93 protein-coding genes, 1 tRNA gene and 2 pseudogenes (2 of these 96 running past the window's edge) are annotated in these 115343 nt (G+C 73.1%); 43 read left to right on the forward strand and 53 right to left on the reverse strand.

The genetic code is table 11. From position 1 onward, the window contains the following. Window positions 1-462, forward strand: the 3' end of a protein-coding gene (locus ACIGXJ_RS21060) for an Ig-like domain-containing protein (RefSeq protein ID WP_399647476.1). 753 nt of this gene lie to the left of the window's left edge; only the last 462 of its 1215 coding nucleotides appear in the window; its start codon lies beyond the left edge, outside the window; it ends in the stop codon at window positions 460-462. Window positions 463-649: 187 nt separating this feature from the next. After that, window positions 650-1393 carry a DUF6227 family protein gene (locus tag ACIGXJ_RS21065; RefSeq protein ID WP_399647478.1) on the forward strand — a complete coding sequence of 248 codons (744 nt, stop codon included), beginning with the start codon at window positions 650-652 and terminating at the stop codon, window positions 1391-1393. Window positions 1394-1576: 183 nt separating this feature from the next. On the opposite strand, the gene ACIGXJ_RS21070 is transcribed toward ACIGXJ_RS21065, so the two are convergent. The 6 genes from ACIGXJ_RS21070 to ACIGXJ_RS21095 form a co-directional block, all read right to left on the reverse strand. After that, the gene (locus ACIGXJ_RS21070; RefSeq protein WP_399647481.1) at window positions 1577-1831 is read right to left on the reverse strand and encodes a hypothetical protein; all 255 of its coding nucleotides are present in this window, start codon (window positions 1829-1831) and stop codon (window positions 1577-1579) included. Window positions 1832-1937: 106 nt separating this feature from the next. Next, the gene (locus tag ACIGXJ_RS21075) at window positions 1938-2645 is read right to left on the reverse strand and encodes a fructose-specific PTS transporter subunit EIIC (RefSeq protein WP_399647483.1); all 708 of its coding nucleotides are present in this window, start codon (window positions 2643-2645) and stop codon (window positions 1938-1940) included. Next, window positions 2639-4126, reverse strand: a complete 1488-nt coding sequence (locus ACIGXJ_RS21080; RefSeq protein WP_399647485.1) for a fructose PTS transporter subunit IIA — start codon at window positions 4124-4126, stop codon at window positions 2639-2641. The genes ACIGXJ_RS21075 and ACIGXJ_RS21080 overlap by 7 nt, the downstream gene beginning before the upstream one ends. Before the next feature lie 217 nt (window positions 4127-4343). Beyond that, window positions 4344-5291 (reverse strand): 1-phosphofructokinase, encoded by a 948-nt coding sequence (gene pfkB / locus ACIGXJ_RS21085; RefSeq protein ID WP_399647488.1) that lies wholly within the window; start codon window positions 5289-5291, stop codon window positions 4344-4346. Beyond that, complete coding sequence (locus ACIGXJ_RS21090; protein ID WP_399647491.1) at window positions 5288-6049, reverse strand: DeoR/GlpR family DNA-binding transcription regulator; 762 nt, start codon at window positions 6047-6049, stop codon at window positions 5288-5290. Before ACIGXJ_RS21090 ends, pfkB begins: the two co-directional genes overlap by 4 nt. Window positions 6050-6312: 263 nt before the next feature. Beyond that, a complete protein-coding gene (locus tag ACIGXJ_RS21095) occupies window positions 6313-7935 on the reverse strand; it encodes an MFS transporter (RefSeq protein ID WP_399647494.1) in 1623 nt (540 codons plus the stop codon). 62 nt (window positions 7936-7997) lie between these two features. Here ACIGXJ_RS21095 and ACIGXJ_RS21100 point away from each other — a divergent pair, with 62 nt between their 5' ends. Beyond that, window positions 7998-8963 (forward strand): helix-turn-helix transcriptional regulator, encoded by a 966-nt coding sequence (locus tag ACIGXJ_RS21100; RefSeq protein WP_399647498.1) that lies wholly within the window; start codon window positions 7998-8000, stop codon window positions 8961-8963. Window positions 8964-9016: 53 nt separating this feature from the next. On the opposite strand, the gene ACIGXJ_RS21105 is transcribed toward ACIGXJ_RS21100, so the two are convergent. From ACIGXJ_RS21105 to ACIGXJ_RS21115, 3 genes are all read right to left on the reverse strand, one after another. Then, window positions 9017-9739 (reverse strand): TetR/AcrR family transcriptional regulator, encoded by a 723-nt coding sequence (locus ACIGXJ_RS21105; RefSeq protein ID WP_399647500.1) that lies wholly within the window; start codon window positions 9737-9739, stop codon window positions 9017-9019. 661 nt (window positions 9740-10400) lie between these two features. After that, complete coding sequence (locus ACIGXJ_RS21110; RefSeq protein WP_399647502.1) at window positions 10401-11399, reverse strand: RNA polymerase sigma factor RpoD/SigA; 999 nt, start codon at window positions 11397-11399, stop codon at window positions 10401-10403. 604 nt (window positions 11400-12003) lie between these two features. Next, window positions 12004-12795, reverse strand: a complete 792-nt coding sequence (locus ACIGXJ_RS21115; RefSeq protein WP_399647504.1) for a dioxygenase — start codon at window positions 12793-12795, stop codon at window positions 12004-12006. A gap of 103 nt (window positions 12796-12898) precedes the next feature. Between ACIGXJ_RS21115 and ACIGXJ_RS21120 the strand changes: the two genes are divergently transcribed. After that, a complete protein-coding gene (locus ACIGXJ_RS21120; RefSeq protein WP_399647506.1) occupies window positions 12899-13396 on the forward strand; it encodes a MarR family winged helix-turn-helix transcriptional regulator in 498 nt (165 codons plus the stop codon). A 197-nt stretch (window positions 13397-13593) separates the two neighbouring features. Here the strand turns inward: ACIGXJ_RS21120 and ACIGXJ_RS21125 are convergent, their stop codons facing one another. After that, window positions 13594-15129, reverse strand: coding sequence for an MFS transporter (locus tag ACIGXJ_RS21125; protein ID WP_399647509.1), 1536 nt, complete (start codon window positions 15127-15129; stop codon window positions 13594-13596). Between the two features lie 201 nt (window positions 15130-15330). Next, window positions 15331-15978: a TetR/AcrR family transcriptional regulator gene (locus tag ACIGXJ_RS21130; RefSeq protein WP_399647512.1), complete on the reverse strand. Its 648-nt coding sequence runs from the start codon at window positions 15976-15978 to the stop codon at window positions 15331-15333. Between the two features lie 335 nt (window positions 15979-16313). Here ACIGXJ_RS21130 and ACIGXJ_RS21135 point away from each other — a divergent pair, with 335 nt between their 5' ends. Both ACIGXJ_RS21135 and ACIGXJ_RS21140 read left to right on the forward strand, forming a co-directional pair. Then, a complete protein-coding gene (locus ACIGXJ_RS21135; RefSeq protein ID WP_399647514.1) occupies window positions 16314-17603 on the forward strand; it encodes a M6 family metalloprotease domain-containing protein in 1290 nt (429 codons plus the stop codon). Window positions 17604-17832: 229 nt separating this feature from the next. Further along, window positions 17833-17905: transfer RNA gene (locus tag ACIGXJ_RS21140), tRNA-Arg, on the forward strand. 79 nt (window positions 17906-17984) lie between these two features. Here ACIGXJ_RS21140 and ACIGXJ_RS21145 read toward each other — a convergent pair. Continuing rightward, entirely contained in the window at window positions 17985-18113 is a 129-nt protein-coding gene (locus ACIGXJ_RS21145; RefSeq protein ID WP_399647517.1) for an integrase, read from the reverse strand. Window positions 18114-18325: 212 nt separating this feature from the next. Here ACIGXJ_RS21145 and ACIGXJ_RS21150 point away from each other — a divergent pair, with 212 nt between their 5' ends. The 3 genes from ACIGXJ_RS21150 (at window position 18326) to ACIGXJ_RS21160 (ending at window position 21302) form a co-directional block, all read left to right on the forward strand. Then, window positions 18326-19198, forward strand: coding sequence for an ArsR/SmtB family transcription factor (locus tag ACIGXJ_RS21150; RefSeq protein ID WP_399647519.1), 873 nt, complete (start codon window positions 18326-18328; stop codon window positions 19196-19198). Between the two features lie 252 nt (window positions 19199-19450). Next, window positions 19451-20194, forward strand: a complete 744-nt coding sequence (locus tag ACIGXJ_RS21155; RefSeq protein WP_399647521.1) for an SDR family oxidoreductase — start codon at window positions 19451-19453, stop codon at window positions 20192-20194. A gap of 52 nt (window positions 20195-20246) precedes the next feature. After that, a complete protein-coding gene (locus tag ACIGXJ_RS21160) occupies window positions 20247-21302 on the forward strand; it encodes an RNA polymerase subunit sigma-70 (protein WP_399647523.1) in 1056 nt (351 codons plus the stop codon). 168 nt (window positions 21303-21470) lie between these two features. Here the strand turns inward: ACIGXJ_RS21160 and ACIGXJ_RS21165 are convergent, their stop codons facing one another. The 3 genes from ACIGXJ_RS21165 to ACIGXJ_RS21175 all read right to left on the reverse strand — a co-directional run bounded on the left by ACIGXJ_RS21165 (window position 21471) and on the right by ACIGXJ_RS21175 (window position 27311). After that, window positions 21471-23738 (reverse strand): fibronectin type III domain-containing protein, encoded by a 2268-nt coding sequence (locus ACIGXJ_RS21165; protein WP_399647525.1) that lies wholly within the window; start codon window positions 23736-23738, stop codon window positions 21471-21473. 151 nt (window positions 23739-23889) lie between these two features. After that, window positions 23890-25518, reverse strand: coding sequence for an FG-GAP repeat domain-containing protein (locus ACIGXJ_RS21170; RefSeq protein WP_399647528.1), 1629 nt, complete (start codon window positions 25516-25518; stop codon window positions 23890-23892). 14 nt (window positions 25519-25532) lie between these two features. Then, window positions 25533-27311 (reverse strand): alkaline phosphatase D family protein, encoded by a 1779-nt coding sequence (locus ACIGXJ_RS21175; RefSeq protein WP_399647531.1) that lies wholly within the window; start codon window positions 27309-27311, stop codon window positions 25533-25535. A 78-nt stretch (window positions 27312-27389) separates the two neighbouring features. Here ACIGXJ_RS21175 and ACIGXJ_RS21180 point away from each other — a divergent pair, with 78 nt between their 5' ends. Further along, a complete protein-coding gene (locus tag ACIGXJ_RS21180) occupies window positions 27390-28061 on the forward strand; it encodes a DUF4232 domain-containing protein (RefSeq protein WP_399647533.1) in 672 nt (223 codons plus the stop codon). A 193-nt stretch (window positions 28062-28254) separates the two neighbouring features. Further along, window positions 28255-28689 carry a MarR family winged helix-turn-helix transcriptional regulator gene (locus ACIGXJ_RS21185; protein ID WP_399648094.1) on the forward strand — a complete coding sequence of 145 codons (435 nt, stop codon included), beginning with the start codon at window positions 28255-28257 and terminating at the stop codon, window positions 28687-28689. Here the strand turns inward: ACIGXJ_RS21185 and ACIGXJ_RS21190 are convergent. After that, on the reverse strand, window positions 28670-29860 hold the full coding sequence (locus ACIGXJ_RS21190; protein ID WP_399647536.1) for an MFS transporter: 1191 nt from the start codon (window positions 29858-29860) through the stop codon (window positions 28670-28672). The genes ACIGXJ_RS21185 and ACIGXJ_RS21190 overlap by 20 nt on opposite strands. A gap of 71 nt (window positions 29861-29931) precedes the next feature. Here ACIGXJ_RS21190 and ACIGXJ_RS21195 point away from each other — a divergent pair, with 71 nt between their 5' ends. The 3 genes from ACIGXJ_RS21195 to ACIGXJ_RS21205 all read left to right on the forward strand — a co-directional run bounded on the left by ACIGXJ_RS21195 (window position 29932) and on the right by ACIGXJ_RS21205 (window position 32435). Beyond that, the gene (locus ACIGXJ_RS21195; RefSeq protein WP_399647538.1) at window positions 29932-30909 is read left to right on the forward strand and encodes an ArsR/SmtB family transcription factor; all 978 of its coding nucleotides are present in this window, start codon (window positions 29932-29934) and stop codon (window positions 30907-30909) included. Between the two features lie 80 nt (window positions 30910-30989). Next, window positions 30990-31496 (forward strand): glutathione peroxidase, encoded by a 507-nt coding sequence (locus ACIGXJ_RS21200; RefSeq protein ID WP_399647541.1) that lies wholly within the window; start codon window positions 30990-30992, stop codon window positions 31494-31496. 90 nt (window positions 31497-31586) lie between these two features. Beyond that, the gene (locus ACIGXJ_RS21205) at window positions 31587-32435 is read left to right on the forward strand and encodes a MerR family transcriptional regulator (RefSeq protein ID WP_399647543.1); all 849 of its coding nucleotides are present in this window, start codon (window positions 31587-31589) and stop codon (window positions 32433-32435) included. Window positions 32436-32594: 159 nt separating this feature from the next. Here ACIGXJ_RS21205 and ACIGXJ_RS21210 read toward each other — a convergent pair whose 3' ends face one another. The 3 genes from ACIGXJ_RS21210 to ACIGXJ_RS21220 form a co-directional block, all read right to left on the reverse strand. Beyond that, a complete protein-coding gene (locus tag ACIGXJ_RS21210; protein WP_399647545.1) occupies window positions 32595-32786 on the reverse strand; it encodes a DUF397 domain-containing protein in 192 nt (63 codons plus the stop codon). Between the two features lie 193 nt (window positions 32787-32979). Next, entirely contained in the window at window positions 32980-33837 is an 858-nt protein-coding gene (locus ACIGXJ_RS21215) for a helix-turn-helix domain-containing protein (protein ID WP_399647548.1), read from the reverse strand. A 296-nt stretch (window positions 33838-34133) separates the two neighbouring features. Then, window positions 34134-34886 (reverse strand): GPP34 family phosphoprotein, encoded by a 753-nt coding sequence (locus ACIGXJ_RS21220; RefSeq protein WP_399647552.1) that lies wholly within the window; start codon window positions 34884-34886, stop codon window positions 34134-34136. A 213-nt stretch (window positions 34887-35099) separates the two neighbouring features. Here ACIGXJ_RS21220 and ACIGXJ_RS21225 point away from each other — a divergent pair, with 213 nt between their 5' ends. The 3 genes from ACIGXJ_RS21225 (at window position 35100) to ACIGXJ_RS21235 (ending at window position 41301) form a co-directional block, all read left to right on the forward strand. Then, window positions 35100-37508, forward strand: coding sequence for a D-alanyl-D-alanine carboxypeptidase (locus ACIGXJ_RS21225; protein ID WP_399647555.1), 2409 nt, complete (start codon window positions 35100-35102; stop codon window positions 37506-37508). 171 nt (window positions 37509-37679) lie between these two features. Further along, window positions 37680-39506, forward strand: coding sequence for an MFS transporter (locus tag ACIGXJ_RS21230; RefSeq protein WP_399647558.1), 1827 nt, complete (start codon window positions 37680-37682; stop codon window positions 39504-39506). Window positions 39507-39750: 244 nt separating this feature from the next. Next, window positions 39751-41301: a sodium:solute symporter family protein gene (locus ACIGXJ_RS21235; RefSeq protein WP_399647560.1), complete on the forward strand. Its 1551-nt coding sequence runs from the start codon at window positions 39751-39753 to the stop codon at window positions 41299-41301. A 52-nt stretch (window positions 41302-41353) separates the two neighbouring features. On the opposite strand, the gene ACIGXJ_RS21240 is transcribed toward ACIGXJ_RS21235, so the two are convergent. Next, window positions 41354-42472, reverse strand: coding sequence for an ADP-ribosylglycohydrolase family protein (locus tag ACIGXJ_RS21240; protein ID WP_399647562.1), 1119 nt, complete (start codon window positions 42470-42472; stop codon window positions 41354-41356). 131 nt (window positions 42473-42603) lie between these two features. Here ACIGXJ_RS21240 and ACIGXJ_RS21245 point away from each other — a divergent pair, with 131 nt between their 5' ends. Continuing rightward, window positions 42604-43116 (forward strand): DUF2165 domain-containing protein, encoded by a 513-nt coding sequence (locus tag ACIGXJ_RS21245; RefSeq protein WP_399647565.1) that lies wholly within the window; start codon window positions 42604-42606, stop codon window positions 43114-43116. On the opposite strand, the gene ACIGXJ_RS21250 is transcribed toward ACIGXJ_RS21245, so the two are convergent. The 3 genes from ACIGXJ_RS21250 to ACIGXJ_RS21260 all read right to left on the reverse strand — a co-directional run bounded on the left by ACIGXJ_RS21250 (window position 43109) and on the right by ACIGXJ_RS21260 (window position 47312). Then, on the reverse strand, window positions 43109-43672 hold the full coding sequence (locus ACIGXJ_RS21250; RefSeq protein WP_399647567.1) for a hypothetical protein: 564 nt from the start codon (window positions 43670-43672) through the stop codon (window positions 43109-43111). The two genes, ACIGXJ_RS21245 and ACIGXJ_RS21250, sit on opposite strands and share 8 nt — an antisense overlap. A gap of 92 nt (window positions 43673-43764) precedes the next feature. Beyond that, window positions 43765-46350, reverse strand: a complete 2586-nt coding sequence (locus ACIGXJ_RS21255; protein ID WP_399647569.1) for a bifunctional FO biosynthesis protein CofGH — start codon at window positions 46348-46350, stop codon at window positions 43765-43767. A gap of 110 nt (window positions 46351-46460) precedes the next feature. Further along, window positions 46461-47312 carry an LLM class F420-dependent oxidoreductase gene (locus ACIGXJ_RS21260; protein ID WP_399647571.1) on the reverse strand — a complete coding sequence of 284 codons (852 nt, stop codon included), beginning with the start codon at window positions 47310-47312 and terminating at the stop codon, window positions 46461-46463. A gap of 427 nt (window positions 47313-47739) precedes the next feature. Here ACIGXJ_RS21260 and ACIGXJ_RS21265 point away from each other — a divergent pair, with 427 nt between their 5' ends. After that, window positions 47740-50703 carry a BTAD domain-containing putative transcriptional regulator gene (locus ACIGXJ_RS21265; protein ID WP_399647573.1) on the forward strand — a complete coding sequence of 988 codons (2964 nt, stop codon included), beginning with the start codon at window positions 47740-47742 and terminating at the stop codon, window positions 50701-50703. Between the two features lie 198 nt (window positions 50704-50901). Further along, on the forward strand, window positions 50902-51087 hold the full coding sequence (locus tag ACIGXJ_RS21270; protein WP_399647576.1) for a sigma-like protein: 186 nt from the start codon (window positions 50902-50904) through the stop codon (window positions 51085-51087). Between the two features lie 293 nt (window positions 51088-51380). Here ACIGXJ_RS21270 and ACIGXJ_RS21275 read toward each other — a convergent pair whose 3' ends face one another. Together ACIGXJ_RS21275 and ACIGXJ_RS21280 are read right to left on the reverse strand one after the other, a co-directional pair. After that, window positions 51381-53747: a PQQ-binding-like beta-propeller repeat protein gene (locus ACIGXJ_RS21275; RefSeq protein WP_399647579.1), complete on the reverse strand. Its 2367-nt coding sequence runs from the start codon at window positions 53745-53747 to the stop codon at window positions 51381-51383. A 177-nt stretch (window positions 53748-53924) separates the two neighbouring features. Next, window positions 53925-54647 carry a VOC family protein gene (locus ACIGXJ_RS21280; protein ID WP_399647581.1) on the reverse strand — a complete coding sequence of 241 codons (723 nt, stop codon included), beginning with the start codon at window positions 54645-54647 and terminating at the stop codon, window positions 53925-53927. Window positions 54648-54781: 134 nt separating this feature from the next. Here ACIGXJ_RS21280 and ACIGXJ_RS21285 point away from each other — a divergent pair, with 134 nt between their 5' ends. Next, on the forward strand, window positions 54782-55417 hold the full coding sequence (locus ACIGXJ_RS21285; RefSeq protein WP_399648097.1) for a TetR family transcriptional regulator: 636 nt from the start codon (window positions 54782-54784) through the stop codon (window positions 55415-55417). A gap of 123 nt (window positions 55418-55540) precedes the next feature. On the opposite strand, the gene ACIGXJ_RS21290 is transcribed toward ACIGXJ_RS21285, so the two are convergent. Next, on the reverse strand, window positions 55541-55993 hold the full coding sequence (locus tag ACIGXJ_RS21290; protein ID WP_399647583.1) for an Lrp/AsnC family transcriptional regulator: 453 nt from the start codon (window positions 55991-55993) through the stop codon (window positions 55541-55543). Window positions 55994-56075: 82 nt separating this feature from the next. On the opposite strand from ACIGXJ_RS21290, the gene ACIGXJ_RS21295 reads away from it, so the two are divergent. Both ACIGXJ_RS21295 and ACIGXJ_RS21300 read left to right on the forward strand, forming a co-directional pair. Then, complete coding sequence (locus ACIGXJ_RS21295; RefSeq protein WP_399647586.1) at window positions 56076-56699, forward strand: LysE family translocator; 624 nt, start codon at window positions 56076-56078, stop codon at window positions 56697-56699. A 106-nt stretch (window positions 56700-56805) separates the two neighbouring features. Continuing rightward, on the forward strand, window positions 56806-57471 hold the full coding sequence (locus ACIGXJ_RS21300) for a pyridoxal 5'-phosphate synthase (RefSeq protein WP_399647588.1): 666 nt from the start codon (window positions 56806-56808) through the stop codon (window positions 57469-57471). Window positions 57472-57651: 180 nt separating this feature from the next. On the opposite strand, the pseudogene ACIGXJ_RS21305 reads toward ACIGXJ_RS21300, so the two are convergent. Beyond that, window positions 57652-58530 (reverse strand): annotated as a pseudogene (locus ACIGXJ_RS21305) (GNAT family N-acetyltransferase); the annotation flags it as partial. Then, entirely contained in the window at window positions 58527-59126 is a 600-nt protein-coding gene (locus ACIGXJ_RS21310; protein ID WP_399647590.1) for a GNAT family N-acetyltransferase, read from the reverse strand. The pseudogene ACIGXJ_RS21305 and the gene ACIGXJ_RS21310, both read right to left, overlap by 4 nt. Before the next feature lie 360 nt (window positions 59127-59486). Here ACIGXJ_RS21310 and ACIGXJ_RS21315 point away from each other — a divergent pair, with 360 nt between their 5' ends. Together ACIGXJ_RS21315 and ACIGXJ_RS21320 are read left to right on the forward strand one after the other, a co-directional pair. Continuing rightward, entirely contained in the window at window positions 59487-60689 is a 1203-nt protein-coding gene (locus tag ACIGXJ_RS21315) for a flavin-containing monooxygenase (protein ID WP_399647592.1), read from the forward strand. A 194-nt stretch (window positions 60690-60883) separates the two neighbouring features. Then, entirely contained in the window at window positions 60884-63106 is a 2223-nt protein-coding gene (locus ACIGXJ_RS21320) for an acetate--CoA ligase family protein (RefSeq protein ID WP_399647594.1), read from the forward strand. A 61-nt stretch (window positions 63107-63167) separates the two neighbouring features. Here ACIGXJ_RS21320 and ACIGXJ_RS21325 read toward each other — a convergent pair whose 3' ends face one another. After that, entirely contained in the window at window positions 63168-64409 is a 1242-nt protein-coding gene (locus tag ACIGXJ_RS21325; protein WP_399648099.1) for an MFS transporter, read from the reverse strand. 186 nt (window positions 64410-64595) lie between these two features. On the opposite strand from ACIGXJ_RS21325, the gene ACIGXJ_RS21330 reads away from it, so the two are divergent. Then, a complete protein-coding gene (locus ACIGXJ_RS21330) occupies window positions 64596-65723 on the forward strand; it encodes a GlxA family transcriptional regulator (protein ID WP_399647597.1) in 1128 nt (375 codons plus the stop codon). A 514-nt stretch (window positions 65724-66237) separates the two neighbouring features. Here the strand turns inward: ACIGXJ_RS21330 and ACIGXJ_RS21335 are convergent. From ACIGXJ_RS21335 to ACIGXJ_RS21345, 3 genes and pseudogenes are all read right to left on the reverse strand, one after another. Next, window positions 66238-66696, reverse strand: coding sequence for an ATP-binding protein (locus tag ACIGXJ_RS21335; RefSeq protein WP_399648101.1), 459 nt, complete (start codon window positions 66694-66696; stop codon window positions 66238-66240). A 743-nt stretch (window positions 66697-67439) separates the two neighbouring features. Next, window positions 67440-67952, reverse strand: a complete 513-nt coding sequence (locus tag ACIGXJ_RS21340) for an EF-hand domain-containing protein (protein ID WP_399647599.1) — start codon at window positions 67950-67952, stop codon at window positions 67440-67442. A gap of 248 nt (window positions 67953-68200) precedes the next feature. After that, window positions 68201-68566, reverse strand: a pseudogene (locus ACIGXJ_RS21345) (STAS domain-containing protein); the annotation flags it as partial. 378 nt (window positions 68567-68944) lie between these two features. Here ACIGXJ_RS21345 and ACIGXJ_RS21350 point away from each other — a divergent pair. Both ACIGXJ_RS21350 and ACIGXJ_RS21355 read left to right on the forward strand, forming a co-directional pair. Continuing rightward, a complete protein-coding gene (locus ACIGXJ_RS21350) occupies window positions 68945-69520 on the forward strand; it encodes a sigma-70 family RNA polymerase sigma factor (protein WP_399647602.1) in 576 nt (191 codons plus the stop codon). Next, the gene (locus ACIGXJ_RS21355) at window positions 69517-71112 is read left to right on the forward strand and encodes a zf-HC2 domain-containing protein (RefSeq protein ID WP_399647605.1); all 1596 of its coding nucleotides are present in this window, start codon (window positions 69517-69519) and stop codon (window positions 71110-71112) included. Before ACIGXJ_RS21350 ends, ACIGXJ_RS21355 begins: the two co-directional genes overlap by 4 nt. Before the next feature lie 79 nt (window positions 71113-71191). On the opposite strand, the gene purU is transcribed toward ACIGXJ_RS21355, so the two are convergent. Then, entirely contained in the window at window positions 71192-72073 is an 882-nt protein-coding gene (gene purU / locus ACIGXJ_RS21360) for a formyltetrahydrofolate deformylase (RefSeq protein ID WP_399647608.1), read from the reverse strand. Window positions 72074-72119: 46 nt separating this feature from the next. After that, window positions 72120-72620 carry a hypothetical protein gene (locus ACIGXJ_RS21365; protein ID WP_399647611.1) on the reverse strand — a complete coding sequence of 167 codons (501 nt, stop codon included), beginning with the start codon at window positions 72618-72620 and terminating at the stop codon, window positions 72120-72122. Window positions 72621-72738: 118 nt separating this feature from the next. Here ACIGXJ_RS21365 and ACIGXJ_RS21370 point away from each other — a divergent pair, with 118 nt between their 5' ends. Beyond that, a complete protein-coding gene (locus ACIGXJ_RS21370; protein WP_399647615.1) occupies window positions 72739-74043 on the forward strand; it encodes an ABC transporter substrate-binding protein in 1305 nt (434 codons plus the stop codon). A 22-nt stretch (window positions 74044-74065) separates the two neighbouring features. On the opposite strand, the gene ACIGXJ_RS21375 is transcribed toward ACIGXJ_RS21370, so the two are convergent. Further along, entirely contained in the window at window positions 74066-75799 is a 1734-nt protein-coding gene (locus ACIGXJ_RS21375) for a hypothetical protein (RefSeq protein WP_399647618.1), read from the reverse strand. A gap of 139 nt (window positions 75800-75938) precedes the next feature. After that, the gene (locus ACIGXJ_RS21380) at window positions 75939-77324 is read right to left on the reverse strand and encodes a transcriptional regulator (protein ID WP_399647621.1); all 1386 of its coding nucleotides are present in this window, start codon (window positions 77322-77324) and stop codon (window positions 75939-75941) included. Window positions 77325-77630: 306 nt separating this feature from the next. On the opposite strand from ACIGXJ_RS21380, the gene ACIGXJ_RS21385 reads away from it, so the two are divergent. The 5 genes from ACIGXJ_RS21385 to ACIGXJ_RS21405 all read left to right on the forward strand — a co-directional run bounded on the left by ACIGXJ_RS21385 (window position 77631) and on the right by ACIGXJ_RS21405 (window position 86007). Then, a complete protein-coding gene (locus ACIGXJ_RS21385) occupies window positions 77631-78293 on the forward strand; it encodes a bifunctional DNA primase/polymerase (protein WP_399647624.1) in 663 nt (220 codons plus the stop codon). Between the two features lie 89 nt (window positions 78294-78382). After that, on the forward strand, window positions 78383-79153 hold the full coding sequence (locus ACIGXJ_RS21390) for an ABC transporter ATP-binding protein (RefSeq protein ID WP_399647627.1): 771 nt from the start codon (window positions 78383-78385) through the stop codon (window positions 79151-79153). After that, window positions 79150-80781, forward strand: a complete 1632-nt coding sequence (locus ACIGXJ_RS21395) for a transporter (RefSeq protein ID WP_399647630.1) — start codon at window positions 79150-79152, stop codon at window positions 80779-80781. The genes ACIGXJ_RS21390 and ACIGXJ_RS21395 overlap by 4 nt, the downstream gene beginning before the upstream one ends. Before the next feature lie 66 nt (window positions 80782-80847). Beyond that, entirely contained in the window at window positions 80848-81723 is an 876-nt protein-coding gene (locus ACIGXJ_RS21400; protein ID WP_399647633.1) for a hypothetical protein, read from the forward strand. Between the two features lie 3 nt (window positions 81724-81726). Further along, entirely contained in the window at window positions 81727-86007 is a 4281-nt protein-coding gene (locus tag ACIGXJ_RS21405) for a CHAT domain-containing protein (RefSeq protein WP_399647636.1), read from the forward strand. On the opposite strand, the gene ACIGXJ_RS21410 is transcribed toward ACIGXJ_RS21405, so the two are convergent. Together ACIGXJ_RS21410 and ACIGXJ_RS21415 are read right to left on the reverse strand one after the other, a co-directional pair. Next, the gene (locus tag ACIGXJ_RS21410) at window positions 85997-86851 is read right to left on the reverse strand and encodes an alpha/beta fold hydrolase (RefSeq protein ID WP_399648103.1); all 855 of its coding nucleotides are present in this window, start codon (window positions 86849-86851) and stop codon (window positions 85997-85999) included. The genes ACIGXJ_RS21405 and ACIGXJ_RS21410 overlap by 11 nt on opposite strands. Window positions 86852-87769: 918 nt before the next feature. Next, window positions 87770-88462, reverse strand: a complete 693-nt coding sequence (locus ACIGXJ_RS21415; RefSeq protein WP_399647639.1) for a metal-dependent transcriptional regulator — start codon at window positions 88460-88462, stop codon at window positions 87770-87772. Between the two features lie 235 nt (window positions 88463-88697). Between ACIGXJ_RS21415 and ACIGXJ_RS21420 the strand changes: the two genes are divergently transcribed. Continuing rightward, window positions 88698-89453, forward strand: a complete 756-nt coding sequence (locus ACIGXJ_RS21420) for an SIS domain-containing protein (protein WP_399647641.1) — start codon at window positions 88698-88700, stop codon at window positions 89451-89453. A 20-nt stretch (window positions 89454-89473) separates the two neighbouring features. Here ACIGXJ_RS21420 and ACIGXJ_RS21425 read toward each other — a convergent pair whose 3' ends face one another. Continuing rightward, a complete protein-coding gene (locus tag ACIGXJ_RS21425) occupies window positions 89474-90367 on the reverse strand; it encodes a LysR family transcriptional regulator (RefSeq protein ID WP_399647644.1) in 894 nt (297 codons plus the stop codon). Window positions 90368-90450: 83 nt separating this feature from the next. Between ACIGXJ_RS21425 and ACIGXJ_RS21430 the strand changes: the two genes are divergently transcribed. The 4 genes from ACIGXJ_RS21430 (at window position 90451) to ACIGXJ_RS21445 (ending at window position 94504) form a co-directional block, all read left to right on the forward strand. Then, window positions 90451-90843 carry a RidA family protein gene (locus ACIGXJ_RS21430; RefSeq protein WP_399647646.1) on the forward strand — a complete coding sequence of 131 codons (393 nt, stop codon included), beginning with the start codon at window positions 90451-90453 and terminating at the stop codon, window positions 90841-90843. 32 nt (window positions 90844-90875) lie between these two features. Then, window positions 90876-91325 (forward strand): GNAT family N-acetyltransferase, encoded by a 450-nt coding sequence (locus ACIGXJ_RS21435; RefSeq protein WP_399647649.1) that lies wholly within the window; start codon window positions 90876-90878, stop codon window positions 91323-91325. A gap of 155 nt (window positions 91326-91480) precedes the next feature. Beyond that, window positions 91481-92881, forward strand: coding sequence for a PAS domain-containing protein (locus ACIGXJ_RS21440; RefSeq protein ID WP_399647651.1), 1401 nt, complete (start codon window positions 91481-91483; stop codon window positions 92879-92881). A 594-nt stretch (window positions 92882-93475) separates the two neighbouring features. Then, window positions 93476-94504 carry an isopenicillin N synthase family dioxygenase gene (locus tag ACIGXJ_RS21445; protein ID WP_399647653.1) on the forward strand — a complete coding sequence of 343 codons (1029 nt, stop codon included), beginning with the start codon at window positions 93476-93478 and terminating at the stop codon, window positions 94502-94504. 57 nt (window positions 94505-94561) lie between these two features. Here the strand turns inward: ACIGXJ_RS21445 and ACIGXJ_RS21450 are convergent, their stop codons facing one another. Further along, window positions 94562-95662: a citrate synthase 2 gene (locus tag ACIGXJ_RS21450; protein WP_399647655.1), complete on the reverse strand. Its 1101-nt coding sequence runs from the start codon at window positions 95660-95662 to the stop codon at window positions 94562-94564. A gap of 219 nt (window positions 95663-95881) precedes the next feature. On the opposite strand from ACIGXJ_RS21450, the gene pdxH reads away from it, so the two are divergent. Beyond that, the gene (gene pdxH / locus ACIGXJ_RS21455; protein WP_399647657.1) at window positions 95882-96592 is read left to right on the forward strand and encodes a pyridoxamine 5'-phosphate oxidase; all 711 of its coding nucleotides are present in this window, start codon (window positions 95882-95884) and stop codon (window positions 96590-96592) included. A gap of 104 nt (window positions 96593-96696) precedes the next feature. Here pdxH and ACIGXJ_RS21460 read toward each other — a convergent pair whose 3' ends face one another. The 8 genes from ACIGXJ_RS21460 to ACIGXJ_RS21495 form a co-directional block, all read right to left on the reverse strand. After that, the gene (locus tag ACIGXJ_RS21460) at window positions 96697-97389 is read right to left on the reverse strand and encodes a TetR/AcrR family transcriptional regulator (RefSeq protein WP_399647660.1); all 693 of its coding nucleotides are present in this window, start codon (window positions 97387-97389) and stop codon (window positions 96697-96699) included. After that, a complete protein-coding gene (locus tag ACIGXJ_RS21465) occupies window positions 97377-98111 on the reverse strand; it encodes an enoyl-CoA hydratase family protein (protein WP_399647663.1) in 735 nt (244 codons plus the stop codon). The genes ACIGXJ_RS21460 and ACIGXJ_RS21465 overlap by 13 nt, the downstream gene beginning before the upstream one ends. Continuing rightward, the gene (locus ACIGXJ_RS21470; RefSeq protein ID WP_399647665.1) at window positions 98108-99676 is read right to left on the reverse strand and encodes a 4-coumarate--CoA ligase family protein; all 1569 of its coding nucleotides are present in this window, start codon (window positions 99674-99676) and stop codon (window positions 98108-98110) included. The genes ACIGXJ_RS21465 and ACIGXJ_RS21470 overlap by 4 nt, the downstream gene beginning before the upstream one ends. A 17-nt stretch (window positions 99677-99693) precedes the next feature. Further along, on the reverse strand, window positions 99694-100833 hold the full coding sequence (locus tag ACIGXJ_RS21475) for an acyl-CoA dehydrogenase family protein (protein WP_399647667.1): 1140 nt from the start codon (window positions 100831-100833) through the stop codon (window positions 99694-99696). Between the two features lie 81 nt (window positions 100834-100914). Next, window positions 100915-102756, reverse strand: a complete 1842-nt coding sequence (locus ACIGXJ_RS21480) for an acetyl/propionyl/methylcrotonyl-CoA carboxylase subunit alpha (protein ID WP_399647670.1) — start codon at window positions 102754-102756, stop codon at window positions 100915-100917. Window positions 102757-102767: 11 nt separating this feature from the next. Beyond that, window positions 102768-104366, reverse strand: a complete 1599-nt coding sequence (locus ACIGXJ_RS21485; RefSeq protein ID WP_399647672.1) for an acyl-CoA carboxylase subunit beta — start codon at window positions 104364-104366, stop codon at window positions 102768-102770. Further along, the gene (locus ACIGXJ_RS21490; protein ID WP_399647674.1) at window positions 104363-106030 is read right to left on the reverse strand and encodes an acyclic terpene utilization AtuA family protein; all 1668 of its coding nucleotides are present in this window, start codon (window positions 106028-106030) and stop codon (window positions 104363-104365) included. Before ACIGXJ_RS21490 ends, ACIGXJ_RS21485 begins: the two co-directional genes overlap by 4 nt. Continuing rightward, a complete protein-coding gene (locus tag ACIGXJ_RS21495; RefSeq protein WP_399647676.1) occupies window positions 106027-106821 on the reverse strand; it encodes a TIGR03084 family metal-binding protein in 795 nt (264 codons plus the stop codon). The genes ACIGXJ_RS21490 and ACIGXJ_RS21495 overlap by 4 nt, the downstream gene beginning before the upstream one ends. Before the next feature lie 118 nt (window positions 106822-106939). On the opposite strand from ACIGXJ_RS21495, the gene ACIGXJ_RS21500 reads away from it, so the two are divergent. Both ACIGXJ_RS21500 and ACIGXJ_RS21505 read left to right on the forward strand, forming a co-directional pair. Further along, window positions 106940-107785 (forward strand): Scr1 family TA system antitoxin-like transcriptional regulator, encoded by an 846-nt coding sequence (locus tag ACIGXJ_RS21500; RefSeq protein ID WP_399647678.1) that lies wholly within the window; start codon window positions 106940-106942, stop codon window positions 107783-107785. Beyond that, the gene (locus ACIGXJ_RS21505) at window positions 107745-108011 is read left to right on the forward strand and encodes a DUF397 domain-containing protein (RefSeq protein WP_399647680.1); all 267 of its coding nucleotides are present in this window, start codon (window positions 107745-107747) and stop codon (window positions 108009-108011) included. The genes ACIGXJ_RS21500 and ACIGXJ_RS21505 overlap by 41 nt, the downstream gene beginning before the upstream one ends. An 8-nt stretch (window positions 108012-108019) precedes the next feature. Here ACIGXJ_RS21505 and ACIGXJ_RS21510 read toward each other — a convergent pair whose 3' ends face one another. The 3 genes from ACIGXJ_RS21510 to ACIGXJ_RS21520 all read right to left on the reverse strand — a co-directional run bounded on the left by ACIGXJ_RS21510 (window position 108020) and on the right by ACIGXJ_RS21520 (window position 112817). After that, the gene (locus tag ACIGXJ_RS21510; RefSeq protein ID WP_399647682.1) at window positions 108020-108736 is read right to left on the reverse strand and encodes an SCO4225 family membrane protein; all 717 of its coding nucleotides are present in this window, start codon (window positions 108734-108736) and stop codon (window positions 108020-108022) included. A gap of 119 nt (window positions 108737-108855) precedes the next feature. After that, on the reverse strand, window positions 108856-109803 hold the full coding sequence (locus ACIGXJ_RS21515; RefSeq protein ID WP_399647684.1) for an EamA family transporter: 948 nt from the start codon (window positions 109801-109803) through the stop codon (window positions 108856-108858). Window positions 109804-109898: 95 nt separating this feature from the next. Beyond that, window positions 109899-112817: an FAD-binding and (Fe-S)-binding domain-containing protein gene (locus ACIGXJ_RS21520; protein ID WP_399647686.1), complete on the reverse strand. Its 2919-nt coding sequence runs from the start codon at window positions 112815-112817 to the stop codon at window positions 109899-109901. Window positions 112818-112918: 101 nt separating this feature from the next. Here ACIGXJ_RS21520 and serC point away from each other — a divergent pair, with 101 nt between their 5' ends. Beyond that, window positions 112919-114037 (forward strand): phosphoserine transaminase, encoded by a 1119-nt coding sequence (serC, locus tag ACIGXJ_RS21525; protein WP_399647689.1) that lies wholly within the window; start codon window positions 112919-112921, stop codon window positions 114035-114037. Between the two features lie 67 nt (window positions 114038-114104). Here serC and ACIGXJ_RS21530 read toward each other — a convergent pair whose 3' ends face one another. Then, a complete protein-coding gene (locus ACIGXJ_RS21530; RefSeq protein WP_399647691.1) occupies window positions 114105-114473 on the reverse strand; it encodes a hypothetical protein in 369 nt (122 codons plus the stop codon). Between the two features lie 82 nt (window positions 114474-114555). After that, window positions 114556-115343, reverse strand: partial view of a WD40 repeat domain-containing protein gene (locus ACIGXJ_RS21535; RefSeq protein ID WP_399647693.1) — the 3' portion only. Its footprint extends 181 nt past the window's final position; only the last 788 of its 969 coding nucleotides appear in the window; its start codon lies beyond the right edge, outside the window; its stop codon occupies window positions 114556-114558.

Consider the following 115343-nt stretch of genomic DNA (forward strand, 5'->3'; position numbering starts at 1 on the left):
CAGACGATGACGGTCGTGCGGGACGGCATCACCCTCAAGACGGTGCCGATCTCGGCGGGCAGCCCGGAGAACACCACCTACAACGGGCAGATGGTGATCTCCGGCAAGTGGGAGCAGATGCGGATGGACGGCTCGACGGTCGGCTTCGCCGGGCAGTACGACATCCCGGACGTGCCGCACGCGATGCAGCTGACCCAGTCCGGGACCTTCGTCCACGGCAACTACTGGTACGACAAGGGCAATCCGCCCTTCGGCCGCGCGGGCACGAGCCACGGCTGCGTGGGGCTCGAGGACGCGCAGGGGGCGCAGGGGGACACGACCGGCAAGTGGTTCTTCGACAACTCGCTCGTCGGGGACGTGGTGATCGTGAAGAACTCCCACGACGAGACGGTGGCGCCGGACAACGGGCTCAACGGCTGGAACATGGCGTGGAGCGACTGGGTCGCGGGCAGCGCGGTCTGACCGCCCGGGAGCGCCCGAAAACGGCGCCCACCAGCGGATTTTGACAGGACGTCGGGCCGCGCGGGAACTTCTCCGGCGGCCCGGCCGTTTTCCCCGCGTACGTTTTCTCGGTTCCCGGACATGATGTCCGACCGAGGGGCTACGGTATGCACCCACAAGGTGACATGCAGCGACGCCGGGAGAAACCTTGAGCGTTCCGTACGAGACCGCAGCGTACGAACCACACGAGTCGCCGGAGTCTCCGGAGGAGCATCTCGCGCGACTGCTCGGCCGCGCCCTGAACTCCTTCGAGCTGCCCGACGACGTGATACGGCGCCTCGACACCGCGCTGGCGCACGACAGTTCGCTGCACTCCGCGCACCACAGCGAGGGCCGGCACCGCGAGACGTACCGGCACACCTGGCTGCTGGCCGACGGATCGGCGCTCACCCTGTGGGAGCTGGTGCACGACACCGCCTCGGGCGGCGCGCAGCACGAGGTGTACGCCGACGAGGAGGAACTGGGCACGGCCACCAGCCGGCTCCCGCTGCCGCCGGAGACCCCGGACTTCGAGCTGCCGGTCCTCGCGCCGCTGCCGCCCCTGCCGGGCCCTCGCCACGCGTACGTGCCCGACGACTCCGCCGACCACGCGCGCCGGCTGCTGCGCCGGGCGGAGAACCCGGACCGGCCCGGGGCGGAGATCGCGGCGCTGCTGGCCTCGGCGTTCGCACACCAGATCACGCAGGCCTTCGGGCGTCCGTGCCGCGCGGGCCGGATCGGGCTGGGTTTCTCGCTCTACGAGCACGCGTTCCTGCTGCGTGACGGCAGGGAGCTGTCCCTGTGGGAGGTCGAGCACACGGCCACGCCCGACGGACGGCACATGTGCGAGGTGTACGCCAGCGAGGACGCGGCCCGCGAGGCGATGGAGCGGCGCGCGGCGCAGGTCTCCTGAGCCTTCGGCCCCGTAGGGCCTGACCGCGTGGCCCGTAGGGGCCCGATCCGGTGGCCGGTAGGACCCGATCCGGTGGCCGGTAGGGCCCGATCCGGTGGCCGGTAGGGCCTGACCCCGTGGCTCCCGCAGGGTCTGACCCCGTGGCTCCCGTAGGGCCTGACCCCGTGGCCCGTAGGCCCGGCTTCAGTGGCCGTCGGCGAGGCGGCGTACCAGGCCCGCGAAGGCGGCCTTCTCGGCCGGGGTCAGTTCGACGGCTTCCCGGTCGGGGCCCGACTGCCGTTGGCGCGGGAGGGCGGACAGGGCTGGGCGCGGGTCGGCTGTGGTGGCGCCGATGCCGTCGCGCCTCAGGATGCGGGTCACACCGATCACCCAGGCGACGGCCGCCAGGGCGAGGACGGCGACGCCCGCCCACGGGAGGATCGAGACGTGCTCAGGCATGCGCCCCAGTACACACCACGGTCCGGGACTTTGGCCCCGGACCGTGATGTATCTCGCAGGTGGTGCAGCGCGGCACCAATGGGACAAGCGCCCGCGGGTGCCGCGGTCAGGCCGCCACGGCCTGACCGGCCCGTGAGGAGGGCGCCGGGGCGTCCCCGGCCTCGGTCGCCGTCGCGTCGGGGGCCTGCTTGCGCATGCTCTTCAGTACGACGACCAGGGCCGTGGTGACCGCGACGCCCGCGGCGACGGCGAGGAGGTAGAGGAAGGGGTTGCCGATCAGGGGCACCACGAAGATGCCGCCGTGCGGGGCGCGCAGCGTCGCACCGAAGGCCATCGACAGGGCGCCGGTGACCGCGCCGCCCGCCATGGAGGCGGGGATGACCCGCAGCGGGTCGGCCGCGGCGAACGGGATCGCGCCCTCGGAGATGAAGGAGGCGCCGAGAACCCAGGCGGCCTTGCCGTTCTCGCGCTCGGTGCGGTCGAACAGCTTGCCGCGGACCGTCGTGGCCAGGGCCATGGCCAGCGGGGGGACCATGCCGGCGGCCATCACCGCGGCCATGATCTTCATCGCGGAGTCGCTGGGGTCGGCGACGGCGATACCGGCGGTGGCGAAGGTGTAGGCGACCTTGTTGACGGGTCCGCCCAGGTCGAAGCACATCATCAGGCCGAGGAGGGCGCCGAGCAGGAGGGCGTTGGTGCCGGTGAGGCCGTTCAGCCAGTCGGTCATCGCCTTCTGGGCGGAGGCGATGGGCTTGCCGATCACCACGAACATCAGGAAGCCCACGATCGCCGCGGAGATCAGCGGGATCACCACCACCGGCATGATGCCGCGCAGCGCAGCCGGGATGCGCGCACCCGCTGGATGGCGAGCACCACCGCACCGGCGATGAGCCCGGAGGCCAGACCGCCGAGGAAGCCGGCGTTGATGGTGAGGGAGATCGCGCCGCCGACGAAGCCGGGGACGAGACCGGGCCGGTCGGCCATGCCGTAGGCGATGTATCCGGCGAGGACCGGCACGAGGAAGCCGAAGGCGACCGCGCCGATCTGGAAGAACAGCGCGCCCCAGCTGTCCGCCTGGCTCCACACGAAGTGGTCCATGACGGAAGGGGATTCGTTGATCTGGTAGCCGCCGATCGCGAAGCCCAGGGCGATGAGCAGACCGCCCGCGGCGACGAACGGGACCATGTAACTGACCCCGGACATCAGCCACTTGCGGAGCTTGGTGCCGTAGCCCTCGCCGGACGCGCCCGCCCGCTCGACCGGCGTACCGGCCGCGGTGAGCGCCCCCGTGCCCAGCTCGCCGCGTGCGGCCCTGTCGCGGACCTCGGCGATCAGTTCGGCGGGGCGGTTGATGCCCGCCTTCACACCGACGTCGACGGTGGGCTTCCCGGCGAAGCGGTCCTTGTCGCGTACGGGCACGTCGTGGGCGAAGATCACGCCGTCCGCGGCGGCGATGACGGCGGGGTCGAGCCGGGTGAAGCCGGCCGAGCCCTGCGTCTCGACGGCGATGACGACGCCTTCCTCGTGGCCGGCGTTCTCCAGGGACTCGGCCGCCATGTAGGTGTGTGCGATACCGGTCGGGCAGGAGGTGACGGCGACGATCCGGAACGGCCGGGGCGCGGCCTCCTCGGGGCCGGGGTCCGTGGTGGCGCCGGCGGAGGCCGCCACCGGCGCCACCACGGGGTTCTCGGGGACGGCGGGGGTCTCCTCCGCCTCCGCCGCCGCGGGCTCGTCCGTCCGGTCCTTCTGGTTCGCCTGGTCCCTCAGGTCGCCCTGGTCCTCCTGCTCGCCCCTGTACTCCAGGTCACCCTGGTCCTCCTGGTCCTCCCGGTCTCCTTCGTCTCCCTGGTTCCCCTCGTCCCCGCGGATGAGCGCGGCCGCGGCGGCCGGGGCGTCCACGGCGCGCAGGGCGTCGGTGAACTCGGCGTTCATCAGCTGCCGGGCCAGCGAGGACAGGATGCTCAGATGGGCGTCGTCGGCGCCTGCGGGCGCGGCGATCAGGAAGATCAGGTCGGCGGGGCCGTCCGCGGCACCGAAGTCGATCCCCGCCGTGCTGCGCCCGAAGGCGAGCGTCGGCTCGGTGACATGGGCGCTGCGGCAGTGCGGGATGCCGATGCCGCCGTCCAGGCCGGTCGGCATCTGTGCCTCCCGCGCGGCCACGTCGGCGAGGAAGCCCTCCAGGTCGGTGACCCGGCCCAGGGCGACCATGCGCTCGGCGAGGGCCCGCGCCGCCGCTTCCTTGGTGTCGGCGGACAGGTCGAGATCGACCAGGTCCGCGGTGATCATGTCGCTCATCGCGGGCTCCTTCGGACGCGTATCGCCCGTGGGGTGGGGAGGGCGGGGGTGAGGGTGGGGACGGGGGCCGAGGAAGGGGCGGGGGCTGAGGAGGGGGCGGGGGCTGAGGAGGGGGCGGGGGCTGCGGCTTCGGCGGAGGCGGAGAGGGCGAGGACGGAACCGGTGCACCGGGCAAGTACCGACCCGGTGCGCCGAGCGCGCCGATGCACGTCGTACGTCATGACACCGGCTCCCTCAGCTCACGGTCCACCGGCACATCCGTAGCGACCGTGACCGCGGAGAGGTCGAGGTCGGACGGGGTCGGCATGACGCTGCCGGGAAGCTGTACGGCGGCCGCGCCGTGGGCGACGGCCGAGGCGAGGGCCTCGGGGCCGTGGCCGCCCGCGATGAGGAAGCCGGCCAGGGAGGAGTCGCCGGCGCCCACGTTGGAGCGCACGACGGTGACCCGCGCGCTGCCGAACCACGTGCCCGCGTCGTCCACCAGCAGCTGTCCGTCGGCGCCCAGGCTCGCGAGGACGGCTCGGGCACCCCGCTCGCGCAGTTCCTCGGCCGCCTTCAGCGCGTCGCCCACCGTCGCCAGGGGCCGCCCGACGGCTTCCGCGAGCTCCTCCGCGTTCGGCTTCACCACGTCGGGCCGGGCGGGCAGCGCCTCCAGCAGCGCACGTCCCGAGGTGTCCAGGGCGATCCGCGCGCCCCCGGCGTGCGCCCGCGCGACCACGTCGGCGTACCAGGAGGGGGCAAGCCCGCGCGGCAGGCTCCCGCAGCAGGCGATCCAGTCAGCGCCGGCCGAGCGGTCGCGCACCGTCTCCAGGAGCAGCTCCTGCTCGGCCGCAGTCAGCTCCGGGCCGGGCGCGTTGATCTTCGTGAGCACCCCGTCGGACTCGGCGAGCGCGATGTTGGAGCGGGTGGCTCCGGCGACCGGCACCGGCGCGACCTCGATGCCCTGTGCCTGGAGCAGGTCGGCCACGAGCGCTCCCGGAGCACCGCCCAGGGGCAGTACGGCGACCGTGCGCCGGCCGGCGGCCGCGACGGCCCGCGAGACGTTCACGCCTTTGCCGCCCGGGTCCATGCGCTCGCCGGTGGCGCGGATGACCTCGCCGCGCTCCAGGGCGGGGACCTCGTAGGTGCGGTCCAGGGACGGGTTGGGCGTGACGGTGAGGATCATGCGCGTACTACTTCCGTGCCGCCGCGCTCGATGGCGGCCGCGTCTTCGGGGCTCAGCCCGCTGTCGGTGATCAGCAGGTCCACGTCGCTCAGGTCACCGAAGCGGGCGAAGTGCTCCTGCCCGTGCTTGGCGGAGTCGGCGAGCAGCACGACCCGGCGGGCCGCCGCCATCGCGGCGCGCTTCACCGCGGCCTCCGCCAGGTCGGGGGTGGTCAGGCCGTGCTCGGCGGAGTAGCCGTTGGCCGCGACGAACAGCACGTCCGCGCGGATCTCGCCGTACGCCCGCAGCGCCCAGGCGTCGACGGCGGCGCGGGTCCTGTGCCGTACGCGCCCTCCGACGAGGTGGAGCTGGATGCCGGGGTGGTCGGCGAGGCGGGCGGCGATGGGCAGGCTGTGCGTGACCACGGTGAGGGATGCCTCCAGCGGGACGGCGGCGGCCAGGCGGGCCACCGTCGTGCCGGCGTCGAGGACGAGCGTGCCCTCCAGGGGCAGCTCCGCCACGGCGGCCTTCGCGATGCGGTCCTTCTCGTCGGCGGCGGTGCCCTCGCGCTCGGTGAGGTCCGGCTCGAAGTCGAGGCGGCCGGCGGGTATGGCACCGCCGTGGACCCGGCGCACGAGACCGGCGCGGCCGAGGGCCTTCAGATCGCGCCGGATCGTCTCCGCCGTCACCTGGAACTCCTCGGCCAGCGACAGCACGTCCACCCGGCCGCCCTCACGGGCGAGGCGGAGGATCTCCTGCTGCCGCTCCGGTGCGTACATGTCCGTTCGCCTCCGATGTATGACCGAATGTGTGGTTCCTACGGGGGAGGCTACGCGCGAACGGGGCTAGAAGTAAACAGGCTCGGGCGTTCTTCCAACACAAACGGGCATCCGCCCCGTCCCGCATCGGCTGCGGAAAAGGGGCGGATGCCCGTTCACGTCCCCGGCGCGGTCGCCGGTTCAGTGCTCAGTGGTTCAGTGGTCAGTGGTCAGTGGTCAGTGGTTCAGTGCTCAGTGGTTCAGCGGCTCAGCGGCTCAGCGGCTCAGCGGCTCAGACCTGCCAGCGCGTCCTGCGTGCCCTGGGTGTCCTGCGTGCCCTGCGCCTCCTCCGTCTTCCGCGGTCCCTGCGACGCCTCGGCACCCTCCGGCTGGGCGGCGTCCGCACCCTCCGGCCCGGCGGCGTCCGCACCCTCGGGTCCCGCCACCACCGGTCGCTTCGGCAGCGCGAACATCAGCAGGAAGATCACGCCCATCACCCCGGCGACCCAGCCCAGCGCGTACTGGAAGGCGTCCACGAAGGCCGGCCCCGTCCGGACAGGGGTGAGCCCCTCGTCGATGACCCCGAAGAAGACGACCGACACCAGGCCGAGCCCGAGGGCGTTGCCCATCTGCTGCACCGTGTTGATGAGCCCGGACGCCGAACCGGCGTGCTCGCGCGGCACCTCCGAGAGGATCGCGTCGGTGAGCGGGGCGAAGATCAGGCCCATGCCGGCGCCCATGACGATCAGCGGCAGCGCCATCTGCCAAGGGGTGATGCCCTGGCCGTAGCGCTCGGACTCCCACAGGTACAGCAGCACTCCGGTCGCCATGACCAGCGCGCCCGCCTGGAGCACCTTCCGCCCGAACCGCGGCACCAGCTTCTGCACGGACATCCCGGCCGCCACCGACACGGCGATGGAGAACGGCACCCCGGTCAGGCCGGCCTTCAGCAGGCTCCAGCCGAGGCCGATCTGCAGGTACAGCGTCCACACCAGGAAGAAGATGCCGAGTCCGACGCCGAAGACGACCTGCACGGCGATGCCCGCGGCGAAGCTCTTCACCCGGAACAGCGACAGCTCGATCAGCGGGGAGCCGTCCCGCGCGGTCTTGCGCCGCTCGTACGCCACCAGCACGCCGAGGACGACAAGCGACCCGGCCATCGAGACGTAGCCCCACAGCGGCCAGCCCAGCTCGCGGCCGCGGGTGAGCGGGTAGAGCAGCATGAGCAGACCCAGCGTCACCAGGCCCACGCCGGCCAGGTCCAGCTTCAGCGCCTTCGGGGCGCGCGACTCGGTGATGAACGCGCGGCCGAGCAGCAGACCGGCGATGCCGACGGGCAGGTTGATGAGGAAGATGGGCCGCCATTCGAGGCCGAACAGGTTCCACTCCGTCAGCAGGGCGCCCAGCAGCGGGCCGAGCACCGCGCCCATGCCCACGATCGCTCCGAACAGGCCGAACACCTTGCCGCGTTCGTGTGCGGGGAAGGTCGCGTGCACGATCGACAGCACCTGGGGCACCATCAGCGCGGCCATGGCGCCCTGCAGGATGCGCGCGGCGACCAGCATGTCCGGGTTCGCCGCGAACCCGCACAGCGCCGAGGCGACCGTGAAGCCGCCGATGCCGATCAGGAACAGCCGCTTGCGCCCGTGGATGTCCCCGAGCCGCCCGCCGGTGATCAGCCCGGCGGCGAACGCGAGGGCGTATCCGGCGGTGATCCACTGGATGTGGCTGAAGGTGGCGCCGGTGTCCTTCTGTATGGACGGGATGGCGATGTTGACGATCGTGACGTCGACGAGGTCCATGAAGGCCGCCGTCATGACGATGGCGAGGGCGAACCAGCGGCGCCGGTCGGCCGGCGCCTGCGTCCCTTGCCCCTGCGTCCCTGAAAGCTGAGCGGTGGAGGTCATGCGTCAAAGCTAGAGGTCCATTAGGTCAGATCATGTCCTAGATCTGCGGCATCCTGAACGACATGACGACGGACACCCCGGCACGACTCCTCCAGTTGCTGTCCCTCCTCCAGACGCCCCGCGAATGGCCCGGCGGCGAGCTCGCCGACCGGCTCGGGGTGTCCCGGCGCACCGTGCGGCGGGACGTCGACCGGCTGCGCGAACTGGGCTATCCGGTCCAGGCGACCAAGGGCTCCGACGGCGGCTACCGCCTGGTCGCGGGCAAGGCGATGCCGCCCCTCGTGCTGGACGACGAGGAGGCGGTGGCGATCGCGGTCGGCCTGCGCGCGGGCGCCGGACACGCGGTCGAGGGCGTCGACGAGGCGTCGGTGCGGGCGCTGGCCAAGCTGGAGCAGGTGCTGCCCGCCCGGCTGCGGCACCGGGTGACCACCCTCCAGGCCGCGACGACCGCGCTGACCAGCGGCGACGGCCCGAGCATCGCGCCCGAGACGCTCACCGTGATGGCCTCGACGGTGGCCGGCCAGGAACGTCTGCGCTTCGCCTACCGCGCCAAGGACGGCACCGAGTCCCGTCGGCTGACCGAGCCCTACCGGCTCGTCTCGACGGGCCGCCGCTGGTACCTCGTCGCCTACGACCTCGACCGCGCCGACTGGCGCACCTTCCGCGTCGACCGGGTCAGCGAGCCGTTCGCGACCGGCGCCCGCTTCACCCCGCGCGAGCTGCCGACCGGCAGCGCCGCCGAGTACCTGCGCCAGTCCATCCACCGGCGCCAGGAGACCTACGACTACACGGTCACCTTCGCCGCGTCCGCCGAGGACGTCGCCGCCCGGCTCCCCGCCTGGCTGGGCCCGCCCGAACCCCTGGACCCCGGCCGCTGCCGCCTGCGCGCCACCACCGGCGACCCCGTGGAGTGGCTGGCCGTACGCCTCGCCATGTCGGGCTTCGACTTCACGGTCCAGGAACCCGCCGAACTGGTGGCCTGCGTACGGCAGTTGGGCGCCCGTCTGACACGGGCGGCGGCGAGCTGAGGCGCCGGGCCGGCGCCCTCACCGAAGCCGGGCGGCAGGGTGCGGCGGCCCTTCTAGCGCCCCCACTGGAACCCTCGCAGCGCCTCCAGGTTGCGAAGGGCCAGTGCCGCGGGACCCCGCGCTCCCCCGGCGGGCGCGTCCCCGGCCGCCCACGCCTCCACGGCGGTCCGTACGGCGGCACCCGCCACGGCGGCGACGAACCGCTGCCGGGCGGCGGCCTCGGCAACGTTGTCGCGCTCCCCGTCGGCGGCCGGCCCGGTGGACTCCCGCCGCTCCCCGTCCGCGGCCGGCCCGGCGGCCTCCCGCCCCCGCAGCACCTCCGCCAGTGCCTCCTCCGCCTCCCGGCACACCTCCGCCCACACCCTGCGCAGCGCGGGGCTCGACTCGGCCAGCCGGATCAGCGTGCGGACCCACTCCCAGGACGGCGCCGAGACGCCACCGGAGCCGGGCAGCAGGGTGTGTCGTACGGCGTGCTCCAGGGCCTGCGGGGCGTCCAGGCCGGCGGGGGCGTCACGGACGGCCGCCGTCCAGCGTTCGGCGCCCACGGTGTAGAGCGGAGCGATGGCCTCCTCCTTGGAGGCGAAGTACCGGTAGAAGGTGCGCGGGGCGATGCCTGCGGCCTGGGCGATGTCCTCGGCGCGGGTGGCCTTCAGGCCGCGTCCGGCGAAGAGTCCGGCGGCCGCGCGGGCGATGTCCATCCGGGTCTCGGCCTTGCGCCGCTCGGTCAGCGACATGGACGATTCCGGCCGGTTCTGTGCGGGGGTGGTGCTGCTCACGTCGGCAGGCTATGCCGGTGTGGCACAATCTGCCATCCGGCGGGCCACCCCGGGGTTCAGGTTCGGGGTGCCCCGCCCTTTCAGGCGTTTCCGCATGTCAGGCCCGGCTGCGGTCACCCGTCGTCAAGTCCCCGCGCGCCGAGCCCGGCCGCAGCAGGCGCAAAAGGAGCCGGGCCCCGGCGCTCAGGGGGGGGAGGCGCCGAAGCCCGGCTCGGGAAAGTCCCGGCACCGGGGGGGGAGTGCGTCGGGACGTGGCTGTGGGTGGAGCGGGTCTGGATCCGTCGGCGAGGCCGCGCGAAGGAACGGTCCTGCAGAAGCAGCCCCTCAGGGTGCCACTGCCCCGAACTAGCGCGCCCGGAAGGGTTGTTCCCGCCGCCTCGCCGGTTGAAGCGATGGAACACAGCCATGTTTGCGCGGCCTTTCGCCACCCGGCGTACGCCCCTGCGCGGGGCGCACACAGGTGCACACAGGCGGCTCCGGCGGGGGCACCCATCCCGACGATCAGGCCGCCGCCCCGCAGGCGACCGCGTCACAGGCCACCGCCACGATCAGCCGGCCGCGTAGATCACGCCGCCGCGTCGATGCCGGCCGCGTCGATCAGGCCGCCGCGTCGAAGCCGGCCGCGGCGATCACGCCGCCGCGTCGAAGCCGGCCGCGTCGATCACGCCGCCGCGTCGAAGCCGGTCTGGCGGGCCAGCTTCTTCAGCTCCAGCAGCGCGTGCTTCTCGATCTGCCGGATGCGCTCACGGGTCAGGCCGTGCTCCTTGCCGACCTCGGTCAGGGTGCGCTCGCGGCCGTCCTCGATGCCGTAGCGCATCTTGATGATGGAGGCCGTGCGCTGGTCGAGGCGGCCGATCAGGTCGTCCAGCTCCTCGCTGCGCAGCAGGGTCAGCACCGACTGCTCAGGCGACACGGCGGAGGTGTCCTCCAGGAGGTCGCCGAACTGGGTCTCGCCCTCGTCGTCCACGGACATGTTCAGCGAGACCGGGTCGCGGGCCCAGTCGAGCACGTCGACTACGCGCTCCGGCGTCGAGCCCAGCTCGGCGGCGATCTCGGCGGGCTCCGGGTCGCGGCCGTTCTCACGGTTGAACTCACGCTGCACCCGGCGGATCCGGCCGAGCTCCTCCACCAGGTGGACGGGCAGACGGATGGTGCGGGACTGGTCGGCTATGGAGCGGGTGATGGCCTGGCGGATCCACCACGTGGCGTACGTGGAGAACTTGAAGCCCTTGCGGTAGTCGAACTTCTCCACCGCGCGCACCAGGCCGGCGTTGCCCTCCTGGATCAGGTCGAGCAGGGGCAGGCCGCTGCGCGGATAGCGCCGGGCGACCGCGACGACCAGACGGAGGTTGGAGCGGATGAAGACGTCCTTGGCGCGCTCGCCCTCGGCGACGAGGGCCTCCAGCTCCTCGCGGGTGGCGTCCGCCTTGGACTCCTCGTACCCGTCGAGCACCTGCTGGGCGAACACACCCGCCTCGATCGTCTGGGAGAGCTCGACCTCCTTGGCGGCGTCGAGCAGCGGTGTGCGCGCGATCTCGTCGAGGTACATGCCGACCAGGTCGCGATCGGCGATCTCGCCGCCATGGGCGCGAACACTGCTTGCCGCGTCGGTGGTCTCGCCGGTGGCGGACGTACGACGGGCGACGGCACGGGTTGCCATGCGTGCTCCCTTGCGAAGTAGGTCAGCGGGTGGTCCTGGACGTCTGGGTCACTCTGCTCGGGTGCCCTGCATCCGATGGAAACAACGACTGGAATCAGGACAGAATTCCCAACCTGCCCCTCGATTTTTCCGATCTTGCAGTACCCTGTCGGGCCGCACCCCACCCCACAGCGCCTGCGGCACCCACAGAGGTGCAGGTCAGACAGGATCGGACGGGCTTCCCGAGGGACTCACCGGCTCCGGGATCGCCTGCCCGGTGAGATGCCCGTCACTCGAAAAGCGGGCCCCCTCGACCGCTCTCCCACCCTGAAGACGAACGGCCTGCGCCAAAAGTTGCCGCACGCCCCTGCCGAAACACGTTCGGCCGCCGGCCGAGCCGTGGTTGTCATCGAGCCGGGTCGTCGGTGAGCCGGGGTCGTCGGCGGCTGGGGCCGTCAGCCGCGCGAGGGGTGACCACCTCCACGCGAGGCCGGCGACCGTCGGCCGAAACCCCGGCCGTCGGCGAACGGCGACCGTCGGCCGAACCCCGGTGGTCGACGAACGGCGACCGTCGGCCGAACCCCGGTCGTCAGCCGGCCGCGGTCTCCGGCCGGAACCCCGGTCGTCAGCCGAACTGCACCGACCGCTTGGCGAGCCCCATCCAGAACCCGTCGATCACCGGCTTCTGTTCCCCCAGTTCCCCCACCGCGTCCGCGGCACCCATGGTCACGAACAGCGGCGCGAAGTGCTCGGTGCGGGGGTGTGCGAGACGGCCGGCCGGGGACTTGGCGGCGAAGTCGAGCAGCGCGTCCACGTCACCGGCCTCCAGCGCGCGCCGCCCCCAGTCGTCGAACTCGGCCGACCAGCCGGGCACCCCCGTGCCGACGTGCCGCAGGGCGGCGAGGTTGTGGGTGAAGAATCCGGAGCCGACGATCAGGACGCCCTCGTCGCGCAGCGGCGCGAGCCGGCGGCCGATCTCCATGAGCCGGACCGGGTCGAGGGTGGGCATGGAGATCTGCAGGACGGGGATGTCGGCGGCCGGGAACATCTCCACCAGCGGGACGTAGGCGCCGTGGTCGAGGCCGCGGTCGGGGATGTCCTGCACGGGCATACCGGGGGCGCGCAGCAGCTTGCGTACGGACTCCGCGAGCTCCGGGGCGCCGGGGGCGTCGTAGCGGACCCGGTAGTAGTGCTCGGGGAAGCCCCAGAAGTCGTAGACCAGCGGGACGGTCTCCACCGCGCCGAGGGCGAGCGGGGCCTCCTCCCAGTGGGCGGAGACCATGAGCACCGCCTTCGGGCGGGGCAGGCCGGCCGACCAGGCGGCGAGCTGGCCGGGCCAGACGGGGTCGTCCGCGAGCGGCGGGGCACCGTGGGAGAGGTACAGGGCGGGCATGCGCTCCTGGACGGTGGCGGACATGGCGGCGGCTCCTCGCAGCAGAACGCTTGAACTTTAAAGCTTCTACTCGACTCTAAGCCTGACTCGTTTAAGTTTCAAGAAGCGCATGCTTAGAGTGGGAACCATGAACAGTGGAGCCGAGCCGCACTGGCTCACCGCCGAGGAACAGCGCGTCTGGCGCTCCTACCTGCATGCCACCACCCTGCTGGAGGACCATCTGGACCGCCAGCTGCAGCGCGACGCGGGCATGCCGCACATCTACTACGGCCTGCTGGTGAAGCTGGCCGAGGCTCCACGCAGACGGCTGCGGATGACCGAGCTGGCCCGGGACGCGAAGATCACCCGGTCCCGGCTCAGCCATGCGATCGCCCGCCTGGAGAACAACGGCTGGGTGCGCCGCGAGGACTGCCCCTCGGACAAGCGGGGCCAGTTCGCCGTGCTCACCGACGACGGCGTCGAGGTGCTGCGCCGGACCGCGCCGGGCCATGTCACCGCCGTACGGCAGGCGCTGTTCGACCGGCTGAGCCCTGATCAGCAGAAGGCCCTCGGCGAGATCATGGAGATCGTCGCCGAGGGCCTTCAGCCCGCGGACGCGGGAGCGGACCTGCCCTGGCTGCGGTGAAGCGCGTTCACCGGTGAGCCGGGGGCAGGTCCGGGACGTCGTACGGCCGAGGCGTCCCCTTCCTCGGCCGTACGCGCGGGATGTCGCGGGGTTCCTCCCTCAGGGCGCCCTATCACCTCGGTGCCAGTGACCCGGGAGAAACCGGGTCCTCGGTGACTGGCCTCAGGGCCTCAGTGCCCTGAAACGCCCTCTCGGCCTCAGTGGGCGACCACCGGCACCGGCACCTCGTCCTCGGCGCCCTCGCCGGAGGCGACCGGGGTGGTGCCCGGCTTGCCGGCGTTGATGAGGGTCAGTGCGATGACCGCGGACACCACCAGGATGCCGACGGCGAACCAGATGGCGCTGGTGTAGCCGTGCACCTGGGCCTGCAGCGCCACGAGCTGCTGCTGCGAGCGGCTGGTGGCCGAGGCGATGTGGTCCGCGACGTACGAGGTCGTCGCGGACGCGGCGATCGTGTTCAGCAGCGCGGTACCGATGGCGCCGCCGACCTGCTGCGAGGTGTTGACCATCGCGGAGGCGACACCCGCGTCCTGCGGCCGGACGCCCTGGGTGGCCATGGACATGGCCGGCATGAACGCCGTACCCATGCCGAGGCCGAGCAGCAGCATCGCGGGCAGCAGCAGGGCGGCGTAGGAGGAGTCGATCTCCAGCTGCGTCAGCAGCAGCATGCCGACCGCGGCGACCAGGAAGCCCGGGCCCATCAGCAGCCGGGGCGCGACCCGGGTCATCAGACGCGTGCCGATCTGGGTGGAGCCCGTGATCATGCCCGCGATCATCGGCAGGAAGGCGAAGCCGGTCTTGACCGGCGAGTAGCCCTTCACGATCTGCAGGTAGTAGGTCAGGAACAGGAACAGGCCGAACATCGAGATGATCGCGAGGCCGAGCGAGAGGTAGATACCGCCGCGGTTGCGGTCGGTGACCACGCGCAGCGGCAGCAGCGGCGCCTTGACCTTGGCCTCCACGACGACGAAGGAGACCAGCAGGACGGCGGCGGCGACGAACATGCCGACCGTCATGGAGTCGCCCCAGCCGTCGGACTCGGCGCGGGTGAAGCCGTAGACCAGCGCGACCAGGCCCAGCGTGGACAGCAGCACGCCCGGGATGTCGAGCGGGTTGCGGTTGCGGCTGCCCTGGGGCTCACGGATGACGAACCAGGCACCCGCGGCCGCGACCACGGCGAACGGGATGTTCACGAAGAACGTCCAGCGCCAGTCCAGGTACTCGGTGAGGAAGCCGCCGAGGATCAGGCCGACGGCGCCACCGCCGCCGGCGATCGCACCGTAGATGCCGAACGCCTTGGCGCGCTCCTTGGCGTCGGTGAACATCACCGCGAGCAGCGACAGCGCGGCGGGCGCGAGCAGCGCGCCGAACGCGCCCTGCAGCGCACGCGCGCCGAACATCATCGCGCCGGTGGTGGCGGCACCGCCCAGCGCGGAGGCCGCGGCGAACCCGCCCAGACCTATGACGAACGCGCGCTTACGGCCCCACAGGTCGGCGATACGGCCGCCGAAGAGCAGCAGACCGCCGAAGGCGAGGGCGTAGGCCGTGACGACCCACTGCCGGTTGCCGTCGGAGATGCCGAGGTCCTGCTGGGCGGAGGGCAGCGCGATGTTCACGATGGTGGCGTCGAGGACGACCATCAGCTGCGCCAGCGCGATGAACACGAGCGCCTTCCAGCGGCCCGGATCGGGCGCGAGGGAGGCCGGGGAGGCCTTGGAGGCTGTTTCAGGCATGGAGGTACCCACTTCAGTACTACGTGACGGAAAAATCGGGACTAAGTGGCTGGGTGGCTAAGCGACTAGGTGACTAAGTGACTAAGCGGCTAAGTGACTAGGTGCGGAAAGCTGGACTCGGCGAGAGGAGATCGCCGTCGGAGGACGCCGGCAGAGGTACCGACCTCGTACATGACTGCCGGGGAGCGCCGAACTGATCGGTCAGGCCTGGCGCAGTTCCTCCATGGTCAGGGCCGTCCCCGGCAGGACGGAGCGGGCCGGTGCCCGCAGTCCGTCGAGGAACAGCTGCAGATGGCGGTGGGCGAACCGGTCGACGTCGAGGCAGTTGGTGCCGACCGGGGGCCGGCTGAGCTGGGCGACCGCGACCATGAGGTCGCCGAACCCGACGTCGGGGCGAAGCTGGCCGGCCGCCCTGGCGCGGTCCATGATCGCCACGACCAGCCCCTCACACCGTACGCGCGTTTCCTCCAGATCGGGGTGATTTTTATCGAACGCACTCTCGACCATCGGGCACAGCGCGCTGATCCGCTCGTCGACACAGGCATGCGCGAAGTGCTCCAGTGCGCCGAAGGCGTCCCCGGTCTCGGTGAGCGCCTTCTCGGCCGCGGCGACGGTGCGGTCCATGACCGAGCAGACCACCTGGCGCACCAGCGCGTCGCGGTCCGGGAAGTGGCGGTAGACCGTGGCGTTGCCGACACCGGCCCGGCGGGCGATCTCGTCGAGCGGTACGTCAGGACCGAACTCGGTGAACATCTCCCGGGCGGCGGTGACGATCCGCTCCCGGTTGCGCAGGGCGTCGGCACGCAGCCGGGTCGCCGGACGCGGCACGCTGGGGGCGGTCGTCTGCACTGAGCACTCCTTCGACTGGTCGTCTCGGTTCGGACGGTTCGGCCGTCTCCGACGGTTCGGCCGTCTCGGACGGTTCGGCCGTCTCGGACGGTTCGACTGATGTGGAGGGCGATCCGGGGAAAGGTTCCCCGTTTCGCCGTACGCACGATTAAACGGGGAAGGGCTCCCCGGTTATTTCCCGACCTCCGGAAGAATTCCTGTGACCTGGATCACGTACGGGTAGGCCGGAATCGCACGATCGGTCCTGTCCAGCGCGCGCTCCCATGACCCCCGACCGAGGGTGATCGCATGGGTGCAGCCGGTGACCGGCGGCTGCCCGGAGCGAAGGGCCCTGCATGCAGCCGCAGTCGACCAGTCGCCGCATACGCCCGCGCCGGGCGGCCGCCCTCGCGTCCGTGACGGCACTGACGCTCGCGGTCAGCACCTCGGCCGGCAGCGCCCGGCTCCCGCACGGCGGCACGACGTCCGGCCCCGGCCCCGCGGCACTGGCCCGCTCCTCCGCGCTGGGCCCCTGCATGATCAGCGGCGGGGCGGAGGTGCAGATGTCGGAGGGGATGCCCACCCCCACCGGCTACTCCCCGTCCACCGGCACCGTCCGCGCGCTGACCGTCATGGTCGACTTCCCTGACGCACCCGGACAGGGCCGGGCCCTCGCCCGCTTCCGCGAATTCTTCCCGCAGACCCAGGAGTGGTTCCGCACCGCCAGCTACGGCCGCCTGGACTACCGCCCGGAGGCACCCATCACCGACTGGCTGCGCATGCCGCGGACCTTCCATGCGTACGGCATAGAGCGCGGCGCACCCTTCGACCCCGGCTACCGCCGCCTGGTCCAGGACATCGTGGCCGCGGCCGACGCGAAGGTCGACTTCCGCGCCTACGACCTGCTGAACGTCCTGGTCACTCCCAACGCGGGGCCCTCCGCCCTGGACACGGTGCTGTCGGTGACGTTCGCCGGCAACCCCGACGCCCCGGTCGCCGACGGGGTGCCCGTCGCCAACGCGTCCTTCGTCTACTCCCGCCAGGACGACGGTTCCGGCTCCTACGACCGCACCGGCTACCGCGTCCTGCCCCACGAGAACGGACATGTCTTCGGCCTGCCCGACCTCTACACCCAGGAGGGCGGGGGCGCGGTCGGCCACTGGGACATCATGAGCGAGGACTGGGGGGCCAACAACGACTTCCTCGGCTGGCACAAGTGGAAGCTGGGCTGGCTGGACGCGGCCCAGGTCTCCTGCGCGGCGGCGCCCGGCGTCAGCGAGTACGAACTCACCCCGCTCGCCCGCACCGGCGGCCCCAAACTCCTCTTCGTCCCTCTCGACCGGCGCACCGGCTACGCCGTCGAACTGCGCACCCGCGGCGGCAACGACGAGTCCGTGTGCCGGCCCGGCGTCCTCGTCTACAAGGTCGACGCCGACGTCGACACCGGCCAGGGCCCCATACGCGTCTTCGACTCCCGCCGGGACAGCGGCGGCTGCACCCGCAGCCCCAACGTCCACGCCGAACTCTCCGACGCCCCCTTCACCCCCGGCGAGACCTTCGAGGACCCACGGCACGGCGTGACGATCACCGTGGCCGGAGCGGACCTGGACGGGGTGTACCGGGTGCGGGTGACCCGGGAGCGATGACGCCGGACCGGCACGCAGAGCGCGCCGGCCTCGCCCAGCACCTCTCGAACCCGGCCTTCCCTCGCCCAGCACCTCTCGACCCGGCCTCCCTTCACCCAGCACCTCTCGACCCGGCCTCCCCTCGCCCAGCACCTCTCGACCCGCGTCCCCCACGCCCTCACCAGCACTCCGACCGAGATCCACACTCACCCGCTACACTGGCGCCGGTGCGCCGCTTCGGCTGCGCCACGCCTTCGTAGCTCAGGGGATAGAGCACCGCTCTCCTAAAGCGGGTGTCGCAGGTTCGAATCCTGCCGGGGGCACACGACTAAGGGCCAGTTCAGGGGCTTGATCCCCTCGAACTGGCCCTATGCCGTGATCACGGCCGTGCCACAAAGTCCACTAAGAGTCCACATCGCCCCGTTCCCGTTCCTTGCGGATCATCGAGCCGAGCCGGTCGGCGATCGCGCGGTCACGGCCGTTGACCATGTGCTGATAGATCAGCGCCGCGCGGGGTGTGCTGTGGCCCATCCGGGTCATCAGCTCCCTCAGGCTCGCGCCGGACGCGGCGCAGCCCGGAGAAGGCAGCGAGGAGAACGAGCAACCGGTAGCGCGGGGCGATCGCGTCGGCCACGGCGTACACCTCAGCCACGGTGAGAACGGGCCGTTCCGGCACGTCGTAGCGGTCGGCACCCTTGATCCGGCACGCGTTGCGGCGACCGGTCCCGGATGCCGATCCGTGGGTGGCACGTGCACGGCGCGTGCTGCGCCGGGCCCGGCTGCCGCTGCTGTCCGAACTGGCTCTGGACGAGGGCGGATACGTGCCCGACTTCCTCAGCCCGCACCCGGCCGGGCCCTCCCCCACCGTCGAGGAGGAACTGGAGCGGGTCCGGCGCACTCCGCCCCGACGCCTCCTGGGCGAGTTGGAGGCGTTGCGTGACGGGCGGCCGCGGGTCGGCCTCGCCGGTTCCGAGCTGCCGGCGGGGGTGCGGCGGGCCGTGGCGCTGGGCGGGACACACGTGGCCCGGCAGGTGGCGGACGAGATGCGGCGCTACTGGGAGCTGGCCTTCGCCCCGCACTGGGAGGCCGCCAAAGCCACCCTCGACGCGGAGGTCGACCGGTGCGCCGGCGTACAGGCCCGGCACGGAGCGGCCAGGCTCCTGAATTCCCTGCACCCCGGCATCCGGTGGGCCGAGGGCGTCCTGTGCGTCGAGAGCCGGTTCCGGATCGCGCTGCCCGTGCCCCTGGTGATCGTCGTGCCGTCACTCGTCGCACCCGGGCCGGGGGTGGCGCTGGACCCGACGCGCGACGGAGGCAGGCCTCCCATGCTGATCTATCCCGTGCGCAACGAAGTCCGTGCGAACGCCATGGCCCCGGCAGCACCATCCTCCGAGATGGCTCAGTTGCTCGGCCCCACTCGGGCCGAGCTGCTCGCCGCGCTGGCACAGCCGGCCTCCACCGCGCAACTGGCGGCACGTCACTTCCTCGGTCCCGCCACGGTCTCGTACCACCTTGGCGTACTGCACCGGGCCGGCCTCGTCGCCCGCGCCCGGTCCGGCCGATCGGTGCTCTACCGCCGTACACCGGAGGGGTCCCGGCTGGCGGGGACCCGGTGACCCGGGGCGGGGCCGGCTCCTCGGATCGCCCCCGGCAGACGGCACTTTGCCCTACGCCTCCAGCGGCAGACCGAGGAGCACGCCGAGCGGTTGCGGGGCGGTCCCGGCCTTGCGGGGGAATGCGCAGGTGCTCGAAGTCCACCCGCGTGTGACTCACGTCATACTCCCGGTCCAGGGTGCGGTGACGGATTTTCCTCTGGCGCCTGGTCTTGATACGGACCGCACCACCCGACCACCACCCCGGAGTGTCCGATGTCCGATCTCTTCTCCACCGCCGTCGTCACCGGTGCCAGCCGCGGCTTCGGGCGCGCGATCGCCACCGCGCTCGTCGCCCGGGGCACCCACGTCGTCGGCATCGCCCGCCACGAGCGGGGACTGCGCACCTTGCGCGACGAACTCGGTGACGGGTTCACGCCGGTCGCCGCCGATGCCGCCGACGACACGCTCGCGCAGCGCGTGATCCAGGAACACCGCCCCGGCCTGCTCGTCCTCAACGCGGGGGCCACGCCGCACATGGCGCCCGTGCACGAGCAGACCTGGGAGACCTTCAGCCGTCACTGGCACACCGACACCCGCCACGTCTTCGCCTGGACCCGGGCGGCCCTGCGGGAGCCACTGGCGCCGGGCAGCGTCGTCGTGTCGATGTCCAGCGGAGCCGCCCTGGCCGGCTCCCCGCTCAGCGGCGGATACGCCAGCGCCAAGGCCGCCGTCCGTTATCTGAACGGATACGCGGCCGACGTGGCGCAGCGGGCGGGGCTCGGCATCCGGTTCCACACGCTGTTGCCGAACATGACCCCGGCCGGCGGTGTCGGCTCGGCCGCGATCGACGGCTACGCCGCGAGCCAGGGCGTCGACCGGGACACCTTCGTCAAGAACCGGGAGCAGCCGGTCCTCACCGCCGACCGGGCCGCCAGGGCCGTCATGGAAGTCGTCCAGGACCCCGACAGCGCCTCGGAGTACAAGGTCACCGGCGCCGGACTGCGCCCGGTCGACTGAGCCGCCGCCGCACAGCAGACCCGAGCCGACCGCACCACGAGGAGCCGCCACGATGCCCCCGTACGCCGAGGACGCGATGCAGGCGGAGTTCGCCGCCCGTACCGAGCCGTACCGGCCCGAACTGGTCGCGCACTGCTACCGGATCGTCGGTTCGATCCACGATGCCGAGGATCTCGTGCAGGACACCTACGTGCGGGCCTGGCGTGCCTTCGGCCGGTTCGAGGGCCGCTCCTCGGTCCGGCGCTGGCTGTACACGATCGCCACCCGGGTCTGTCTGACGGCTCTGGAGACACGCGACCGGCGGCCCCTTCCCTCGGGCCTCGGCGCGCCCTCGGACGATCACCGGGTGACCGTGGCCGGGCGCGAGCCGTCGGTGCCCTGGCTGCAGCCGGCGCCGGACGCGCTGTTGGGTGCCGGTGACCCGGCAGCCGTCGTGAGCGACAGGACGGGAGTTCGGCTCGCCTTCATCGCCGCACTCCAGTACCTGCCCGCCCGGCAACGCGCCGTTCTCACGCTGCGCGACGTGCTGGCCTTCCGGACGGCCGAGGTCGCCGAGATCCTCGGCACCACGCCCGCGGCCGTCGACGGCGCGCTGCGCCGCGCCCGGGCCCGCCTGGCCGAGGCCGGACCGGTCCAGGAGGACCTGAGCGACCCGGACGAGGAGACGCGGCGCACCCTGCTCGACCGCTACGTCGATGCCTTCACCCGCGCCGACGCCGCCGCGCTCGTGGAACTCCTGCGCGACGACGTCGAGATGGAGATGCCGCCGACTCCGACCTGGTTCACCGGCCGACGGGCCGTCATCGGGTTCCTGGCCCATCGGGTCCTGTCCAGGGACCGGTGGCGCCTGGTGCCCACCCTCGCCAACGGTCAACCCGCCGCAGTCGCCTGTCAGCACACGGGCGACGGCCGTTACGACGCGTACGGCGTCCAGGTCCTGACCCTCATCGGGGCCCGCGTCTCCCGTATCACGGCGTTCAACGACCCCAGTCTGGTGCCGACGTTCGGCCTCGGGCCCACGCCCGCGCCCGCGCCCGCGCCCGCGCCCGCGCCGACTATCGGACCGAGCCGCCTCCGCCCTCCGGCCGGCACCCGCCCGAGGGAGTAGGGAGTGTCCAGCGAGGCCGCGATGACCCGCACCTTTCCGGTGTGGATGCCCCCTCGTCCGGGCCGTTTGCCTGTACCGCCCCCCTACGCCGAAACCCCCGCCGCCCGGAAGCGGGAGGCGTCCGGGCGGCGGGGGTGAGGGGTGAGGGGTGAGTGGTGGGGCTGGGGGTCAGGGCGCCATCAGGGAGATGCCGAACGGGGTGGCCTGGGGCGCCGATTCGGTGCCGTCGGCGGCGACCGCGGTGACGAAGTAGTAGTAGTACGCCCGCGCCAGGCCGGGGTCCTTGTACGTCAGGGCCGTCACGCCCGTGGCGATGCGGTGTTCAGGGGTGAAGACGTCCGAGCTGGACGTCGAGCGGTAGACGTTGTACGAGACGGTCGCACCCTTGTCGCAGGCTCCGACCTCCCAGTTGATCTGGGCGTAGTCCGCGCCCCTGCCGCCTCCGGTGATCCGGGGGGTGGCCGGTGTGGTCAGGACCGGGCAGGGCACGGTGACCTCGGCCATCGGCGAGAAGTCGGACCAACGGCTCTGCTTGTTGACGGCACGCACCACGTAGTACCAGGTCTTGCCGGCGGTCACGTTCTCGTTCGTGAACGTCGTCCCGGTGATGAGCGGGGAGACCGCGTAGGCCGACGACGGGTCCGTTCCGGTCGTGCGGTAGACGTAGTAGCCGGCCACGTCGGTCGACGTGCTCGCGGTCCACTCCACCTTGACGTTGCCGTTCTCGGCCGTCGCGGTCACCGAGGCGGGCGCGGCCGGCAGGTCGTAGATCGGCAGGCGCTTGCCGTAGACGGTGCCGTAGCCGGGCTCGGGCAGGGGGGAGACGTTGCCGGACGCGTCGACGGCGCGGACGGTGTAGCCGTACTGCACGCCGACCGGGGTGCTGGTGTCCAGGTACTGGGCGCCCCACACCTCGGCGATCTGCTCCCACGTGCCCAGCGTCACCTGGCGCATGACGAGGTAGTGGTCCGTGTCGTCGGTGTTGGGCGTCCAGGTGAGGTGCACGCCGTCCTTGCCGTCCGTCGCGTCCAGGCCGTACGGCATGTGCGGCGGGGTGACGTCGCCGGTGCGGGTGGCCGAGGCCGTCGCCGACGGGTCCGACTCCGTGCCGTGGGTCGTGACCGTCCTGATCCGGTAGTAGCGCACCTCGCGGACGGGCGCCGCGTAGTCGTCGTAGGCGGGGCCGGTGACCGGCGTCTCGGTCAGCCGGGTCCACGGACCGTCGGCCGACGCGGCGGCGTAGACGTGGAACCGGTGGGACTCGTCACCGTCGTACCGCCAGCCGACGGTGTTGCGGTCGACCCAGCCGTTGGCGGAGACGGCCGCCGGCGGCAGCGGCTTGATCTCGGTGGCGTCGAGCTGGACGGGCGCGGAGTACGCGGAGGCGTTGCCCGCGCTGTCCTTGGCCCGCACGCGGTAGTAGTAGGTCGTGCCCACGGCGGCGGACGGGTCGGTGAGCTCGGTGCTCTGCGTGGGCGTGCCGACGGAGGCGAACGATCCGTCGGGCGCGACCGCCCGCTGCACCTCGTAGGAGCTCGCGCCGCTCACCGCGGGCCAGGAGAGCCGGGCGCCGGCGGTCGGGTCGTACGAGGCCGTGAGCCCGGTGGGCGCGTCGGGGGCCGTCCTGTCGGCGCTGACGACGCTCGTCACCGCCGACAGCGCGGAGACGTTGCCGGAGCGGTCGAGGGCGCGCAGGACGTACTCGTAGGCGGCACCGGTGGCCGGGGGCGCCTCGGTGAAGGTGGTGCCCGTGATCGGGGTGGAGTTGCGCAGGCTCCAGCCGCTCGTGCCGGCGACACGGCGGTAGACGCGGTAACCGGCGAGGTCCATCTCGTAGTTGCGGGACCAGGTCAGTGTCGTCTTCAGGGTGGACGCCGAGTAGGCGGACTTCACGCCGACCGGGGCCAGGGGTGCGGTCTTGTCGTACGTGGCGCCGATGACCGGCTTGTAGGAGAAGGAGACGTTGGCGGCGCCGGTGAAGGCGGCGAAGTCGACCCGCAGGGTGTGGGTTCCGCGCGGCACGGTGAGGCGGACGGTCTTCCGCTGGGTCGAGGTGACGTTGCGCCACAGGTCGATCTTGCGGGTGCCGTCGAGGTAGACGCGGGCGCCGTCCTGGACGGCGATGCTCAGGTCGAAGGGGCCGCCGGAGCCGAAGTTGCGCGTCGTGGTCCAGCGGACGCCGAAGTAGTCGCTCGGCAGGGTCACGCCGGACGGGTCGCCGGAGCCGTAGTTCTCGGCGATGGCGGTGTCGCAGACGGTGGCCTTCGGAGTGCCGGAGAGGGCGGTGTTGGCGTAGTACTGGGCCTTCCACACGCCGGCCGAGCAGTTCACGGCCGCATGCGCCGTCGTGGGAAAGGCGAGACCGGCCACGGCTGTGGCCAAGGACAGCACGGCCGCACCACCTGTACGGCGCGCCGCGCCGAGGGATATTCGCATCTACGGATGCTCACACTTCGCTGAGGAGATGAGGACAAGGCGTGTATGCCGCCCCAATGGTGCCATTCGAAAGATCACCTGCGATAGGTGGTTTGTGTGATTTCCCCGCGAACCGGCAGGCACGGCAGCGCAGTTGGCGAGGACAGGCCCGCTAGAGCAGGTCGGTCCACACGCTCCAGCCCGAAGTCGCCTTGGTGGCACGGGGCTTGAAGGTGCCCGTGCCTGTGCCGGCGTGGAAGTGGAGGGCGCCGGTGGAGGTGGTGGTCATCAGGTCGGCCTTGCCGTCGCCGTCGGCGTCACCGGGGGAGAAGAGCTTTCTGTACTGCTGCCAGCCCGTGCCGATCCGCACGCGGGTCGCGAAGGGGGCCGACGCCGAGCCGGTGCCCGTCAGGCGCCACAGGGTGCCCGCGGTGTCGCGGGCGAGGACGTCGGGGCGCCCGTCACCGGTGAAGTCGCCGCCCGCGACGAGGGCGTTGTAGCCCTGCCAGCCGGTGGCCACCTGCACGCGTGCGGCGACGGACATGCCGGAGCCGGTGCCCGCGTTGAGGTAGACCGTGCCGGACGAGGTCACGGACAGCAGGTCGCCCTTGCCGTCGCCGGTGAGGTCACCGGGGCCGAGGACACGGGTGTACGACGTCGACCCGCCGGCGATCTCGGGGTCGGAGAGGGCGTAGTACGCCGGGTTCGTCAGCCTGCCGGTGCTCACCGAGTGCACCACCAGGTCGGCGAGCCCCACCTCGCGCAGCGACGAAGCGTAGGCGAGGCGGGTGCTGGACGGGGGCCAGGCGGCGCTGCCCACCAGCAGTCTGCCCGTCAGGCCGCCGGTCCCGGTGACCTGGTAGCTGTAGACCGACCCGGCGGACGTGCGGGCCATGATCCCGTACTTGCCGAAGTGCGGGTTGCTCCCCGCGCCCGCGAACTGCGTGACCTGGCCCCAGCCCTTGCTGCGGGCCTGCCGGGCGCCGAAGGTGCCCCTGCCGTCGCCGGGGAGGAACCACAGGGCGCCCGCGTAGTCCCTGGCCAGCAGGTCCGTACGCCCGTCGCCGTCCCAGTCGCCGCCGCCGAGGAGCTGGTTGTACGTCGCCCAGTCGGCCTTCGGGTCCTTGACGCGGGCGCCGAGGCCGCCGGAGCCGGTGCCTGGGTAGCGGTAGAGGACGCCGGCCGGGGTGCGGGCCAGCAGGTCGCCGACGCCGTCGCCGTTCAGGTCGCCCGCGCCGATCAGCTGGTCGTACTGCTGCCAGCCGGTGCCGAGCCCCACCCGCCCGCCGAAGGCGCCCGTGCCCGTGCCCGGGTGGAAGTAGAGGGCGCCGGACGGGGTGCGGGCCAGCAGGTCGGGCCTGCCGTCGCGGTTCAGGTCGCCCGGGGCGGTGACCTTGTTGTAGATCTGCCAGCCCGTGGCGACCGTACGGTACGAGCCGAGGCCGCCGGGAGTGCGGGCGTAGACGCCGGGGTGCAGGCGCAGGGTGCCGGTGGGGCTCAGGGTGAGCACGTCCTGGGTGCCGTCGGAGTCCACATCGCCGGGGGTCAGGACGTCCTTGACCTTGGCCAGGTCCGAGTCGAGCGCCATCGTCTCGGCCGCACCGGTGTTGACGTACAGCTGGCCCGCCACGTTGCGGTAGACGAGGTCGGACGTGCCGTCGGCGTCGAAGTCGGCGCGTACCGGGGTGACCGCGTCCGCGTCGCCGGGCAGCGCCGCGAAGACGCCCGCCGCCGCGAGTGCCGTTGCCGCGGCGAGCAGTGCCTTCAGGGCGGGGCGGCGCCGGGATCGGGTGGGGGACACGGTCTCTCCTGGGGTCAGGCGGTGGGGGACGCGGCGGCGGTCTCGGGCTCGCCCTGAACGCCGGTCCGGCGGACGCCCGGCACCCCGGCGTCCACGCGGAACGTCGCCGCGGTGGTCGTGGTGCCGTCCCGGGTCAGCACGGTGGACATCGTCCGCAGCCGTGCGTCGATGCCGCTCGCGGTGAGGTCGAGCAGCAGATAGCCGCGCCGCGCGTCGATGATCTTCCAGTGCGGGTTGTCCGCCAGCTTGGGCGCCCATTCGGCGGCGAAGGCGTCCAGGTCCTCGTCACCGTTGCTGGAGATGGACGTGCCGACGAACTCCGCGCCGACCACCTTCGAGGCGGGATCGGCGTAGTCGAGCTTGAGGTCGCTGACGATGGTGCGGTGCCGGTCGCCGGACAGGACGACCGGGTTGCGGACGGCGGGGAACTCCGCGAGCAGCGCCGCGCGTTCCTTCTGGTAGCCGTCCCAGGCGTCGTACGACCACTCCTTGCCCTCGCCGGCCAGGAAGTCGGTCTCGGCCATCATCACCTGCGAGGCGATGAGGTTCCAGGCCGCACCGGACTCCTTCATGCTCTTGACCAGCCAGTTCCGCTGGGTGTCGCCCATGATCACGCGGCCGGTCTGCTGGGCGCCCGCGGCGTCGGCGGCCTGGTCGTCGCGGTATTGCCGGGTGTCCAGGACGTGCAGCCGGGCGAGGGCGCCGAAGTCGAGGCTGCGGTACATCAGCGCGTCGGGGCCGCTGGGCTTCTGCGCGGTGCGGATCGGCATGTGCTCGTAGAAGGCCTGGAAGGCGGCAGCGCGGCGGGCCAGGAACTTCTCGGGCGGCCAGGCGACGGGGTCGTTCGCCACGTCCCCGGCCCAGTCCTGCTCGACCTCGTGGTCGTCGAAGACGGCGACGAAGGGCGCGGCGGCACGCATCGCCCGCAGGTCGGGGTCGGTGCCGTACTGCTCATGGCGGGCCCGGTACTGGGCGAGTGTGACGGGCGCCCCCGCGCCTTCGTGGCGGCGTACGCGATAGGAGTAGGCGGAGCTCTCGTAGATGTAGTCGCCGACGAACAGCACCAGGTCCGGCTGCTGCTCCCGCATGTCCCGGTAGGCGGTGAAGTAGCCGTGCTGCCAGTTCTGGCAGGAGGCGAGCGCGATACGCAGCCGCTCGGGGACGGCACCGGCCGCCGGAGCGGTGCGGGTGCGGCCGGTGGGGGACGTTCGGCCGAGGGCCTTGAACCGGTACCAGTAGCCGGTGGCCGGGCTCAGACCCGTGACGTCGACGTGGACGCTGTGCCCGAGGGCGGCACCCGCGGTGGCCGTGCCGCTTCTGATGATCTGCGTGAAGCCGCTGTCGGCGGCGACTTCCCAGGTCACGGGGACGCTCGGGGGCAGGATGCCGGAGTGGCCCGGCTGGGCGGGGGTCAGCCGGGTCCACAGCACGACGGCGGTGGGCAGCGGGTCGCCGGAGGCGACGCCCAGCTTGAACACGGTGCCGCTGACGGTCGCACCGGGCCCGGCCGGCGAGGCCGGGCCGCCCACGGACGCCGACGCGTCGCCCGGCGGCAGCTGTCCGGCCACCACCACGCCCGCGGCGCCCAGAGTGACGGCTCCGGCACCGAGGAAGCGTCTGCGGCGGATGCCGTCGTCGCTGCCGCCGGCACGCGACACGCGGCGGACACCGTCGTCACCGGTTCCCCCAGCGCGGCGAACACCGTCGTCACCGGTTCCCCCAGCGCGGCGGACGCCGTCGTCGCCGACACCCGTAGCGCGGCGCATGCCGTCGTCGCTGTCGCTGGCGTCCACAGCGCGCCCTTCCCTTCAGGCGGTGCGCTGCGCAGCGCCGGTGAACCGATCGGGCGGGAGTCTAATACCCTCGGTTTCATGCGCCGAGCTTTGATCTCCGTGTCCGCGGCCCTGCTGCTCGCGGGGGCGGCGGGCTGCTCGTCGTCGCCCTCGGGCACGGCGGACGGCCGGGGTGAGAGGCCCGCTCCGGCGCCGTCCGGTACGGCTTCCACCGGCGCCCCGCGGACCGGTGGCTCCGTGGTCCCCGGCGCGAGCGGGCAGGCGCCTGCCGGGAAGGGCACGGCCACCTCCACGGGCACGCCCACGGCCACTCCCTCACCGCCCCCCGGCGTCCTCTACGGCACCGACCGGCTCCCCACCCCGGCCGCCGACCACTGCCGTACGGAGCATCTGACGGCGGTGGCCCGCAGCACGGGCACCGGCAGCGCCTCGGTCGAGCTGACGAACAAGGGCCCGGGCGACTGCACGCTGCGGGGCTTCCCCTCGCTGCTCTTCGTCGGCGCGTCCGGCCGTACCGAGCTGCCGGTCGACTGGGCCGGGGCCGCGGAGGACGCCGCCGAGGTGACCCTCTCCCCCGGCGAGGCGGCCGCCGCCGGGCTGACCTTCACCAGTCTCGGCGAGTGCGAGCCGGTCACCCGCCTCGACGTGGTCCCGCCCGGCGAGTCGCGCCCGCTCGGGCCGGCCTTCGGCAACCCGGTCCGGATCTGTGACACCGGCGTCCGGGTCACCGCGTTCGCGCCCGCGGGCTGAGCCGCCGACGGGGTCGGGGAGCAGGCCGGCCACGTCCGCCGCAGGCCCCCCACCGACGAGTCGCGTGTCCTGTTCGACTGCTTCGAGCGGGCGGCGCGGGCCTTCGCGGAGGCGGCCGAGGATCTACGGCGGGACCGGACAGCCGGCTGACGGCCGTTAGGCTTCCCTCATGGCACAGGCCGATGGCGGGCGGATGAGCGTGGTGACGGCGTTGGTGCGGTCCTCGTACCTGGTGAACGCCGTGTACGCCGATGCGAGCCACGCGTACGGACTGACCCCGCAGCAGGGCAAGCTGTTGTGCGTGCTGATGCCGCAGCCGTACGGGATGCGCGAGCTGGGCGACATGCTGGGGCTGGCGAAGTCGAGCCTGACCGGGCTGGTGGACCGGACGGCACAGCGCGGCCTGGTGCGCAGGGAGGCCGACCCGCGCGACGGCCGGGCCGTGCGGGTGGCGCTGACGGAGGAGGGCGCCCGGCTGGCCGAGGAGTTCTACGACGACGCCTGCCGCCGCATCGACGAGCTGCCCTCGGGCCTGAGCGCGCAGGAGCGCGACCGGCTGGCCGCGCTCCTGGCCCGCGTGGTGGAGGACAACAAGGTGCCCGAGGTGTTCATCGACCCGCAGGGCTGAGCCTCACGGGCCTTCGGGAGGCGCGGCCGAGGCCGGCCAGCGTGAGCGTCACCGCGAGGGACGCGGCCGCCGTCACCGTCATCGCGAGTGCGGGAGAGGTCAGTTGGGCCATCGCGCCCGCGAGCGCCGCGCTCATGCCCTGCGTGGTGAGCATCCCGGCGGAGTGCAACCCGAGCGCGTGGCCCGCCAGTTCGTCCGGTGTCAGCGCCATCAGCCGCTCCTGCTGGATTAGGCTCGCCCCGAACCCGACGGAAGCCACGCACGCGGCCACGCCCGCCCAGACCACGCCCGGCCGCAGGGCGAAGAACAGATACGGCACGGCCAGCAGCACCAGCAGCGGCGTGGCCAGCCGGGCCCGCACCCCGGGCCGCAGCAGACGGCCGACCGTCACATCGCCGACGAACATCCCCAGCGCCCCGCACGCGAACAACACCCCCGCGGCGCCGGGCGCGTAGGAGACGTAGAGCGACTCGCAGCCGACGACGAGGCCGTTGGGGATCCACAGGCCCAGGTAGGTGAGACGGCGTGGCCGCGAGGACCACAGCAGGGCGTTCGTCCGCCGGGTCGCCCGCGCCGACGGCCGACCCCCCGCACGCGGCGGACGGTCGGTCAGGCCCAGCCGGGCACCGAGGGCCGACATCGCGTACAGCGCCGCCGCGAGCAGCAGACAGGAGCGCGGGGACACCACCGTCAGCAGGGTGCCGCCGACCGCGAATCCGGTGATCTGCATCAGCCCGGAGAGCATGTTGAACACCGAACGCCCCAGCAGATAGCCGTCCTTGGCGAGGATCTCGTTCAGCAGCCCCCACCGCACGCCCCCGCCCAGCGACGCGACCAGCCCCAGCACGAGCACCACCGCGAAGACCGCCCCCACCGGCAGACCGGGCAGCGCCGTCACCGCCGTACCGGCCGCGAAGGCCAGACCGATGCCGGTCAGCGCCCGTCTCGGGGGCAGCCGGTCGGCGCCCGACAGCAGGACGGTCGCCCCGAGCACCTGGGCCAGCTGGGGGCCGAACATGCTCACCGCCGACAGCAGCGGCGAGCCGGTGACCCGGTACACGAGCGTGGCGAGCGCCAGACCGCCGATCGCCTGGGCCGCGGTGTGGGCGGCGGAGGACAGGAAGAAGGGCGTGAACTCCGCGGTGCGGAACAGGTCCCGGTAGCTGCGCATGCACGGAGTCTGGGAGTGACGGCCGTGCCGTCGTTATTGTTTCGCCGGTACGCGAAAGGTGGTGCTCCGCCGTGGGGTGGTGGCAGGTCAACGCCGACACGCTCGCCGGGAGCCGGTTCGTGCTGTCCCCGCTCGCCGAGACCTTCGCGAGCCTGAAGCTGCTGCACGCGGGCGTGCCCTCGCACCCGGGCGAGCGCGCGTGGCTGCGCCGCCATCTGCCCGGCTACCGCGCCCGCCTCGCCGCCGACCCGGTCACCGCGCTGCTGGTGCGCTCCGGGCTCGGCCGCGAGTGGATCGCCGACTTCCTCACGCCGACCCCCCGCGGCGACGAGCCCTTCGGGGCGGAGGTCGCCCGGGTGCGCGCCGCCCGGCCCGAGGACGCCCGCGCGCATGTGCGGATGTCCCTCGCCGGGCCGCTGCCGGACGCCCTGGAGCGGGACGACCTGCCGGCGCGGGCGGCCGGGCTTCTGGAGTACGTGTGGGACGAGACGGTGTCGCCCGACTGGGAGCGGCGCCGGCGCATCCTGGAGGCGGACGTGGCCGCCCGGACCGCGCAGGTCAGCCGGGGCGGCTGGGCGGCCGTACTGGATGCCCTGCGGCCCGGCACGCGGTGGCTCGGCGAGAACCGGCTGCAGGTCAACGCGCACGAGTATCCGCCCCGGGAGATCGCGGGGGCCGAGCTGGTGTTCGTGCCGGTCACCCCCAGGGCGGGCTGGGTCTCCTGGGAGGAGCGGGCCCGTCACGAGGAGCGGGCCCGTCACGCGGTGGTGTACCCGGCGAGCGGGGTGCTCGCCCCGGGGCGGACGCCCGCGGGTCTCGGCGCGCTGCTGGGCGCCTCCCGGGCCGCCGTGCTGGTGCGGCTGGCCTCGCCGATGAGCACGACGCAGCTCGTCGCCGTGACCGGGCAGGGGCTGGGGTCGGTGGGGCGGCATGTGCGGGTGTTGCTGGTCGCGGGGCTGGTGGAGCGGCGCCGGGCGGGGCGGTCGGTGCTGTACTCGCGTACGGCGGCCGGGGACGTGCTGGTGAAGGCCGCCTCCGACCAGGGGTGATCACCGGGCGTCCGCGGCCGGCGGCCGTATGCCGTCGCCCGAGCCGGGCCCGACCCAGTGAAGGCCCTAAGCTCCGGGGCATGACTAGTGAACTCGGTGCCACCTCTCCCCTCTCCGTCTCCATCGGCGCGCTCACCGGCGGGCCCGCGGACCTCGGTGCGTATCTCGGCAAGGTCGTTCTCCTCGTGAACGTGGCCTCGAAGTGCGGGCTGACCCCGCAGTACAACGGGCTGGAGAAGCTGCAGGAGCAGTACGCGGACCGCGGTTTCACCGTGGTCGGGGTGCCCTGCAACCAGTTCATGGGCCAGGAGCCGGGGTCGGCCGAGGAGATCGCCGAGTTCTGCTCGGCGACGTACGGGGTGACCTTCCCGATGACCGAGAAGGTCGAGGTGAACGGCGAGGGCCGGCACCCGCTGTACGAGCGGCTGGTCGGCTTCGCGGACGCCGAGGGGTACAGCGGGGACATCCGCTGGAACTTCGAGAAGTTCCTGGTCGGCCGGGACGGCGAGGTCGTGGCCCGGTTCTCGCCGCAGACCGAGCCGGAGGCGCAGGAGATCGTGGCCGCGCTGGAGCGGGCGCTCGGCTGACACCGGTTGACCTTGCCCCTGGGGCAGGGCGGAGCGTGCTCCTCGCCGGGCGGACAGGCCGTCCGGCGACGGAGGACGAGGCTGCGTGAGATGGACGACGACCTGCTGACCATCGGGGCGTTCGCCGCGCGGGCCCGGCTGTCGGCCAAGGCGCTGCGGCTGTACGACCGGCTCGGGCTGCTCACCCCGGACCGGGTCGACGCGGCCACCGGGTACCGCTACTACCGGGCCGACCAGGTGGAGCGGGCCCGGCTGGTGGCGCTGCTGCGGCAGCTGGACATGCCGCTCGCCCGGATCGCCGAGGTGGCCGGCGCCGAGGGCGCCGAGGCGGCCGCGCTGCTCGCCGCGTACTGGGCGGACGTGGAGGCGCGGTTCGCGTCGCAGCGGACGCTGGCCGAGTACCTCCGTGGACGTCTTTCGGGGAGGAGCTCCGAGATGTACGGAAAGTTCACGGTGGAGACGGCCGAGGTGCCCGCGCAGGTGGTGCTGGCCGAGTCCCGGCACATCCTGGCGGAGGAGCTGCCGGTGTGGATCCCGGCCGCGCTGGGCCGGCTGGAGGAGGCCGCGGCGGGCTGCGGGGGTGTGGCGGGACCGCCGTACGTCGTCTACCACGCCGAGGTGTCGGCGGAGAGCGACGGCCCCGTGGAGGCGTGCGTGCCGGTCGTCGACGAGGCGGCGGCACGGGCGTGGGCGGCGGCCCGGGGGCGGACCCGCCAGGCGTCGGTGCGGGTGGAGCCCGCGCGGCGGCTGGCGTACACCCGGATCACCAAGGCGCAGGTCGTGTATCCGCAGATCGTGGCCGCGTTCGAGGCGGTCGAGGAATGGATGAGGCGGGAGGGACTCGCCTACGACGGTCCGTGCCGGGAGGTCTACTTCGCCGACTGGGACGCGGCCGGGCCCGAGGACCCGGTGTGCGACGTGGCGTTCCCGGTGCGGTGACCGCGTGACGCCCGGCGCCGGACGGAGCGGTCCGTCCGGCGCCGGGCACAGGCCGAGCCCCCTCGGCAAGGACGGCGAACTCGTCGAGAGGGCTCTTCACGCGGTGCTTGTCGTGCCTTTGAGGTTGTGGTCATCGGCGGAGGATCGGAAGACCCTCCCTCACGCCTTGACCGACGTCACGAACGCCTGCCACGCGTCCGCCGGGAAGGCGAGGGTCGGGCCGTCGGTGACCTTGGAGTCACGCACGGCCAGAGCGGCGGGGACAGGGGACTTGACCTCGACGCACGCGCCGTTGCCCTGGGAGTAGGACGACTTGATCCACGTGTCCGTCGAACCCTGCTTGATTGCCATGTTCACTCCGGTCGGTTCCGTAGGCGAGTTGCTGCATTCGCGCCAACCCCCGTGCTCGATTGGCGTGATCGACGCTACTCGCCAACTCCACCGTCCGGAGCAGCCATTCACCCGACCGGATGACATATTCCAGAGGGACTTCCGCCAAGGTCGTTCACCGGTGTACTGTCCGGCATTTCATGTCCAGAGGGGCTCAGCTCGCGTAGTCCTTGGCGACCTTCGCGATGAACTCCCGCGTCTGCTCGACGTTCAGCGCCTGTGCCCTCAAGTGCTCGTACATCACGCTGTACTTGGACACGTCCTGCGCCTTCTCCAGGTACAGGTCGCTGGTCACGCCCTCGATGTACACCACCGTCGAGTCGGCGGCGTCGGGGAACTCCAGAATCGCGTACTGGCCGCTCACGCCCGGGTGCGCACCCATGGAGAACGGAATCACCTGCACGGTGACGTGCGGCAGCTGCACGGCCTCCAGCAGGTACTCCAGCTGCTCGATCATCACCTGCTTGTTGCCGACCTCGCGGCGCAGCGCGGCCTCATCCACCACCGCCCACAGCCGGAGCGGGTTGTCGGCCGCGGAAATACGTTCCTGCCTGCGCATGCGCACCTGGACGCGGCGCTCGATGTCGGCCGGCGCGGCCTCCGGCAAGGCGCCCGCGATCAGCGCCTCGGCGTAGCTGCGCGTCTGCAGCAGACCGGGCACGACCTGCGGGTCGTAGACCCTGAGACTCGCGGCGTCGGTCTCCAGGCCGATGTAGACGCTGTACGGGACGTCGCCGAAGGCGTGCCACCAGCCTTGCTGGCGGGAGTCCTTGGCCATCTGCATCAGCGAGTCGACGACCCGCTGGTCCTCCACCTCGTAGACCCCGCACAGGTCGCGGACGTCGCGCTGGCTGATACTGCGCCGTCCGTTCTCCAGGCGGCTGATCTTCGACTGGGAGACCAGCAGCCGCTCCGCCACCTCTTCCGCGGTCATGCCTTTGAGCTCACGGAGTCTGCGCAGCTCCTGGCCCAGCCGGCGCCTCCTGACGGTGGGATTGACATTGGACGCCACGGGACGTGCACCTCCGGCTGCTGCCTGTACTTAACACTTTGCGTATCTGCTGCTGAGCAGACTGCCACCAAGGTGCTTACTACCGCTGGGAAACGGGGGATATGCGCCAGGTGCACGTCAGTGAACGCAGGACGGCCGTTTCCGGACACGCCCGAGCGGGGTGGCACGACCGTGCGGTCGTACCACCCCGCTCGAACAGCGGCTCCCGTGACCGGGCTTGAGGGGTCGTGCGGCGGTGCTGGTTCGAGTCGGCGCCGGGCGGCGCCGTGTTGCGGGTGCTGCCGTGGGACTGCGGCTCAGTGGGCCACGGCACGCGCCATGGGGCTGCGGTGCGGCTGCAACGGAACACCGTGGGCGGGTTCCGTCGCGGTCCTGGCCGTGGCGGGTTGACGGCCCGCCTGGGCCGGGCTGCGGCGCGGCTGCGCGGCCACGCCGTTCTGGACGTCCATGACGGCGTGCGCCACCAGTCCGCCCATGGGGTCGTGCCGGATCAGATCCCGCAGCCGGGAGCGCGAGGAACGGCCCTCGTTGCCCGGATACAGGTGCTTGCCGAGGCCGACCGCGTGTGCCAGTGCGGCGAGCGCCGCGGTCCGCGGGTCCGGCGGTACGCCGGTGCGGATCGCCGAGTCCAGCCGTGCCTTGATCTCACGGCTGATGGCGTTGTCCGTCGCCTGGTAACGAGTCGTCGGCAAGACTCCGCACATCTGGCCCTCCACGGCATGCACCATGCCGCAGCGCTCCAGATGCGAGAGGTAGGTCTGGCGGAGCCCGAGACGCGGCCCGCCTATCCAGTGGACCGCCCGCACGGGAGCGCCGCGCCTGCGCAGCAGCTCCAACGCACAGTCCAGTGTCGGATCTCCAGTCGGCCGTGGAACCACCACGGCGATACGATCCCCGTCTGGGGCTATCCGTCCGGCCAGCGCCAGCTCCACTAGCTGTGCTCCGGCCAGACCGAGGTCGAGCGACTGCGGCTGTGCAGTGGTACCCGTCGTCGGGTCCAATGCCAGCAGCAGAAGCTCCTCCGGAAGTGTTCTGCGGCTCCTGCCCATCCATGCCTCCCCGCGTGGATGAATGACAGGGTGACCCCTCTCACATTGGTCTGTCGAGGGTGCGTGACCTGTTTGTAAGGGAACCGGCAGGTATGTCGTTCTCGTCTACCGCGTTGGTCAGGCCCACACACAGGACACTGGTACATGGTTCGGACAGCGGCTGGGCCGCGTGTCCGGGCGGCGGTTCACGGTTCGTTTCAACAGGAGGCATCGGTGGCGGGCGAGTCCCCCGACAGGTCGAAGCAGCGCGAGTCGTCGGCAGAACCGACGCCGGGGAGCGCGCGTCCGGTTCCCGAAGCCAGGTCCGAGTCGCGCGACCCGCGCCTCGCGGTCACCCGCGAGTCCGAGCCGGACACGGCCACGAAGATCCTCTCCCTCCCCAAGGACACCCCCGCCCCCGCCCCCGACGAGGACGACACCCGCCTGCGCGCCGCGGTCGCCGCATGGGTCACGAAGGCGGACCAGGACACGGAGGAGCCGGCCTCCGGGGAGCCGGCCGAGGAGGCGCAGCAGGACGCCGAGGAGCCTCGCGGGGCGGCGCAGGCCGCGGACGGCGAGGGCGCCGGCGAGAAGGCCGAGGAGAGCCCCGAGGCCGAGGACTCCGACCCGGAGGCCGAGGCGGACTCGGTGGAGGGCTCGGAGGGCACGGAGGGCACGGAGGGCTCGAAGGAGGAGGCCGAGGCCGACACGGAGGACGCGGAGGGGGAGGCCGAGGCTGACGCGGAGGACGCGGAGGAGAACGCCGAGGCGGACTCCCAGGCTGACGCTGAGCCGGCCGCCGACGGCGACGACGAGCCCGCGGCCGCCGACGGCGAGGACGCCCCGCAGGGGTCACCGGCAGCCGACGACGAGAGCCGCCGCACGGGTGGTGCGGGTGGGAACACCACGGCCGAAGGCGAAGCCGAGGCCGACCGGGCCCCCGCCGAGCCCGCGGACAGCGACCCTCAGACCCCCGCCGAGCCCGCGGACAGCGACCCGCAGACCCCCGCCGAGCCCGCGGACAGCGACCCGCAGACCCCCGCCGAGCCCGCGGACAGCGACCCGCAGACGCCCGCCGGGGCCGGGGTCGACCAGCCGACCACCATGTTCAAGGCCGTCCGGCCGAAGCCGCAGGTCGACCAGCCCACCACCATGCTCAAGCTCGGCGACGCGGCCCCCAAGCCCCGGCCGAAGGCCGACCCGAAGGCCGACCCGAAGGCCGAGCCGAAGCCCGAGCCCAAGGCCGACCCGGCGCCGGAGCCCGCGCCGCAGGAGCGCACCAGCAAGTTCGTCGCCCTCAAGCCCGCCGACCCGCCCCAGCCCGCGCAGCAGGAGCGCACCACCCAGCAGCCCCTGCCGCCCAAGCCGCCGCTGGACCTGCTGGCCGAGCTGACGAACACCCCGCCGCCCCCGCAGACCCCCCTGCGAACGGCGGTGCGCCGCGTCAAGATCTGGACCCCGCTGGTCCTGCTGCTTCTCGTGGTCTTTGCGGTCGTACAGTCCATGCGCCCGCTCCCGGCGCCGGAGCTGACCCTGACCGCGAAGGACAGCTACACGTTCGCCGGGGACCTCCAGGGCATGCCGTGGCCGCAGGAGGGCCAGGGCGCGCTGGACGTCCAGGGCATCGGCTCGTTCGGCTCGTCCGGCGAGCAGAAGCCCGTGCCGATCGCGAGCGTCGCCAAGGTCATGACGGCGTACCTGATCCTGCGCGACCACCCGCTCAAGAGCGGCGCCGAGGGCCCGATGATCAAGGTCGACAAGGCCGCCGAGGAGCAGGCCTCCGCGGACGGGGAGTCGACCGTGAAGGTGACGGCCGGTGACTCGATCTCCGAGCGCGAGGCCCTGGAGAGCATCCTGATCGCCTCCGCGAACAACGTCGCCCGCCTCCTCGCCCGCTGGGACGCCGGCTCGGAGAAGGGCTTCGTGGCGAAGATGAACGCCGCCGCCGCGGACCTCGGCATGACGAACACGACGTACACCGACCCCTCGGGCCTGAACGACACCACCGTCTCCACGGCCGTGGACCAGGTGAAGCTGGCCAAGGCCGCGATGAAGGAGCCCGCGTTCCGCGAGGTGGCGGCGATGATGGAGTACTACGACTACAAGGGCGACAGGCACCCCAACTGGAACCAGCTGGTCGGCAAGAACGACGTCGTCGGCATCAAGACCGGCACCACCACCTCCGCCCGCGGCAACCTGGTCTTCGCGGCGAAGAAGGAGGTCGGCGGCGAGACCCGCACCATCGTCGGCGCGGTCCTGCGCCAGCCGGAGGGCGGCTTCGACAACACGATCCTGCAGGGCGCCCTGTCGGCCGGCGACAAGCTGATCCGGGCCGCGCAGGAGCGGCTGGAGTCGGCGACGATCCTGAAGAAGGGCAGTGTCGTCGGGTACGTCGACGACGGCCTCGGCGGCCGTACCCCGGTCGTCGTGACGAAGGACGTCACCGCGGTCGGCTGGGCGGGCCTCGAGGTGGAGCTGAACTTCGCCGCCGACGACCTGCCGCACACCGCGAAGGCCGGCACCCAGGTCGGCACGCTCACCGTCGGTGACGGCAGCGCGGCCGGCGCGGTCAAGGTACCGGTCGCCCTGCAGGGCGAACTGGTCGAACCGGGCTGGACGGACAAGCTGACCCGTATCGCCTGACCTGCACGGACCTCGCCGGGCCCGTCGACGGCACCCGCCCCGGGTGCGGTCGGCGGGCCGCGTGCTAGCGTCACGAAACGGGACAAGGTCGCCGGCCGTGGAGACATGGCCGTGAAGTCTGCGGGAACCCGCGGCCGACAGCAGAAGACGGGACACGGGGAGTGCCAACAGGTGGCCACTGCGGAGCCGACACGCGCCGACGAGACCGGTCCGGGCCCGGACGCCGGCCCGCGAATACCGCTGCCCGCGCCTGAGGAGCCCCCCACCCGCGCCCGCCGTGCCGTGGCCGCCGTCCGCGAGAGGTTCCTGCGCCACCCGGTCCTCGCGTTCACCGCCCTGTCGGGTGTTCTGCACATCGTCTGGTTCTTCACCTTCGCGAACAGTGGCGGCGACCTCGCCGCGCAGGACGCGTGGGCGGAGTTCGTCGGCCGCCACCCGGCCTCGGCGTACAACCTCGCCTGGTACGGCGGCATGCACCCGGTGTCCTACAGCGTGGTGTCGCCGTATCTGATGTCGGTCCTCGGTGTCCGTACGACGATGATGATCGCCGGGACGGTGTCCGCGGGCCTGCTGACGCTGGTGCTGATGCGCAGCCGCGCGGTGCGCAACCCGCTGTGGGCCTCCCTGGCCGGGCTGTTCGCCTTCCTGTGCAACGCGGCCTCGGGCCGGGTGACGTTCGGGCTCGGCACGATGTTCGCGCTGGGCGCGGTCGCGGTGGTGTTCTGCTGGCCGTACAAGTGGCGCTACAAGCGGTGGGCGAAGGCGCTGTGCGCGGCCCCGCTGGCGGCGCTGGCCACCATGTCCTCGCCGGTGGCGGGCCTGTTCGTGGGTCTGGTCGCGGCGGCGCTGTTCCTGCAGAAGCGGCTGCCGGGCGCCTGGGCGCTGGGGCTCGGGCCGACCGCGGTGGTGGCGGTGTCGGCGTGGGCGTTCCCGTTCTCCGGCACACAGCCGATGTCGTTCGCGTCGGCGTTCCTGCCGCTGGTCTTCTCGGCGGTGGTCTTCGCGGTCGTACCGCGGGCCTGGAAGACCGTGCGGATCACGGCCGCGGTGTACGGGCTGGCGGTGCTGATGGTGTGGGTGATCAGCTCGCAGATCGGCTCGAACATCACCCGGCTGGCGATGCTGTTCGCGGGTGTGACGCTGCTGGCGGCGCTGCCGTTCGCGGTGCCGCGCTCGCGCAAGTGGTACGCGATCGTGGTGGCGTTCGCCGGGTTCACGGTCTGGATCGGCTTCAAGTCGGTCGACGACATCGTGCACACCACCCCGGAGGCGTCCTGGGCGCGCGAGCTGGCGCCGCTGGTCAACGAGCTGCAGGAGATCGGCGCCGGCCAGGGCCGGGTGGAGGTCGTGCCGGCCCGCTCGCACCGCGAGGCCTCCGCGCTCGCGCCGTACGTGAACCTGGCCCGCGGCTGGAACCGGCAGGCCGACATGGAGCGCAACCCGCTCTTCTACGACGACACCCTGAACTCGGCGAACTACCACGACTGGCTCGGCCGCTGGGCGGTGCACTACGTGGTGCTGCCCCAGGGGGAGCCGGACGGGGAGGGCGCCGCGCGGGAGCGGGAGCTGGTGCAGCGCGGGCTGCCGTATCTGCGGCAGGTGTGGGGCGACGCGAACTGGCAGCTGTTCGCGGTGACCGACCCGACCCCGCTCGCTGACCCGCCGGCCACGGTGGACCGGGCCGACCAGGACGAGATGACCCTGACGGTGTCCGAGCCTGGCCGCATCCTCATCCGCATCCCGTACTCCCCGTGGCTGAAGCTGGTCGACGCCGACGGCAAGGGCGTGGAGGGGCCGCGGGAGACGGAGGAGTCCGAGGAGCGGCCCGAGGGCGAGCCGAAGACGTACGAGAACGTGAACGGCTGTCTGATGGAGACCGAGGAGGACGCCCTCGGCGTGGAGTGGACCGAGCTCCTCGCCCCGCGCGCGGGCACCTACCGCATCGCCTCGCCCTACGAGCTGCCCCGCGGCACGCCGTGCCCGGAGGAGCTGCGCTGAACCGGCGCAGCCTGCCGGCGTAGACCGGCTCGCCCCTGGGCCGTTCCTGGGATCGGACGGGGCGGGGACGCTCACCGCACAGCCACTGCTGGTCAGCGTACCGGAGTCGGCGCGACGGGTTCATGAATGTGAACTCGGGACATCACCTCGAATGATTTTACCTGCCCTTGACCTATCGCCGCCTTGTCGTGCTCACGCACGACCACCCACGATGAGCGCCGGGCTGATCCCTGGGAGGGCGCACATGAACGGTCTCGACTGGGCCGTGCTCATCGGCTATTTCGGCGTGATGGTGGCCATCGGCGTCTGGTCGCACAAACGCGTGGACAACGTCAGCGACTTCTTCACCGCGGGCGGCAAGATGCCGTGGTGGCTGTCCGGCATCTCGCACCACATGTCGGGCTACAGCGCGGTGATGTTCACCGGCTACGCCGGCATCGCCTACACCTACGGCGTCACGTCCTTCGTGACCTGGTCCTTCCCCATCGCCCTCGGCATCGCCATCGGCTCGAAGCTGTTCGCGCCGCGGATCAACCGGCTGCGCTCACGGCTTCATGTGGCCTCGCCGCTGGAGTACCTGAAGAACCGCTACGACCTGAAGACGCAGCAGGCACTGGCCTGGTCGGGCATGCTGCTGAAGATCGTGGACGTGGGTGCCAAGTGGGCGGCGATCGCGACCCTGCTGTCGGTGTTCACGGGCGTGTCCCTGAACCAGGGCATCCTCATCACCGGCGGCATCACGGCCATCTACTGCACGATCGGCGGCCTGTGGGCCGACGCGCTCACCGAGCTCGGCCAGTTCGTCATCCAGCTCCTCGCCGGCATCGCGATGTTCGTCGCCGTGGTCATGGAGCTGAACGACAAGGGCATCGGCTTCTTCGGCGCCTGGGACGAGCCGGAGCTCCAGGGGCACGGGGAGCCGCTGGTCGGACCGTACGGGACGGTCTTCCTCCTGGCCTTCCTCTTCATCAAGCTGTTCGAGTACAACGGCGGCATGCTCAACCAGGCCCAGCGCTACATGGCGACGCCGTCGGCGCGCGAGGCCGAGCGGTCGGCGCGGCTGTCGGCGGTGCTGTGGCTGGTGTGGCCGGTCGTGCTGTTCTTCCCGATGTGGATGTCACCGCTGCTGGTCGAGGCGCAGAAGCCGGACGGGTCCGACTCGTACGGCCTGATGACCGAGCAGCTGCTCCCGCACGGTCTGCTGGGCCTGGTCATCGTCGGGTTCTTCTCCCACACCATGGCCATGTGCTCCTCCGACGCCAACGCCATCGCGGCGGTGTTCACCCGTGACGTGGCGCCGGTCGTCTCCGCCAAGGCGCGCGGCTGGAGCGAGCGGAGCGGACTGATCGCCGCGCGGCTGACGACCGTGGTGTTCCTCGCCCTGTCCATGGCGGTGGCGACGCAGGTCAACTCGCCCGCCTTCAAGGACATCATCACCGTGGTGATCAAGTGGGTGGCCGGGCTCATGGGCCCGATCGCGATCCCGATGATGCTGGGGCTGCTGCGGCCGTTCCGCCGCTCGGGCCCGACGGCGGCGCTGACCAGCTGGGCGATGGGGCTGCTGACCTTCTGGCTGGTCAACTACCCGATCCACTGGAACGTCGACGGCGGAGTGCCGTTGCAGTACCAGGTGTCGATCCCGCTGGCGGTCTCGCTGGTGCTGTACGTGGTGATCGGGTTCGTCAGGCCCGAGGACACGCCGGAGCGGATGGCGATCATCGAGCGGGTCAACACGGACGGCGACGGGGTCGCGGCGGTTCCCGCCCAGACGGCGAAGGAGCGGGTGGCCGACTGATCATTGCCGTCTGCGGGCCGTACATGGCTGGTCGCGCGGTTTCCCGCGACCCTCAGGGCGTCCTCGGATAGCGCGCCAGCCACCCCGGGGACGAACCCGCAGGCCCGTGCAGGGCGGGCCCCTGGGTCATCTCCATGGCGAAGTCGTCGGCCAGTTCCAGGATGGTGGGACGGCCCTCCAGCTCGGCCAGCCAGGCCGGCGGGAGGGCCGTTTCGCCGTGCAGGGCGCCGAGGAGACCGCCGGTGAGGCAGGAGGTGGCGGCGGAGGGGCCGCCGTGGTTGACGGCGAGACGGAGACCGTGGCGGACGTCCTCGGCGACGAGGGCGCAGTAGACGGCGGCGGACAGCACCTGCTCGGCGGAGCCGGTCGCCGCGAGCTCCTCGACCCGGCCCGGGGCGGGGATGCCCTGGCGGACGGCGCCGAGGGCCTGTTGGAGGGCCTCGTTGACCTGCTGGTGGCCGGGCCGGGCGGCGAGCAGGCCCATGGCGCGCTGGACGGCACCGTCGAGGCTGTCGCCGCGGGCGAGGGCGTGCACGACGACGGCGTAGGCACCCGCGGCGAGGCCGGCGGCGGGGTGGCCGTGGGTCTGGGCGGCGCACTCCAGGGCGAGCTGCACGACGAGCTGCGGCTCCCAGCCGACCAGCAGCCCGAAGGCCGCCGACCGCGCCGCCGCCTCGGGCCCGGCCGCACCCGGGTTCTTCGGCGCCTCCAGGGTGCCCATCGTGTCGTCGCCGAGCCCGAGCAGCAGCGGCCTGGTGGGCCCGCGCCGGGCGTACAGCCACTCTTCCCGGGCCAGCCAGCCGTCGTCCTTGCGCCGCAGGTCGGGTCCCCAGTCGCGCTGGGTGGCCGCCCAGCGCAGATACGCCCGGTGCAGATCGGTCGGCGGATGCCAGGCCCCGGTGTCCCGCCGCACCTGCGCCCGGATCAGACCGTCCACGGTGAACAGCCCGAGCTGCGTCAGATGACTGACGGCCCCCCGCCGCCCGAACGCCGGCACGAGATCCACGACCCCGTCCGCCCCGTGCGCCTCACGTATCCCGTCCAGCCCCAGCCCGTCGACCGGCAACCCCAGCGCATCCCCGACAGCGGCCCCCAGCAACGTGCCCCGCACCCTGCTCCGAAAGTCCTGCTGCTCGACCCGCCCCCACACAGCCCCGGCTGCCGCACCCACCAGAACCTCCAGGGGACCGTCCGTATGTACGACGTTCAGCACTGTAATCGACTCGGGACGATCGGTTCAGGACACAATGTGCGTGGTCGTCCCAGGTGGATCACTCGGCTCAGCAGGGCAGGATGGCTGTCATGTCCACCAATAAAACCGACCACGCCTCTGTACTCCCTCTGGCAGCAGGCGTGTTGACCGCGGTCGCCGCGCTCTACATCGCCCTCGTGGCCCTCGGCAACATCACCGACTTCGGGACCAACCAGCAGTTCGTGCGGCATGTGCTGGCGATGGACACGACGTTCAAGGACGAGGATCTGATGTGGAGAGCCGTGACCAGTACGGCGCTTCAGGACGCGGCGTATGTGGCGATCATCGTCTGGGAGACGGTGAGCGCGCTCGTGCTGATCGGGGCGTCCTGGCTGTGGGCGCGGCGGCGGTTCGAGGTCGCGCGGCGGGTGTCCACGTACGGGCTGCTGATGCTGATGCTGCTGTTCGGGGCCGGGTTCGTCGGGATCGGGGGTGAGTGGTTCGCGATGTGGCAGTCGGCGGACTGGAACGGGCTGGACGCGGCGACGCGGGTGTTCCTGATGAGCGGTGTGGTGCTGGTCGTCGTGCAGCTCACCGCTCGGGAGGGCGCAACGGCTAGCTGACCACCCGCACCGGCGTCCCCGCCGTCGCGAAGGCCCACAGGGTGTCGCCGGGGGTCTTCGCGATGCGGATGCCGCCGGTCCTGCGGCCCTGGGCGGGCGGCGGGGAGGAGCCGTCGAGGGCGTTGGAGAAGGCGATGTCGATGCCGTCCTTGTTGGCGAAGAACACCACGTGCTCGATCGGCACCCCGTCGGAGCCGGTGGTCGTCTCGGTGCGGGTGCCGACCTTGTAGCGGCCCGGGTCCGGCGCGACCGTGCCGGGCCAGACGGTGAAGGACGCGCGCACGGCGTCGCTGGCGTCGATCAGCCAGACCCGGTGCCGGGTGAGGGAGTACACGATCCGCCGCCCGGTGCCGGAGCCGGCCGGCGCGGCGGGCGGGGCGCTCTCCGTCGCCCTGGGCTTCGGCTCCGCGCTCGCGGAGGCCGAGACGCTCGGCCTGGCCGCCGTCGGCTCGGGGCGCGGGCCCTGGTCGGCCCGTACGGCGAGGACGGCGACCACGGCGACCGCGCCCGCGGTCAGTCCGGTGACCCAGGCCCACGAGGGCAGTCGGGCAGACACGGGCGCATCTCCTCAGTCGCTCAATCGCTCGGGCGGCCCACCGAGGCCCCCGGGTCGGATCATCGTACTGCCAGCCGGGGGCGCTCCCTCCCTCAGTCCAGCACCGGCAGCAGCTCCGGCAGGTGCCCGTCGGAGGCGGCCGCGGCCCGCTGCCGTTCCTCGGGCACCTCGCCGTACAGGGTGGTGCGCGGCTTCGCCGGGCGGCCGGCCGCCCGCGCCACCGCGACCAGGTCCCGCACCGACTTGTAGGAGCCGTACGACGAGCCGGCCATCCTGGAGATCGTCTCCTCCATCAGCGTGCCGCCCAGGTCGTTCGCGCCCGAGCGCAGCATCTCCGCCGCGCCCTCGGTGCCGAGCTTGACCCAGCTGGTCTGGATGTTGGGGATCCAGGGGTGCAGGAGCAGGCGGGCCATCGCGGTCACCGCCCTGTTGTCCCGCAGGGTCGGGCCGGGGCGGGCGATGCCGGCCAGGTACACGGGCGCGTTGGTGTGGATGAAGGGGAGCGTCACGAACTCCGTGAAGCCGCCCGTCTCGCGCTGGATGCCCGCCAGGGTGCGCAGGTGGCCCAGCCAGTGGCGGGGCTGGTCGACATGGCCGTACATCATCGTCGACGAGGAGCGGATGCCCAGTTCGTGGGCGGTGGTGACGACCTCGATCCATGTCGCCGTCGGCAGCTTGCCCTTCGTCAGGACCCAGCGGACCTCGTCGTCGAGGATCTCCGCCGCCGTGCCCGGGATCGAGTCGAGGCCCGCTTCCTTCGCGGCCGTCAGCCACTCGCGGATCGACATGCCCGTGCGGGTCGCGCCGTTGACGACCTCCATCGGCGAGAAGGCGTGCACGTGCATGCCGGGGACACGGGACTTCACCGCCCTCGCGATGTCGAAGTACGCGGTGCCGGGCAGGTCCGGGTGGATGCCGCCCTGCATGCACACCTCGACCGCGCCGACGTCCCACGCCTGCCGGGCCCGGTCGGCGACCTGCTCCAGCGACAGCGTGTACGCGTCGGCGTCCGTCCTGCGCTGGGCGAAGGCGCAGAAACGGCAGCCGGTGTAGCAGACGTTGGTGAAGTTGATGTTCCGCGTGACGATGTACGTCACCTCGTCGCCCACCGCCGACTTGCGTACGTCGTCCGCGACCCGGCACAGCGCGTCCAGCGCGGGCCCGTCCGCGTGCAGCAGCGCCAGCGCCTCCGCGTCCGTCAGCCGCGTCGGGTCGTCGGCGGCGGTCGCGAGGGCCTGCCGTACGTCGGTGTCGATGCGCTCCGGCGCCATGCCGGGCGCGGCGGCCTCGCGCAGGGCGTCCCAGTCGCCGTACACCTCGTCGAAGTCGTCGCGGCGGTCGGAGGTACGGCCCTCGGTGTCGATGGAGGCGTGCAGATCGGTCCGTCCGGACGGCACGAACACCTCCTCCGGCTCCTGCCACGGCAGCCCCCGCACAGGTGCCTCCGCCCGCGCCAGGCCCGTCTCCGGGTCCGCCAGCGCCGCCACGTGCGGACGCAGCCGCGGGTCCAGCCAGGGCTCGCCGCGCCGCACGAACTCCGGGTAGACACACAGGCGTTCACGCAGCTCGAAGCCCGCGGCCCGGGACCTCGCCGCCAGTTCCTCGATCTGCGGCCAGGGACGCTCGGGGTTGACGTGGTCGATGGTCAGCGGGGACACCCCGCCCCAGTCGTCGACGCCGGCCGCGATCAGCCGCTCGTACTCGCCCTCGACGAGGTTCGGCGGGGCCTGGAGGCAGGCGCCCGGACCCATGATGTGCCGGGCGACGGCCACCGTGGCGACCAGGTCGTCCAGTTCGGCGTCCGGCATGCCGCGCATGGCCGTGTCCGGCTTGGCGCGGAAGTTCTGGATGATCAGCTCCTGGATGCCGTGGTAGGCGCGGGAGACCTTGCGGAGGGCGAACAGGGACTCCGCGCGCTCCTCGTACGTCTCACCGATGCCGATCAACAGACCCGAGGTGAAGGGGACCGAGGACCGGCCCGCGTCCTCCAGCACCCGCAGCCGTACGGCGGGTTCCTTGTCCGGGGAGCCGTGGTGCGGGCCGCCCGGCTCCGACCACAGCCGCGTCGCCGTCGTCTCCAGCATCATGCCCATGCTCGGCGCGACCGGCTTGAGCCGCTGGAAGTCGGTCCAGGACATCACCCCGGGGTTGAGGTGCGGCAGCAGGCCCGTCTCCTCCAGGATGCGGATGGAGATCGCGCGGACGTAGGCGATGGTGTCGTCGTAGCCGTGCGCGTCGAGCCACTCGCGCGCCTCGGGCCAGCGGTCCTCCGGCTTGTCGCCGAGGGTGATGAGGGCTTCCTTGCAGCCGAGGGCCGCGCCCTTGCGGGCGATGTCCAGCACCTCGTCCGGCGACATGAACATCCCGTGCCCCGCCCGCCGCAGCTTGCCGGGGACCGTGACGAACGTGCAGTAGTGGCACTTGTCCCGGCACAGCCGGGTCAGGGGTATGAAGACGCTCTTCGAGTACGTGATGACACCGGGCCGTCCCGCCTGCGCGAGCCCCGCGTCCCGCACCCGGCCCGCCGACGCGACGAGGTCGTCGAGCGCCTCGCCGCGCGCCCGCAGCAGTACGGCCGCCTCGGTGACGTCCAGGGCGACGCCGTCACGGGCGCGTCTGAGGGCGCGACGCAGAGAGTTCTCGGTCGGGCCGGATCCGGGGGCCGCGGAAGTCGTCATCCTTCGAGGATACGGTCGGGCTGATCAACACCCACCAGGGCTTTTTCCGGCCAGCGGGCCGGTCCGTACAGGCCCGGTACAAGCCCGCGCGGGCCCTCCCGCACGGGCCCTCACCCCGTCACCAGGCCCGCCATCCCGTCCAGCGCCCGCAGCACCTCCGTCTCGTCGCCCGTGGGCAGTTGCGCCACGACCTCCTCGATGCCCAGCTCGGCGAAGTGCGCGAGCTTGCCCGGGTTGGGGCGGACCGCGTACGGCACGACCTGCAGGGCGTCCGGGTCGCGGCCCGCGTCGGCCCAGCGGGTGCGCAGCCGCGGCAGGGACTCGGACAGACCGCGCCCGCCGAGGGGCAGCCAGCCGTCGGCGTAGGCGCAGACGTGGTCGAACAGCTTGGGCCCGGCGGCCCCGCCGACCAGGGTGCGCGGGCCGGTCACCGGGCCGCGCGGCTCACGCACCGGCTTGGGGTGCGCGAAGCTCGGCCGCACGCTGCCGAACTCGCCCTGGTAGCCGGTCGGTTCCTCGGCCCACAGGGCCTGCATCAGCCGCATCCGGTCGAGGACGAGGTCGCGCCGGGTGCGCCGGTCGACGCCGTGGTCGGCGGCCTCCTCCAGGTTCCAGCCGAAGCCCACGCCCAGCGTGAGCCGCCCGCCGGAGAGGTGGTCGACCGTGGCGGCCTGCTTGGCCAGGACGATCGGGTCGTGCTGGGCGACCAGGGTGACGCCCGTGCCCAGCCCGAGCCGCTCGGTCACCGCGGCGGCCTGGCCGAGCGCGACGAAGGGATCGAGGGTTCGGCCGTACTCGCGCGGCAGCTCACCGCCCGCGGGGTACGGGGTCGTCCGCTCGGTCGGGATGTGCGTGTGCTCGGGCAGGTACAGCCCGGCGAAGCCCCGTTGTTCCAGTTCCCGGGCGAGCCGGGTCGGGGTGATCGTCTCGTCGGTGAGGAAGATGGTGACGGCGATGCGCATGCCCCATCTCTACCCGCGCACGGCCCCGAGCGCGCGGCCCGGAAACCGCCGAAGGGGGCCTCCGTGGCGCGGCCGGCCTCTGCTCACGCCGGCCCCGCCCGCGCACGGCCGGCGTGCGACACGGAAGGCGCGGGCCACGTCGACGGACCGGACCTGGCCGACGAGGCCGCGGTCGGAGAGGCGACAGCCGGCGGCTCGCCGGTGTGGCCGTCGGCGGAAATGATGCGCGGGAAGTCGGTGTTGGCCTCCATGTGGGCCACCGCGCAGGCGATCTGACGGACCGTCGAACGCGCGGTCGGGAGGAGCGGATGTGAGGGCTTTGTGCACTCCCGCGCGCCGGTCTGTGATCGGCGTCTCGCACGGCTGACGCATCCGCCATGAACAAGGCAGACTGACGGAGTTGTTCGGGATGTCTAGGGGGACGACGATGGACGGGGTACCGCGCGTACCGGAGCAGCGCCGTCGTGGCTCTGAGGAGCCCGCGCCGCTGCGCTTCGCCGTGCTCGGACCGGTGCGTGCCTGGCGGATCGAGGGGGCGCCCGAAGAGGATTCCCGGTCACCGGTCCCGACCGGCTCCCCCCAGCAACGCGCCCTGCTCGCCGCCCTGCTGCTCCGTGAGGGCCGTACCGCCACGGCCGCCGAGCTGATCGACGCGCTGTGGGGCGAGGAGCCGCCCTCGCAGGCACTGGCCGCGGTACGGACGTACGCCTCCCGGTTGCGGAAGGCGCTGGGCTCCGGGGTGCTGGTCAGCGAGTCCGGCGGCTACGCCCTGCGGGCCCCGGGGGCACTCGACCTCACCCTCGCCCAGGACCTGGTGACGGAGGCGGAGAAGGCCCGCCAGGCCGGAGACCCGGGCGAGGCCCGCACCCTGCTCGGCCGCGCGCTCGCCCTGTGGGACGGCGAACCCCTGGCGGGCGTCCCCGGCCCCTACGCCGAGGCCCAGCGCGTGCGCCTGGAGGAGTGGCGCCTGGGCCTGCTGGAGAGCCGGCTCGACCTCGACCTGGAGCAGGGCTGCCACGCGGAGGCGGTCTCCGAGCTCACGGCTCTCACCGCGGCACACCCCCTGCGCGAACGCCTGCGCGAGCTGCTGATGCTCGCCCTCTACCGCAGCGGCCGGCAGGCGGAGGCCCTCGCGGTGTACGCCGACACCCGCCGGCTCCTCGACGACGAACTGGGCGTCGACCCGGGCCCTGGGCTGCGCGAGCTGCAGGAGCGGATCCTGCGGGCCGACCCCGGCCTGGCGGAACCGGCTTCGGGGACCGCCGAGCCGGCCGTCGTCCCGGTCCGCCCCGCCCAGCTGCCGGCGACGGTGCCGGACTTCACCGGGCGCGCGTCCTTCGTGTCCGAGCTGAGCGAGGTGCTGACCTCGTCCGAGGGCCGCGTGATGGCGGTGTCGGCGCTGGCCGGCATCGGGGGCGTGGGCAAGACGACCCTGGCGGTGCACGTCGCCCACCAGGCGCGGCCGGCCTTCCCGGACGGGCAGCTGTACGTCGACCTCCAGGGCGCCGGCCCTCGCGCGGCGGAGCCCGAGACCGTCCTGGGCGCCTTCCTGCGCGCCCTGGGCACGGCCGACTCGGCGATCCCGGACTCCCTGGAGGAACGCGCGGCGCTGTACCGGTCGGTCCTGGACGGCCGGCGCGTGCTGGTCCTCCTGGACAACGCGCGGGACGCGGCCCAGGTGCGCCCGCTCCTCCCCGGCACGGACGGCTGCGCCGCGCTCGTCACCTCCCGGGTGCGGATGGTCGGCCTGGCCGGGGCCCACCTCGTCGACCTGGACGTGATGTCCCCGGAGGAGGCCCTCGCCCTCTTCACCAGGATCGTCGGCGACGAACGGGTGCGCTCCGAGCGCGAGGCCGCCCTGGACGTCGTCGCGGCCTGCGGTTTCCTCCCCCTGGCCATCCGCATCGCGGCGTCCCGCCTCGCCGCCCGGCGCACCTGGACGGTCTCGGTCCTGGCGGCCAAGCTCGCCGACGAACGCCGCCGGCTCGACGAACTCCAGGCGGGCGACCTGGCGGTCAAGGCCACCTTCGAACTGGGCTACGGCGCCCTCGAACCGCCCCAGGCCCGCGCCTTCCGCCTCCTCGGCCTCGCCGACGGCCCGGACATCTCCCTGGCCGCGGCCGCCGCCGTCCTGGACCTGGACATCGAGGACACCGAGGACATCCTGGAGTCCCTGGTCGACACGTCCCTCCTGGAGTCCGCGGCACCCGGCCGCTACCGGTTCCATGACCTGGTGCGGCTCTATGCGCGGGCTTGCGCGGAGAGGGACGAGTGGCCGCCGGGCGAGCGGGACGCGGCCATGTCGCGACTGCTGGACTTCTATCTCGCCACCGCGGCTCGGGTGTATGCGATCGAACGGCCCGGAGACCGGACCGTGGAGCATCTCGAGGCCACCGAGCACCCGGGGCAGCAGTTCCGCGACGACGGCCCGGCGCTGGACTGGTTGCACTCCGAGGCGGCCTGCATTCTTTCCTGCGTACAGCAGTCCCTGGAACCGAAGACCCTCCGGCGGGCCGTGGACCTGCTCCTGGCCGCGAAGGACCTCGCCGAGTCAGGAGCCAGTTCGCTCCGCTACGAAGCCGCTGCCCTCGCCGCCCGGGACGCCTCGGCCGCTGTCGGTGACGCCTACGCCGAGGGGCGGGCACGCACCACGCTGGCCCAAGTGCTCAGCCGTGCCGGCCGTTGGGAGGAGGCCGGCGAGGAAGCCGAGCGGGCCATCGAACTCGGGCGCCGCACCGACGATCCCTGGACCAACGGCAACGCCCACAACGAACAGGGCATCATCACCAACTGCCAGAACCGGCGCGCCGCCAGCGAAGCCCACCTCCTGGCAGCCATCCACGCGTTCCGACTCGACGGCAACAGGGCCGGGGAGGCGAGTGCGCTCTGCAATCTCTCGCGCGTCCTGGTGTCCTTGGGCCGCGTCACCCCGGCCATAGACCTGGTCCGCGAAGGCATCGCGATCTACGACCGGCTCGGTCTCACCTTCCGTCTGGCCAATGCCCGCTACGCGCTCGGCATCGCGCTCGGTCACGCCGGGAGACACGGTGAGGCGCTGGACGAGCTCACCGACGCGCTGCAGACGTTCGTCGAGAACCGGCAGCGTCTGTGGGAGGGGACGACTCACTTCCGCATCGCGCAGGTCCATCTGGCGGCCCGCCGGCCTGCGCAAGCGGCCCAGCACTCGGAGCAGGCGCTGTCGACGGGATGCATCGGCGGCGAGTGGATGCGGGCCAACATCCTGACCCTGCTGGGCCGTTCGCTCCAGCAGCTCGGCGAGACCGACCGCGCTCGGGCATGCTGGCGTGAGGCCCTCACGATCCACGAGGCGGCGGGCGCGCCGGAGGCGGACGAACTGCGGGGCCTCCTCCACCCGGCCGTGGCGGGCTGACCCCGCGTCCCGGCGTTCATCGAACGTTTATGGGCTGCTGCCACTCTTTGGTCATCGGGTCCGTCGCGTCGGGGGGCAGACGGGCCGAACGGGGCTCACGGATAAGGTGAACGCCCCGGAACGCCCGTTCGGCAGCCCTCGGGGGAGTTGCCGAACGGGCGTTGCCACCTCAGCGCTCTGTCACAGGGGAGTTCGCACATGAGCAACACCGAGAAGAACACCGAGGACATCACCACCCTCGACAGCCACATGCCGGCCCCGCCGAGCGACGGCACGATCACCACGCTCGACAGCCACATGCCGGTCCCGCCGAGCGACGACACCGTCACCACGCTCGACAGCCACATGCCGGCCCCGCCCGCCCTGGACCTGGACGGCAAGTAAGTCCCAGAACACTTCCATCCCGACGGGGATCGGCCGCGGTGGCGCGGAGGGGGAGCCACCGCGGCCGAGGTGTGTCCGGGGGCCGGTGCGGGGGGCGGGATGGCGGCGCAGCTCATGGGCGTACCGGACGCGTCGGGGCGTGTGTGGCGGGTGAGGCTCGCCGGGCGTAGCGTCTGCCGTGAGAGCGGTGACGGGTCCGCGCACGGCCCCCGCACCCCTCCCACCAGCGACGGCCGCCGTCTGGAACCCCCTTCCGTGCCCCGGTACGACGGCCGTCCCGCCCGAGGGCCGGGTTACGCCGTCCGGGCCGTTCCCGTCCCCTTCTCCGCATCCAGCGCGTACACGCAGCGGTCCTTGCTGCACGCGTAGACGATGCCGTCCCGCACGACCGGGGAGCCGGTGATCTCGCCGCCCGTGGCCAGCTTCCAGCGCAGCCGGCCGTCGTCGGCCTTCAGGGTGTACAGCAGGTGGTCGGTGGAGCCGAAGTGGATGCGGCCCTCGGCCACCGACGGCGCCCCCACGATGTCGCCGCCCGCCTGGAAGCGCCACTTGGGCGTGCCGGTGACGGCGTCCAGGGTGTACAGGCCGTTGCCGCTGCCGACGTGGACGTGGCCGCCCGCGACCAGGACCGGCTCGATGGAGGCGCGGCTCTCCGTGGCGATGCGCCAGCGGTCGCGGCCGTCGGTGGCGTCGAGGGCGTAGACGGTGCCGAGGTAGTCGGCGAGGTAGATGCCGCCGCCGGTGACGGCGGGGCCGGGCGCGTAGGCGGGCGGGCACAGGAAGACGGCCGGGGCCTCGAAGTGCCACTTGACGTGCCCGGCGGCGATGTCGATGGCGAGGACACGGGTGCCGGCGCTGACGTAGACGTAGCCGTCGGGTGCGGGGGTGAGCCGGACGGGGACGCCGCCGCAGGAGGCCGCGTCGCCGATGGGGTAGGACCAGCGCTCGTCGCCGGTGCGGGCGTCGAGGGCGCGCAGCCGGGCGTCCTGCCAGACGTAGACGGTGCCGTCGTGGACGGTGGGGCCGGCCTCGGGTGACTCGAAGTCGCTCTGGGCGCCGGTGAGCTCCCACAGCTTCTGGCCGCCGGCGGCCTCCCAGGCCTGTACGCCGCCGCCGCGGGTGCCGGTGACGACCGTGCCGCGGTCGGCCTTGAGGGAGTAGACCCAGGCGTCCGTCTGGAGGCGCCAGAGGTCGGTGCCCTCGCGGGCGTCCAGGGCGAAGAGCGTGGGCCCGTCGGAGGCGTGGATGCGGCCGTCCGCGACGGCCATGGACCAGGCGACGTCGCGGGTCTTGAAGCGGCGCCGGCCGGTGGCGACGTCGAGGGCGTGCACCTCGAAGGAGGTGACGTAGACGAGGTCGTCGGCGACGGCGGGCGTGCCCCAGACGTCGTTGGACATGCGGAAGCGCCACGGCCGCCAGGAACCGGGCGTCTCAGGGGCGGGCGCGGGCGGCTGCGCCGGGGCGGGGTCGGTGCCGTTGACGCCGCTGCCGGGGCGGGGCTTGGACCAGGCGGCGACGAGGCCGGCCTCGGGCGGGGGCGCCTTGACGGCGGCGGCGCGGGCGTCGGCGACCCGCGGGCCCGGACCGATGGGCACGGGCGCGCCGGCCAGCCGTACGGGGCCGGTGTCGGGGGTGCCGGACGGGGAGCCCACCGGGGCGGGCGGGTGCGGAGGCGGGGGCGGGGGCAGGACGGGGTGGGCCGACTGGCCCGGCCGGTGTCCGCCGGTGCTGCGGCCCGCGGCGGGGGCCGGCTTCGGGGCGAGGCGGCCGCCGCGGCGGGTCTCGATGAGGGCGACGGCCTTCTCGGGCAGCCAGGCGCTCGCGGTGCCGCTGTCGTCGGAGCCGGAGCCGAACAGGTGCGGGGCGAGCTGCGCCTGGAGGTCGGCGGGGGTGGGCCGGGCGGCGGCCTCCATCTGCATACAGGACTCGATCAGCGGGCGCAGCTCGTCGGGCAGGCCCTCCAGGTCCGGGCCCTCCCTGAGCAGCATGAAGACCGTCTCGACCGGGTTGGCGCCGTGGAAGGGCGGGTGGCCGGTCGCGGCGAAGACCAGGGTGGAGCCGAGCGAGAAGACGTCGCTGGCGCCGGTGACGCTGCGGGAGTCCTTGGCCTGCTCGGGGGACATGTAGGCCGGGGTGCCGACGGCGACGTTGGTCATCGTCAGACGGGTGTTCGACACGCCGGAGGCGATACCGAAGTCGATCACCCGGGGGCCGTCCTCGACGACGAGGACGTTGGAGGGCTTGAGGTCGCGGTGGACCAGCCCGGCGCCGTGGATGGACTGCAGCGCCTCGGCGACGCCCGCCGCGAGCCAGCGCACGGCCTGGGCCGGGAGCGGCCCGCACTCGTTCACTATCTCTTCCAGCGAGGGCGCGGGCACGTACGCGGTGGCCAGCCAGGGCACGGCGGCGCGCGGGTCGGCGTCGACCACGGCCGCCGTGTAGAAGCCGGAGACCGCGCGGGCCGCCTCCACCTCGCGCGTGAAGCGGACGCGGAAGAGCTGGTCCTCGGCGAGTTCCGTCCGGACGGTCTTGATCGCCACCCGCCGGCCGGACGCCGAACGCGCGAGATAGACCAGCCCCATGCCGCCGGCCCCCAGCCGTCCCAGCACCTCGAACGGCCCGATCCGCCGCGGATCGTGCTGCGTCAGCTGATCCACCACTTGCCTGCCACCTCCCCGTACGGGCCGCGTCACCCACGTATGTACGCGACCCCGTGCAGCGTCTCACCACCGCACCGCCATGGCGGCACGCACCCCGATTCTTCCTGGCGGAGCGCCGGGTTGCGAACCTGGTGAGAATTGGGGTGTCAGACCGCAAACAGGGGCAAAACCATCCGCTCAGCGCTCCAGGACGGCGAACGACGCCCCCTGGTTGTCGGTGACCACGCCCACAGTGCCGTAGGAAGTCGTGAACGGCGCGGCCTGGACCCGGCCCCCCAGCCGGCTCACCTCCGCCAGGGCCGCCTCGCAGTCCTCGACCCGGAAGTGGACCAGGAAGTGCGGCGGCATCTCGGTGGGGAAGACGTCGGTGACGGGGGCCCGCCCGAAGTCGGGCTCGGCGTCGGGGCCGAACAGGGCGTCGTGGAAGAGGCCGCCGTAGAAGACGTTGGCGCCCGCGGTGTCCCGGGCGTACAGCTCGGCCCAGACGAAGGTGCCGGGCTCGTGCCGCACCCCGAAGCCGGGGTGGGTGCCCGGCTGCCACAGGCCGAAGACGGCGCCCTCGGGGTCGGCGGCGAGCGCGGAGACGCCCAGCCGGCCGACGGGCAGCGGTGCCGCCACCACCTGCCCGCCCGCCTCCCGGACCCGCCGGGCCAGCGACTCGATGTCCGGGCTGGCGAAGTACACCGTCCAGACGGTGGGCATACGGCCGTCCGTCTTGTGGGCCAGCGCGGCGACCGGCTCGCCGCCCTTCAGCGCCCGCACGGAGCCGCCGTACCACTCCTCGAAGGTCCATCCGAAGAGCTCACCGTAGAACCGTTTCCCCGCTTCCACGTCGGGAAGCTGTGCGTCCACCCATGCGGGGACGCCCTCCGTGACCCGCGATGCCCTGTTTTCGGCCATACAAGAAAAGTAACGGCCGTTCACGCAGCGCGCAGACCAGGCACACCTCGCTCCGATCCCCCGTGCACCCCATTTGCAGTCGGCCGAATCGCGCTCCCATCACCCCTCGGTAAGCTGACGACATGACAGGACAAGTGCGTACCGTTGACGGCCGCGTGGCCGGTCGGCGTGGGCAGGCCACGCGGCAGAAGCTGCTGGACTGCCTCAGTGAGATGCTCAGCTCCTCTCCCTACCGGGACGTCAAGGTCATCGATGTCGCCCGGAAGGCGGGCACTTCGCCCGCGACCTTCTATCAGTACTTCCCGGACGTCGAGGGCGCCGTCCTGGAGATCGCCGAGCAAATGGCCGCCGAGGGCGCCGGGTTGACCGATCTGCTCGAGGGCCGCAGCTGGGTCGGCAAGGCCGGGTGGCAGACCGCGCAGGAACTCGTCGACGGTTTCCTGGAGTTCTGGCGCAAGAACGAGGCGATCCTGCGCGTGGTCGACCTCGGGGCCGCCGAGGGCGACAAGCGCTTCTACAAGCTCCGCATGAAGATCCTGAACTCGGTGAACAGCTCCCTGGCGGACGCCGTCACCGAACTCCAGTCCAAGGGCAAGGTCGACAAGGACGTCAACCCGGCCGCCGTCGCCGGCTCGATCGTCGCCATGCTCGCCGCGGTCGCCTCCCACCAGAAGGGCTTCACGTCCTGGGGCGTCAAGCAGGCCGAACTGAGGCCCAACCTGGCGCTGTTGGTCCACCTGGGCGTGACGGGCAAGAAGCCGACGAAGTAGCCGCAGATCTTTCCCCACCGTCTTGTCAGGCGCCCCCATAGGGGCGCGGGGAACTGCGCGAAGAGCGAAGGACGGCCGTGAGCCCGCGACGGCGATCAAGCCGGCGATCAAGCCTTACGGCGATCACGAGGGCAGCGGCCGGTCCTTCACCACATGCTTCATCACCAGGGTCGAGGTCAACCGCTGCACGCCCGGCAGAGTAGCCAGCCTCTCGTCATAGAGCCTCTGGAACGCCGCCAGATCGGCGGTGGCGACCCGCAGCAGATAGTCCGGCTCCCCGAACAGCCGCTGTGCGTCCAGCACGTGCTCCACCTCGGTCAGCGCGCGCTCGAACTCCACGACCGTGTCCCGGTCCTCCTGCCGCATGGACACGAAGACGAGCGCCTCGAAGGACAGCCCCACCGCCGCCGGCTCCACCACCGCGCGGTATCCGCTGATCGCCCCCGACCGCTCCAGCTCCCGCAGACGCCGGTGACACGGCGAGACACTCAGCCGCACCCGCGCGGCCAGCTCGGTCACGGTCAGCCGCCCGTCCTGCTGGAGCTCGGCAAGAATTTTCCGGTCCACGTCGTCCATGGGGCAGATCTTCCCTCATCGTACGAGAGGGCGGGCAAGATCCGGGAACACTTTCGGGGCATATGCGCATAGCGTTCCCGGTATGGACTCGGCTGCCCTCCTCTCCTTCCTCGCGATCGACCTGCTGCTGGTGTGCGTACCGGGCGCCGACTGGGCGTACGCCGTCGCCGCCGGGCTGCGCGGCCGCTCGGTCGGCGCCGCGGTGGGCGGTCTCGTCGCGGGCTACGCGCTGCACACGGCTCTCGCGGCGGCGGGCCTCGCCGTGCTGGTGGCGGGCTCCCCGGCGCTGCTCACCGCACTCACCGTGGCGGGCGCCGGCTATCTCGTACGGCTCGGCTGGGGCGTACTGCGCCGCCCGGGCGTTCCCGGCGCCGACGAGGAGCCGGTGCGCGGCGGCACCACGGGCGTCTTCCTGCGCGGCGCCACCATCAGCGGCCTGAACCCCAAGGGACTGCTGCTCTACCTGTCGGTCCTGCCCCAGTTCCTCACCACAGACGGCGACCGCCTCCCGGTGCCGGCGCAGACCGCCGCGCTCGGAGTGCTCCACATGGCGTGCTGCGCGGCCGTCTACCTCACCGTCGGCGTCGCGGCCCGCGCCGTCCTGCGCGCCCGCCCTGCGGCCGCCCGCGCGGTCACCCGCACCTCGGGCGCGGCGATGCTGGGGATCGGCGCGTTCCTGCTGGTCCAGCGCCTGGCCACGCTCTGAGCCCGGCGCCCGCTCCTTCGGTACGAGCCGGAAGTGGGGCCGGCCTCCGAGGCGGGGGTGCTGGGCCCGGGTGAGCCCGTGCGGCGGTGCCGGACATACTCGGGGCATGGCACAGGATCTGCACGAGCTGCTGCGGTCGCTGCGGGTGTGGGACCCGCAGGTCACCGAGCTGCCGCCGTTCGACCCCGGCACCGCGCCCGCCGAGCCGCTCGACCTCTTCACGCGGTGGTTCGCGGAGGCGGTGGCCGCAGGACAGACCGAGCCGCACACCATGAGCCTCGCCACGGCGGACGAGACAGGCCTGCCCGACGTACGGACCGTGATGCTGCACGGCGCCGACGCCGGCGGCTGGGCCTTCGCCACCCACGCGACGAGCCGCAAGGGCCGCCACCTGGCCGGCCGGCCGTACGCCGCGCTCGGCTTCTACTGGCCGGTCCTCGGCCGCCAGGTGCGCGTCCGGGGACCGGTGACCGCCGCGCCCTCGCAGGAGGGGCAGGCGGATCTGCACGCCCGCTCCACCGGGGCGCTGGCCGCCGCCCTCACCGGCCGGCAGAGCGAGGTCCTCGGCTCGGCCGACGAGTTGGCGCGGGCCTCGGAGGCCGCCTGGGAGCGGGCGCGCCGGCACCCCGACGCGCCGGTCCCGTCCTGGACGCTGTACCGGCTCCGCCCCGAGGAGGTCGAGTTCTTCCAGGGGGAGGAACGGCGCCGCCACGTACGGCTCACCTACCGGCGGGCCCAGGACGGCTGGGTGCGCGAACTGCTGTGGCCGTGACGCTCAGGCGGCCGTGACGCCCTGGGCGGTGGAGTCCTGGACGGTGGGGTCCTGGACGGTGGGGTCCTGGACGGTGGGGTCCTGGGCGGTTGGTTCTTGGGCAGTCGACTCTTGGGCGGTGCGGCCCGGGGCGGCGCGCGCTTGGGGCGTGCGGGCTTGGGGCGTGCGGGCTTGGGCGTCGGGGTCCTGGGCCGTGAAGTCGTACAGCGCGAAGTCCGCCACCGGGCGGTAACCGATCCGCTGGTACAGGGCGTTGCTGGTCGGGTTGGCCAGGTCGGTGAAGAGCAGGACCTGTTCGGCGCCGCGCTCGCGGGCGAGCCGGCTCACCTCGGCCGTGACGGCTCCGGCGTAGCCCCGGCCGCGCAGACGGGCCGGGGTGTAGACGGGCGCGACCCGGATCTGGCCGGCCACCGGCGGGGTCAGTCCGGCCATGGAGAGGGGGGTCCCGTCGGGGGCCTCCCAGAGGACGACACCGCCGTACGCGAGGCGGGCGTCCGCCCAGGAGCCGCCGCGTCCGCCGTCGTCCTCGCCGATGTCCCGGTGGAACTCCCCGAACCAGCGCACCAGCAGGTCCCGGTCCGCCTCCTCGGCGATCCTCGGCCGCCCCTCGGGCACCGGCTGCGGCACGGTCAGCGCGTCCAGCCGGTACAGCCGCTGCCGCTGCCGCTCCCCCACCTCGGGCGTCACGCCGGTGTGCCGCTGCCAGGCCTCGGCGAAGAGGCCGGCGGTCCCGGCCTCCGCACCGACGCCGGGGACCCGGCGGCCCACGGCGGCCAGGTGCGCCGCCAGCGAGTCGGCCTGCGCGGCGGTGAGCGGCGTGAGGCCCAGCCGGTGCGGCGGGGTGCGGAAGCAGGCCGCCCGTACGGCCCCGGCCTCCTCCAGCACCCCGAAGAAGGGCGCCTCGTCGCCGTACGCGCGCGGTCCGCGCGTGCGCAGGCCCTCGGTCACGGTGAGGACGACGGTGTGCAGATCCGGACGCGAGTGCAGGAACGTTCCTGCACGGGCGAGGAAGTCGTCGAGATCCTCGGTCAGCCGCCAGCCCGCTCCCCCGCCGCTCACGCCGGCACCTCGGGGTCGGTGGCGAGGCGGGCGTGCAGATGGACGTCCCGGAAGGTCTCCCGGCGCTCGTCCTCCCACATCGCCCCGCGCAACGTCCCCTCGTACGGGAACCCGCACCGCTCGGCGACACGGCAGGACACGTCGTGCCCGACCGCGTGGCCCAGCTCCAGCCGGTGCAGGCCGAGGTCGGTCAGCGCCCAGTGCGCGGTGAGCCGCAGGGCACGCGCGGCGACGCCCCGGCCACGGGCCTCGGGCAGCACCCAGTAGCCGACCCGGGCGACCCGCATGAGGTGGTCGATCAGGTTCACGCCGATCTGCCCCAGAGTCGTACCGCTCTCCGCGTCGGCGATCCGGAAGGTGACATCCGCGCCGTCCGCCGCGCGCTCCGCCTTCGCGCGCAGCGAGGCATGGGCGCTCGCGAGGTCCTCGACCGGCTTGAGGGGGGTGTTCCAGCGCCGGAACTCCGGGTCGGTCAGCCCGCGCAGCCACGCCTCCGCGTCGGCCGGGGAGTCGGCGTCCCAGGACACCAGCCGCAGACCGTGGCCGGACACCGGGGGGACCGTGCTGGTGAGGAAACGTTCATGTATCGACGTCATCCATCCATTCAAGCGAGCCCGCGCCCGTTGTCACCACGGACTTCGAACACCGGCACACCTTCCCTGAAGTCGACCTGCGGCTCGCCGGAAGACGGGAGACGGACGGCGGACGGCGGACGGCGGACGGCGGACGGCGGACGGCGGACGGCAGAGGGGAAAGGCGAGAGGGAGACGGGTCTGACGGCACGTCAGGTCAGGACGCCGCGGCGGACCCGGCACCCGCTCGCCCACCGCACGTCGGCCTCGTCCGCGCATCCGCCACACGTTCCGCCACACCACCCCCTCACCCGTGACCATTCCGCAATCAATTCCGGTCTTGACCGAGACCCATCAACCCGGCACGTGATTACGCTCGCGGACATGGCCGACCCCACAGCGTCCGCACCCCCCACGGCAGCGACCCCCGCCGAGCGCCCCGTCTACGTCATCGGCGGCGGCCCTGGCGGACTCGCCGCCGCGTACGCGCTGCGCTCCCGCGGCATCCGTGCCGTCGTCCTGGAGAAGTCCGACGCCGTCGGCGCGTCCTGGCGCCGCCACTACGACCGGCTGCGCCTGCACACCACCCGACGCCTGTCCGCCCTGCCCGGACTGCCGATACCCCGCCGCTTCGGCCGCTGGGTGTCGCGGGACGACGTCGTGCGCTACCTGCGGAAGTACGCCGAGCACCACGACCTGGAGATCGTGACGGGCGTCGAGGTCTCCCGCGTCGAGCGCACCCCGGACGGCACGGGCTGGCTGCTGCACGCCACCGGCGGCCGGCAGCTCACCGGCGCCGCCGTCGTCGTCGCCACCGGCTACAACCACACCCCCCGCATCCCCGACTGGCCGGGCCGCGACGCCTTTCCCGGCGAGTTCCTGCACGCCTCCCACTACCGCAACGCCGAGCCCTTCTCCGGCCGTGACGTCCTCGTCGTCGGGGCCGGCAACACCGGCGCGGAGATCGCCGTCGACCTCGCCGAGGGCGGCGCCGGGCGGGTACGGCTCGCCGTGCGCACGACCCCGCACATCCTGCGCCGCTCCACGGCCGGCTGGGCCGCCCAGTACACCGGCGTCCTGGTACGGCGCCTGCCGGTCGGCCTGGTCGACCTGCTGGCCAGGCCGGTGGCCCGGCTGAGCGTGCCGGACCTCTCCGCGCACGGCCTGCCCCGCCCCGGCACCGGGCTCTACCGCAGGGTCACCGAGGGGGCGATCCCCGTCCAGGACGTCGGCCTGATCGACGCCGTACGCCGGGGCCGGGTCGAGGTCGTGGTCGCCGTCGACTCCTTCGAGGGCGACGCGGTCCTCCTCGCCGACGGCACCCGCGTCACCCCCGACACCGTCATCGCCGCGACCGGCTACCACCGGGCCCTGGAGGGACTGGTCGGCCACCTGGACGTCCTCGACACCCGCGGCCGGCCGGTCGTGCACGGCGCCCGCACCCCGCGGCACGCCCCCGGCCTCTACTTCACCGGCTTCACCAACCCCATCAGCGGCATGCTCCGCGAACTGGCCATCGACGCCCGGAAGATCGCCCGATCCATCGCCCGCCAGGCCGGCCCCGAGGTGTCCCGCCTGCCGTCCTGAGCACCCGGCCGACGCCGTCGGGCGGCGGCGGGCGCCCCTGGCCCCGGCCCTGGGTCCGACGCCGGCCCCGCCCCCTCCAAGCTTCACAATCTTTGCCCGCACGAGCCGTTCCTGAGTATGTGTCCATTCAGTAACCTGACAGAGCGTCAGTTGTCGGAGCTGTCTCGAACTGTCATGACAGGAGCGGGCGGACGATGCTCGGATCGACCCACGGCACCCTCACCACCGACTCCCGCCGGGCCCGCGTCATCGCCTGCGGTGAGCACCGACCCGGGCCCGCCGTCCACGGCCGTCCGGCCGACGACCTCGATGTCAGCGGGCGGCCCCTGCGCGCCGGCGTACCCGAACTGGACCGCCTGTTCCGCCCCGAGTCCGTCGCCGTGATCGGCGCCTCGGACGCCGACGGTTGCCCGGACACCGGCGTCACCCGGCGGTTGCTGTCCTGGGCCGAGCGGATGGGTGCCCGGCTGTACCCGGTCCACCCGGGCCGCGCCGAGGTCTTCGGCTTACCCTGCGTCCCTTCCGTCGCCGACCTGCCCGAGCAGGTCGACCTCGCCGTCCTGCTGGTCGCCGACCCCCTTCCGGTGATCGAGGAACTCGCCGCGGCCAAGGCGAAGTTCGCGGCCGTCCTCGCGTCCGGGTCCGCGGAGACGGACGAGCCGGACGCTGCCGCGCCGGCCCGGCTGGCCGCCGCCGTCGGCGGGTCCGGGATGCGGCTGCTCGGGCCGAACACCGACCTCAGCGTCTTCGAGCGGTTCCGGGACGACCTGCACGGCCCGGCGATCGCCCTGGTGACCCGGTCCGGACATCAGGGGCGGCCGGTGTTCGCGCTGCAGGAGCTGGGCGTGCGGCTCTCCCACTGGGTGCCGACCGGCCACGAGGCCGACCTGAAGGCCGCCGACTTCATCTCCTACTTCGCCGAGCAGCCCGAGGTCGGGGCCGTCGCCGCCTGTGTGGAGGGACTGAAGGACGGGCGCGCCTTCCTGCTCGCCGCCGACCGGGCCGCGCGGCGCGGGGTGCCGGTGGTCGCGGTCGAGGTGCGCCGCACGGAGACGGGCGCACGCCCGGCCGCCTCCCACACCGGCAGGCTGACCTGCGCGGACGACGTCGTCGACGCGGCGATGCGGCAGTTCGGGGTGATCCGGGTGGACGGCCTCGACGAACTCCAGGACACCGCGGCCCTGCTGGCCCGGGCACGGCCGCCGCGCGCCGACGGGGTCGTGGTGTATTCGGTCTCGGGCGCCACGGGCGCGCATGTCGCCGGCCTCGCGGCCGGGCTCGGCCTGCGGCTGCCGGTGTTGTCCGAGGCCCGGCAGGCGGAGCTGCACCAGTGGATACCGGAGTGCCTGAGCGTGGCCAACCCGGTCGACTGCGGCGGCCCTCCGGCGGGCGACGAGCGCGGGCGGAGGATCATCGACTCGCTGCTGGACGATCCCGAGGTGGGCGTGCTGGTCTGCCCGGTCCCCGGGCCCTTCCCGCCACTGAGCGACCGGCTCGTGCGGGACCTGGTGGACGCGGCGGAGCGGACGGACAAGCTGGTGTGCGTGGTGTGGGGCTCGCCGGTGGGCACCGAGCCGGCCTACCGCGAGGTCCTGCTCGGCTCGTCCCGGGTGGCGACCTTCCGCACGGTCGGCAACTGCCTGTCGGCCGTGCGCGCCTACCTCGGCCACCACCGGTTCGTACGCGGCTACCGCTCCCCCTTCGACGAGGCTCCGCGCACGCCGTCGCCCTCCTACCGCAAGGCGCGCGAACTGCTGCGGCCGGGCCGCCGGTTGAGCGAGCACGCGGCCAAGCAGCTGCTGCGGGCGTACGGGATCAGGGTGCCGCGCGAGCAGTTGGTGACCAGTGCGGCCGCGGCCGTCCGGGCGGCGGGGCAGGTGGGCTACCCGGTGGTGCTGAAGGCGTCCGGCGCGCGGGCCGCCCACAAGAGCGAGCTCGGTCTGGTGAAGGTGGGGCTGACGTCGGCCGCGCAGGTCCGTGACACCTACCGGGAGCTGACGGAGGTCGCCCGCTACGAGGGTGTCGACCTCGACGGCGTCCTCGTGTGCCAGATGGTCGGGCACGGTGTGGAGATGGCGGTCGGCATCTCCCACGACGAGTTGTTCGGGCCGACGGTGCGGGTCGGACTGGGCGGGGTGCTGGAGGAGGTGCTGCGGGACACGGCCGTACGCGTGCCGCCCTTCGGTGAGGAGCAGGCGCGGACCATGCCGGCCGAACTGCGCGGTCGGGCCCTGCTGGACGGGGTGCGGGGGCGGCCCCCGGCCGACGTGGACGCGCTCGTGGAGGTCGTCCTGCGGGTGCAGCGCATGGCGCTGGAGCTGGGTGACGACCTCGCCTCGCTGGCCATCGACCCGCTGATGGTGCTGCCCCGCGGGCACGGGGCCGTGGCACTGGACGTGCTGGCGGTGTGCCGCTGAGATCACGACACCCGCGACCGAGCCCCCGCAGCCGGCGCCCCTCAGCAGGCAGAGCCCCGCGTCACGCCGGCGCCGGTGCCGCCGCCCGGCCCCGCCGGATCACCAGCACCATCAGCGTGGCCGCCGCGCACAGTGCGCCGGAGGCGAACCAGACGACGTCGTAGGAGCCGAAGTTGTCGCGGGCGACGCCGCCGAGGAAGGCGACCAGCGCGGCGCCGACCTGGTGCGAGGCGAGCACCCAGCCGAAGACGATGGCGCTGTCCTCGCCGTAGTGCTCGCGGCACAGGGCGAGGGTCGGCGGGACCGTGGCGACCCAGTCCAGTCCGTAGAAGACGATGAAGAACACCATCGGCAGGTGCACGTTCGGCGCCAGCAGCAGCGGCAGGAACAGCAGGGAGACACCGCGCAGCGCGTAGTAGACCGCGAGCAGCCGGCGGGCCTCGAAGCGGTCGGTGAACCAGCCGGAGGCGATCGTGCCGACGACGTCGAAGACACCGATGACGGCGAGCAGCGACGCCGCGGCGGTGACCGGCATGTGGTGGTCGTGGGCGGCGGGTACGAAGTGGGTCTGGATCAGGCCGTTGGTGGAGGCCCCGCAGATCGCGAAGGAGCCGGCCAGCAGCCAGAACGGCCCGGTGCGGACGGCCGAGAACAGCACGGTCACCGCCCGCCGAGCGGCCCCCGGCACGGGGGCGGGCTTCGGCACGAACTCCCCGGCTCCGTAAGGCCGCAGGCCCACGTCGGCCGGATGGTCGCGCAGCAGCAGCCAGACGAACGGGACGACGGCGAGGGCGGCGAGCGCGACCGTGACCGCGGCCGGGCGCCAGTCGTGGTTCTCCACGATCCAGGACAGCAGCGGCAGGAAGATCAGCTGTCCGGAGGCGGACGCGGCGGTGAGGATGCCGGTGACCAGTCCGCGCCGCGTGGTGAACCAGCGGTTGGTGACCGTCGCCGCGAACGCCAGCGCCATGGAGCCGGAGCCGAGACCGACCAGCAGGCCCCAGCACAGCAGCAGCTGCCAAGGCTCGGTCATCCACACCGTCAGCCCCGAGCCGAACGCGATCACCGTCAGGGCCACGGCCACCACCCGGCGGATGCCGAAGCGGTCCATCAGCGCGGCCGCGAACGGGGCGGTCAGCCCGTACAGCGCCAGGTTGATCGAGACCGCCGCGCCGATCGTGCCGCGTGACCAGCCGAAGTCCTCGTGGAGCGGGTCGAAGAGCAGACCCGGCAGGGAGCGGAAGGCGGCCGCGCCGATGATCGTCACGAAGGCGACCGCGGCGACGAACCAGGCGCGATGGATGCGCCGCCCGTGCGAGGCGCCCTTGGCGGTCTCAAGGTTCTCGGGGCTCTCAGTGCTCTCCGGGCCCTCGGGGTTCTCGGCGGGCTCTGCCGCCCTCTCGGTTGTCTGGCTCACGTCATCCAGCCTCCCGGTGCGGGCCCACTCCCATCGAGTGGCCCGAAGGACAGCGTTCGCTAGGATCGGGCCATGAGTCAGGACCGGGCCGTGAGCCATGAGCCGGAGTTCCGTCCGCACCGCGTCGTCGTCCTCGCCCTCGACGGGCTGCTGCCCTTCGAGCTGGGCATCCCGCACCGCATCTTCGGCCGGCCCAAGGACGCCCAGGGCCGCCATCTGTACGAGGTGATCACCTGCTCGGTGCGCCCGCCCGGCCCGGTCGAGACCGACGCCGACTTCGCCGTCCACGTCGCCCACGGGCCGGAGGCCCTCGCCACCGCCGACACCGTGATCGTCCCGGCCTCCTACGAGCTGGGCCCGGTCTTCGAGCAGGGCGTGCTGACCGAGGAGCTGGCCGCCGCCTTCACCCGTATCCGCCCCGGGACCCGGCTCGCCTCGATCTGCACCGGCGTGTACGTCCTGGCCGCCGCCGGGTTCCTCGACGGGCGGCCCGCGACCACGCACTGGGCCGACGCCGCGCACTTCCGGCAGGTGTTCCCACAGGTCGACCTGGACCCGGACGTGCTGTTCATCGACGACGGCGACGTGCTGACCTCCGCGGGTGTCGCGGCCGGTATCGACCTGTGCCTGCACATCGTGCGCCGTGACCACGGCACGGCTGTCGCCAACGAGGTCGCCCGCCGCACCGTCGTACCGCCGCACCGCGACGGCGGGCAGGCGCAGTACATCGAGCGGCCCGTGCCCGATCCGCAGACGGCGACCACGACGGCGGCCCGCGCCTGGGCGCTGGGACGGCTGCACGAGCCGATCCAGCTGCGGGACATGGCCGCGCAGGAGGCGATGTCGGTGCGCACCTTCACCCGCCGCTTCCGGGAGGAGGTCGGCATCAGCCCCGGCCAGTGGCTGACCCAGCAGCGCGTGGAACGGGCCCGGCATCTGCTGGAGTCCACCGGCCTTTCGGTCGACCAGGTCGCCCGTGACGCCGGTTTCGGCACGGCCCAGTCCATGCGCCAGCACCTGCAGACGGCCCTCGGCGTCACACCGACCGCGTACCGCCGCACCTTCCGCATCAGCCGCGACTCGGCCCCGCCCCGCACGGACACCCGGGACGGCGGCAGCAAAGACGGCGGCAGCCTCCTCGCCCGGCACACGACCGAGCGCACCACCCAGCACATGACCAGCCACATGCGACAACGGTAGGAGCCGGCACCGACAACGCCCCCACACGCCGCCCCCAGCCTGTGGACAACTCCCGCGCCACAGAAAAGAGAGGGCCCTCGGAACTTCCCGAAGAGTTGTCCACAGCCTGTGGAGAAGAAAGCCGTGCACGACGCCGGCGCGGCGGAGGTAGCCGAAGGCGGCCGAGCCGGGTCGCCCCACAGGGCTCCGGCCTGCGGCGCGCAACTGCCCGCCCCGAGCACGGCATCGCGCGCCGCCGACCGGCCTCGGCGCACCCTCCCCGTCCCCCGGCCTCTGACGAAGCCCCGGGGGAACCGACGCCGAACGACGACCCACACTCGCCGAGGGCTCCCGTCACCGAAACCCTCGCCGTCCCCTCGCGGCGAATCGCTGACCACAAGCGTGATCAAACGGACACGAGACGTCAACACCTGTACGGCAAATAATTACTTACGCACCATTTGCGAGCGGGAGCGCACAGAAGCACATCCGGGCGCATCACCGACCACACCTGGGGCACACAGATCCTGATCCGTCAGACGGCCTCGTAGGCCAGCCCTTCGTACGCCGGCAGGCTGCCGCCGTAGGCGACGGACGCCGCACGCGGGCCGGAACAGCGGTCGAGCTCGCACCAGATGCGCTTGCCCCCGCCGTCAGGGCTCCAGCCCCAGCGGTCGGCGAGACCGTCGACGAGGGCGAGCCCGCGGCCGCCCGTCTCCTCGCCGTCGGCACAACGCGGCGCAGGGGCGCGCTCGCTGGTGTCGGCGACCTCCACGCGCACGGGCGCGCACCCGGTGGCGGGCGGCAGGGCGAGCCGCAGGACGGCCGGACGGCCGGTGTGCACCACGGCGTTGGTGACGAGTTCGGACACGAGCAGGATCAGCGTCTCGGCCAGCGGCTCGTCGGCCTCCACCCCCGCCCCGGCCAGCCGCGCACGCGCCCACCTCCGGGCCCGCCCCACCTCCGCGGGGTCGGGCCGGACCTCCAGCTGCACTTGAAGCACCTGCACCGCTCACACCATCCGAACCGGCGGACACAAAGGCTCGCGCCTCACGAGGGCCACGATCGTAGCCATTTTCTGCATGACCAGAACAACGGCCAGAGCAAGGGTCACGGAACGTGAATCCCTTGCAGAACAGCTTGGTTGACGTTCCGTCACCCCAACAAGCGCTTCGGGCATATTCCAGCGCGAAGGAGTACCCCTGCGGCATACTGTGCGACGCTCGTCAAAGGGTGTCGAACAGGCGGGTGCTTCTCGCACTCCCGCCCCGCGAACCGCGGCGCGCACCGCCCGGTCCGGGGCCGCCTCGGGGGCTGCTCCGGCATGGCTCGTCCTCGGAACCACTCGCATCTCACACAAGGTACCGGAGCCCGGCACCGACTCCGGGACGTGACGAGTCCCGCCGAGGACACAACCCGATATCAACGCTCCGTGATTTCGGTGCGCCACGATCAGCGACATCCCGGCCGCCCGTCACCCGGCCCCGGCCGTCGGCTCGCCCGCCTACAGCTCTTCGGCTCGGGCACCGCGTACGACTGCCTCGTCCACCAGCAGGCGGGCCTCGGCGATGCCTGGAACGCCCCGATGCGCCGGCCGAACTGTTCGCGCACCCGCGCGTGTTGCACCGCGGGCCGGCACGTCCGTCCGGTCCGGCCCGAGCCGCCCGGCCGCCGCGAGGAGCGCCGACGCCGCCTCGCGGAGCCTCAGTCCGGGCACGCCCCGCTCAAGGAGAGGCGTCACTCGGGCACGGTGAAGTAGCGGGCGAAGGCGGGCACGACCTCCGCCTCGCCGACCTTGCCGTCGCCGTCGGTGTCCAGTGCCGCGGCGGCCGTGCGCGCGATGTCCTCGGCGACCCCGAGGATGGTGAGCACGCGCGCGGTGTCGTCGACCGTGGCCGCGCCGTCCCCGTCGGTGTCCGCGACGGCCAGGGCCGCGTGCAGGAAGGGCCGGGCGATCTCCGCGAACCGGTCCGGGTTGTCGCGCAGCCGCTTGACCGCGCCGGTCACGAACTCCTCCCGGCTGATGCGCTGGTCGCCGTCGCGGTCCGCCATCCCCGCCATGCCCTGCCAGAACGCCTCCGCCCCGGCATACAGCGCCTGCCCCTTGTCGGAGCGGGCGGGGGTGGCGAACTCCGCGAGCAGCGCCTTGGCCGCGCCGCAGAAGTCCTCTCGCTCGATGTAGCCGTTGCCGTCCTGGTCGAAGCCGGCGAACCTCGCCGCGATCCTGCGCTCGTACTCGCTGCTGACCATGTCTCTCGGGCCGCCTCACATCACGTCGGGATGTATTCCGGCACGGAGCGTACGACGCCGGGCGGCCCGTGGCAGCGGGAAAGCGGGGGTTGTGCCAAGACCGGGGGAATTCCGGGACAACGGTGTGGCAGAGCAGGTCAGGGAGGCGCCTGGTGTGCGCCGGTTCACGCCGGCAGCGGGCGTTCCTCCTCCACGGGCGCCGGGGTGAGACCGTCACGGACGTCCTCGGTGGCCGCCGGGGCGAGCTCGGGGAGGGCTTCCTCGGCTGCCGCCGAGGTGAGATCGGGGTGTACGTCGAACAGGCGGCGCACCCCGAGGGCGCCGATGACACGGTTGACGTGGGAGCCGTCGGGTGCGCCCTCGGCGGGCAGGATCAGCCGCAGCCGGCCCTGGCAGGAGCGCAGCAGACGGCGGGTGGCGATGAGCACCCCGACACCGCTGGAATCACAGAAGACCACCTCGGAGAGGTCGACGACAAGGCTGTGGCGGCCCTCGGCCACCATGTCGTGGACCCGCTGGCGCAGCACCGGCGAGGTCACCAGGTCCAGCTCGCCCGTCACTTGGAGCACGGCCCAGTCCCCGCGCTCGTCATCGGTCACATTGAACGTCACCACCGTGCCCTTCCCTCGCTGAACTTCCAGGAACAGCCCGGAAACGGAAGCAGTCCCTACGCTTCCTGTCAGCGCGGCTGCCCAGCCGCCGTTCCCTGAAACGCCGCTCGGAAAACGGAAACCGAACGGAAGAGGCTTGTTTCCATCGCCTTCGATCCTGTTCGATCGAGTTGCAGGCAAACTGAGTCAGAACTGATCACAGAAGGCAGGCAGGAACGGCAGAAGGCACGAGGTGTACCAAAGGTCCACTATCACTCGTGGCCGTCGGGGGGCGCACATTGCCACAAAGGGGCGTGCGTTGTCAGAGGTGCCGACTACATTCGAGAACGCGGTGGACGCACGCTTGTCACTGACCGGACACGAGCAGGGTGAGGGGGCCGTATGGCGACGAAGGACGCACCGCCCCGCTGGGACCGCAAGATGCAGCAGCGCCTCGCCCGTGGAGAGGCCGCGGCCCTCGGCGAGTTCTACGACCGCTTCGCCTCGCTCGTGCACGGCCTCGCCCACACCGTCCTCGGTGACGAGCGCGCCGCCGACACCCTCACCCGCGAGGTGTTCGCGCACGTGTGGGAGCACCCCGACAGCTACGACCCCAAGCAGGGGCCGCTGCGCTCCTGGGTGGCCACGCTGACCCACCGGCTGGCCGTGCAGCGGCTGCGCGCCACCGAGACCGCCGCGCTGGAGCAGGGCGGCGGCGCCGGCACCGCGGAGGAGCTGGAGCGCAAGGTCCGCCACGCCTCCGTCGCCGCCCGCGCCGACTACATCGTCCAGGCCATGCCCGCACCCCTGCGCGCCGCCCTGGAGCTCGCCTACTTCCAGCGCCGCGACTACCGCCAGGCCGCCACCGACCTCGGCGTCACCGAGGACGAGGCCCGCCGGCGTCTGCGCCTCGGCCTGCAACTCCTCGCCACGGCCCACGACGCCGACGACCCGCCTCGCTACGGAGGTGCGGCGTGAGCGAACTGAGCCCGTTCGCACCGGAGCCGGACGACGAGAAGGAGCGGCAGGAGGACGCGCTCGGGCTGCCGCATGCCGGCGACTCGGGCACCTCGGGCACCTCGGGCTCCCCGGGCTCGGGTGCCCCGGGCTCGGGTGCCCCGGGCCGAAGTTCCTCGGGGGCCAAGGGCACGCCGAGTGCCCCAGGCGCTCGTGAGGGCTCCGCCGGGAGCGGCTCGGACGACCCCGGTCACCCCGGTCACCCCGGTGGAAGCACCCCGCCCTGGAGCACCCCCGACGGCCTTGCCCCCGTCGCCCCCGGCGGGAGCGGCGCGGGTGCCTCCGACGACTCGGGCCGCTCCGGCGGGGGCGGCACCGGCGGCACCGGCTCCGGGGAGGCCTCCGAGCCCGGGCGGTCGCCGCGGATACCGCTGCCCCGCGCCTCCGTCGAGGACAGCGGGGTGCCGCTGCCGGACCCGCCGGAGGCCGCGCCGCTGGTGCTGGAGCACCGGGTGCTGAAGGCGCTGCTCGGCGCCTGGGCGCTGGCCGCCTGCTCACCGGAGGAGACCGCGGCCGTCGAGGACCACCTCGGCACGTGCGGCACCTGCGCGGAGGAGGCACTGCGGCTGCGCGAGGCCGTCGGGCTGCTCCAGCGGCCCGAGAGCCTCGACCTCGACCCGGCCCTGCGCACCCGCGTCCTGGCGAGCTGCCTGGAGCGGCGCCCGCCGCGCATCCCGGTGCCCGCCTGGGCCACCGCGTACGACGCCGAGACCGCGCGCCTGGACGCCCTCCTCCAGGACTTCGGCAAGTCGGAGTGGCACGCTCCCGTGCGGCTGCGCTGGTTCGACGACCGGGAGACCTCGACCCGCAGGACGACCGTCGCCGGGGTCATCGCCCACCTGCTGGCCGTCGACGGCCTGGTCGCCCGCGCGCTGGGCCTCGCCGACCCTCTGGGCGACGCCGCGGGGACCCCGGGCCCGGGCACCCCGGCCGAGCGCACGGAGGCGTACTGGCGTGCCTCGCACTTCCCGCTCACCCGCACCGTCCGGGCGCCCTGGCGGGAGCAGTCCCACGCCCTCGTGCGCACGGTGTCGTTCACGGGCGGCACGGCCGGCGGCCTCACCGTGCCGTACGGCGACTTCGAGCTGCCGCTGCGCGACGCCATGACCGACCGTGCCTTCGAGTGCTGGGTGCACGCGGAGGACATCGCCGAGGCCGTGGACTACCCGTACGAGGCGCCCTCCGGCCGGCATCTCAACGCCATGATCGACCTGGCCGCCCGTACGCTCCCGGCCGCCCTGGCCGACCGGCGCCGGGCGGGGCTCGCCTCGCCGGGGCCCGAGCGGCATCTGGTCCCCGCCGGCCGGCCCGGCCGCACCCTCCGCCTGGAGATCGAGGGCACGGGTGGCGGTGAGTGGCTGATCCCCCTCGACTCCCCCGCGGCGGTGGGCTCCGCCGCGCACGAGGTCGCCCATGTCGCGCTGGACGACGTGGAGTTCTGCCACCTCGCCGCGGGGCGGCTCGCGCCGGAGGAGGCGGCGGTGGGGCAGATGGGCGACCGGGAGGCGATCAGGGACGTGCTCTACGCCGCGGCGTCGCTGAGCCGCCTGTAGGGGTGGCCGGTCGCCCGTCGGCGGCCGCGGGCTGTCCGTGGCCGGTCGCGCAGTTCCCCGCGCCCCTAGGGGCGTCGCCCTAGGCGAACACCACCGTCCGGCGCCCGTTCAGCAGGATCCGCCGCTCGGCGTGCCACTTCACCGCCCGCGCCAGCGCCTGGCACTCCACGTCGCGGCCGATGGCGACGAGCTGGTCGGGGGTGACGTCGTGGGACACCCGCTCGACCTCCTGCTCGATGATCGGGCCCTCGTCGAGGTCGGCGGTGACGTAGTGCGCGGTCGCCCCGATGAGCTTCACCCCGCGCGCGTGCGCCTGGTGGTACGGCTTGGCGCCCTTGAAGCTCGGCAGGAAGGAGTGGTGGATGTTGATGATCCGCCCGCTGAGCTGCTTGCACAGGTCGTCGGAGAGGACCTGCATGTACCGGGCGAGAACGACCAGCTCCACCCCCTCCTCGCGGACGATCTCCAGCAGCCGCGCCTCCGCGTCGGCCTTGGTGTCCCTCGTCACGGGGATGTGGTGGAAGGGGATGTCGTACGAGCCCACCAGCTCGGCGAAGTCAGTGTGGTTGGACACCACGGCCGCGATCTCGACGGGCAGCGCGCCGATCCGGGCGCGGAAGAGCAGGTCGTTCAGGCAGTGCCCGAACCTGCTGACCATCAGCAGGACGCGCATCTTCTCGTCGGCCCGGTTGATCTGCCAGTCCATGTGGAAGGAGTCGCCGATCGCGGCGAAGCTGGCGCGCAGCTTGTCCACGGTCACCGGCGGCTCCGCCGAGAAGTGGACGCGCATGAAGAACAGACCCGTGTCGTGGTCGCCGAACTGCTGGCTGTCCTCGATGTTGCATCCGGTCATGAACAGGTAGCTCGACACGGCGTGCACGATGCCCTGCTTGTCCGGGCAGGAGAGGGTGAGGACGTACTGCTCGGCCGGGGCCGCGGTTCGGGGGGACTGTTCGTTCATGCCGAAAAGGGTCCCACACGCGGCCCGGCCGCCGGCAATCGTTCCGCTAGGCGGACCGGGTCAGGATGCGCAGCACCTCGAGGGTGCGCGGCGGCGCGTCCGGGTCCTCGCCGTCGCTGGTCGCCATCCGTACATGGGCGTCGCGTGCGGCCTGGACGGCCTCCGGCCAGGCCGGGTGCTCCATGTAGGAGGACACCGGCGCGTCCGGGCCGACCTGGTGCATGATCCGCAGCACGCGCAGCACCGCGGTGTCGACGAGCGCGGCCTCCTGCGAGTCGCGGAAGATCGTGCCCACGTACTTCTCGGCGGACCAGTTGTCCAGCCAGGTGTCCTCGACCAGCCGGTACACGGCGTCGGTGACGTCCCCGTAACCGTCGACGCCGGCCAGCCAGACGTCGCGCTGGAAGGCGGGGTCGGAGAGCATGTGCAGCGCGGAGCGCACATTGCTGCGCCAGCGCCACCACGGCATGTCGTTGAGCGGCATGCCGCCCATGGTGGAGGAGCGACGGCCGCGACGGGAAGAGTTCTCCGAACCTTGCACGGTCATCGATCGTACGTTCCCCGTCCCAGGGGCCGGACCGGTCCCCCGTAATTCACCCCGATGTCACCCGCTGTTGCCCGAGGGACACTCCAGGGTTAGGGATGTGACGGAATCGTGCGTGGGCATGACCGGCAGGCGACATGACCGCAGCACCTTCCTCCCCCCGCTCACCAGGCCCGTCAGAGCAGGTATCCGCACCGCGGGTGTCCTGGTGGCGTGCGCGTCGCTCGCCGTCGGATGCGGGCTCATCCCCGGCGTCTCGGGGGGCGACGAGGACGGCCCGATCACCGTGATGACCTGGGCCCCGCAGGACACCAACTCCACCAACAAGCCCGGAATGCCCGCTTTCGCCCGTGCGTATGCCCGCTGGGTCAACTCCCACGGCGGCATCAACGGCCGCAAACTGCACGTGGCCACCTGCAACGAGCGCAACGACTCCGTGTCGGCCGCGCGGTGCGCGCGGCGCGCGGTGAAGGAGAACGCCGTCGCCGTCGTCGGCTCCTACAGCCAGCACGCCAACTCCTTCTTCCCGATCCTGGAAGGCGCCGGCATCCCCTTCATCGGCGGCTACGGGATCACCGACGACGAGTTCACCTCCCCACTGTCCTACCCCGTCAACGGCGGCCAGCCCGCCCTGCTCGCCGCCCTCGGCCAGGAACTCGCCGACGACTGCGGCCCGGTGTCCCTGGTGCGGCCCGACACCATCGCCGGCGACCAGCTGCCCGTGATGCTCAACGCGGGCCTGAAGGCGCGCGGACACACGGTCGCCGACGACGTACCCGCCGCGGAGGAGGCCACCGAGTTCTCCGCCCAGACCCGCTCCGCGCTGGGCGGCGCGACCGGCGAGGCGGACCGCACGGGCTGTGTGGTGCCCGCGCTCGGCGACCGCACCGGCACCTTCATGGACTCGTTCCGGCGCGCCCGCGCGGAGTACCCGGAGGTGCGTACCGGCACGGTCCTCGGCAGCGTCGACCAGACCGTGATCGACGCGTCCGGCGGCAGGTCGGGGCCGTACGAGGGGTCGTTCATCACCGGCTGGTACCCGGTGGAGACCGACCCGCGCTGGGACGGCATGAAGAAGGTGATCCGCGAGCAGGCCTTCACCGACACCCGGATCGACCCGGCGGACGCGGGCGTGCAGACGACGTGGATCGCCTACACCGTCCTCAAGGCCGCCCTCGACAAGATCGGCGGCGGTGAGGTGTCCGCGGACACCGTGCGCCGCACCCTCGACGACGGCCTGGAGATCGACACCGGCGGGCTCACCCCCGCCCTGCGCTGGAAGTTCCAGGACCGGCTCGCCTCCATCGGGTTCCCCCGCCTGGTCAACACGGACGTCACCCTGCAGGTGGTCCGCGAGGGCCGGCTGGTCGCGGCCCGCGAAGGCTTCATCGACATGACGAAGACCCTCCAGGGCGCGGACGTCTGACGGCGCCCGCGCCCCGCGCACCTCACAGCTGGGTCGGCTGCCGCTCGGTCAGGCCGTACTTGCGGGCGATGGCGTTCCACAGCCCGGCGGCCTTGTTCTTCTCGGCGGTGGCGGTGCCGCTCGCCGTGTTGCCCTCCTGGGCCTGCCCCGTGACCCGGGCCTGGCCGCCCTTGCAGAACTTCTTCCTGTTGCCGGCCACCTGGTCCGCCCAGGCGGCGTAGTGGCTGTCGGCCGCCGCGGACGCCTTCCAGGCGTTGGTCAGGGCGGTGGTCAGCTCGCCGTTGGCGGGCAGCTGGTCGACGGAGAGGGCCTCCAGCCGGGTCACCAGGCCGTTGCGCTGCTCCGCCGCGGCCCGCAGGTCCTTGGCCGCCTGGCCGAGGTTGTCGCACGACTTCACGTTGCCGACCGCGTTGATCACCGACTGGCGGCTGGTGCCGCTGTCCGCGAGCAGCTTGTCCAGCTCCACGGCCTGCGCCTTCGCCGGGTCCTCGCTCGGCGAGGCCGACGGGGAGGAATCGGTGCTCTGCGCGGTCGCCGGCGTGGACGCGGAGACGTTCTTGGAGTCGTCGCCGTCGTCGCCGCTGCCCATCAGCGCGCCCGCGCCGATGCCCAGCACCGCGATACCGATACCGACCGCCGCGATGACCGCCACCCGGGAACCGGTGCGCCCGCCGCGCCCGCCGTCGCCGCCCCTGCGGCCGCCGTCGCCCGGGTACGCCCCGCCGTGCCCGGGACCGCCCGGACCGCCGTGGTCGTACGAGGGCTGCGGGGCGTAGCCGCCCTGCGGCGCCTGCATCCGGGGCATCTGCTGCGTGGCCCCGCCCTGCTCGCCCGGCTCGCTGCGGAACAGGCCGGCGAACTCGGCGGGCGGCTGCTGCCGCTCGCCGCCGGTGCCGGACACGGGCGGGATGTACTGCGTGGCGTCGGCGTCGGACCCGCCCGCGGCGGGCCCCGTCTGCTGGGCACGGCCCAGGTACGTCGTCGTCTCGGCGGGCGCCTCGGCCCCCGGCGCGCCGTACGCCCCGGCGCCGTGCTGCGCGGAGGGGCCGCCGTAGGGAGCCTGGGGTGCGGCTCCGGGGCCGCCGTAGGTGCCGCCCGGCGTCTCGGGCGGCAGGGCGCCCGGGTTCACGGGCCGCAGGTACTGCGTCGCGCCGTCCTCGGCGGCGGGCGCGCCGGGGGCCACGGGCGGCAGGTACTGGGTGGCGTCCGCGTTCGCGCCGGGCGCGGGGGCGGCCGCCACCGGGGGTATGTAACGGGTGGCCTCGTCGACGGCTGGCGGCAGCGGGGCTCCGCCGTACCCGCCCTGGGCGCCGCCATGACCACCGCCGTGCGCGCCCTGGGCGCCCTGGGGAGCGCCGTAGGAGCCGTGGGCGTCACCGCCGTGCGGGTTCGGGGCGCCGTACGCCTGCTGACCGCCGTACCCGCCCTGCGTGCCGTACGGCGGCTGGGCGCCCGGCGGCGTCTCGGGCGGCAGCGGGCCGGCCGACGGGGCCGGGCCGGGGGCGGGCGCGCCGGACCAGCCGGACTGCTCCGGGGCGCCCCACTGCTGCTGGTCGGGCGGTGTCGGCCACTGCCCGCCGGCCGCCTGGTCGTTCTGGCCGGCCTCCGGACCCCACGGCGTGCCCCAGGCCTGGCCGCCGGGCGGCGCGGCGGCCGGACCGCCCGGAACGAGCGGCGCGCCGCCGTCGGAGGGCAGCACGACGCCTTCGCGCGCGGGCCGCGCCGAGGGCTCCTCGCCCTGTCCACTCTGCGTCACCGGGACTCCTGCCAATGGGGGACCTTCGCCGATCGTCGGCTCACGCTACCGGGTCCCCCGAGCCGCGTGCCACGCAGCTCAGAGAGCGATCTCCTTTCCTGTGACGCCGGTTACAGGGCTGCAGGCCGGTGACGAGGGCTCATGCCGCCTGCTGGAGGTCCAGCCGCGCCCCGAACTCCCGTACCACCGCCTCCTCCCGGTACGGCTCCAGGCGCTGCTGGAAGTCCTCCAGGTACTCCGCGCCCCGGTTGGAGCGCAGGGTCTCCAGGATCTCCACCGCCTTCAGGCCCGTACTGCAGGCCTGTTCGATCTCCCGCTGCTGCACCTGCGCCGTGGCCAGCAGCACATAGCCGATGGCCCGGCGCCGCGCGCGGGAGACCGGGTGCCCGGCCAGGGACTGCTCGGCGCAGCGCGCGGCCGCCTCGGCCTGTCCGAGGTCACGGTGGCAGTGCGCCAACTCGTCGGCGAGATAGGCGTGGTCGAAGTGCGCGATCCAGGCGGGGTCGTCCCCGGAGTCCGGGTCCACCCGCTCCATCGCCGACAGCGCCCGCCCGGTCGCCGTCTGCGCCGCGCGCACGTCGCCCAGCAGGGCGTGCCCGCGCGCCTCCGCCGCGAGGAACATCGCCTCCGCACGCGGGGTCACGACTCCACGCGCCCCCTCCTGCGCCGCCCGCGCCAACTGCGCGATCTCGCGCGGGTTTCCGAGCTGTGCAGCGAGATGGCTCATGGACGCGGCCAGCACATAGCCGCCGTAACCGCGGTCCCCGGCGGCCTGGGCGAGACGCAGCGCCTGGATGTAGTAGCGCTGGGCGAGCCCCGGCTGCCCGGTGTCGACGGCCATGTACCCGGCGAGCTCCGTCAGCCGGGCGACCGCGGCGAACAGCTCCCGCCCCACCGCCTCCCGGTACGAGCCCGCGAGCAGCCCGGACACGACGCTGTTGAGGTAGTGCACGACCACCGGCCGCACATGCCCGCTGCCGTACTGGTGGTCCAGCTCGGTCAGCGCCCGCGTCATGGCCCGTACGGCGGCCACGTCGGAGAGCCCCACCCGCGGGCCCGCGGAGCGCGCCACCTGCGCGTCCGGCGACGAGATCAGCCAGTCCCGGCTGGGCTCGACCAGCGCGGACGCGGCGACCGAGGAGCCGGACAGGAAGTCCCGCCGCCCCACGTCGCTGCGCCACAGCTCACACACCTGCTCGATGGCCCCCAGTACCGTCGGCGAGAACTGGAGACCCACGCCGGAGGCGAGGTTCTTGCCGTTGGCCATGCCGATCTCGTCGATCGTGACCGTACGGCCGAGTTTGCGCCCGAGGGCCTCGGCGATGATCGCCGGGGCGCGCCCGCGCGGCTGCTGTCCGCGCAGCCAGCGGGCCACGGACGTCTTGTCGTAGCGCAGGTCGAGACCGTGCTCGGCCCCGCACATGTTGACCCGGCGGGCCAGCCCGGCGTTCGAGCAACCCGCTTCCTGGATGAGCGCCTGCAGCCGTTCGTTCGGCTGCCGCGCGACGAGAGGCCTTGCGGCCATGCTTTCCGACCCCCTGTGGCTGCGGTGCCTGCCCGTGCACCGGGTTGACGTGTCCTGCGGAAACTCCGGAACGAGTTCCGGCCGTGAAGATCAATGCCCCACGGACATACCGCACATGCGAGGCATGCCAGAATTGCCGGGGTAGATCCGGGGTGAAGGTGCACACCGACCCACCGGTGCCTACCCTTCCCGCGCCGCGGATCCTCCCGCGCGCCCCCGCCTGTGCACCCGTGCGCCCCGGACGCCGAATCGATGCACCGGCCCCGTGCGCGAGCGCGCCCGTAACCCGAGGTGGGCGGCGGAGTTGTGTTCAGCGTGGAAGAGACGATCCCGGGCACCGAGACCGCGCAGATCCCGCAGCAGCGCGGGGAATCCCTGCTGGAGACAGCCGTACGCTATGCCGAGGAGCGTCACTGGGACGTGTTCCCCGGCACCTGGCTGGAGGCCGTCGACGGGGTGCAGCGCTGCTCCTGCGGGGACCCCGCGTGCCCCGTGCCCGGGGCGCATCCGGCGCGGGAGGACTGGGCGACGCAGGCCACCGGCAGCGCGACCGTCGCCCGCCGTATGTGGCAGAAGCAGCCCAACGCGTCGATCCTGCTGCCGACCGGACGGACCTTCGACGCCGTCTCCGTGCCGGAGACGGCCGGCTTCCTGGCGCTCGCCCGGATGGAGCGGATGCGGCTGACGCTGGGGCCCGTGACGTTGACGCCGGCCCGGCGGATGCACTTCTTCGTGCTGCCGGGTGCCTCGGTGAAGGTCCCCGAGCTGGTGCGGAAGCTCGGCTGGTCGCCCTCGTCGCTGGACCTGTTGGCGCTGGGCGAGGGGGACTACGTGGCCGCGCCTCCCACTCGGTTCGGGTCCCGGGGGGCCGTCCAGTGGGCCTGCCGGCCCACTCCCGCCAATCGGTGGCTGCCGGACGCGGAGGAGTTGATCTCGCCGCTCGCCTACGCGTGCGGCCGGGACCGGTAGTTCGGCGACCGCGGACCGCTCGTGGCTGTTCGCGCCCGCGCGGCGGAGCCGCATGCCGGCACGGCCCCGCGCCCCTTAGGTTGGCGTCCATGACGTCAGCCGTACGTGTTCACGACCTCTGGAAGCGGTTCGGGCAGCAGGTCGCCGTGGGGGGCATCGATCTCGAACTGCCCGCCGGGCGGTTCATCGGCCTCGTCGGGCCCAACGGGGCCGGGAAGACCACCACCTTGTCGATGGTGACGGGGCTGCTGCGGCCCGACCAGGGCACGGTCGAGGTCGTCGGGCACGACGTGTGGCGGGACCCCGTGGAGGTCAAGGCGCGCATCGGGGTGCTGCCGGAGGGGCTGCGCCTGTTCGAGCGGCTGTCCGGGCGGGAGCTGCTGGCGTACACCGGGCGGCTGCGGGGGCTGCCCGGCCCCGAGGTCGACAAGCGGGCCGCGCAGTTGCTGGACGTACTGGATCTGGCGGGCGCGCAGCACAAGCTGGTGGTCGACTACTCGACCGGGATGCGCAAGAAGATCGGGCTCGCGGCAGCGCTGCTGCACAACCCCGAAGTGCTGTTCCTGGACGAGCCGTTCGAGGGCGTCGACCCGGTGTCCGCGCAGATCATCCGAGGCGTGCTGGAGCGGTACACGGCCTCCGGGGCGACCGTGGTGTTCTCCTCGCACGTGATGGAGCTGGTGGAGTCGCTGTGCGACTGGGTGGCCGTCATGGCCGCCGGGCGGATCCGGGCGCACGGCCCGATCGCCGAGGTGCGCGGACAGGCGCCCACCCTCCAGCAGGCCTTCCTCGAACTGGTCGGCGCCCACTACCGGGACACGGCCACCGACCTCGACTGGCTGGGCGGCGGCCCCCGATGACGACGCCCTCCGTCACGGCATCCACTGCCACGACCCCCTCCCCCACAGCCCTCACCTCCACCGTCGTACGCCTGAAGCTGTCGCTGCTGCGCAACGGGCTGCGGCAGTCCGGCGGGCGGCGGGCCGCCTATGTCGCGTCGGCCGTGGTCGTGCTGCTGTTCGCGGTGGCGCAACTGCTCGGTCTGATCGCGCTGCGCGGCCACGCCCACGCGGACGCCGTCGTCGTCCTGCTGGCGGCCGTGCTCGGGCTGGGCTGGGCGGTGATGCCGCTGTTCTTCCCCAGCGGCGACGAGACCCTGGACCCGACCCGGCTGGTGATGCTGCCGCTGCGGCCCGGGCCGCTGGTGCGGGCGCTGCTCATGGCCTCGCTGGTGGGGATCGGACCGCTGTTCACGCTGTGCCTCGCCGTCGGCTCGGTGATCGCGGTGGCGCACGGGGGTGCCGCGTACGCCGTCGGGGTCGTCGGCGTGGCGCTGACGCTGCTGGTGTGCGTGGCGCTGGCACGGGCCGTCGCCGCCGCCAACATCCGGCTGCTGACCAGCCGCAAGGGCCGCGACCTCGCGGTGCTGAGCGGGCTGGTGATCGCCGTCGGCGCGCAGGTCGTCAACTTCGCGGTGCAGCGCCTCGGTTCGGGCGGCCTCGGACAGCTCGACCCGGTCGCCGACGTGCTGCGCTGGCTGCCGCCCGCGTCGGCGATCGGCGCCGTGCACTCGGTGAGCGAGGGGGCGTACGGCACGGCCGCCGCGCAGCTCGCGGTCGCCGTGGCGGCGCCGGCGGCGGCCCTCACGGTGTGGGCGCGGCAGCTGACCCGGCTGATGACCTCGCCGGACGGCTCCACCCTCCAGGCCGCCGACCCCGGGCCCCGCGCCCGCACCTCCACCGGGCTGAGCCGGCTGCTGCCGGCCGGGCGCACGGGCACGGTGATGGAACGCAGCCTGCGCTACATCTGGCGCGACCCCAAGACCAAGGCCGCCTGGGTCACCTCGCTCGCCATCGGCCTGATCGTGCCCGTGTTCAACGCCGTCCAGGGCACCGGCTCGATCTACTTCGCCTGCTTCGCCGCCGGGATGCTCGGCATCCAGATGTACAACCAGTTCGGGCAGGACACCTCCGCCTTCTGGATGGTCGCCATGACCATCTCCTCCCCCCGGGACGCCTACGCCGAACTGCGCGCCCGCGCCCTGGCCCTGCTGGTGATCACGCTGCCCTACGCGACGCTGGTGACCGTCGTGACGACGGCCCTGCTGGGCGACTGGGAGCGGCTGCCGGAGGTGCTGGGGCTGTCGTTCGCGCTGCTCGGCGCGATGCTGGGGACCGGGGCGTGGACGTCCACCTCCTTCCCGTACTCCATCCCGCAGGAGGGCTACAAGAACGTCGTCCCCGGCCAGGCCGGACTCGCCTGGATCTCCATCTTCGGCGGGATGGTCGCCGCCGCCCTGCTGTGCGCGCCCGTGATCGCCCTCGAGGTCTGGCTGAACGCCGACGCGGACGGCGAGCACCGGCTGTGGCTGCTGCTGCCGTTGGGCTCGGCGTACGGGGCGCTCCTCACGCTCGCCGGGCTGCGGCTGGCCGCGCCGCGCACCGCCCGCCGGCTGCCGGAGATCCTGACGGCGGTCAGCAAGGGATGAATCAACCCGGCTGCTCCGTCCTCTCGTTGGGTACATCGTGCGTACCGAGGAGGACGGGGGGACGGCGTGGCCAAGTGGTTCCGGCGCCAGAGGAGTTCGAGAAGTACGGGCGGTACGGGCAGTACGGGCAGTACGGGCAGTACGGCGGGTGCAGGCAGTACGGGTGTCCCGGGTGCGGGTGGTGCGGGGCACGCCGCGCAGGGGACCGGCGGGGAGGAGCCGCTCGCCCGAGCCGACCGGCTGCGGCTGGAGTACGCCCGCACCGGTGACCCGGCCCTCCTGGAGCGCGCCGTACAGGCCGCCGAGCAGGCCGTACGGCAGTACCCGGCCGAGGACCCGCGGCACGCCTCCGCGCTGTCGGCGCTGTGCATGCTGACCCGGCTGCGCTGGGAGCGCGAGCGGGACGCGGGCCTGCTGGAGCGGTCGCTGGAGTACGGGCGGCGGGCGGTCGAGGCGTCCCCGCCGGGCGACCCGGAGCTGCCCCGGCACATGTCGTCCCTGGCCACCTCGCTCCAGGAGACCTTCGACCGGCACGGGCGGGTGCAGGACATCGACGAGGCCGTCGCCCTCTACCGGTCGAGCCTCGACCTCCTGCCGGACGGTCATCCCGAGCGCGCCGGCCTCCAGTCCAACCTGGCCAACTCGCTGCTGCGGCGCGCCCGGCGCCACCCCGACCCCGCCGTCCTCGGCGAGGCCGTCCAGCACGCCCGGGCCGCCCTCGCCGGCACGCCGCCCACCGACCCGATGCACGGCGTACGGCTGGTCAACCTCGGCGGCGTGCTGTTCGCGCTGGCCCGGAGCGGGCAGGTGACGCATCTGGTCGAGGCGCACGAAAGGTACGAACAGGGCCTGAGCGAGCTGCCGCCCGGCCATCCCGCACGCGGACAGGTGGAGAGCACCGTACGGCAGCTCCGGCAGCTCCGGCAGCGGTTCGGGTTCTGAGCCGTGCGGGAACTGCGGCTGTACGTGCGGGACTTCGCGGGCCTCGACCGGTGGAGCTGGGAGCTGACCGGGCCTTCCGGCGTCCTGGCCCGGCACGACGTACGCCTCGATGCCTCCCGCCCGGAGTACGAGGCGTTCCTGGACCTCGCCGGGCATGTGCGCCGGCACGCGCCGCCGGACCAGCGGGTGACGCGCGAGCGGGACATCGTGCGGGAGGCCGGGGCGTGGATCGGCGCGGAGGTCCTCGGCCCGGTCGGGCCCGCGCTGCTCGACGCCGCGCCCGCGGTCGTCCGGGTCGTCGTCCCGGCGGACGTACCCGCCGCGCGGCGGTTGCTGTTCGTGCCGCTGGAGCTGGCGCATGTGCGGGGCCGGCCGCTGGGCGCCCAGGACGTGACGCCGGTGATGCAGGTGGGCCCGGCGGCCCCGGCCGCGCAGGAGCCGGACGGGCGGCCGGTGCGGGTGCTGGCGCTGTTCAGCCTGCCGCAGGGCAGCCGCGCGCTGAACCTGCGCCGTGAACGCGCCGCCCTGACCGCCCTGTTCGCGGAGGCGGCCCGCTCCGGACGCGCGGTGGAGCTGCGGGCCCTGCAGTACGGGGTGAGCCGCGAGCGGCTGCGGGCCGTGCTGGCCGACCCCGGCGGCTGGGACGTCGTCCACGTCTCCGGCCACGGCACACCGGGCGAGCTGCTCCTGGAGACCGACACCGGCCACCCTGACCGGGTCACGGCGGCCGGCCTCGCGGGCCTGCTGGGCACGGCCCGCCGCGTCGGCCTGGTCACCCTCTCCTGCTGCTGGTCGGCGGCGCTGACCGTACGGGAGCAGCGCAGGGCGCTGGGGGTGCCGGCCGGCCCGGACGCCGAGGGGGAGCCGGGCGGCGCGCCCGATGTCGGGGTGCTCGCCGCGGAGTTGGTGGCGCGGCTGGACTGTGCCGTGCTGGCGATGCGCTACCCGGTGGCCGACACGTTCGCCGTCGCGCTGGCCGAGGGCCTCTACCGGCGGCTCGTCCTCGACGGTCTGCCCCTGCCGCGCGCCCTCGCCGGTGCGCTGGCCGGGACGGCCGGGCAGCAGGACGGGCCCGCCCTGGCGGCGGCCACACCCGCGCTGTTCGGGGCGCGGGCGGCGACCCTGCGCCTCAAGGCGCCGAGCGGACCCGTGGGAAGCGCCCCCGCCCAGGCCCGCCCAGCGGGTCCGCCCCCTCTCCCCGACCGCTTCGTCGGCCGCGTCGCCCTCATGGCCCGCCTCGGCGCGCTCCTCGCACCGGGCAGCGGAGCGTGCGGGGCGGTCCTGCAGGGGATGCCCGGAGCGGGCAAGACGGCGTGCGCGCGGGAGGTCGTCGAGACCCACGGGCACACCTTCGAGACGGTGGTGTGGTTCAAGGTTGCGGAGCGCAGGGAGACGGACGCGGACGCACAGGCGCGGGGCGCGGCGGCGGAACTCGCGGCGGCACTGGAGGGCGCGGGACTGGGAGCGGCGGACCGACCCCTCGACGACGACGGGGAGTTCGCCGCCGCCGTGGCCGCCTGTCTGACCCGCCGCCGGGTCCTCCTGGTCGTCGACCACGCCGACGCGCTCCTCGACCCGGACGGCACCTGGCGCGACCCCCGCTGGGCACGGCTGACAGAAGCCCTCTCCGCGCATCACGGGCCGGGCCGGACGCTGCTCACCTGCCGTACCCGGCCGCCCGGCGCCGGGCCCCGGCTGCCGTCGGCCCCGGTCGACCTGCTCACCCCGGACGAGGCGCTGCTGCTGGCCCGGGAGCTGCCCCACCTGGCCGCGCTGGCCGAGGGCCGGGCCGCCGGCCTGACCCCGGGCGACGCCCGCCGGTACGCCACCGCCCTGCTGGAGGTGACCCGCGGTCACCCCCGGCTGATGGAACTGGCCGACGCGCAGGCGGCCGACCCGGCACGGCTCGCCGCCCTGCTGGGTTCGGCGGGGCGCACGTGGTCCGAGGGCGGCGGACTCCCGGCGGGCTTCTTCACCGACGGCGCCCCGCAGGGCCGGGACGATCCGGACGACCACCTGCGCCTGCTGAGGGTGTGGGCCGACGGCATCACCGACGGCCTGGCCCCCGCCCACGCCGACCTGTTCCGCTTCCTGTGCTGCCTGGAGGAGGCCGACCGCGTCGCCCCGTGCGTCGAGCACAACTGGCCCGACCTCCGCGCCCGCCTCGGCCACCCCGACGGCCCACCGGCCGACGGCCTCACCGCCCTCGCCGAGCGGGGCCTGATCACGCCGCGCCCGGCATCGTCGTACGCGATCCGGTCGTACGACGTCCAGGCCGCGGTCGCCGAACACGGGCGGGCGGGCGCCGGGCCGGAGCTGCGGCGGCTGGTCGACGAGCGGATGGCCGGGTACTGGACGCGCGTCTTCGAGATGGCGTGGCGGCGCGAGGGTACGGACGCGCAGGGGGCGCCGGCGGCGGGGCCGGTGCTGGCGCGGGCGGGGCTCGCGGCGGCGCCGTATCTGATCCGGCTCGGGCTGGCGCAGGGCGCGGAGGCGCTGTTGCAGGCGGTGCTGCGGCGCGACGACTCGCGGCCGACGGTGGCGCGGGTGATGCCGGTGCTGCACCGGCTCGCCGTACTGGCAGCGTCCGGTGACGGTACGGCGCCGCCGACGGAAGCGCTGGCGGAGGTGCTGTGGGCGACCGATCCGGCGGCGGCCGAACGGCTGGCGCGTACGGCGCTTGCGCGGGCCTCGGAGCGGGGTGACGCGGCGGGCGTGTCGGCGGCGGCAGGCCGGCTGGTCGGGCTGTGTGTGCGGACCGGGCGGCTGCGGGAGGCACTGGAGCTGGCCGAGACCGAGATAGCCCACGCGCGTGCGGCCGGGCTCGGCGGCTGGGCGGGGCTGGTCGGCGAGGTGCACCGGCTGCATGTGCTGGCCGAGCAGGGGCGGGCCGCGCAGGTGCTGGCCGAGGCGGCCGTACTGCGCCGCCGGATGGACGCCCTGCCGCGCACCTCGGAGTCGCGCTCCACGGACGGCACGGTGTGGTGGCGGGTCCGGGAGGAGTTCTGCGACACCGGGCAGCGCGCGGCGATCGAGGCCGGACGGTGGGAGGCGGCGCTGGAGTCCAACGCCGAGCTGTGCGCGGTGAAGGCGTCCCGGGGCGCGCCGGACGTCGATGTGGCGCAGGCCCGCTTCCCCGCGTATCTGCCGCTGCTGCGCCTCGGGCGGGCCTCCGACGCGCTGGCCCTGCTGGAGGAGTGCCGGGAGGTGTTCGCGGCGGCCGACGACACCGTGCACCTGGGGGAGGTGTTCGGCGCGCTCGCCACCGTCGAGGACGCGCGCGGGCGCGGGGCGCTCGCGCTGGCCCGGGGCCGCGACTGCCTGCGCTACGCCTACCGGGGCGGCTTCCCCGCCGCCGTCGCCGTCAGCCACGTCAACTACGGCTCCTATCTGCACGCCCACACCCGCGACGCCGCCGCCGCCGTCGCCCACCACCTCGCGGGCGCCCTGCTCGGGCTCCTCACGGGGGGCCGGACGGCCGACGCGCTCGGGGCGGCCGTGAACGACGTCCTGGTCTTCGGCGCCGACGCCGCCCCCCTGCCCGCCGGCCCGGCCGAGCTGTGCGCACGGGTCGGCCGGGTGCCGGGGGTGGCGCTGGACCGGCTCCTGGAGCGGCTGGCGCCCGACGCGGGGCGGGTGCGGGAGCTGCTGGAGACGGCGGTGCGTGCGGTACGGCGGGAGGCGCGGGCCGCGGGGGCCGGGCGGTCCGGGGAGGGCGTCGCACGGGCCGTGTGGGCGCTGGCGTGGGAGCCCGTCCTCGGTGCGCTGGTCGCCGCCGAGCGGGGGAACACCGCGGCTCGGGTCAAGGCGCGGCAGCAGTTGGAGCGCTACGCCGCGACCGACCCGGGCTTCGGCCCGCTCGCCGGGACACTGCGGCGGGTCCTCTCGGGTGAGCGGGACCCGGGCGCCGTACTGGCGGGGCTCGGGCCCTTCGACGCACCGGTGGCGGAACGGGCGCTGGCCGCGCTGCGGGGTGAGGCGCCTGACGTGGCAGCGGAGTTGTGGCCGGTGACGCATCTGGGCCTGCCCCTGGGCAACCTCCTGGCCGCCGCGACGTCCTACGGTGCCGCCGCCGAGGTCACCCGCGGCATCCTCGACGGCTTCCGCACCGACCCCGACCTCGCCTCCGCCCTGGAGGAGATCCTGGCCGGAGCCCGCGACCCCGCCCTCGCCGCCCGGCCCGCGCTTCCCGCACACCGCGCGCTGGTGGCGGCGGTGCTGCGGTGCGCGGGCGAGATCGACGGGGCGGGACCGGTGCGGGGCTCCGAGCGGACTACTGGGTGAGCACGCCGTCCAGGAACGGCTCGATCGCCGCGCGCCACGCCTCCGGCCGGTCGTAGTGGACGAGGTGTCCGGCGTCGGCCACCTCCGCGTACCGGCCGCGCGGCAGGACGCGGACCATCTCCTGCGCCTCGGCGCGGCCCAGTTCGCCGTCGAGGCCGCGGACCACGAGGGCGGGGCACCGCACCTGGGCCAGCTCCTCCCAGTGCGCGTCGTAGACCCAGGTCTCGCGGGACTTCAGCATCTGCGCGGGCTCGAACACGGGCCGCCAGCCGTCCGGCGACTCCTGCATGACCTCGGCGTAGAAGGCGCCGCGCGCCGGGTTGGGCCGCTCCACCCAGGGGTCGTCCTCGCCGAACCACTTGCGTACGTCGGCGAGCGTGGCGAAGGGCACCGGCCAGGACTCGAACCAGTCCGCCCACTCGCGCTGCGAGGCCGCGCCGAGCGCGGAGGCCCGCATGTCGCAGATGATCAGGGCGCGGACGAGGTCGGGGCGTTTCGCGGCGAGCTGCCAGGCCGTCAGCGCGCCCATCGCATGGCCGACGAGGACGGCCGGGGCGAGGCCGAGCTGTTCGAGTGCGGCCTCCGCGTCCTCGACGTACGCCTCGCGCGTGTAGGCGGCCTGCGGGGGCTTGTCGCTCTGTCCGTGCCCCCGCTGGTCGAGGGCGACCGCGCGGTGCCGCTCGGACAGCCAGCGGGCGGTGGACGCCCAGTGCGAGGCGCGGCCCATCAGGCCGTGCAGTAACAGGACGCCGGGCGTGCCGGGAGCGGCCTCGACGTCGCCTCCCCGCTGCGCGGGGGCGGGCCTGTGGAGGTGGCCGTGCCCTTGGGCCGGGATGGCGCGCAGCGCGGGGGTGTGGCCGTCGGCAGGGGTGCGGCCGTCGGCAGGGGTGCGGCCGTGGGCGCGGGTGTGGCCGTCGGCAGGGGCGTGGCCGTGCGCCGCTGTGTGGCCCTGTCCGGGGACGTCACCCGCCCTTGGGACGCCCTTGAGCCCAGGGGTGTCCCCCACCGCCGGGACGTCCCCCGCTCCTGGGCCGTCGCCTGGCCCGGCCGGGTCGCCCGGTCCGGAAGGGTTACCCGGTCCGGAGAGGTCGCCCGGTCCGGAAGGGTTACCCGGTCCGGAAGGGTTACCCGGTCCGGAGAGGTCGCCCGGCCGGCAGGTGTCGCCCGGCTTGGGAGGATCGCCGTACTCCCAGGCCACGAGGCGTACCCCGCCGCTTCCGGTCACATCGATGCGCCGCGCCATTGCTACCGGTACCCCCAAGCTCTGCTCGGACCGCCCGCTTCCGCTCGGGCGGCGCGGTCCGCCGTTCCGGATCCGCCCTGCCCGTCGTACCGCTCCGCTGTCGTACCGCCGTCGTACCGCCGTTGTGCCGCGGTCCGTGCGGATCACCCGCCATCCGCAGACTATCGAACCCCTATTCGAAAATGCGGTTCTGCCCGGCAACACCCCTCATTCGAGTGACACCGCTCAAGGAATGATCGTCCCCGCCGAGGGGAGACCTTCAACGGGAGGCGGACCGCTCGGGGAAACCGGTCCGAGGGGAACGACCCTGAGAGCTCGGGGCTCCGGGTCGACACAGGGGAGGACAGGCCCCGGCGCCACAAGGCGCCGGGGCCCTCCGCTCGCTCTCGGCACATCCGCCCGCCCCTCCCGGTCGTATGCCTCACGCGACAGCCTGGCACGCGCGGCGCCCCGCCGCTGCGATTCGACGCAGCAGGGCCGGGATTCGACGCGAGTCAGCCCGTGACGCGGGACAGGACGTCAGCGCTTGGCGACGAACACATGCGAGGCGACGTCCGAGTCCAGCTCGGCCGCCTCACCGCCGCTGCCCACCAGCACACCGCCCGCCGACTCGGTCACGCTGACCACCGAGCCGGGCTGCACGCCCGCGCGGCGCAGGGTGTACATCAGCTGGGCGTCCGTCTGGATGGGCTCGCCGATCCGGCGCACCACGACCGTCTTGCCGTCGCTGCCCGGGTCGAGCTCGGCCAGCGACACCATGCTCTCGTCCAGGAACGGGTCCGCGCCGTCCTTCTCGCCCAGCTCCTCCAGGCCCGGGATCGGGTTGCCGTACGGCGACTCGGTGGGGTGGCGCAGCAGCTCCAGCACACGCCGCTCCACGGCCTCGCTCATCACGTGCTCCCAGCGGCACGCCTCGGCGTGGACCTGCTCCCACTCCAGGCCGATGACGTCGACCAGCAGACACTCGGCGAGCCGGTGCTTGCGCATGACGCGGGTGGCCAGCCGGCGGCCCTCGTCGGTCAGCTCCAGATGCCGGTCGCTCGCCACGGACACCAGCCCGTCGCGCTCCATCCGCGCCACCGTCTGGCTGACCGTCGGCCCGCTCTGGTCGAGCCGTTCGGCGATGCGGGCACGCATGGGCACAACGCCTTCCTCCTCCAGCTCGAGGATGGTGCGGAGATACATCTCCGTGGTGTCGATCAGTCCGGACATACGTGCCCCTCGGTGAGATCTGCCGGAGGCTCGACGGTCTCCGGCCCGTGCGCTGGCCCTGGCACCAATTCTGCCGGATACCACTGACAACCGTGCCGCGCAGCCGAAACGACGCCGTACGCGCGGGGACACGCGGCCCCGGGAGCGCGGCCCGGGCGGCCGTATTGACAGCGCAGTGGTCCAGACCGCACGGTGATCCGCGACACAGCCACCGCGAAGGGCGAAGGGGCTCCGCATGGGCGACAGCAAGCTGGCCGACCAGTACTTCGACGCCGCCATCGGCCTGCTGCGCCGCGTCCGCGACGAGGAGGCCGAGTCCGTCGCGGCGGCCGGCGCGCTCCTCGCCGACACCGTCGCCGCGGGCGGCCGGCTGTTCGCGTTCGGCGCCGGGCACTCCTCGCTGGCCGCGCAGGACGTCGTCTACCGCGCGGGCGGCCTCGCCCTGATGAACCTGCTCGCCGTCCCCGGGGTCGTCGGCGTCGACGTCATGCCCGCGCCCCTCGGCTCCGCCCTGGAACGGGTGGACGGCCTGGCGAGCGCGGTCCTGGACTCCTCGCCCCTGCGCGCGGGCGACGCCCTGGTGATCATCTCCCTGTCCGGGCGCAACGCGCTGCCCGTGGAGATGGCGATGAAGGCCCGCGCCCTCGGCGTGAAGGTCATCGGCGTCACCTCGGTCGCCTACGCGACGCAGACCACGTCCCGCCACGTCTCCGGCACCTTCCTCAGGGACCACTGCGACATCGTCCTCGACTCCAAGATCGCCGTCGGCGACGCCGAACTCGCCCTCGACACCGTCCCGGCCCCCTTCGCCCCCGCCTCCACCGTCGTCACCACGGCCCTCCTCCAGGCCGTCATGGCCACCGCCGCCGGCTCCCTCGCCGACCGCGGCCTCGAACCACCCCTCCTGCGCTCGGGCAACGTCGACGGCGGCCACGAGTGGAACGGCCGGGTGATGGAGCAGTACCGGGACCGGATCTTCTACCGGCACTGAGCACGAGCCGGGGCGGGAGATCACTGATCCGTCATCGTCGCCAGCAGATTGGCCACCAGCGGACTCGTCCCGTCCCGGCGCCACGCCGCCGCGACCGTCGTCTTCGGGGCGGGGGCCCGCAGGGTCCGGAAGGCGAGGCCCTTGAGGCGGATACGGCGGATGGCGGCCGGGGCCACGGAGACGCCCAGGCCCGCCTCCACGAGGGCGCACACCGTCTGCCACTCGACCGCGTGCTGGGCGATGCGCGGGGCGAACCCGGCGGCGGCGCAGGCGGCGTTGATGCGGTCGTACAGGCCGGGGCCCGCCTCACGGGGGAGCAGCACGAACGGTTGCCCGGCCAGGGCGGCGAGCGGGACCGTGCGAGGGCGGGCCAGCGGGTGGGACAGCGGGAGGACCGCCACCAGGGGTTCGGCGAGGAGCGTGCGGAAGGCCAGGTCGGGCGCGTCCTCGGGAGGCTCGCGCAACAGGCCGACGTCGATGGTGCCCTCGTGCAGGGCCGTCAGCTGAGGCGCCGTCGTCATCTCGCGGATGTCCAGCTCGACCCCGGGGAAGCGCCTGCGGTGGGCGCCCAGGAGGCCCGGCAGGACCGTCAGGGCGAGGGAGGCGGCGAACCCGACGCGCAGCCGGCCCGTCCGTCCGCCGCCCACCGCGCGGGCGGCCGCGAGGCCCTGCGCTAGCCCGCTGAGCGCCTGGCGGGCGGCGGGGAGCAGCTCCCTGCCCGCCGGGGTGAGCGCCACACGGCCGGGCGGGCGCGTGAACAGGGCGTGGCCGACCTTCTCCTCCAGGCGCCGGATCTGCTGGCTGAGCGGCGGCTGGGCGATGCCGAGCCGGACCGCCGCACGGCCGAAGTGGAGTTCCTCGGCGAGGACGACGAAGGCGTGCAGCTGCGGCAGGGGCAGTTCCGGGCGCTCCATGCCCGGATCATATTGCTGCACGTATCAAAGCTGTTCACCGTGCGTATTCGACGTATCGGAGGCGCTCGCCTAGCGTGCCCGACATGACTGAGCGACGCGCCATTCTCAGCGGTTCCGTGTTCGAGGAGCGGATCGGTTACGCCCGGGCCGTGGTGGACGGCGACCGGGTGCACGTGTCGGGGACGACCGGCTACGACTACGCGACCATGACCATCTCCGACGACGTCGTCGAGCAGGCAGAGCAGTGCCTGCGCAACATCGGCGACGCCCTCGCCGAGGCGGGCTGCGGTTTCGAGGACGTGGTGCGCGTGCGGTATCTGCTGCCCGCGCGGGAGGACTTCGAGCCGTGCTGGCCGGTGCTGCGCCGCCGCTTCGGCGATGTGCGGCCCGCCGCGACGATGATGGTGTGCGGGCTCGCCGACCCGCGGATGCGGATCGAGATCGAGGTCTGCGCGCGGCTGCCGCAAACCCGTTGACGCCCGCGCGGTCGCCCCTGTTCGCTGCTGCCGTGACTGATCTTCGTATCGAACCGGTGGTGGGCGACGCCATGCTGCGGCAGTGGCGGCACGTCCACAACGTGATCGTGCCGCCCGCCGCGATGTCCCTCGACGACGTCCGCGAGCGCGCCGCCCGTCACCGGCTGTGCAACGCCTACGCCGGTGACGAACTGGTCGGCTGCTCGACCGTACGGGCGCCGCAGGGCGAGGAGAGGGCGGTGATGGTCATCGCGCGCGTCCTGCCCGAGCACCGGCGGCGCGGCTTCGGCACCGCCCTGTACGAGGACGGCCTCGCCCACGCGCGCGTGCAGGGCGCCGGGGCGGTGGATACGTGTGTGCTCGCGGTGAACGAGGAGGGCCTCGCCTTCGCCCGTGCGCGCGGGTTCACCGAGACCGAGCGCTACACGCTGGACGGCGAGAGCGACGTATGGATCGACCTGCGGCTGACGTCCGGGGGCTGATCGCCGGATCACCGGATCGCCGGATCGCCGCGGTGCAACGATTCCCCGGCAATCTTGCGGGAACCCTGTGTGGGCTGCGTCACGTTCGAGTTGAATGATTGCAAGTGAGCGAACCGACGCGCCGTTCGTGCGGACGCAGCCTGCAGGGGGTCCAGGTGAGTGCTTCACGGCGTAGTGGGACCACAGACGAACTGGGGCCGGACGAGCCCGAGCAGCCCGACCGCGACGGCTCGGACCTGCTCGCCGCGCTGCTCGACGGCATGGACGCGGCGCTGTGCGCCTTCGACGCGGACGGCGTCGTCACCCACTGGAACCGCGAGGCGGAGCGGATCCTGGGCTGGACGGCCGCCGAGGCCGTCGGCCGGCCGGGGTTCGCCGGATGGGCCGTACGCGCCGCCGACGCCGAGGAGGTCGAAGGGCGCCTGCTGTCCGCGATGCACGCGCCCGGCCGCCAGGTGCACGAGTTCGCGCTGCTCACCAAGGACGGCGGCCGTGTGCTCGTGCGCACCCAGTCCGCCGCCGTGCGCGGACCCGACGGCAAGCCCGCCGGCGTGTACTGCGCCTTCAGCGAGGTCCACGCGCAGATCGACCTGGAGCGGTCCATCGCGCTCAGCGAGGCCCTCTTCGAGGACGCCTCCTGGGGTGTCGTCCTCGTCGACGCCGACCTGCGGCCCGCCGTCGTCAACGCCCACGCCGCCCGCGCGCTGGGCACCGGCCGCACCTCGGCCCTGGGCCGCCCGCTCGGCGAACTCCTCTCCCAGGGGGTGGAGGAACTGGAGAGCGCCCTCACCCACGTACTGGCCGAAGGTGCGCCGCCCGCTCCCGCGGAGATCTGGGTGAGCGTACGCACCCCGGACGGCGAGAGGCGCCGCTGCTGGCGCTGCGGCTTCGTCCGGCTCGCCTCCCCGCTCGCCGAGGAACCGGTCCCGCTGGGCGTGGGCTGGCTGTTCCAGGACGTCACCGAGGCCAAGCAGGGTGAACAGGAAGCCTCACTGCTGCGGTTCCGCACCAACCAGCTGCACCGCGCCGCCCGCGCGGCCGCCGAGTGCGAGGACCCGCTGGAGGCCGCCACCGTCCACCTCGACTTCGCGCTCGCCGGGTTCGCCGACCACGCCCTCATCGACCGCGTCGCGAGCGGCGGCACCCCGGCCGAGGGCGAGGACGCCCCGCCCGTACGCCTCGTACGCCTGGCCGACACCCCCTCCGGCGCCCCCGGCCCCAGCCTCCTGGCCGGCCGCGCCGGCCTCCCGGTCCGCTACCCGGCGGGCCACCCCGCCCTGAGCTGCGTCGAGCGCGCCGGCTCCGTCCGCGCGAGCGCCGGCTCCGTCCCCGCCGACCAGGCCCGCGAGTGGGCCCTGGCCCGGCAGTGGCCCGGCGACGCGGTCCACGCCCTGTGCGCGGTCCTGCGCAGCCGCGGGCGCACCCTCGGCGTCGTCACCTTCCTGCGCAGCGCCGGCCGCACCCCGTTCGAGCGCACCGACGCGGCGTACGCCGAGGACGTGGCGGTGCGGATAGCGGGGGCGCTGGATCTGGCGGAGCTGGTGGGGCGGGAGTGACCGTCGTCGGCAGGAACATCGCCTGAGCCGCCGGTTCAACGCCTGCCACTGGAATCTGCTTGAAAAACCCGTTGAACGGCAGCCCATCGGTTCTTAGGGTGTGGGCTACACGAGAAGGGAGGTGATCGGGTACATGAGTGAAACCCGGACGCGTGAGGTGGCTGCGGGCTAGCGGCCCGTCACCACACCCAGTGCGGTGCCGGACCAGTGCGTGAGTTACGCGCGCAGCCGGCCCAAACCCAAGCAGTCACCCGACCCGCGAGTCGCCGGTACGTCCGGCCGGCTCCTCCGCTGGAGGACCAGGCTCGCGGGTCGCTGCGTTTTCACGAGAAGGTCTGCGGTCGTGACGCAGGTCACCCACGGATTCTTCGGCGCGCAGTACTCTGGGCGCATGCTTTCGCTCGTTCGACGCCGCCACGTGGACTACGTCCGCGTCACGAGCATGGGCTGTCGACGCTCCATCTGAGCCTCCGCCCGCTTCTTCCGCTGCCGTGAGCAGCCCTGGGGACCTCCCTCTTCTTCGCCCACCTGGCACCCGTGCGCCGCCCCCACCCCGGGCGGCTTCGGGACCCGTACATCCACGGACGTACCACCATGACGAACGCGTCGACGACCCCGTCGTACCAGCAACTGCCGATCATCGACCTCTCCGCGGCCGATCGTGGCCCCGAGGCGCGGGCTCTGCTGCATGCGCAGCTGCACAGTGCCGCGCATGACGTGGGGTTCTTCCAGCTCATCGGGCACGGGGTCACGCAGGAGGAGACCGACCGGCTGGTGACTGCCATGCGGCGGTTCTTCGCGCTGCCGGAGGAGTGGCGGCTGGCGATCGACAATGTGAACTCGCCGCATTTCCGCGGCTACACGCGCACCGGTGACGAGCGCACGGGCGGGCGGCAGGACTGGCGGGACCAGCTGGACATCGGTGCCGAGCGGCCGGCGCGTGTGCCCGGGCCCGGTGAGCCCGCCTACTGGTGGCTGCAGGGGCCGAACCAGTGGCCGCAGGGTCTGCCCGAGCTGCGGGCGGCCGCGCTGGCGTGGGTCGAGCGGCTGAGCGGTGTCGCGGAGAAGCTGCTGCACGAGCTGCTGGCCTCGATCGGGGCGGACCCGGCATTCTACGACCGTGTCTTCGGCGAGCACGCCCATCCGCATCTGAAGCTGGTGCGCTACCCGGGCAGTGCCGGGGACGGGGCCGGTCAGGGCGTGGGAGCGCACAAGGACTACGGGTTCCTGACCCTGTTGCTGCAGGATCAGGTGGGCGGGTTGCAGGTGCAGCGGGAGGACGGCCTGTTCCACGAGGTGCCGCCGATCCCGGGCGCCTTCGTGGTGAATCTGGGTGAGCTGCTGGAGGTCGCCACCAACGGGTACCTCCTCGCCACCAACCACCGGGTCGTGTCCCCGCCCGGCGCGACGGAGCGCTTCTCGGTGCCGTTCTTCTACAACCCGCGTCTGGACGCCCGGGTGGAGCCGCTGGTCTTCCCGTACGCCGACGCGGCGCCGGGTGTCACCGACGATCCGGCCAACCCGCTGTTCGCGGAGTACGGCTACAACGAGCTGAAGGGCAAGCTGCGGGCCCACCCGCTGGTGGCGGAGCGGCATCACGCCGGGCTTCTGACGCCGGCCTGAGCCGAACGTGCCCCCGGGGGCGCGGGGTTCCTGCTCCCCGCGCCCCCGGGCGCCGTGTCAGTGGGCGATGTCGGCGTAGCCCCGCACCTCACGCGGGTCCCTCGGCCCGGGTCCCACGTACCGGGCGGACGGCCGTACGAGCCGTCCGGTCCGCTTCTGTTCGAGGATGTGCGCCGACCATCCGGCGGTGCGGGCGCAGCTGAACATCGAGGTGAACATGCTGGCCGGGACCTCGGCGAAGTCGAGGACGATGGCGGCCCAGAACTCCACGTTGGTGGCGAGGACGCGGTCGGGGCGCCGGTTGTGGAGTTCCTCCAGTGCCGCCTTCTCCAGTGCCTCGGCGACCTCGAAGCGGGGTGCGCCCAGTTCGCGGGCGGTGCGGCGCAGGACGCGTGCGCGGGGGTCCTCGGCGCGGTAGACGCGGTGTCCGAAGCCCATGAGGCGCTCGCCGCGGTCGAGGGCGTTCTTGACGTAGGCCTCGGCGTCCCCGGTGCGCTCGATCTCCTCGATCATGCCGAGGACGCGGGAGGGGGCGCCTCCGTGCAGGGGTCCGGACATGGCGCCTACGGCGCCGGAGAGCGCGGCGGCGACGTCCGCGCCGGTGGAGGCGATGACGCGGGCGGTGAACGTGGAGGCGTTCATGCCGTGCTCGGCGGCGGAGGTCCAGTAGGCGTCGACGGCCTTGACGTGCTTGGGGTCGGGCTCGCCGCGCCAGCGGATCATGAAGCGTTCGACGACGGACTGGGCCTTGTCGATCTCGCGCTGGGGCACCATGGGCAGGCTCTGGCCGCGGGCGGACTGGGCGACGTAGGACAGGGCCATGACGGCGGCGCGGGCGAGGTTGTCGCGGGCTTCTTCGACGTCGATGTCGAGAAGGGGTTTCAGGCCCCAGACGGGGGCGAGCATGGCGAGCGCGGACTGGACGTCGACGCGGATGTCGCCGGAGTGGACGGGGATCGGGAAGGGCTCGGCGGGCGGCAGGCCGGGGTTGAAGGCGCCGTCGACGAGCAGGCCCCAGACGTTGCCGAAGGAGACGTGGCCGACGAGATCCTCGATGTCGACGCCCCGGTACCGGAGCGCGCCGCCCTCCTTGTCCGGTTCGGCGATCTCCGTCTCGAACGCGACGACTCCTTCGAGTCCGGGTACGAAGTCGGACATCTTGCGGCTCCTCATGATCAGTAGAGATGACGCCGATGGATCCACGGTCCGTGCGGGGACTGGCGGTCCTGGGCTGTCTTCCCAGTGATGCCCCGTACGGTCGGCGGTCACCCAACCTGGATGGCATCAGCACCATATCCCTGAGTGCCAGCTTCGGGGAGGGTTCGCGGCACTGAGTGCCATGGCGGGTTCTCCGCCGCCCTCCGTGATCCGGTGGCGATGCGGCAAGATGGCCGGGTGACCGACGCAGACGCGCTGCCGACCGCAGTTCCCGATCCGTCCGTGCCCGATCCCGCCGCGATGCGCAAGCAGTACCGGACCGACGGGCTGTCGGAGAGCGATCTTGCGGCGACGCCCGTGGAGCAGTTCGCGCGCTGGTTCAAGCTGGCCGTCGTCGAGGCCCATCTGTTCGAGCCGAACGCGATGATCGTGTCCACGGCGGACGCGGAGGGCCGGCCGAGCTCCCGCACGGTGCTGTTGAAGCACTTCGACGAGCAGGGGTTCGTCTTCTACACGAACTACGACTCGCGCAAGGCGCGTGATCTCGGGGAGAACCCGTACGTGTCGCTGCTGTTCCCCTGGCACGCGATGGCCCGCCAGGTCGTCGTCACCGGTGTCGCGCGGCGCACCGGCCGGGAGGAGACGGAGGCGTACTTCCGCAGCCGGCCGCACGGTTCGCAGCTGGGGGCGTGGGCCAGCGGCCAGTCGTCGGTGATCGGCACCCGGGCGGAGCTGGAGGCGTCGTACGCCGAGCTCCAGGCCCGTTATCCGGAGGGCGAGCCGGTGCCGGTGCCGCCGCACTGGGGCGGGTTCCGGGTGGCGCCGCAGACCGTGGAGTTCTGGCAGGGCCGGGAGAACCGGCTGCACGACCGGCTGCGGTACGTCGGGCAGCCGGACGGCGGCTGGCGGGTGGAGCGGCTCGGTCCTTGACCCGCCGCTGCCGCCGGCACCTCGGAGCGGCTCGCTCCTCGACCCGCCGCTGCCGCCGGCACCTCGGAGCGCCTCGGTCCTCGACCCGCCGCTGCGGCGGCGTGTCAGTCCTCGGCCCGGTGCCCCAGCGTCTCGTCCAGCAGGGCCGCCCATTGCGCCACGACCCGTTCGCGCCGGGCGCCGTCGTCGGTGAGGAGGTTGGCCAGGCCCAGTCCGCGGGCCATGTCCAGCACGCCCTGCACGGTCTCGCGTACGCCGGGCCGGGACTCGTCCGCGGCGAGCAGGTCGACGGCTATGCGGTGGGTCTCCCGGCCCACGCGTGCCTCCAGTTCGGTCACACGGTCCCGCAGTTGTTCCTCGTTCGACGCGGCCACCCACAGGTGGAGGGCGGCCCGGAACAGGGGGCCGGTGTAGAGGTCGACGAGCGCGGCGACGACGGCCCGCCGGTCGCCGGCCGCGCCGTCGGGGAACAGGGCGCGCAGGGCGGTCGACCGCTCTTCGGCGACGTACTCCACGGCGGCGGTGAACAGGTCCTCGCGGGTCGGGAAGTGGTGCTGGGCGGCGCCTCGGGAGACGCCCGCGCGTTCGGCGACGACGGACACCGTGGAGCCGGCCCAGCCGTGCTCGGCGAGGCAGGACACGGCGGCCTCCAGGAGCCGCTGCCGGGTGGCCCGGCTGCGGTCCTGCTTGGGTACGCGGTCGGCGCGCTCGGCCCGGCCGGCACTGTCACCGGTGGGGGCGCCGGCCGTGTCGTCGGCCGTCTCGTCGGCCGTGTCGTTCGTCGTCACAGCACCCATGGTGGATCCCGTCGTTCGAGGAAGGCCGTCATCCCCTCGCGGGCGGGCGCGGAGGCGAACAGCCGTGCCGAGAGCGCGGTGAGGCGGCCCGCGTCCCGGTCGAATGCCTCCAGCACCCTAGCTGTGAGCAGGCGTTTGGTCTCGGCCAGGGCCTGCGCCTCGGACCTGCGCAGACCGTCGAGGATCGGCTCCAGTACGGCGTCCACGTCGGTGCCGGCGGCGGTGAGCAGGCCGATCCGCGCGGCCTCGGCGGCGTCGAACCGCTCGCCGGTGAGGTAGTAGCGGGCGAGGGCGCGCGGGTCGGTCCGGGGCAGCAGCGGCAGGGAGATGACCGCCGGTGCGACCCCGATCCGCACCTCCGTGAAGGCGAAGCTCGCCCCGGCCGCGGCCGCCGCGATGTCGCAGCAGGCCAGCAGGCCGAGGCCGCCCGCGCGGACGTGCCCGGTGACGCGGGCGACGACCGGCTTGGGCAGCTCCACGATCTGCCGCAGCAGGGCGACGAGCGCGTCCGGGTGCGGCGGGTCGCGCAGGTCGGCGCCGGCGCTGAAGGTGTTGCCGGTGTGGGTCAGGACGACCGCGCGCACGTCGGTGTCCTTGCCGCTGTCCGCGAGCGCGTCGGCCAGCTCGCCCACCAGGGCGGCCGACAGGGCGTTGCGGGTGTCCGGGGAGTCGAGGGCGAGGGTCTCGATCCCGCGGGTTCGCGTACGACCGATGAACGTCACGGCCGCTCCCTGAGTTCCCTGCGCAGGATCTTCCCGGACGCGGCCCGCGGGACGCTGTCGATGAAGGTGACGCGGCGGACGCGTTTGTAGGGGGCGACGCGTTCGGCGACGTACATCATGACCTCCCCTTCGGTGAGCCCGTCGGCGTCGGGCCTGCGGACGACGTGGGCGTGCGGGATCTCGTTGCCGTCGTCGTCGTGGGCGCCGACGACGGCGGCGTCGAGGATGCCGGGGTGGGTGAGCAGCAGGGCCTCCAGTTCGGCGGGCGCCACCTGGAAGCCCTTGTACTTGATCAGTTCCTTCACCCGGTCGACGACGAACAGCCAGCCGTCGTCGTCGACGTGGCCGACGTCGCCGGTGTGCAGCCAGCCGTCGGGGTCGATCATCGCGGCGGTGGCGTCGGGCCGGCCGAGGTAGCCCTTCATCACCTGCGGGCCGCGGATGAGGATCTCCCCGGGCTCGCCGGTGCCGAGGTCCTTGCCGGGGTCGTCGAGGGACACGATCCGCATCTCGGTGCCGGCGATGAGCCTGCCGACCGTGCCGGGCGGTGCCGCGTCCATCGCGTCGAGCGGCACGACGTGCGTGCCGGGCGAGAGTTCGGTCATGCCGTAGGCCTGCGCGACGGGCGGCAGGCCGAGCCGTCGTGAGCAGGCCGCTGCGAGCCGGGCGTCCAGCGGGGCGGCCGCGCTGATCAGGTACTTCAGCGACGACAGGTCGTACTGCGCGACCGCGGGGTGCTTGGCCAGCGCGAGGACGATCGGCGGGGCGACGTACAGGGCGGTGATGCGGTGGTTCTGGATCGCGGCGAGGAAGGTGTCCAGTTCGAAGCGGGGCAGTACGACGACGGTGGCGCCCTTGCGCAGGGGGGCGTTCATCAGGGCGGTGAGGCCGTAGATGTGGAAGAACGGCAGGACGGCGAGGACGCGCTCGCCCGGCCCCGCGGAGACGGCGGGTTCCAGCTGGGCGAGGTTGGTGGCGATCTGCCGGTGGGTGAGCATCACGCCCTTGGGTACGCCGGTGGTGCCCGAGGAGTACGGCAGCGCGGCCACGTCCTCGGCGGGGTCGATGGCGACCTCGGGTTCGGGGGCGGCCGAGGCGAGCATGTCGATCAGCGACCGGTGTCCCGGCGCGCTGTCGCACACGAAGATCTCCTGGACGCCGCCCGCGAGTTCGGCGGCCCGCCGGGCGGTGGCGAGCAGTGGTGAGACGGTGACGATCCAGCGGGCCGCGGAGTCGGCGAGCTGTTTGGCGAACTCCTCCGCCGTGGCGAGCGGGTGCACGGTGGTCACCGAGGCACCCGCGCGCGTGGCGGCGTAGAACGCGGTCGGGAAGGCGATCGTGTTGGGGCTGTGCAGGGCGAGTACGTCGCCCTTGCGCACTCCGGTGTCGGCGAGTGCGGCGGCGATCCGCCGGTGGAACCGGTCCAGTTGGGCGTACGTGATGGTGGTGCCGTCCGTGCCGTCGACCAGCGCGGGCGTGTCGCCGTGGCCGGCGGCCGAGCCGAGGACCGCGTCGTGGATGGGCAGTTCGACGGGCTGGACGTCTGCGTACTCACTGCGGAACACGGTTCCTCCAGGAGGCTCTAGTACGACTTGGGCAGGCCCAGGGTCTGGTGCGAGACGTAGTTGAGAATCATCTCCCGGCTGACCGGCGCGATACGAGACACGCGCGCGGCCGTTATCAGCTTCGCCAGTCCGAACTCGCGCGTGAGGCCGTTCCCGCCGAGGGTGTGCACGGCCTGGTCGACCGCCTTCACACAGGCCTCCCCGGCCGCGTATTTGGCCATGTTCGCGGCCTCGCCCGCGCCCAGGTCGTCGCCGGCGTCGTACAGGTGCGCCGCCTTCTGCATCATCAGCCGGGCCAGCTCCAGCTCGATGTGCGCCTGTGCGAGGGGGTGCGCGATGGCCTGGTGCGCGCCGATGGGCGTCTTCCAGACCGTGCGGTCACGCGCGTACTCGACCGCCTTGCCGAGCGCGTAGCGGCCCATGCCGATCGCGAACGCGGCGGTCATGATCCGCTCGGGGTTGAGTCCGGCGAAGAGCTGGAGCAGGCCGGCGTCCTCGTCGCCCACGAGGGCCCCGGGGGGCAGTCGTACGTCGTCCAGGGTGAGTTCGAACTGCTTCTCCGCCGCCTGCAGTTCCATGTCGATGCGCCGGCGCCGGAAGCCCTCGGCGTCCCTGGGGACGATGAACAGGCAGGGCTTGAGGCTGCCGGTTCGGGCGTCCTCGGTGCGGCCGACGACGAGGGTGGCGTCCGCGATGTCGACGCCCGAGACGAAGACCTTGCGGCCGGTGAGCAGCCAGTCGGCCGACGCCGGGTCCTTGCGGGCCGTGGTGGTGATGCGGTGGCTGTTGGAGCCGGCGTCCGGTTCGGTGATGCCGAAGGCCATGGTCTTCGTGCCGTCGGCCAGTCCGGGCAGCCACTGCTGCTTCTGTGCCTCTGTGCCGAAGCGGGCGATCACTGTGCCGCAGATCGCCGGGCTGACCACCAGCATGAGCAGGGGGGCGCCTGCCGCGCCCAGCTCCTCCAGGACGATGGAGAGTTCGGTGATGCCGCCGCCTCCGCCTCCGTACTCCTCCGGCAGGTTGACGCCGAGGTAGCCGAGCTTGCCGGCCTCCTGCCAGAGGTGGTCGCGGTTGTGGTCGGGGCCGTGGTGTCTGCCGAGGGCCCGTACCGCGTGGCGGAGGGCCTTGTGTTCTTCCGATTCGATGTGGGTGCTCACTGCTCTCCTTCGGACTGCCGGTGGTCGGTGGCCGGTCGCGCACACGCGGCGGAGCCGCATATCTGTACAGCCCCGCGCCCCTCAGGTCTCCTGCACCACGGCCAACAGAGCGCCTGGCTGCACCTGCTGTCCCGGGGCCGCGTGCAAGGCCGTCAGCGTTCCCGTCGCCGGGGCTGTGATCTGGTGCTGCATCTTCATCGCCTCCAGCCAGATCAGCGGGGTACCTGCTTCGACGAGAACGCCCGCCTTCAATCCGTCCGCCACGCGGACGACCGTGCCCGGCATCGGGGCCAGCAGCGAGCCGGGGGCGTGCTGGGTCTCGGGCTCGGGGAAGCGGGGCAGGGCGCGCAGGGCCGTGCTGTTGACGTAGACCTGGTCGCCGTACGCCGTCACCTCGAACCTGCGCCGTACGCCGTCCACTTCGAGGACGACGAGACGCGCGTCGGCGTGCACCACGCGCACGCCCTCCGCCTGGTAGCCCGCGCGCGTGCGGGTGTAGCGGGCCTCGTGCTCCGCGCCGGCCATCTCGTAGCGCTTGACCTGCGGCTGGGAGGGGATGTTGCGCCAGCCGCCGAAGCGGGAGCGGCCGTGGGCGTCGGCGAGGGCGGCGGCGAGCGGGGCGTACGGGTCGGCGTCCGGGCCGGTGAGGGTGGCGAGGTGGCGGTCGTAGAAGCCGGTGTCCATGCGGGCGCCGGTGAACTCCTCGTGCCGCAGGGATGCGAGCAGCAGGTCCCTGTTGGTCGTCGGGCCGTGCAGGACCGTGCGCTCCAGGGCGCCCGCCAGCTTGCGCAGGGCCTCCGTGCGGGTGGGGGCGTGGGCGACGAGCTTGGCGAGCATGGGGTCGTAGTGGACGCCGATGTCGTCGCCGTCGGTGTAGCCGGTGTCGAGGCGGACGCCGTCGGGGACGGCGAGGCGGTGCAGGGTGCCGGTCTGCGGGGCCCAGTCGCGGGCGGGGTCCTCGGCGTAGAGGCGGACCTCGACGGCGTGGCCACGCGGGTGTGGCGGGTTCTCCGGCAGGGGCGCCCCTTCCGCGATCCTGATCTGCTCGGCCACCAGGTCCAGGCCGAAGATCTCCTCGGTGACGGGGTGCTCGACCTGGAGGCGGGTGTTCATCTCCAGGAAGTGCGCGCGGCCGTCGGCGACGAGGAACTCGACGGTGCCCGCGCCGGTGTACCGCACGGCGTGCGCGGCGCGGACGGACAGGGCGCGCAGCTCCTCGGCGAGTTCGCCGGAGAGGCCGGGCGCGGGTGCCTCCTCGACGACCTTCTGGTGGCGGCGCTGGAGGGAGCAGTCGCGGGTGCCGAGCGCCCAGACGGTGCCGTGGGTGTCGGCGAGGATCTGCACCTCGACGTGGCGGCCGTTCTCGACGTACGGCTCGACGAACACCTCGCCGTCCCCGAAGGCGCTCGCGGCCTCGGCGCGCGCCCCCTCCAGTGCGCTGCCCAGCTCCTCCAGGCGGCGTACGACGCGCATGCCGCGCCCTCCGCCGCCCGCGGCGGCCTTCACCAGCACCGGAAGGTCGGCTTCGGTGACCTCGGTGAGGGGTGCGATGCCCAGCAGTTCCTTGGCGCGGGTCTTGGAGGCCATCGCCTCGACGGCCTCGGGCGGGGGCCCGATCCAGACCAGTCCGGCGTCCAGGACGGCCCGCGCGAAGTCGGCGTTCTCCGAGAGGAAGCCGTAGCCGGGGTGCACCGCGTCGGCGCCGGCGGCGAGGGCGGCCTTCACGATGAGGTCGCCGCGCAGGTAGGTGTCGGCGGGGGCGGACCCGGGGAGGCGTACGGCCGTGTCGGCCACACGCGTGTGGAGGGCGTTCTCGTCGGCGTCCGAGTGCACGGCGACCGTCCGGATTCCCAACTGACCACAGGTGCGGAAGACGCGGCAGGCGATCTCGCCCCGGTTGGCGACGAGCAGGGTCTTGATCACGTGGGGGTCCCTCACATCCGGAAGACGCCGAAGCCGCCGCGCACGCCCTCGAAGGGCGCGGTGTGGACGGCGGACAGGCACAGGCCGAGGACGGTGCGGGTGTCGCGCGGGTCGATGACGCCGTCGTCGTACAGCCGCCCGGACAGGAACATCGGCAGCGACTCCGACTCGATCTGCTGCTCGACCATCGCGCGCAGGGCGGCGTCCGCGTCCTCGTCGTACGGCTGTCCCTTCGCGGCCGCCGACTGCCGGGCGACGATCGACAGCACACCGGCGAGCTGCTGGGGGCCCATCACGGCCGACTTGGCGCTGGGCCAGGCGAACAGGAACCGCGGGTCGTAGGCCCGGCCGCACATGCCGTAGTGGCCGGCCCCGTACGAGGCGCCCATCAGCACGGACAGGTGGGGAACCCGCGAGTTCGACACCGCGTTGATCATCATGGAGCCGTGTTTGACGATGCCGCCCTGCTCGTACTCGCGGCCCACCATGTAGCCGGTGGTGTTGTGGAGGAAGAGGAGGGGGATGTCGCGTTGGTTGGCGAGCTGGATGAACTGCGCGGCCTTCTGGGACTCCTCGCTGAACAGGACGCCCTGGGCGTTGGCGAGCACACCCACCGGGTAACCGTGCAGGGACGCCCACCCGGTCACCAGGCTGCTCCCGTAGAGCGGCTTGAACTCGTCGAAGTCGGAGGCGTCGACGATCCGCGCGATCACCTCGCGCGGGTCGAAGGGCACCTTCAGGTCCCCCGGCACGATGCCGAGCAGTTCCTCCGGGTCGTACCTGGGCGGTTCGGCCGGGCCCGGGTCCTCGTACGCCTTGCGGTGGTTGAGGCGCGCGACGACGCGGCGGGCCCGGCGCAGGGCGTCGTGCTCGTCGGCGGCGAAGTAGTCGGCGAGACCCGACACCCGCGCGTGCATGTCGGCACCGCCCAGCGACTCGTCGTCGCTCTCCTCCCCGGTGGCCATCTTCACCAGCGGCGGCCCGCCGAGGAACACCTTGGCCCGCTCCTTGACCATGATCACGTGGTCGGACATGCCGGGGATGTACGCGCCTCCGGCGGTGGAGTTGCCGAAGACGACGGCCACGGTCGGGATGCCTGCCGCCGACAGCCGCGTGATGTCGCGGAAGATCGCACCCCCGGGGATGAAGATCTCCTTCTGCGAGGGCAGGTCGGCGCCGCCGGACTCGACGAGGCTGATGCACGGCAGCCGGTTGGCGAGCGCGATGTCGTTGGCGCGCAGGGCCTTCTTCAGCGACCAGGGATTGGACGCCCCGCCGCGCACGGTCGGGTCGTTGGCGGTGATCAGGCACTCCACGCCCTCGACCACCCCGATCCCGGTGACGAGCGACGCCCCCACGGCGTACTCGCTGCCCCACGCTGCCAGCGGCGACAGCTCCAGAAAGGGCGTGTCGGGGTCGAGGAGCAGCTCGATGCGCTCGCGCGCGAGCAGCTTGCCCCGCCCGCGGTGCCGTTCGACGTACTTCTCCCCGCCGCCCGCCAGCGCCTTCGCGTGCTCGGCGTCGAGTGCGGCGAGCTTGGCGAGCATGGCCTCGCGGTTCGCCCGGAAGTCGGGGCTCGTGGTGTCCAGGGCCGAGCCGATGACCGTCACAGAAGAGCCTCCGGTATGTCCAGGTGGCGCGAGCGCAGCCATTCGCCGAGCGCCTTGGCCTGCGGATCGAATCGGTGCCGGGCGGCGACGCCCTCGCCGAGGACGCCCTCGACGACGAAGTTCAGCGCCCGCAGGTTGGGCAGCACATGCCGGGTGACCGGCAGCGCGCGCGTCTCCGGCAGCAGCTCCCCGAACCGGTCGGCGGTCAGCTCATGGGCCAGCCACCGCCAGGCCCCCTCCGTGCGCGCCCACACCCCCACATTGGCGTCCCCGCCCTTGTCCCCGCTGCGCGCCCCGGCGACCAGCCCCAGCGGAGCGCGCCGCACCGGCCCCCGCGGCAACGGCTCGGGCAGCAGCGGCTGCGGCACGTCCCGCGGTACGAGGCTGTCGGCGGGCGGCGGGACGGGGATACGCCGGCCGTCGTCCAGCACGGTCACGTGCGCGACCGAACCCTGCGGGACGTACACCGCGTCGAAGACGCCGTAGGGCGTGCCCCTGCCCGGCAGGTCGGTGACGTGGAAACCGGGATAGCTGGCCAGGGCCAGCTCCACGGCGGCCCCGCTGAGCGCCTTGCCCACGGCGGCCTGGTCGGGGTCGCGCACCACGAGCCGCAGCAGCGCGCTGGCGGTCTCCTCGGTGCCGGCGTCCGCGCGGTCGGTGCGGACCAGCTCCCAGCGGGCGTCGGCGACCTTGGCGAGGGCGGGCTCCAGCTGCCGCCGCACCAGGTCCGCCTTCGCCTCGACGTCGAGTCCGGTGAGCACGAAGGCGACCTCGTTGCGCCAGCCGCCGAGCCGGTTGCGGCCGACCTTCAGCGTGGGTGGCGGGGCCTCCCCGCGCACTCCCTCGACGCGGACGCGGTCGGGGCCGAGCTGGGTGAGCCGTACGGTGTCCAGCCGGGCGGTGACGTCCGGCCCGGCGTACCGGGCGCCCTGCGTCTCGTACAGCAGCTGCGCGGTCACGGTCCCCACGTCCACGAAGCCACCGGTCCCCGGGTGCTTGGTGATGACGCTGCTGCCGTCCTCGTGCACCTCGGCGAGCGGGAAGCCGGGGCGGGTGGTGTCGCCGTCGGTGAAGAAGGCGTAGTTGCCGCCGGTGGCCTGCGTCCCGCACTCCAGCACATGCCCGGCGACGACCGCGCCCGCGAGCCGGTCCAGATCGCCCGGCCCCCACCCGAAGTGCGCGGCGGCGGGCCCGCTGACCAGGGCCGCGTCGGTCACCCGCCCGGTGACGACGACGTCCGCGCCCTCCCGCAGACAGGCGGCGATCCCGAACCCGCCCAGGTAGGCGTGCGCGGCGAGACTGCCGGGATGCTCGGCGGTGAGGTCGTCGCCCTCGACATGGGCGACACGGACGGGGATGCCGAGCCGGTCAGCCAACTCCCGCACCCTCTCGGCGAGTCCGGCCGGGTTCAGCCCTCCCGCATTGGTCACGATCCGCACCCCGCGCTCGTGCGCGAGGCCGAGGCACTCCTCCAACTGCCCGAGGAACGTGCGCGCGTACCCGGCGGAGGGGTCCTTCAGCCGGTCCCGCCCCAGGATCAGCATGGTCAGCTCGGCGAGGTAGTCCCCGGTGAGCACGTCGAGTTCACCGCCGGTGAGCATCTCGCGCATGGCGTCGAACCGGTCGCCGTAGAAGCCGGAGGCGTTGCCGATGCGGAGGGTCACCCCTGACCCCCCTGGGGGGTACGTCCCGCCCCGGGCGGACCCGCGAAGGCCTGGGCGATGGCCAGCCACCGGTCGGCGTCCTCCCCTACGGCGGTCAGCGCGAGGTCGTCCCGGTGGGCGCGCTGGGTGACCAGCAGGCAGAAGTCGAGGGCGGGCCCGGTGACACGCTGGGGGGCGTCCTCGGGGCCGTAGGCCCACAGGTCACCGGAAGGGGAGAGGAGCTCGACCCGGAACTCGCCCTCCGGCGGGGCGATCCCCCGCGCGTGGAAGGCGAAGTCCCGCGCCCGCACCCCGATCCGGGCCACATGCCGGAGCCGGTCCGTCGGCTCCCGTACGACACCGAGCGCGTCGGCGACGTCCTGGCCGTGCGCCCAGGTCTCCATCAGCCGGCCCGTCGCCATCGACGCGGCCGACATGGGCGGGCCGTACCAGGGGAAGCGCGCGCCGTGGGGCGCCGCCCGCAGGGCCGCGTCCAGGGCCTCACGGCCGCGCCGCCAGCGCTCCAGCAGCTCGGCGGGCGGCAGCGCGGCCCCGGCGTCGGCGCCCTCGTCGACGAACGACTCCGGCGCCTTCAGGGCCTCCTCCACCAGCCCCTGGAACGCCTCCGCGTCGGTGACGGCCAGCAGGGCGGAGTGGTCGGTCCAGGCGAGGTGGGCGATCTGATGCGCGATGGTCCAGCGGGGGGCGGGCGTGGGCAGTCTCCACCGTTCGGGCTCCAACTCGGCCATGAGTCGGTCGAGTTCGTCGCTCTCGGCACGCAGGTCGTCGAAGACGGGCGTCGGGTCGGCCATGCGGCGAGGATGGCAGCGCCGCCAGAAACAAGCAAGCGTGCTTGCATTAATTTCTTTCCCGGATTCCGGGACCTGTGCGCACTCGTATGGCTACCGTCAGTGACAGGAGGTGGTCGTCGTGCACATCCGCGAACTCGACCCGAGCGCGTCCCCGTTGGACTACTACGGCTACGAGCTGCGCCGCGCCCGCGAGGCGGCGGGGCTCACGCAGAAGGCGCTCGGCTCGATCGTCTTCTGCACGGGGTCCCTGATCGGGCAGATCGAGACGACGATGAAGGTGCCGACCCGGGAGTTCTCGGAGCGGGTGGACGCGGCGCTGGGGACGGACGGGTTGTTCTCGCGGCTGGTGGGGCTGGTGCTGCGGAGTCAGTTGCCGAGCTGGTTCCAGCCGTATGCGGAGATGGAGGCGAAGGCGGCGTACATCTCCACCTTTCAGGCGCAGGTGGTCTACGGGCTTCTCCAGACGGAGGCATACGCGCGTGCGCTGCTCGGCGTTCGCGAGGATCGCGACCTCGACGCCAAGGTGGCCGCGCGGCTCGATCGTCAGCGTCTTCTGGACAGGGACGATCCGCCCGTGACGTGGGTGGTGCTGAGTGAAGCCGCGTTGCACCAGGAGGTCGGCGGCCAGGAGGTCATGCGCGAACAACTGGCGCACCTGTTGACCATGCAGGAGCGCAGGTGGCTGGACATTCAGGTGCTGCCATTCGAGACCGGCGCGCATACGGGGTTGATGGGTTCGTTCAACCTCCTGCGCTTCCGAAGCGATCCCGACATCGTCTACACCGAGGACTTCGTCCAAGGGCACATGACGGCCAATCCAGAAGCCCTCAAGGAGGGTTCGGCCCGTTACGATCATTTGCAGGCCGCGGCCCTCTCCACGAGGGACTCGTCCGCGTTGATCGCCCGTGTGATGGAGGAACGTTATGGGAACCGACCAGGACCTGACGGGCACGATATGGCGTAAGTCCTCCTACAGCGGAGACACCGGAGGCCAGTGCGTCGAGTGCACCCCCCTCGGCACCGCCACCTGGCGCAAGTCGTCCTACAGCGGTGACACCGGCGGGGACTGCGTAGAGGTCGCCGATCTCCGGCCCCACCTCGCCGTCCGGGACTCCAAGGACCCGGACGGCCCCGTCCTGCTGTTCCCCGCCTCCACCTGGACCCGCTTCGTGGAGTCGCTGTCGCTCTGAGGCGGGCGTCAGGCGGCCGGGTGCGGTTCCCGCGTTCGCAGGGTGCGGGCGAGCAGGCCGAGCAGCACGGCGTTGACCAGCCCGGACAGGGCCACCCCGAGGGAGAAGACCAGCGGGCTCAGCCAGGTGGTCTCGGAGTAGTACGCGACGGGTGTCGACACCGCCATGGCGAGAAGGCTGCACGGCGCCGTCGTGATGAGCGGCCAGATCGCGGCGAAGCCGGGGTCCCGCAGCACGAGTTCGGCGTACAGGAAGAATCCCAGCGCCGCCGCGACCACGGCGAGGTATCCACGCGCGAGCCAGTTGTCCACCGCGGGCGCCAGCAAGGCCCGAACCCCCTTCGGGCGGGTGCCCGCGCGGGGCGGCAGGGGTGCACGCGCGGCGGCCGACGGGTCGGTCGCGGCACTCGTGGCGAGGGCGCCGAGTAGGGCGGCGTTGACGAGGGCGCACAGCAGGAGCCATACGGCGAAGACCGCGAGCGCCGTCACGTCGGCCGCGCCGTCGATCTCGGCGCCGGGGTCGAGGGGGAGGAACATGCCCAGGAAGGACAGGGGCGCCGTCAGCAGCAGCGGACTCCCGGCGAAGACGCTGTCCGGGAAGAGGAACATGGCCGCGATGGAGACGGCGACCACCGCCAGGTAGCCCCGGGCGAGCCAGTTGCCCGATGCCAGCACGAGGAGTCGGCGCAGGCGCGGGACGCGGCGGGGGTGGGACGCAGTCGGCATCGGTTGTTCCTCGGGTCGGTCCGTTGGTGATCTCCACGATGGACCAGGGGCCGCGCCCGGACATGAGTACAGGTACTCACCGGCAGAGCCGCCGAACCCCCACGCGTCTGCGCAGGACCTCATACTCCGGCGGGCGGCTCGGAGGGTGCTCTCCCCCGCCCCACCTGCGTCCGCACAGCGCCCATGCTCGCCCCGATGACCAGGGCGATCGCGGCGGACTGCGTGGCCGTGAGGGTCTGGTCCAGGATGAGGAAGCCGGCTGTCGCGGCGATGGCCGGTTCGAGACTCATCAGGACCGCGAAGGTGGAGGCGGGCAGGCGTCTCAGCGCCAGCAGCTCCAGGGTGTAGGGCAGGACCGAGGAGAGGATCGCCACGCCCGCGCCCAGGCCGATCGTCACCGGGTCGGTCAGCTTCGCGCCGGACTCCGCGATGCCCAGCGGCAGGAAGAGCAGTGCCGCAACGGCCATGGCCAGGGCGAGGCCGTCGGCCTGGGGGAAGCGGCGGCCGGTGCGGGCGCTGAAGACGATGTAGGCGGCCCACATCGCGCCCGCTCCCAGGGCGAGGGCCGCACCCACCGGGTCGAGCCCGCTGAAGCCCCCGCCGCCGAGGAGGAACACTCCCCCGAGGGCGAGCCCGGCCCAGACGAGGTTCACCAGGCGCCGGGAGGCGATCACCGACAGGGCGAGCGGGCCGAGGACCTCCAGGGTGACGGCCGCGCCGAGCGGGATGCGGTCGACGGAGGCGTAGAACAGGCCGTTCATCGCGCCCATGGTGAGGCCGAAGACGACGACCGTGCCCCAGTCGGCGCGGGAGTGGCCCCGCACGCGGGGGCGGCAGACGAGCAGCAGCACGATCGCGGCGACCAGCAGCCGCAGCGTGACCACGCCGAGCGCGCCCGCGCGCGGCATCAGCGTCACGGCGAGCGCCCCGCCGAACTGCACCGAGATGCCGCCGGCCAGCACCAGTCCGACCGGCCCCAGGGAGCCGGCTCGTCGCCCGCCGGTTCCCGCCGGGGCGACCGGCGCGGATGCCGTGGTGGGCGTGGAGGTGGTGCTCGAAGTGCTCACGGGGGCTTCCTGAGACTGTGCGCGAAGAGGATCATGTTCATTACGATGCACTTGCGAGTCCACAGTAATGGACTCGGGTCAGGCGTGTACAGCTCTCACGCCCATGACTCTCCGTACTCCCTTCCGGTCAGTTCCTCGGCCAGGACCTCCGCGAGATGCCGGCCCCGCACCCCGGCCAGCTGCTCCAGCTGTGTCCGGCAGGAGAAGCCGTCGGCCAGCACCACCGCGTCCGCCGGGGCGGAGCGCACGGCCGGAAGCAGCTGCTCCTCCGCGCAGGCCACCGACACGTCGTGGTGGCCCGGTTCGAAGCCGAAGTTCCCCGCCAGGCCGCAGCAGCCGCCGGACAGGTCGCCCTCCAGGCCCGCCGCCGCGCGCAGCCGGCGCTCCGCCCCGTCGCCCAGGACCGCGTGCTGATGACAGTGGGTCTGGCCGACGGCCGGGCGGTCCAGGCGGGGCGGCCGCCAGTCGGGGGCGTGGCGTTCCAGGGCCTCGGCGAAGGTCAGCACCCTGGCCGCGAGGCGCGCCGCGCGCGGGTCGTCCGGCAGCAGCTCGGTCAGGTCCGTGCGCAGGGCCGCGGCGCAGCTCGGCTCCAGCACGACGACCGGGGCCCCGGTCTCCAGCACCGGTTCCATGAGGTCCAGTGTGCGCCGCAGGACCGTGCGCGCCCGGTCGAGCTGCCCGGTGGAGACGTACGTCAGCCCGCAGCACACCCGGCCCTCGCGGACTCCCGCCAGCGCGAACGCGGACCGGGTGCGTCCGTCCGCGAGCCGCGGCCCGCGCGGGAGCAGCGTCGGCGGCAGCGCCACCCGCAGCCCGGCCGCCTCCAGCACCCGCACCGCCGCCCGCCCCACCGACGGCGACAGATGCTCGGTGAAGGTGTCCGGCCACAGCACCACCAGCTCACCGGAGCCCGCGGCGGGTTGCCTGCGCCGCCACCAGCGGCTGAACGGCTCGCGCGCCAGCTTCGGGAACTCCCGCTCGGCCGCGAGGCCGCCGAGGCGCCGGGCGAGCCGGGCGAGGGGCCGTACCCCCGCCAGCGCGTTGAGCGGTGCCGCCGCGCGCGTCCGGGCCGCCAGGCGCAGCCACACCGGCAGCCACCCCATCGCGTAGTGCGCGGCCGGGCGGCGGCGGCCCGCGTAGTGGTGGTGCAGGAACTCCGCCTTGTAGGTGGCCATGTCGACGCCGACCGGGCAGTCCGAGCGGCATCCCTTGCAGGACAGGCACAGGTCGAGGGCGTCCCGTACCTCGGTCGAGCGCCAGCCGTCCGTCACCAGCTCCCCGGCGAGCATCTCGTGCAGCAGACGGGCACGCCCGCGCGTGGAGTGCTCCTCCTCCCCCGTCGCCCGGAAGGACGGGCACATCACCGAGGGGCCGGCCGGTGTCGTCGTACGGCACTTCGCGACGCCCACGCAGCGGCGGACGGCGGCGGAGAAGTCGCCGCCGTCGGACCGGTAGCCGAAGGCCACGTCCACCGGCTCGCGCGGCAGGACCGCGAACCGCAGGCCGGCGTCCAGGGGGGCCGGGCGGACCAGGATGCCGGGGTTGAGGAGGTCGTCGGGGTCCCAGAGCGCCTTCGCGCGTCCGAAGAGCGCGACCGTCTCCGCCCCGTACATCACGGGCAGCAGCTCCGCGCGCGCCTGGCCGTCGCCGTGTTCGCCGGAGAGGGACCCGCCGTGGGCGACGACGAGGTGCGCGAGTTCCTCGGAGAAGCGGCGGAAGCGGGCCACGCCCGGCCCGGTCAGCAGGTCGAAGTCGATGCGGACGTGGATGCAGCCGTCGCCGAAGTGGCCGTACGGGGTGCCGCGCAGGCCGTGGGAGGCGAGCAGGGCGCGGAAGTCGCGCAGGTAGGCCCCGAGCCGGGCGGGCGGGACCGCGCAGTCCTCCCAGCCGGGCCAGGCCTCGGTGCCGTCGGGCATACGGGTCGCGGTGCCGGCCGCGTCCTCACGGATGCGCCACAGGGCGCGCTGCCCGGCCGGGTCGGCGACGATCCGCGCGTCCACGGCGTCGGCGGCCCGTACGACCGCCTCCGCACGCGCGTGTGCCTCGCCCGCCGTCTCCCCGCCCGTCTCCACGAACAGCCAGGCCCCGCCCCGCGGCAGCCCGGCCGTGCCGGCCGGCACCAGGTCGGCCGCCATGCCCTCCACGGTCAGCGGCCCTCCCCCACTCTCGGCTTCGCTCGAGCGGGGGGACCCCCATGCCAGCAGGCCCGCCGCCGCCTCCGCCGCCGCGCTCTCGTCGGCGTACCCGAGGACGGCGACGGCACGCGCGCGTGGCGCCTCGACGAGCGTGACGACCGCTTCGGTGAGGACGCCCAGCGTGCCTTCCGAGCCGCAGAAGGACCGGGCCACGTCCGCGCCCCTCTCGGGCAGCAGCGCGTCCAGCGCGTAGCCGGAGATACGGCGGGGCAGGTCGGGGAAGCCGGTGCGCAGCCGGGCCAGCTGCCCCTCCACCAGCTCCCGCAGCCCGCCCGGCGCCCCGGCCCAGCCCTGCCCGAGCCGCAGCCGCTCCCCGCGCGCGGTGAGGACGTCCAGCTCGCGGACGCTGTCGGCGGTGGTGCCCCAGGCGACCGAGTGGGAGCCGCAGGAGTTGTTGCCGATCATCCCGCCGAGGGTGCAGCGGCTGTGGGTGGAGGGGTCGGGGCCGAAGCGCAGGCCGTGCGGGGCGGCGGCCTCCTGGAGGCGGTCGAGGACCAGACCGGGCTGGACGACGGCGGTGCGGGCCTCGGGGTCGAGGGAGAGCAGCCGGTTCATGTGCCGGGTGAAGTCCAGGACCACGCCCGTGCCGGTCGCCTGGCCCGCGATCGACGTACCGCCGCCGCGCGGCACGACCGGCACGCCGTGCTCCCGGCACACCGCCAGCACGGCCGCCACGTCGTCCGCGTCGCGCGGGGCGACGACCCCGAGCGGGACGCGCCGGTAGTTGGAGGCGTCCATGGTCGTCAGGGCGCGGGCGGTGACGTCGAAGCCCACCTCGCCCCGGACGGCCGCGCGCAGTTCGGACTCGAGATCGCTCATGTGTCCAGGAAAGCAAAGACCGTGCCCACGGGAGCGAACACGCCGTCTCACCGGACGGACGGCGTTTCGACCGCGTTTCCCCCAGCGGCTAGGCTCGCCCCGTGGCTGAGATCCAGATTCCTGCTGACATCAAGCCCGCCGACGGTCGATTCGGCGCGGGCCCCTCCAAGGTGCGGGTGGAGGCGCTGGACGCCCTGGCCGCCACCGGTACGTCCCTGCTCGGCACCTCCCACCGCCAGGCCCCGGTCAAGAACCTGGTCGGCCAGGTGCGCGAGGGCATCTCCGAGCTGTTCCAGCTCCCCGAGGGCTACGAGGTGATCCTCGGCAACGGCGGCTCCACCGCGTTCTGGGACGTCGCGACGCACGGCCTGATCGAGAACAAGTCGCAGCACCTGAACTTCGGCGAGTTCAGCTCGAAGTTCGCCAAGGCCGCCAAGCTCGCGCCGTGGCTCGCCGAGCCGACCGTCGTCGCCTCCGACCCGGGCACGCACCCCGAGCCGCAGGCCGAGGGGGGCGTGGACGTCTACGCCTTCACGCACAACGAGACCTCGACCGGTGTCGCCATGCCGATCAAGCGGGTCGAGGGCGCCGACGCCGGGTCCCTGGTCCTGGTCGACGCGACCTCCGGCGCGGGCGGCCTGCCGGTCGACATCGCCGAGACCGACGTGTACTACTTCGCCCCGCAGAAGTCCTTCGCCTCCGACGGCGGCCTGTGGATCGGCGTGTTCTCCCCGGCCGCGATCGAGCGTGCCGAGCGGATCCACGCCTCCGGCCGGCACATCCCGGAGTTCTTCAGCCTGCCGACGGCGATCGACAACTCCCGCAAGAACCAGACGTACAACACCCCGGCCCTCGCCACCCTCTTCCTGCTGAACCAGCAGCTGGAGTGGATCAACGGCCAGGGCGGCCTGGACTGGGCGGTCCGCCGCACGGCCACCTCCGCGCGCACGCTGTACGGCTGGGCGGAGGACGTGAAGTACGCGAACCCGTTCGTCACCGACCCGGCCAAGCGCTCGGCCGTCATCGGCACGATCGACTTCAGCGACGACGTGGACGCGGCCGCGGTCGCCAAGGTGCTGCGCGCCAACGGCATCGTGGACACCGAGCCCTACCGCAAGCTCGGCCGCAACCAGCTGCGCGTCGCGATGTTCCCGGCGATCGACCCGGCGGACATCGAGGCGCTGACCAAGTGCGTCGACTACGTGATCGAGCAGCTGTAGGCGACCAGGTCTGCGGCCGGCTCCGCCGTACGGCCCCGGAGGGACAGCCTCCGGGGCCGTACGCGTCTCAGCCCTCGGCCGACTTGCTGATGTGCTCGACCACCTCTTGGAACTCCTCGGACGGCGAGAACTCCACCAGCTCGCTGTCCTCCAGCGGCTCGGGGGCGTGCCCGGGGGCCCAGTAGTAGGCCTGGCCGGCCTCGTAGACGTGGTCGCCGTCCTTCGTGCGCATCTTGATCCGGCCGCTGAGCACATAGCCGTAGTGCGGGCACTGGCACAGGTCGTCGGGCAGCCCCTTGAGTGCCGAGCTGAGATCCGCTCCCTCGGGGAAGCGGAGGAAGCCGACCATCATGTCGCCCATCTCCGCCATGCGCACTTCCAGGCCGTCTTCCTCCGCCATGGCGACGGGGACGTCCTCGCGGCGTAGTCCGATCATGGCTGCCTCCAGGTTCCGGGCCCCTGCTCCCAGTGTCCGGCGGTACGGAACGGGGCGCGAGGCAGAGGGCCGGGCGGGAGGCCTAGGAGCGCCGCCTGCGCCGGGCGATGCCGAAGAGGCCGACGCAGATGCCGGCGACGACGACGTACTCGATGCGCAGCCCGGAGTCGCCGTCGTCCCCGGAGGCGCCCGAACCGCCCTTGGCCGAGGGCGACTTGGCGTCGCCGCCGGGCGCGTCCTGCGCCTCGACCGGGCTCTCGGCGCCCTCCATGCCGAGCATCAGCTTGGTGCCGTCGGCGGAGTAGGAGACCGACTCGCCCTGTCCCAGCGGGACGTTGACGCGGTCCAGGCGCCGGGGCTTCCCGCCGTTCCAGTCGTACGCGATGCCGCCCATGTAGCCGCGCACCACGAACTGCTCGCCGTCCGGGGAGAACGCGGCGTCGGTGGCCCACAGGTCGATGGGCGGGCCGGGCGAGAAGACGTTGGTGCCGGTGGCCGACAACTCGGCGGGCCCGGAGTAGAGATGGCCGCCGTCCTCGCTCTTGTCGATGATGTAGACGCGCCCGGTCCTCGGGTGCACGAGGAGGGACTCGGCGTCGCGGGGGCCGTCGGAGTACTTCACGACGTACTGCGTGGCGCGCACGCTCTGGTCCTTCAGCTCGGCCGGCTCGGGCAGCCGGTAGACCCAGACGTGGTCCCAGACGACGCCGTCGTTGTCGCCGATGTCGCCGACGTAGAGCTGGTCGTCGGGCCCCACGGCGATGGCCTCGACGTCACGCGGGTCGCCCACGCCGGTCATGGTGACCGTGGCGACGGTCTCCCCGGTCCGGCTGTCGACGGCGTAGAGGTAGGCGCCCTCGTCCTGGTCGT

This window comes from Streptomyces sp. NPDC053367 (genome assembly GCF_044545925.1).
Lineage (GTDB): Bacteria > Actinomycetota > Actinomycetes > Streptomycetales > Streptomycetaceae > Streptomyces.

Coding starts and splice junctions, on each gene's coding strand:
- ACIGXJ_RS21160 (WP_399647523.1), top strand. CDS start 20,247: ATGCCCCCGTACGCCGAGGACGCGATGCAGGCGGAGTTCGCCGCCCGT.
- ACIGXJ_RS21390 (WP_399647627.1), top strand. CDS start 78,383: ATGACGTCAGCCGTACGTGTTCACGACCTCTGGAAGCGGTTCGGGCAG.
- ACIGXJ_RS21255 (WP_399647569.1), bottom strand. CDS start 46,350: ATGACGACTTCCGCGGCCCCCGGATCCGGCCCGACCGAGAACTCTCTG.
- ACIGXJ_RS21380 (WP_399647621.1), bottom strand. CDS start 77,324: ATGGCCGCAAGGCCTCTCGTCGCGCGGCAGCCGAACGAACGGCTGCAG.
- ACIGXJ_RS21265 (WP_399647573.1), top strand. CDS start 47,740: ATGGACGGGGTACCGCGCGTACCGGAGCAGCGCCGTCGTGGCTCTGAG.
- ACIGXJ_RS21190 (WP_399647536.1), bottom strand. CDS start 29,860: ATGCGCAGCTACCGGGACCTGTTCCGCACCGCGGAGTTCACGCCCTTC.
- ACIGXJ_RS21145 (WP_399647517.1), bottom strand. CDS start 18,113: ATGGGCCACAGCACACCCCGCGCGGCGCTGATCTATCAGCACATGGTC.
- ACIGXJ_RS21205 (WP_399647543.1), top strand. CDS start 31,587: ATGGACGACGACCTGCTGACCATCGGGGCGTTCGCCGCGCGGGCCCGG.
- ACIGXJ_RS21235 (WP_399647560.1), top strand. CDS start 39,751: ATGAACGGTCTCGACTGGGCCGTGCTCATCGGCTATTTCGGCGTGATG.
- ACIGXJ_RS21425 (WP_399647644.1), bottom strand. CDS start 90,367: ATGGAGCGCCCGGAACTGCCCCTGCCGCAGCTGCACGCCTTCGTCGTC.
- ACIGXJ_RS21155 (WP_399647521.1), top strand. CDS start 19,451: ATGTCCGATCTCTTCTCCACCGCCGTCGTCACCGGTGCCAGCCGCGGC.
- pfkB (WP_399647488.1), bottom strand. CDS start 5,291: ATGATCCTCACCGTCACGCCCAACCCGTCCCTGGACCGCACCTACGAG.
- ACIGXJ_RS21460 (WP_399647660.1), bottom strand. CDS start 97,389: ATGGGTGCTGTGACGACGAACGACACGGCCGACGAGACGGCCGACGAC.
- ACIGXJ_RS21165 (WP_399647525.1), bottom strand. CDS start 23,738: ATGCGAATATCCCTCGGCGCGGCGCGCCGTACAGGTGGTGCGGCCGTG.
- ACIGXJ_RS21340 (WP_399647599.1), bottom strand. CDS start 67,952: ATGGTCAGCAGCGAGTACGAGCGCAGGATCGCGGCGAGGTTCGCCGGC.
- ACIGXJ_RS21070 (WP_399647481.1), bottom strand. CDS start 1,831: ATGCCTGAGCACGTCTCGATCCTCCCGTGGGCGGGCGTCGCCGTCCTC.
- ACIGXJ_RS21420 (WP_399647641.1), top strand. CDS start 88,698: ATGGGCGACAGCAAGCTGGCCGACCAGTACTTCGACGCCGCCATCGGC.
- ACIGXJ_RS21100 (WP_399647498.1), top strand. CDS start 7,998: ATGACGACGGACACCCCGGCACGACTCCTCCAGTTGCTGTCCCTCCTC.
- pdxH (WP_399647657.1), top strand. CDS start 95,882: ATGCGGCAAGATGGCCGGGTGACCGACGCAGACGCGCTGCCGACCGCA.
- ACIGXJ_RS21495 (WP_399647676.1), bottom strand. CDS start 106,821: ATGGCCGACCCGACGCCCGTCTTCGACGACCTGCGTGCCGAGAGCGAC.
- ACIGXJ_RS21120 (WP_399647506.1), top strand. CDS start 12,899: ATGAACAGTGGAGCCGAGCCGCACTGGCTCACCGCCGAGGAACAGCGC.
- ACIGXJ_RS21445 (WP_399647653.1), top strand. CDS start 93,476: ATGACGAACGCGTCGACGACCCCGTCGTACCAGCAACTGCCGATCATC.
- ACIGXJ_RS21370 (WP_399647615.1), top strand. CDS start 72,739: ATGACCGGCAGGCGACATGACCGCAGCACCTTCCTCCCCCCGCTCACC.
- ACIGXJ_RS21210 (WP_399647545.1), bottom strand. CDS start 32,786: ATGGCAATCAAGCAGGGTTCGACGGACACGTGGATCAAGTCGTCCTAC.
- ACIGXJ_RS21080 (WP_399647485.1), bottom strand. CDS start 4,126: ATGAGCGACATGATCACCGCGGACCTGGTCGATCTCGACCTGTCCGCC.
- ACIGXJ_RS21290 (WP_399647583.1), bottom strand. CDS start 55,993: ATGGACGACGTGGACCGGAAAATTCTTGCCGAGCTCCAGCAGGACGGG.
- ACIGXJ_RS21415 (WP_399647639.1), bottom strand. CDS start 88,462: ATGTCCGGACTGATCGACACCACGGAGATGTATCTCCGCACCATCCTC.
- ACIGXJ_RS21125 (WP_399647509.1), bottom strand. CDS start 15,129: ATGCCTGAAACAGCCTCCAAGGCCTCCCCGGCCTCCCTCGCGCCCGAT.
- ACIGXJ_RS21430 (WP_399647646.1), top strand. CDS start 90,451: ATGACTGAGCGACGCGCCATTCTCAGCGGTTCCGTGTTCGAGGAGCGG.
- ACIGXJ_RS21280 (WP_399647581.1), bottom strand. CDS start 54,647: ATGGCCGAAAACAGGGCATCGCGGGTCACGGAGGGCGTCCCCGCATGG.
- ACIGXJ_RS21135 (WP_399647514.1), top strand. CDS start 16,314: ATGCAGCCGCAGTCGACCAGTCGCCGCATACGCCCGCGCCGGGCGGCC.
- ACIGXJ_RS21520 (WP_399647686.1), bottom strand. CDS start 112,817: ATGAGCGATCTCGAGTCCGAACTGCGCGCGGCCGTCCGGGGCGAGGTG.
- ACIGXJ_RS21310 (WP_399647590.1), bottom strand. CDS start 59,126: ATGACGTCGATACATGAACGTTTCCTCACCAGCACGGTCCCCCCGGTG.
- ACIGXJ_RS21510 (WP_399647682.1), bottom strand. CDS start 108,736: ATGCCGACTGCGTCCCACCCCCGCCGCGTCCCGCGCCTGCGCCGACTC.
- ACIGXJ_RS21200 (WP_399647541.1), top strand. CDS start 30,990: ATGACTAGTGAACTCGGTGCCACCTCTCCCCTCTCCGTCTCCATCGGC.
- ACIGXJ_RS21180 (WP_399647533.1), top strand. CDS start 27,390: ATGCGCCGAGCTTTGATCTCCGTGTCCGCGGCCCTGCTGCTCGCGGGG.
- purU (WP_399647608.1), bottom strand. CDS start 72,073: ATGAACGAACAGTCCCCCCGAACCGCGGCCCCGGCCGAGCAGTACGTC.
- ACIGXJ_RS21090 (WP_399647491.1), bottom strand. CDS start 6,049: ATGTACGCACCGGAGCGGCAGCAGGAGATCCTCCGCCTCGCCCGTGAG.
- ACIGXJ_RS21245 (WP_399647565.1), top strand. CDS start 42,604: ATGTCCACCAATAAAACCGACCACGCCTCTGTACTCCCTCTGGCAGCA.
- ACIGXJ_RS21505 (WP_399647680.1), top strand. CDS start 107,745: ATGGGAACCGACCAGGACCTGACGGGCACGATATGGCGTAAGTCCTCC.
- ACIGXJ_RS21220 (WP_399647552.1), bottom strand. CDS start 34,886: ATGGGCAGGAGCCGCAGAACACTTCCGGAGGAGCTTCTGCTGCTGGCA.
- ACIGXJ_RS21095 (WP_399647494.1), bottom strand. CDS start 7,935: ATGACCTCCACCGCTCAGCTTTCAGGGACGCAGGGGCAAGGGACGCAG.
- ACIGXJ_RS21260 (WP_399647571.1), bottom strand. CDS start 47,312: ATGCGCATCGCCGTCACCATCTTCCTCACCGACGAGACGATCACCCCG.
- ACIGXJ_RS21295 (WP_399647586.1), top strand. CDS start 56,076: ATGGACTCGGCTGCCCTCCTCTCCTTCCTCGCGATCGACCTGCTGCTG.
- ACIGXJ_RS21110 (WP_399647502.1), bottom strand. CDS start 11,399: ATGGCAACCCGTGCCGTCGCCCGTCGTACGTCCGCCACCGGCGAGACC.
- ACIGXJ_RS21185 (WP_399648094.1), top strand. CDS start 28,255: ATGAGCGTGGTGACGGCGTTGGTGCGGTCCTCGTACCTGGTGAACGCC.
- ACIGXJ_RS21315 (WP_399647592.1), top strand. CDS start 59,487: ATGGCCGACCCCACAGCGTCCGCACCCCCCACGGCAGCGACCCCCGCC.
- ACIGXJ_RS21300 (WP_399647588.1), top strand. CDS start 56,806: ATGGCACAGGATCTGCACGAGCTGCTGCGGTCGCTGCGGGTGTGGGAC.
- ACIGXJ_RS21270 (WP_399647576.1), top strand. CDS start 50,902: ATGAGCAACACCGAGAAGAACACCGAGGACATCACCACCCTCGACAGC.
- ACIGXJ_RS21395 (WP_399647630.1), top strand. CDS start 79,150: ATGACGACGCCCTCCGTCACGGCATCCACTGCCACGACCCCCTCCCCC.
- ACIGXJ_RS21115 (WP_399647504.1), bottom strand. CDS start 12,795: ATGTCCGCCACCGTCCAGGAGCGCATGCCCGCCCTGTACCTCTCCCAC.
- ACIGXJ_RS21365 (WP_399647611.1), bottom strand. CDS start 72,620: ATGACCGTGCAAGGTTCGGAGAACTCTTCCCGTCGCGGCCGTCGCTCC.
- ACIGXJ_RS21330 (WP_399647597.1), top strand. CDS start 64,596: ATGAGTCAGGACCGGGCCGTGAGCCATGAGCCGGAGTTCCGTCCGCAC.
- ACIGXJ_RS21320 (WP_399647594.1), top strand. CDS start 60,884: ATGCTCGGATCGACCCACGGCACCCTCACCACCGACTCCCGCCGGGCC.
- ACIGXJ_RS21350 (WP_399647602.1), top strand. CDS start 68,945: ATGGCGACGAAGGACGCACCGCCCCGCTGGGACCGCAAGATGCAGCAG.
- ACIGXJ_RS21450 (WP_399647655.1), bottom strand. CDS start 95,662: ATGTCCGACTTCGTACCCGGACTCGAAGGAGTCGTCGCGTTCGAGACG.
- ACIGXJ_RS21530 (WP_399647691.1), bottom strand. CDS start 114,473: ATGATCGGACTACGCCGCGAGGACGTCCCCGTCGCCATGGCGGAGGAA.